102 protein-coding genes (2 of these 102 running past the window's edge) are annotated in these 115,343 nt (G+C 65.7%); 44 read left to right on the top strand and 58 right to left on the bottom strand.

The annotated features are described in order from the left end of the window. Positions 1 to 528, top strand: the 3' portion of a protein-coding gene (phoU, locus tag GOACH_RS07020) for a phosphate signaling complex protein PhoU (RefSeq protein ID WP_040517981.1). 135 nt of this gene lie to the left of the window's left edge; 528 of the gene's 663 nt are visible here — the last part of the coding sequence; its start codon lies off the left edge, out of view; its stop codon occupies positions 526 to 528. Between the two features lie 161 nt (positions 529 to 689). Beyond that, on the top strand, positions 690 to 839 hold the full coding sequence (locus tag GOACH_RS23960) for a hypothetical protein (protein WP_169330853.1): 150 nt from the start codon (positions 690 to 692) through the stop codon (positions 837 to 839). A 13-nt stretch (positions 840 to 852) separates the two neighbouring features. Here the strand turns inward: GOACH_RS23960 and pstB are convergent, their stop codons facing one another. The 4 genes from pstB to pstS are packed head-to-tail and all read right to left on the bottom strand — an operon-like array spanning position 853 to position 4,864. Beyond that, the gene (gene pstB / locus GOACH_RS07015) at positions 853 to 1,629 is read right to left on the bottom strand and encodes a phosphate ABC transporter ATP-binding protein PstB (protein ID WP_005172617.1); all 777 of its coding nucleotides are present in this window, start codon (positions 1,627 to 1,629) and stop codon (positions 853 to 855) included. 42 nt (positions 1,630 to 1,671) lie between these two features. After that, entirely contained in the window at positions 1,672 to 2,601 is a 930-nt protein-coding gene (gene pstA / locus GOACH_RS07010) for a phosphate ABC transporter permease PstA (RefSeq protein WP_005172616.1), read from the bottom strand. Further along, on the bottom strand, positions 2,598 to 3,686 hold the full coding sequence (pstC, locus tag GOACH_RS07005; RefSeq protein ID WP_040517845.1) for a phosphate ABC transporter permease subunit PstC: 1,089 nt from the start codon (positions 3,684 to 3,686) through the stop codon (positions 2,598 to 2,600). Before pstC ends, pstA begins: the two co-directional genes overlap by 4 nt. Before the next feature lie 56 nt (positions 3,687 to 3,742). After that, a complete protein-coding gene (pstS, locus tag GOACH_RS07000; protein WP_040517844.1) occupies positions 3,743 to 4,864 on the bottom strand; it encodes a phosphate ABC transporter substrate-binding protein PstS in 1,122 nt (373 codons plus the stop codon). 176 nt (positions 4,865 to 5,040) lie between these two features. On the opposite strand from pstS, the gene GOACH_RS06995 reads away from it, so the two are divergent. From GOACH_RS06995 to GOACH_RS06970, 6 genes are all read left to right on the top strand, one after another. Next, on the top strand, positions 5,041 to 6,318 hold the full coding sequence (locus GOACH_RS06995; protein ID WP_005172601.1) for a hypothetical protein: 1,278 nt from the start codon (positions 5,041 to 5,043) through the stop codon (positions 6,316 to 6,318). 109 nt (positions 6,319 to 6,427) lie between these two features. Continuing rightward, complete coding sequence (locus GOACH_RS06990) at positions 6,428 to 7,447, top strand: glycosyltransferase family 2 protein (protein ID WP_005172600.1); 1,020 nt, start codon at positions 6,428 to 6,430, stop codon at positions 7,445 to 7,447. Then, positions 7,444 to 8,133 carry a hypothetical protein gene (locus GOACH_RS06985; RefSeq protein ID WP_005172598.1) on the top strand — a complete coding sequence of 230 codons (690 nt, stop codon included), beginning with the start codon at positions 7,444 to 7,446 and terminating at the stop codon, positions 8,131 to 8,133. The genes GOACH_RS06990 and GOACH_RS06985 overlap by 4 nt, the downstream gene beginning before the upstream one ends. After that, complete coding sequence (locus tag GOACH_RS06980) at positions 8,130 to 8,957, top strand: glycoside hydrolase family 16 protein (protein ID WP_005172596.1); 828 nt, start codon at positions 8,130 to 8,132, stop codon at positions 8,955 to 8,957. The genes GOACH_RS06985 and GOACH_RS06980 overlap by 4 nt, the downstream gene beginning before the upstream one ends. Before the next feature lie 38 nt (positions 8,958 to 8,995). Continuing rightward, positions 8,996 to 10,273, top strand: a complete 1,278-nt coding sequence (locus GOACH_RS06975) for a glycosyltransferase family 2 protein (protein ID WP_245551834.1) — start codon at positions 8,996 to 8,998, stop codon at positions 10,271 to 10,273. Continuing rightward, on the top strand, positions 10,270 to 12,432 hold the full coding sequence (locus GOACH_RS06970) for a hypothetical protein (protein ID WP_005172592.1): 2,163 nt from the start codon (positions 10,270 to 10,272) through the stop codon (positions 12,430 to 12,432). The genes GOACH_RS06975 and GOACH_RS06970 overlap by 4 nt, the downstream gene beginning before the upstream one ends. 32 nt (positions 12,433 to 12,464) lie before the next feature. Here the strand turns inward: GOACH_RS06970 and GOACH_RS06965 are convergent, their stop codons facing one another. Continuing rightward, entirely contained in the window at positions 12,465 to 13,262 is a 798-nt protein-coding gene (locus GOACH_RS06965; protein WP_052003939.1) for a glycosyltransferase family 2 protein, read from the bottom strand. A gap of 243 nt (positions 13,263 to 13,505) precedes the next feature. Between GOACH_RS06965 and GOACH_RS06960 the strand changes: the two genes are divergently transcribed. Beyond that, complete coding sequence (locus tag GOACH_RS06960; protein WP_005172588.1) at positions 13,506 to 14,717, top strand: 4-hydroxybenzoate 3-monooxygenase; 1,212 nt, start codon at positions 13,506 to 13,508, stop codon at positions 14,715 to 14,717. On the opposite strand, the gene GOACH_RS06955 is transcribed toward GOACH_RS06960, so the two are convergent. Beyond that, entirely contained in the window at positions 14,678 to 15,487 is an 810-nt protein-coding gene (locus GOACH_RS06955; RefSeq protein WP_005172587.1) for an arylamine N-acetyltransferase family protein, read from the bottom strand. The two genes, GOACH_RS06960 and GOACH_RS06955, sit on opposite strands and share 40 nt — an antisense overlap. Before the next feature lie 88 nt (positions 15,488 to 15,575). On the opposite strand from GOACH_RS06955, the gene GOACH_RS06950 reads away from it, so the two are divergent. From GOACH_RS06950 to GOACH_RS06930, 5 genes are all read left to right on the top strand, one after another. Next, the gene (locus tag GOACH_RS06950) at positions 15,576 to 16,394 is read left to right on the top strand and encodes a 2-amino-3,7-dideoxy-D-threo-hept-6-ulosonate synthase (RefSeq protein ID WP_040517841.1); all 819 of its coding nucleotides are present in this window, start codon (positions 15,576 to 15,578) and stop codon (positions 16,392 to 16,394) included. Between the two features lie 64 nt (positions 16,395 to 16,458). Continuing rightward, positions 16,459 to 17,670: a 3-dehydroquinate synthase II family protein gene (locus tag GOACH_RS06945; protein ID WP_005172583.1), complete on the top strand. Its 1,212-nt coding sequence runs from the start codon at positions 16,459 to 16,461 to the stop codon at positions 17,668 to 17,670. Further along, a complete protein-coding gene (locus GOACH_RS06940) occupies positions 17,667 to 18,818 on the top strand; it encodes an LLM class flavin-dependent oxidoreductase (RefSeq protein ID WP_005172581.1) in 1,152 nt (383 codons plus the stop codon). Before GOACH_RS06945 ends, GOACH_RS06940 begins: the two co-directional genes overlap by 4 nt. Continuing rightward, complete coding sequence (locus GOACH_RS06935; protein WP_005172580.1) at positions 18,815 to 20,131, top strand: lipopolysaccharide biosynthesis protein; 1,317 nt, start codon at positions 18,815 to 18,817, stop codon at positions 20,129 to 20,131. Before GOACH_RS06940 ends, GOACH_RS06935 begins: the two co-directional genes overlap by 4 nt. After that, the gene (locus tag GOACH_RS06930) at positions 20,128 to 22,701 is read left to right on the top strand and encodes an AMP-binding protein (protein WP_005172578.1); all 2,574 of its coding nucleotides are present in this window, start codon (positions 20,128 to 20,130) and stop codon (positions 22,699 to 22,701) included. Before GOACH_RS06935 ends, GOACH_RS06930 begins: the two co-directional genes overlap by 4 nt. A gap of 51 nt (positions 22,702 to 22,752) precedes the next feature. Here GOACH_RS06930 and GOACH_RS06925 read toward each other — a convergent pair whose 3' ends face one another. From GOACH_RS06925 to GOACH_RS06910, 4 genes are all read right to left on the bottom strand, one after another. Beyond that, positions 22,753 to 23,775, bottom strand: a complete 1,023-nt coding sequence (locus GOACH_RS06925) for a glycosyltransferase family 2 protein (protein WP_005172577.1) — start codon at positions 23,773 to 23,775, stop codon at positions 22,753 to 22,755. A 77-nt stretch (positions 23,776 to 23,852) separates the two neighbouring features. Continuing rightward, positions 23,853 to 24,836 carry an endonuclease/exonuclease/phosphatase family protein gene (locus GOACH_RS06920; RefSeq protein ID WP_040517839.1) on the bottom strand — a complete coding sequence of 328 codons (984 nt, stop codon included), beginning with the start codon at positions 24,834 to 24,836 and terminating at the stop codon, positions 23,853 to 23,855. Next, the gene (gene mshD / locus GOACH_RS06915) at positions 24,802 to 25,734 is read right to left on the bottom strand and encodes a mycothiol synthase (RefSeq protein WP_005172574.1); all 933 of its coding nucleotides are present in this window, start codon (positions 25,732 to 25,734) and stop codon (positions 24,802 to 24,804) included. Before mshD ends, GOACH_RS06920 begins: the two co-directional genes overlap by 35 nt. Beyond that, the gene (locus GOACH_RS06910) at positions 25,718 to 26,563 is read right to left on the bottom strand and encodes a winged helix-turn-helix transcriptional regulator (RefSeq protein WP_005172571.1); all 846 of its coding nucleotides are present in this window, start codon (positions 26,561 to 26,563) and stop codon (positions 25,718 to 25,720) included. Before GOACH_RS06910 ends, mshD begins: the two co-directional genes overlap by 17 nt. Before the next feature lie 150 nt (positions 26,564 to 26,713). On the opposite strand from GOACH_RS06910, the gene GOACH_RS06905 reads away from it, so the two are divergent. The 4 genes from GOACH_RS06905 to GOACH_RS06890 all read left to right on the top strand — a co-directional run bounded on the left by GOACH_RS06905 (position 26,714) and on the right by GOACH_RS06890 (position 30,530). Next, positions 26,714 to 27,685: an LmeA family phospholipid-binding protein gene (locus GOACH_RS06905; protein WP_005172569.1), complete on the top strand. Its 972-nt coding sequence runs from the start codon at positions 26,714 to 26,716 to the stop codon at positions 27,683 to 27,685. A gap of 392 nt (positions 27,686 to 28,077) precedes the next feature. Continuing rightward, entirely contained in the window at positions 28,078 to 28,917 is an 840-nt protein-coding gene (locus tag GOACH_RS06900) for a sulfurtransferase (RefSeq protein ID WP_005172566.1), read from the top strand. A 2-nt stretch (positions 28,918 to 28,919) separates the two neighbouring features. Then, on the top strand, positions 28,920 to 29,225 hold the full coding sequence (locus GOACH_RS06895; protein WP_005172564.1) for a DUF1416 domain-containing protein: 306 nt from the start codon (positions 28,920 to 28,922) through the stop codon (positions 29,223 to 29,225). Positions 29,226 to 29,453: 228 nt separating this feature from the next. Then, on the top strand, positions 29,454 to 30,530 hold the full coding sequence (locus tag GOACH_RS06890) for a glycoside hydrolase family protein (RefSeq protein ID WP_040517837.1): 1,077 nt from the start codon (positions 29,454 to 29,456) through the stop codon (positions 30,528 to 30,530). A 183-nt stretch (positions 30,531 to 30,713) separates the two neighbouring features. Here GOACH_RS06890 and GOACH_RS06885 read toward each other — a convergent pair whose 3' ends face one another. After that, positions 30,714 to 31,340, bottom strand: coding sequence for a hypothetical protein (locus tag GOACH_RS06885; protein ID WP_157227559.1), 627 nt, complete (start codon positions 31,338 to 31,340; stop codon positions 30,714 to 30,716). On the opposite strand from GOACH_RS06885, the gene GOACH_RS06880 reads away from it, so the two are divergent. The 5 genes from GOACH_RS06880 to GOACH_RS06855 all read left to right on the top strand — a co-directional run bounded on the left by GOACH_RS06880 (position 31,312) and on the right by GOACH_RS06855 (position 37,475). Beyond that, positions 31,312 to 34,401, top strand: coding sequence for an Ig-like domain-containing protein (locus tag GOACH_RS06880; RefSeq protein ID WP_005172558.1), 3,090 nt, complete (start codon positions 31,312 to 31,314; stop codon positions 34,399 to 34,401). The genes GOACH_RS06885 and GOACH_RS06880 overlap by 29 nt on opposite strands. Before the next feature lie 169 nt (positions 34,402 to 34,570). Then, the gene (locus GOACH_RS06870; protein ID WP_005172554.1) at positions 34,571 to 35,236 is read left to right on the top strand and encodes a heme-binding beta-barrel domain-containing protein; all 666 of its coding nucleotides are present in this window, start codon (positions 34,571 to 34,573) and stop codon (positions 35,234 to 35,236) included. A gap of 11 nt (positions 35,237 to 35,247) precedes the next feature. After that, entirely contained in the window at positions 35,248 to 35,586 is a 339-nt protein-coding gene (locus GOACH_RS06865; RefSeq protein WP_005172552.1) for a hypothetical protein, read from the top strand. Between the two features lie 69 nt (positions 35,587 to 35,655). Beyond that, positions 35,656 to 36,267 (top strand): ABC transporter ATP-binding protein, encoded by a 612-nt coding sequence (locus GOACH_RS06860; protein ID WP_005172550.1) that lies wholly within the window; start codon positions 35,656 to 35,658, stop codon positions 36,265 to 36,267. Then, positions 36,264 to 37,475, top strand: coding sequence for a DUF6297 family protein (locus GOACH_RS06855; RefSeq protein ID WP_005172548.1), 1,212 nt, complete (start codon positions 36,264 to 36,266; stop codon positions 37,473 to 37,475). The genes GOACH_RS06860 and GOACH_RS06855 overlap by 4 nt, the downstream gene beginning before the upstream one ends. Positions 37,476 to 37,490: 15 nt before the next feature. Here GOACH_RS06855 and GOACH_RS06850 read toward each other — a convergent pair whose 3' ends face one another. The 6 genes from GOACH_RS06850 to GOACH_RS06825 form a co-directional block, all read right to left on the bottom strand. Further along, positions 37,491 to 37,940: a hypothetical protein gene (locus GOACH_RS06850; RefSeq protein WP_005172546.1), complete on the bottom strand. Its 450-nt coding sequence runs from the start codon at positions 37,938 to 37,940 to the stop codon at positions 37,491 to 37,493. A 417-nt stretch (positions 37,941 to 38,357) separates the two neighbouring features. Continuing rightward, positions 38,358 to 40,139, bottom strand: coding sequence for a thiol reductant ABC exporter subunit CydC (cydC, locus tag GOACH_RS06845; RefSeq protein WP_005172543.1), 1,782 nt, complete (start codon positions 40,137 to 40,139; stop codon positions 38,358 to 38,360). Further along, positions 40,132 to 41,865: a thiol reductant ABC exporter subunit CydD gene (gene cydD, locus GOACH_RS06840; RefSeq protein WP_083859028.1), complete on the bottom strand. Its 1,734-nt coding sequence runs from the start codon at positions 41,863 to 41,865 to the stop codon at positions 40,132 to 40,134. Before cydD ends, cydC begins: the two co-directional genes overlap by 8 nt. A gap of 5 nt (positions 41,866 to 41,870) precedes the next feature. Next, positions 41,871 to 42,947, bottom strand: coding sequence for a cytochrome d ubiquinol oxidase subunit II (gene cydB / locus GOACH_RS06835; protein ID WP_005172538.1), 1,077 nt, complete (start codon positions 42,945 to 42,947; stop codon positions 41,871 to 41,873). A 12-nt stretch (positions 42,948 to 42,959) separates the two neighbouring features. After that, on the bottom strand, positions 42,960 to 44,546 hold the full coding sequence (locus GOACH_RS06830) for a cytochrome ubiquinol oxidase subunit I (protein WP_005172535.1): 1,587 nt from the start codon (positions 44,544 to 44,546) through the stop codon (positions 42,960 to 42,962). A gap of 217 nt (positions 44,547 to 44,763) precedes the next feature. Continuing rightward, positions 44,764 to 45,642 carry an aminodeoxychorismate lyase gene (locus tag GOACH_RS06825; RefSeq protein ID WP_005172532.1) on the bottom strand — a complete coding sequence of 293 codons (879 nt, stop codon included), beginning with the start codon at positions 45,640 to 45,642 and terminating at the stop codon, positions 44,764 to 44,766. 41 nt (positions 45,643 to 45,683) lie between these two features. Between GOACH_RS06825 and ygfZ the strand changes: the two genes are divergently transcribed. The 3 genes from ygfZ to GOACH_RS23290 all read left to right on the top strand — a co-directional run bounded on the left by ygfZ (position 45,684) and on the right by GOACH_RS23290 (position 47,869). Further along, on the top strand, positions 45,684 to 46,859 hold the full coding sequence (ygfZ, locus tag GOACH_RS06820) for a CAF17-like 4Fe-4S cluster assembly/insertion protein YgfZ (RefSeq protein ID WP_040517831.1): 1,176 nt from the start codon (positions 45,684 to 45,686) through the stop codon (positions 46,857 to 46,859). Continuing rightward, positions 46,856 to 47,518, top strand: coding sequence for an MOSC domain-containing protein (locus GOACH_RS06815; RefSeq protein WP_040517829.1), 663 nt, complete (start codon positions 46,856 to 46,858; stop codon positions 47,516 to 47,518). The genes ygfZ and GOACH_RS06815 overlap by 4 nt, the downstream gene beginning before the upstream one ends. 174 nt (positions 47,519 to 47,692) lie before the next feature. Then, positions 47,693 to 47,869, top strand: coding sequence for a DUF3073 domain-containing protein (locus GOACH_RS23290; RefSeq protein WP_005172522.1), 177 nt, complete (start codon positions 47,693 to 47,695; stop codon positions 47,867 to 47,869). A 199-nt stretch (positions 47,870 to 48,068) separates the two neighbouring features. Here the strand turns inward: GOACH_RS23290 and purM are convergent, their stop codons facing one another. From purM to GOACH_RS06800, 3 genes are all read right to left on the bottom strand, one after another. Next, the gene (purM, locus tag GOACH_RS06810; RefSeq protein ID WP_040517975.1) at positions 48,069 to 49,193 is read right to left on the bottom strand and encodes a phosphoribosylformylglycinamidine cyclo-ligase; all 1,125 of its coding nucleotides are present in this window, start codon (positions 49,191 to 49,193) and stop codon (positions 48,069 to 48,071) included. A gap of 103 nt (positions 49,194 to 49,296) precedes the next feature. Beyond that, entirely contained in the window at positions 49,297 to 50,880 is a 1,584-nt protein-coding gene (purF, locus tag GOACH_RS06805; RefSeq protein ID WP_005172518.1) for an amidophosphoribosyltransferase, read from the bottom strand. A 175-nt stretch (positions 50,881 to 51,055) separates the two neighbouring features. Further along, positions 51,056 to 51,442 (bottom strand): sterol carrier family protein, encoded by a 387-nt coding sequence (locus GOACH_RS06800; RefSeq protein WP_040517974.1) that lies wholly within the window; start codon positions 51,440 to 51,442, stop codon positions 51,056 to 51,058. Between the two features lie 119 nt (positions 51,443 to 51,561). Here GOACH_RS06800 and GOACH_RS06795 point away from each other — a divergent pair, with 119 nt between their 5' ends. After that, entirely contained in the window at positions 51,562 to 53,070 is a 1,509-nt protein-coding gene (locus tag GOACH_RS06795; protein ID WP_040517973.1) for a glutamate--cysteine ligase family protein, read from the top strand. A 60-nt stretch (positions 53,071 to 53,130) separates the two neighbouring features. Here GOACH_RS06795 and GOACH_RS06790 read toward each other — a convergent pair whose 3' ends face one another. Beyond that, positions 53,131 to 54,234, bottom strand: coding sequence for an NAD(P)H-dependent amine dehydrogenase family protein (locus tag GOACH_RS06790; RefSeq protein ID WP_005172512.1), 1,104 nt, complete (start codon positions 54,232 to 54,234; stop codon positions 53,131 to 53,133). Positions 54,235 to 54,311: 77 nt separating this feature from the next. Here GOACH_RS06790 and GOACH_RS06785 point away from each other — a divergent pair, with 77 nt between their 5' ends. Next, positions 54,312 to 55,181, top strand: coding sequence for a glycerophosphodiester phosphodiesterase (locus GOACH_RS06785; RefSeq protein WP_005172509.1), 870 nt, complete (start codon positions 54,312 to 54,314; stop codon positions 55,179 to 55,181). A 21-nt stretch (positions 55,182 to 55,202) separates the two neighbouring features. On the opposite strand, the gene GOACH_RS06780 is transcribed toward GOACH_RS06785, so the two are convergent. The 4 genes from GOACH_RS06780 to purL all read right to left on the bottom strand — a co-directional run bounded on the left by GOACH_RS06780 (position 55,203) and on the right by purL (position 59,337). Then, positions 55,203 to 55,706, bottom strand: a complete 504-nt coding sequence (locus GOACH_RS06780) for a DUF2752 domain-containing protein (RefSeq protein WP_005172506.1) — start codon at positions 55,704 to 55,706, stop codon at positions 55,203 to 55,205. Between the two features lie 14 nt (positions 55,707 to 55,720). After that, entirely contained in the window at positions 55,721 to 56,200 is a 480-nt protein-coding gene (locus GOACH_RS06775; RefSeq protein ID WP_005172504.1) for a CD225/dispanin family protein, read from the bottom strand. 147 nt (positions 56,201 to 56,347) lie between these two features. Further along, positions 56,348 to 57,034 (bottom strand): hypothetical protein, encoded by a 687-nt coding sequence (locus GOACH_RS23100; protein WP_005172501.1) that lies wholly within the window; start codon positions 57,032 to 57,034, stop codon positions 56,348 to 56,350. A 14-nt stretch (positions 57,035 to 57,048) separates the two neighbouring features. Further along, on the bottom strand, positions 57,049 to 59,337 hold the full coding sequence (gene purL, locus GOACH_RS06765) for a phosphoribosylformylglycinamidine synthase subunit PurL (RefSeq protein WP_005172499.1): 2,289 nt from the start codon (positions 59,335 to 59,337) through the stop codon (positions 57,049 to 57,051). Positions 59,338 to 59,499: 162 nt separating this feature from the next. Here purL and eccA point away from each other — a divergent pair, with 162 nt between their 5' ends. Further along, positions 59,500 to 61,287 (top strand): type VII secretion AAA-ATPase EccA, encoded by a 1,788-nt coding sequence (gene eccA, locus GOACH_RS06760; protein ID WP_040517965.1) that lies wholly within the window; start codon positions 59,500 to 59,502, stop codon positions 61,285 to 61,287. Between the two features lie 27 nt (positions 61,288 to 61,314). Here the strand turns inward: eccA and GOACH_RS06755 are convergent, their stop codons facing one another. Both GOACH_RS06755 and cysC read right to left on the bottom strand, forming a co-directional pair. Then, positions 61,315 to 62,091 (bottom strand): 3'(2'),5'-bisphosphate nucleotidase CysQ, encoded by a 777-nt coding sequence (locus GOACH_RS06755; RefSeq protein WP_005172494.1) that lies wholly within the window; start codon positions 62,089 to 62,091, stop codon positions 61,315 to 61,317. Between the two features lie 141 nt (positions 62,092 to 62,232). Beyond that, entirely contained in the window at positions 62,233 to 62,811 is a 579-nt protein-coding gene (gene cysC, locus GOACH_RS06750; RefSeq protein WP_005172490.1) for an adenylyl-sulfate kinase, read from the bottom strand. A gap of 342 nt (positions 62,812 to 63,153) precedes the next feature. Between cysC and GOACH_RS06745 the strand changes: the two genes are divergently transcribed. The 5 genes from GOACH_RS06745 (at position 63,154) to GOACH_RS06725 (ending at position 67,924) form a co-directional block, all read left to right on the top strand. Next, a complete protein-coding gene (locus GOACH_RS06745; protein ID WP_005172487.1) occupies positions 63,154 to 63,639 on the top strand; it encodes a hypothetical protein in 486 nt (161 codons plus the stop codon). Positions 63,640 to 63,746: 107 nt separating this feature from the next. Beyond that, a complete protein-coding gene (locus tag GOACH_RS06740; RefSeq protein ID WP_005172484.1) occupies positions 63,747 to 64,664 on the top strand; it encodes an enoyl-CoA hydratase in 918 nt (305 codons plus the stop codon). A gap of 3 nt (positions 64,665 to 64,667) precedes the next feature. Next, entirely contained in the window at positions 64,668 to 65,834 is a 1,167-nt protein-coding gene (locus tag GOACH_RS06735; protein ID WP_005172482.1) for an acyl-CoA dehydrogenase family protein, read from the top strand. 3 nt (positions 65,835 to 65,837) lie between these two features. Next, entirely contained in the window at positions 65,838 to 66,809 is a 972-nt protein-coding gene (locus GOACH_RS06730; RefSeq protein WP_005172480.1) for an acyl-CoA dehydrogenase family protein, read from the top strand. Continuing rightward, entirely contained in the window at positions 66,806 to 67,924 is a 1,119-nt protein-coding gene (locus tag GOACH_RS06725) for an acyl-CoA dehydrogenase family protein (RefSeq protein WP_005172477.1), read from the top strand. Before GOACH_RS06730 ends, GOACH_RS06725 begins: the two co-directional genes overlap by 4 nt. A gap of 39 nt (positions 67,925 to 67,963) precedes the next feature. Here the strand turns inward: GOACH_RS06725 and GOACH_RS06720 are convergent, their stop codons facing one another. From GOACH_RS06720 to hsaA, 7 genes are read right to left on the bottom strand one after another with little or no spacing between them, the layout of a single operon-like run. Next, positions 67,964 to 68,596, bottom strand: a complete 633-nt coding sequence (locus tag GOACH_RS06720) for a TMEM175 family protein (RefSeq protein ID WP_005172475.1) — start codon at positions 68,594 to 68,596, stop codon at positions 67,964 to 67,966. A 9-nt stretch (positions 68,597 to 68,605) separates the two neighbouring features. Continuing rightward, positions 68,606 to 69,745 carry a sulfotransferase family protein gene (locus GOACH_RS06715; RefSeq protein WP_005172472.1) on the bottom strand — a complete coding sequence of 380 codons (1,140 nt, stop codon included), beginning with the start codon at positions 69,743 to 69,745 and terminating at the stop codon, positions 68,606 to 68,608. Then, complete coding sequence (locus GOACH_RS06710) at positions 69,738 to 70,553, bottom strand: SDR family oxidoreductase (protein ID WP_040517963.1); 816 nt, start codon at positions 70,551 to 70,553, stop codon at positions 69,738 to 69,740. Before GOACH_RS06710 ends, GOACH_RS06715 begins: the two co-directional genes overlap by 8 nt. Before the next feature lie 5 nt (positions 70,554 to 70,558). Further along, positions 70,559 to 71,743 (bottom strand): hypothetical protein, encoded by a 1,185-nt coding sequence (locus tag GOACH_RS06705; RefSeq protein ID WP_005172467.1) that lies wholly within the window; start codon positions 71,741 to 71,743, stop codon positions 70,559 to 70,561. Positions 71,744 to 71,756: 13 nt separating this feature from the next. Further along, positions 71,757 to 72,329 (bottom strand): 3-hydroxy-9,10-secoandrosta-1,3,5(10)-triene-9,17-dione monooxygenase reductase subunit, encoded by a 573-nt coding sequence (gene hsaB, locus GOACH_RS06700; RefSeq protein ID WP_040517826.1) that lies wholly within the window; start codon positions 72,327 to 72,329, stop codon positions 71,757 to 71,759. 20 nt (positions 72,330 to 72,349) lie between these two features. After that, positions 72,350 to 73,264, bottom strand: coding sequence for an iron-dependent extradiol dioxygenase HsaC (gene hsaC, locus GOACH_RS06695; RefSeq protein ID WP_005172463.1), 915 nt, complete (start codon positions 73,262 to 73,264; stop codon positions 72,350 to 72,352). A gap of 17 nt (positions 73,265 to 73,281) precedes the next feature. Beyond that, the gene (gene hsaA, locus GOACH_RS06690; protein ID WP_005172461.1) at positions 73,282 to 74,484 is read right to left on the bottom strand and encodes a 3-hydroxy-9,10-secoandrosta-1,3,5(10)-triene-9,17-dione monooxygenase oxygenase subunit; all 1,203 of its coding nucleotides are present in this window, start codon (positions 74,482 to 74,484) and stop codon (positions 73,282 to 73,284) included. Between the two features lie 302 nt (positions 74,485 to 74,786). Here hsaA and GOACH_RS06685 point away from each other — a divergent pair, with 302 nt between their 5' ends. Together GOACH_RS06685 and GOACH_RS23285 are read left to right on the top strand one after the other, a co-directional pair. After that, on the top strand, positions 74,787 to 76,046 hold the full coding sequence (locus GOACH_RS06685) for a 3-ketosteroid-9-alpha-monooxygenase, oxygenase component (protein WP_005172459.1): 1,260 nt from the start codon (positions 74,787 to 74,789) through the stop codon (positions 76,044 to 76,046). Positions 76,047 to 76,048: 2 nt separating this feature from the next. Next, positions 76,049 to 76,465, top strand: coding sequence for a hypothetical protein (locus GOACH_RS23285; protein ID WP_005172458.1), 417 nt, complete (start codon positions 76,049 to 76,051; stop codon positions 76,463 to 76,465). On the opposite strand, the gene GOACH_RS06680 is transcribed toward GOACH_RS23285, so the two are convergent. Next, positions 76,399 to 76,965, bottom strand: coding sequence for a hypothetical protein (locus tag GOACH_RS06680; RefSeq protein WP_005172446.1), 567 nt, complete (start codon positions 76,963 to 76,965; stop codon positions 76,399 to 76,401). The genes GOACH_RS23285 and GOACH_RS06680 overlap by 67 nt on opposite strands. A gap of 131 nt (positions 76,966 to 77,096) precedes the next feature. Between GOACH_RS06680 and GOACH_RS06675 the strand changes: the two genes are divergently transcribed. Then, positions 77,097 to 77,900, top strand: a complete 804-nt coding sequence (locus GOACH_RS06675) for a VOC family protein (protein ID WP_005172444.1) — start codon at positions 77,097 to 77,099, stop codon at positions 77,898 to 77,900. A 96-nt stretch (positions 77,901 to 77,996) separates the two neighbouring features. Next, on the top strand, positions 77,997 to 78,845 hold the full coding sequence (locus tag GOACH_RS06670; protein ID WP_005172442.1) for a hypothetical protein: 849 nt from the start codon (positions 77,997 to 77,999) through the stop codon (positions 78,843 to 78,845). 108 nt (positions 78,846 to 78,953) lie between these two features. Here the strand turns inward: GOACH_RS06670 and dmpG are convergent, their stop codons facing one another. From dmpG to GOACH_RS06650, 4 genes are all read right to left on the bottom strand, one after another. Next, positions 78,954 to 80,045, bottom strand: coding sequence for a 4-hydroxy-2-oxovalerate aldolase (gene dmpG, locus GOACH_RS06665; protein ID WP_005172438.1), 1,092 nt, complete (start codon positions 80,043 to 80,045; stop codon positions 78,954 to 78,956). Beyond that, a complete protein-coding gene (locus GOACH_RS06660; RefSeq protein WP_005172435.1) occupies positions 80,042 to 80,962 on the bottom strand; it encodes an acetaldehyde dehydrogenase (acetylating) in 921 nt (306 codons plus the stop codon). Before GOACH_RS06660 ends, dmpG begins: the two co-directional genes overlap by 4 nt. Before the next feature lie 50 nt (positions 80,963 to 81,012). After that, positions 81,013 to 81,801 (bottom strand): 2-keto-4-pentenoate hydratase, encoded by a 789-nt coding sequence (locus tag GOACH_RS06655; protein ID WP_005172433.1) that lies wholly within the window; start codon positions 81,799 to 81,801, stop codon positions 81,013 to 81,015. Between the two features lie 131 nt (positions 81,802 to 81,932). After that, entirely contained in the window at positions 81,933 to 82,799 is an 867-nt protein-coding gene (locus tag GOACH_RS06650) for an SDR family NAD(P)-dependent oxidoreductase (RefSeq protein WP_005172431.1), read from the bottom strand. A 130-nt stretch (positions 82,800 to 82,929) separates the two neighbouring features. On the opposite strand from GOACH_RS06650, the gene kstD reads away from it, so the two are divergent. From kstD to GOACH_RS06635, 3 genes are all read left to right on the top strand, one after another. Beyond that, positions 82,930 to 84,654 carry a 3-oxosteroid 1-dehydrogenase gene (gene kstD / locus GOACH_RS06645; protein ID WP_005172430.1) on the top strand — a complete coding sequence of 575 codons (1,725 nt, stop codon included), beginning with the start codon at positions 82,930 to 82,932 and terminating at the stop codon, positions 84,652 to 84,654. Positions 84,655 to 84,657: 3 nt separating this feature from the next. Continuing rightward, positions 84,658 to 85,521: an enoyl-CoA hydratase ChsH3 gene (gene chsH3, locus GOACH_RS06640; protein ID WP_005172428.1), complete on the top strand. Its 864-nt coding sequence runs from the start codon at positions 84,658 to 84,660 to the stop codon at positions 85,519 to 85,521. A gap of 97 nt (positions 85,522 to 85,618) precedes the next feature. Then, a complete protein-coding gene (locus GOACH_RS06635) occupies positions 85,619 to 86,050 on the top strand; it encodes a DUF6918 family protein (protein WP_005172426.1) in 432 nt (143 codons plus the stop codon). Positions 86,051 to 86,072: 22 nt separating this feature from the next. Here GOACH_RS06635 and GOACH_RS23955 read toward each other — a convergent pair whose 3' ends face one another. After that, positions 86,073 to 86,213 (bottom strand): hypothetical protein, encoded by a 141-nt coding sequence (locus GOACH_RS23955; RefSeq protein WP_169330852.1) that lies wholly within the window; start codon positions 86,211 to 86,213, stop codon positions 86,073 to 86,075. Positions 86,214 to 86,372: 159 nt separating this feature from the next. Between GOACH_RS23955 and GOACH_RS06625 the strand changes: the two genes are divergently transcribed. Together GOACH_RS06625 and GOACH_RS06620 are read left to right on the top strand one after the other, a co-directional pair. Beyond that, the gene (locus GOACH_RS06625; protein ID WP_005172425.1) at positions 86,373 to 88,067 is read left to right on the top strand and encodes an MFS transporter; all 1,695 of its coding nucleotides are present in this window, start codon (positions 86,373 to 86,375) and stop codon (positions 88,065 to 88,067) included. A gap of 18 nt (positions 88,068 to 88,085) precedes the next feature. Beyond that, complete coding sequence (locus GOACH_RS06620; RefSeq protein ID WP_005172422.1) at positions 88,086 to 89,411, top strand: SLC13 family permease; 1,326 nt, start codon at positions 88,086 to 88,088, stop codon at positions 89,409 to 89,411. 15 nt (positions 89,412 to 89,426) lie between these two features. Here GOACH_RS06620 and GOACH_RS06615 read toward each other — a convergent pair whose 3' ends face one another. From GOACH_RS06615 to GOACH_RS06580, 8 genes are all read right to left on the bottom strand, one after another. Then, on the bottom strand, positions 89,427 to 90,632 hold the full coding sequence (locus GOACH_RS06615; protein ID WP_005172420.1) for a lipase family protein: 1,206 nt from the start codon (positions 90,630 to 90,632) through the stop codon (positions 89,427 to 89,429). A gap of 77 nt (positions 90,633 to 90,709) precedes the next feature. Next, complete coding sequence (locus tag GOACH_RS06610) at positions 90,710 to 92,356, bottom strand: AMP-binding protein (RefSeq protein ID WP_005172419.1); 1,647 nt, start codon at positions 92,354 to 92,356, stop codon at positions 90,710 to 90,712. A gap of 108 nt (positions 92,357 to 92,464) precedes the next feature. Beyond that, positions 92,465 to 93,640 carry a lipid-transfer protein gene (locus tag GOACH_RS06605; RefSeq protein WP_005172416.1) on the bottom strand — a complete coding sequence of 392 codons (1,176 nt, stop codon included), beginning with the start codon at positions 93,638 to 93,640 and terminating at the stop codon, positions 92,465 to 92,467. Beyond that, positions 93,640 to 94,050 carry a hotdog family protein gene (locus tag GOACH_RS06600; protein ID WP_005172413.1) on the bottom strand — a complete coding sequence of 137 codons (411 nt, stop codon included), beginning with the start codon at positions 94,048 to 94,050 and terminating at the stop codon, positions 93,640 to 93,642. Before GOACH_RS06600 ends, GOACH_RS06605 begins: the two co-directional genes overlap by 1 nt. Beyond that, positions 94,047 to 95,114 (bottom strand): bifunctional MaoC family dehydratase N-terminal/OB-fold nucleic acid binding domain-containing protein, encoded by a 1,068-nt coding sequence (locus GOACH_RS06595; protein ID WP_005172410.1) that lies wholly within the window; start codon positions 95,112 to 95,114, stop codon positions 94,047 to 94,049. The genes GOACH_RS06600 and GOACH_RS06595 overlap by 4 nt, the downstream gene beginning before the upstream one ends. After that, entirely contained in the window at positions 95,111 to 96,274 is a 1,164-nt protein-coding gene (locus tag GOACH_RS06590; protein WP_005172407.1) for an acyl-CoA dehydrogenase family protein, read from the bottom strand. The genes GOACH_RS06595 and GOACH_RS06590 overlap by 4 nt, the downstream gene beginning before the upstream one ends. A gap of 72 nt (positions 96,275 to 96,346) precedes the next feature. Next, positions 96,347 to 97,444 carry an acyl-CoA dehydrogenase family protein gene (locus GOACH_RS06585; protein ID WP_005172404.1) on the bottom strand — a complete coding sequence of 366 codons (1,098 nt, stop codon included), beginning with the start codon at positions 97,442 to 97,444 and terminating at the stop codon, positions 96,347 to 96,349. A 116-nt stretch (positions 97,445 to 97,560) separates the two neighbouring features. Further along, a complete protein-coding gene (locus tag GOACH_RS06580) occupies positions 97,561 to 99,753 on the bottom strand; it encodes an acyl-CoA dehydrogenase family protein (RefSeq protein WP_005172402.1) in 2,193 nt (730 codons plus the stop codon). Positions 99,754 to 99,887: 134 nt separating this feature from the next. On the opposite strand from GOACH_RS06580, the gene kstR reads away from it, so the two are divergent. Next, complete coding sequence (gene kstR, locus GOACH_RS06575; RefSeq protein ID WP_005172400.1) at positions 99,888 to 100,616, top strand: cholesterol catabolism transcriptional regulator KstR; 729 nt, start codon at positions 99,888 to 99,890, stop codon at positions 100,614 to 100,616. A 27-nt stretch (positions 100,617 to 100,643) separates the two neighbouring features. Here kstR and GOACH_RS06570 read toward each other — a convergent pair whose 3' ends face one another. From GOACH_RS06570 to GOACH_RS06525, 10 genes are all read right to left on the bottom strand, one after another. After that, positions 100,644 to 100,955 (bottom strand): Rieske (2Fe-2S) protein, encoded by a 312-nt coding sequence (locus GOACH_RS06570; protein ID WP_005172398.1) that lies wholly within the window; start codon positions 100,953 to 100,955, stop codon positions 100,644 to 100,646. Beyond that, positions 100,952 to 103,423, bottom strand: coding sequence for a nitrite reductase large subunit NirB (nirB, locus tag GOACH_RS06565; RefSeq protein WP_005172397.1), 2,472 nt, complete (start codon positions 103,421 to 103,423; stop codon positions 100,952 to 100,954). The genes GOACH_RS06570 and nirB (GOACH_RS06565) overlap by 4 nt, the downstream gene beginning before the upstream one ends. Continuing rightward, complete coding sequence (locus tag GOACH_RS06560; RefSeq protein WP_005172395.1) at positions 103,423 to 103,776, bottom strand: hypothetical protein; 354 nt, start codon at positions 103,774 to 103,776, stop codon at positions 103,423 to 103,425. The genes nirB (GOACH_RS06565) and GOACH_RS06560 overlap by 1 nt, the downstream gene beginning before the upstream one ends. Positions 103,777 to 103,805: 29 nt before the next feature. Continuing rightward, positions 103,806 to 107,915 carry a bifunctional nitrate reductase/sulfite reductase flavoprotein subunit alpha gene (locus GOACH_RS06555; protein ID WP_005172391.1) on the bottom strand — a complete coding sequence of 1,370 codons (4,110 nt, stop codon included), beginning with the start codon at positions 107,913 to 107,915 and terminating at the stop codon, positions 103,806 to 103,808. 56 nt (positions 107,916 to 107,971) lie between these two features. Beyond that, positions 107,972 to 108,706: a sirohydrochlorin chelatase gene (locus tag GOACH_RS06550; RefSeq protein WP_005172387.1), complete on the bottom strand. Its 735-nt coding sequence runs from the start codon at positions 108,704 to 108,706 to the stop codon at positions 107,972 to 107,974. Further along, complete coding sequence (locus tag GOACH_RS06545; protein WP_005172386.1) at positions 108,696 to 109,880, bottom strand: uroporphyrinogen-III synthase; 1,185 nt, start codon at positions 109,878 to 109,880, stop codon at positions 108,696 to 108,698. Before GOACH_RS06545 ends, GOACH_RS06550 begins: the two co-directional genes overlap by 11 nt. Next, positions 109,880 to 110,263, bottom strand: a complete 384-nt coding sequence (nirD, locus tag GOACH_RS06540) for a nitrite reductase small subunit NirD (RefSeq protein WP_005172383.1) — start codon at positions 110,261 to 110,263, stop codon at positions 109,880 to 109,882. The genes GOACH_RS06545 and nirD overlap by 1 nt, the downstream gene beginning before the upstream one ends. Then, a complete protein-coding gene (nirB, locus tag GOACH_RS06535) occupies positions 110,260 to 112,794 on the bottom strand; it encodes a nitrite reductase large subunit NirB (protein ID WP_005172381.1) in 2,535 nt (844 codons plus the stop codon). Before nirB (GOACH_RS06535) ends, nirD begins: the two co-directional genes overlap by 4 nt. Continuing rightward, a complete protein-coding gene (locus GOACH_RS06530; RefSeq protein ID WP_005172379.1) occupies positions 112,791 to 114,293 on the bottom strand; it encodes an MFS transporter in 1,503 nt (500 codons plus the stop codon). The genes nirB (GOACH_RS06535) and GOACH_RS06530 overlap by 4 nt, the downstream gene beginning before the upstream one ends. Before the next feature lie 171 nt (positions 114,294 to 114,464). Further along, positions 114,465 to 115,343, bottom strand: the 3' portion of a protein-coding gene (locus GOACH_RS06525; RefSeq protein ID WP_052003924.1) for an alpha/beta hydrolase. The gene runs 192 nt beyond the window's last position; 879 of the gene's 1,071 nt are visible here — the last part of the coding sequence; the start codon falls outside the window, past its right edge; the stop codon is at positions 114,465 to 114,467.

Genomic DNA, 115,343 nt, shown 5'->3' with positions numbered 1-115,343 from the left:
CTGTCGGAGAACGACAGACTGTCAGAGTTGTCCGCCCGGGCCGAGGAGCAGGCGTTCGCGCTTCTCGCGCTCCAGGCTCCCGTCGCCGGCGACCTGCGCGGGGTCGTCAGCGGGTTCCAGATCGTCGCCGACGTCGACCGCATGGGGGCGCTCGCACTGCATGTCGCCAAGGTTGCCCGACGTCGCCACCCCGCCAAAGCGCTGCCCGAAGAGGTCAACGGCTACTTCGCCGAGATGGGCAGGCTCGCCGTGGCGTTGGCCGCCAACGCACGCGAGGTGCTCGACACACAGGATCCCGAGGCAGCGGTCCGTCTGCAAGAGGACGACGACGCCATGGACGATCTGCACCGCCATCTGTTCACGGTGCTGATGGACCGCGACTGGGAGTACGGCGTCGCCGCGGCTGTCGACGTCACCCTTCTCGGCCGCTACTACGAACGCTTCGCCGACCACGCGGTGTTGATCGGTCGTCGGGTCGTCTTCCAGGCCACCGGGCAGACACCCGAGCAGTTTCAAGACGCATCCTGACATCCTTCAGACAGAAACGTCGGTGGGTCACAACCAAGTCCGGTTGTGGCCCACCGACGTTCTTGACCGCAGTGCTTGATCACTGATGAGTTGAGCGCTCTTTCGGGACCAAGGCCATCCTGACTTCCGAGTAGTGGCCGCGGAGTCTAGGGTTGAGCGCCATGGGCGTGCACTATCCGGCGGAACCCGATTTCAACGCCGCAACCGACGACGACACCGAGCGGCATTCCGGCCGTCGGCAACTGTTCGTCTACCTCGGTGTGACTCTGTCGCTCGTCGCGCTGTTGGTCATCCTGTTGCTCAACATGTGAGCACGACGCACCCTCAGCCGAATCGGCCCGAGATGTAGTCTTCGGTCTCGCGCTTGGTGGGGTGCGTGAAGATGGTCTCGGTGTCGCCGATCTCCACCAGTTGTCCCGGCTGGCCGATCCCCTCGAGATTGAAGAACGCGGTCTGGTCACTGACACGAGCGGCCTGCTGCATGTTGTGCGTGACGATGACGATCGTGTAGTCCTTCTTGAGCTCGCCCATGAGGTCCTCGATCGCGAGCGTCGAGATGGGGTCGAGAGCCGAGCACGGCTCGTCCATCAGCAGGACGTCGGGCGAGACCGCGATCGCACGGGCGATGCACAGTCGCTGCTGCTGACCTCCGGAGAGTCCACCGCCGGGCTTGTCGAGGCGGTCCTTGACCTCTTCCCACAGGTTGGCACCGCGCAGGCTCCGCTCGGTCACCTCGTTGAGCTGCTTCTTGTTGCGAATGCCCTGCAGGCGCAACCCTGCGACGACGTTGTCGCGGATCGACATCGTCGGGAACGGATTCGGCCGCTGGAAGACCATGCCGATCGTCGTGCGGACGCTCGTCGGGTTGACCTCTTTGCCGTAGATGTCCTCGCCGTCGAGCAGCACGCTACCGACCGCATACGCGCCGGGGATCTCTTCGTGCATCCGGTTGAGCGTGCGCAGGACCGTCGACTTACCGCAGCCCGATGGGCCGATGAATGCCGTGATGCTGTGCGGTGGGACGGCGAGGGTCACGTCCTTCACAGCGTGGAACTTGCTGTAGTAGATGTTCAGATCTTTGATGTCGAGGCGCTTGGCCATGGCACTACTTTCTGGTGCTGCTGGTGGATTCGACGGCGGTCTCTACCTGGATTTGGGTGCCAGGTACTTCGCGAGCAGTGCCGCGACGATGTTGAGAACGGCGATGATGATGATCAGGGTGAGAGCCGCGCCCCAGTAGTAGAACGACGACGCCGGCTGGCTCGCCGCCCACATGTCCTTGATGAACAGCGGCAGCGAGTTCATCCCGCCTTCGAAGGGGTTCGTCTTCACCAGCGAACTCGCGGGACCGGCGAGGATCAGCACCGGGGCGGTCTCGCCCATGATGCGCGCGATGGCGAGGAAGATGCCGCTGAGCATGCCCGACAGTGCCGTCGGGATCACGACGCGCATGATGGTCTTCCACTTCGGGATGCCGAGCGCGTACGACGCTTCGCGCAGTTCGTCGGGAACGAGCTTGAGCATTTCCTCCGACGACCGCACGACGATCGGGATCATCAGCAAGATGAGAGCGAGACTGACCATGAAAGCGCTCTGCCCCATCGACAGACCGATGACGAACACCGTGAAGATGAACAGGGTGGCGACGATCGACGGGACGCCCGCGAGGATGTCGACCATGAAGCTGACCGGCTTGACCAGCTTCGACGTCGGATACTCGACCAGCAGGATTGCGGTGAGCACGGCGATCGGCACGGAGATGATCGTGGCGACGAGCGCCTGGATGATCGAGCCGACAATCGCCGGGGCGATCCCGGCGCCGTAGTTGGTGGTGGTGTCGACGGCATAGGCGTCACCGAACCACCAGTGCGGGTCGGTGATCGCGCTCGCACCGTTGGAGATGACCGTCCACAGCAACCACACGAGCGGGATGACCCCGAGGACGAAGCAGAGGAAGAACGCGCCGCGTGCGGCGTTGTTGCGGATTCGACGGCTCAGCGAGATCTCGCGGAACGCCGACGGGTGTTGTTTGACCGGGCCGCCGCCTGCGCCCTTGTCGAGTGCGATGCTCATCCGTTGACCTTTCCGCCTGCGACCACGCGGGCGACCGCGTTCACCACGAACGTCAGGAGGAACAGCACCAGCCCCGCCGCGATGTAGGCGCTCTGGGTGTTCTGGCTACCGACGAACTCACCCACATCGCGGGCGATCTTCGACGCGAACGTGTCGCCGCCCTCGAACAGCGACCACTTGAGGCGACCGACAGCGGCGCTGAGGATGATCATCACCGCGATGGTCTCTCCGAGCGCACGACCGAGCGCGAGCATCGCCGCAGCGATCATGCCCGAGCGACCGTACGGGAACGAGGTCATGCGGATGACCTCCCATTTCGTCGCGCCGAGGGCCAGCGCGGCCTCCTTCTGCCCCGGAGGCGTCTGACGCAGCACCTCTCGGGTGATCGAGGTGATGATGGGGAGCATCATGATCGCGAGCACGATGCCCGCGGTGAAGATCGTGCCTCCGCCGCGCACCGAGGTGCTGCCCGCGGAGAAGAGGAAGAACCAGCCGAGCGAGTCGTTGAGCCAACCGGCGACCGGTGCGATCACCGGGGCGAGGATGTAGATGCCCCAGAGTCCGAAGATGATCGACGGCACCGCTGCGAGGAGATCGATGACGGCGGCAAGCGGTCGGGCGATCTGCCGGGGGGCGTACTCGACGAGGAAGACCGCGATCCCGATGGCGATCGGGGTGGCGATGATCAGCGCGAACAGGGAGCTCAGGACCGTTGCGCGGAACAGTTCCCAGATACCGAAGCGCACGGTGTCGTTGTCGAAGTTCGACGAGCCGACGTCCCATTGGGACGAGAAGACGAAGTTGGCGTGATTGGCCACCATCGCCGGTATGGCATTGATGATGAGGGCAATGCCGATACCGGCGACGAGGACGACCACGAAGAAACCCGTGCCCCGCGCGAGGTAGGAGAAGAGTTGGTCGCCGACGGCGCCACGGTGGCTGCGCAGGCCCGGGTGGAGCTGCTCGTCGAGTTGCTCCTCGGATTCGGGAGGCAACTGGTCGGGCGATTCGGGGGGCTGCGCGCCGGGTTCGGGCGGGGTCTCCGCCTTCCCCCGGCCCACACCGGTGGTGTCATCCACAGACATAACTCATATCGCTTCTCAGTCGGGATCTTCGTTGGGTTGCTACTGCACGACCCTGATTACTGCAGGGCGCTGATCGACGACGACAGCTTCTGCTGGAACTCGCTCGGCAGCGGGATGTAGCCCGCATTGATGAGCTCCTGGCCCTGGTTCTGCGGTGCAGACGCCACCGACAGGAACGTCTTGACACCCTGGCCGACCGAAGTATCAGCGTACTTCGAGCACACGATCGAGTATGTTGCCAAAACGATCGGGTAGGCGCCCGCGGTGGTCGGCTTGTAGAAGGACTCCGTGTCGATGACCATGTTGTGGTTGTCGGGGCCGTTCTTGAGCTTCGCCGACTCGATGGTCTTGCCGCCGGTCTCGGCCGTCAGTGCGACGCCGCTCTTGTCCTGGTCGGTGATGATCTTCGCCATCGACAACTTGTTGGACTGCGCGTAGGCCCACTCGACGTAGGCGATTGAGCCGGGGGTCGGCTTCACCGCGGAGCCCACACCGGGATTGCCCTGCTTGCCCTCGCCGACGCCGCCGTTGAAGGTCTTGCCCGCACCCTTGGTCCAGCCGCCTGCGGCGGTCAGGTACTTCTGGAAGTTGTCGGTGGTACCCGACTGGTCGGCGCGGTAGATCACGCTGATCGGGGTGGCGGGCAGGGTCTTGCCGGGATTGTCGGCAGCGATTGCCGGGTCATTCCAGGTCTTGGCCTCACCGCTGAAGATCTTGGACAGCGTCGGAGCCGACAGCGCAAGGTCGTCGACGCCGTCGACGTTGTAGGTCACCGCGATCGGACCGAAGACGAGCGGGAGCTGCCACGCCTCCGAGCCGCAGCGCTGTGCGGCCTTCTGGATCTCCTCACCCTTCAGCGGCGAGTCGGAACCACCGAAGTCGGTGAGGTTCTGAGTGAAGTCGGACACACCCTGGCCGGAGCCGCCGCCACCGTAGGCGAGCTCGTGACCCGGGCAGGTCTTGGCGAACGAGGTGGAGAAGATCTTCATGGCGTTGGCCTGGGCCGTGGAACCGCTCGCCTTGAGGGACTCCTTGCCCTCGCACTTGATGTCGGTCACCGCAGAGGCGGGTGCAGCGCTGGTGCCGCCCTTGTCCGCATTGCTGCTACACGCACCGAGAACGAGGGCGGAGCTGGCCGCCATCACGGCGACGGCTGCTCCTGTACGACTCAATTTCACTTTCTGGTTCCCTCCAGCATCAGAACATGGCAGTCCCGCCAAGCGGCGTTGCCCGGTCGCACTGACAGTAGGGGGCCGTGGTGGACGGCCCGGACACCGAAGGTGAACGGAAGATGAATTGGACATTCGAGACGGGCCGCGCTAGTTAGGTAAGGCTTTGTTAAAGTCTGCATGTAATGAGCTGCCCGGCACCCCGACTCGACACTGCGCGCCCCGTGACGGGCGCGGCCATCGACGTGCACCACGCGTCGCGGCGAAGCGCTGTCGTTCTCGGACCGCTCGCGCTCCCGGACGCGCGCACCGCGACCGCTCGACTCCGCCGCTTCGCCGAACTCGGTCCGCACACCCGGATCGGACTCCAGCCGTCTGCCGACCGTCGCACGTGGCTCTTCGCACCCGACGCGCTTGCAACCGCCGTTCACACCGCACCGGCAACCGGCGATCCCAGAACGCTGCTCGACGAGTTGTCGTCGCGCGCGCCGGGACACCTCCGTGTCGTCCTCAGCGACGATCACATGGCTATCGACTACGACCACGGGCTCGGCGACACCACCCTGGTCAACACGATCGTCGACGTCCTCCTCGGCGTCGACGACGTGGACGTCACACTGCTGCCACGGCTTCGCACGTCCACATCGGCCCTGGCGATCGCAGGGGCGTCAGTCCTGTGCGATCCGCGAAGGGTCGTCGCGCTCGCGCGCATGCATCTCTCCCGCGACTTCCGTCCACCGCACCCCTGCCAGATGGTGGCAATCGATCGGCCCGGTTCGACGACGAGCGTGATGGTTCGGTTCGACACGAAGGTCGTCGAATCGATGCGCGCCCAGCGAGTAGTACGCGCACCCGATGTCGGAATGTTCGCGATCTACACCGTCGCACTGGTACGAGCGTTGACGGCAGCGGGCCTGCGGGTCAATCCGATGGTCACCCTTCCGTTCGACGCGCGGGCCTACCTACCGCGCTCGGTGGGCACGATGGCCAACTTCGCGGCAGGTCTCGACTTCGCTGTACTCCCGGATACATCTCCCACGGCTTTGCAGGCCGAACTCTCGGCTGCGTCGACCATGGGGCGACCGGTGGCGAATCTTGTTGTGACGGCGATCAAGTCGAGGTTGGCGCAGCGTCGAGGAACCAGCGGGAACGACGCCCTACGGTCGTGGACACCCGCGGGCGAGGCCGCGATCGATCTGCTCCACTCCTCGGGTGGCGTCGTCCCGGGGCGTCGTGGGCGGTGGACATTCACCGACCCCGACACCGCATATGTCATCGGCGTCGCCGATCCCCCTTCGCCCACCGGGATCACGGTGACGAGTACGTCGGTCACCGGGAGTCTCTGTCTCACAGCAACCTTCCGAGACGATGTCTTCGCCCCCGATGCGGTGGCGGCAGCGCTCGACGACGTCCCGTCGCAGGCGTCGGCAGCGCTCGACGAGACGGTCCCCAGGTCGGGATAGCTCGGGTCGAGATCCGAGATGTGACCATCGCTTCTTTGGTTAGCCTTCCCTAATACATATGGGTTAGGCTACCGTCGTCCGCCGTCCCGCATGCAGTCCGGAGTCGAAGTTGCCGCACCTCTCCTCGCAGCCAGCTGCGCCCACGCTGTCGGCGATCATCTGCTGCTACACCTGCGGCCGCGCGGACCTTCTCTCGCGCGCGATCGCCGCGACACGCGCCCAACTGCACCCGGGCGACGAACTCGTCGTCGTGGTCGACCACAACGACGAGCTGCTCGCGATGCTGACATCGCAGCTCGGTGTCGACGATTCCGCGGTCCGAGTCAGCCCATCCACGCAGGCGCGCGGTCTTTCTGGCGCGCGGAATACCGGCACCCGTATGGCGCGAGGTGAGGTACTGGTCTTCATCGACGACGACGCCGAGCCCGACTCCGGGTCCTTTGACGCCATTCGAACACGCTTCGCCGACGACGAGATCAGCGCATTGGGTGGTGCGATCACACCCAACTGGATCCTCCCGCAGCCGACGTGGTTTCCCGAGGAATTCGGCTGGGTCGTCGGCTGTGACTATCGCGGTCTACCCGAGAACGGTGCACAGATCCGCAACCCGATCGGGGCGGCTATGGCGGTACGCCGCGACCGGCTCGAGGTCATCGGAGGATTCTCCACCGCACTCGGCCGGCACCGTGACCTCCCTGCGGGGTGCGAAGAGACGCTGATGGGAATTGCACTGCGCCAACGATTTCCACACTCGAGGATCGTGCGCGACACCGGCTTCCGGGTCCGCCACGCGGTGTCACCCGACCGAAACAGCTTCACCTACTTCAGCCGCCGCTGCTATCAAGAAGGGCGCTCGAAGGCCACGCTGGCGCGCTTGACCTCGGCCGACGCCGCGCTGGCCGCCGAGCGCGGATACGCGACCCGCACTCTGCCGCAGGGCATGTGGCGCTCCCGACACACACCGACCCGGGCCGTGGCTCTCCTCGCCGGACTACTCGTGACGTGCACGGGGTTCTGTGTCGGAATGGTGACATCGATCGGCCGTGCCGCACCAGTCGTGGCCGACCACTCCCGCAGAGGTGATTCCCACCGCGATGCCTGCCCCAGAGAGGCCAACCCGATCCGATGACAATCCTCCGACTCCTCCGTGACCCTCGTATCACCCTGGTCGCCGCGCTCATCGTTCTCCAGTTCTTCGCCGCCGAGTGGGTGGTCTCCGCGACATGGCGGGGACACTACTCGTACCGTGTCGACCAACTCGGACCGCTAGGACTCGAATTCTGTGGACCACAAGGTCGTTGGCCCTGCAGCGCGCTCTACCCCGTGATGAACGTGAGCCTGGTCCTCACCGGCCTCGCCATCTCGACCGTTGCGGCGAGCTGGGCTCTACGACGGATCGTCACGTTTCCCCACGCCGGCGCGTTGCTGATCGCCGGATTCGGACTGGCGGTCAGCGGGATCATCACCGAGAAGACCGACTATCAACATCATTCGGCCGCACTCACGACGTTCTTCGTGCTCGCTTCGGTCGGGGTCGCGATGATCGGATTCTCCGGTTCCACACTCTTGACGCCGGGTATCCGCGCGATCGTGGCGCTTGCCGGGATCATCGCGACGGTCGCATTCATCTCCTACGCAACGGGTCTCACCGGATGGTTCGGCTCGGGCGGCACCCAGCGACTGATCGTCTACCCGATCCTCGTCGCTGTCGTCGTCGCCGGGGTGTCGAGTGGACGGGTACGCGCTCCCGGAGACCGGTCGGACGACACGTCGGACTTGGGGCAGATCGAACCCGCGCCGGTGACCAGCGGATGAAACGGCAACTCGTGTGCGCGGTCACCGGCGTGCTCGCCCTCTCACTCACGGCATGTGCACTACCACGCGGAAACGCAGATCCCGCAACGAGCACCGCCGATACGCACGTCGTCTCAGACGAATTCGACGGTCCGGCCGGCCCCATCGGCGGAGTGTGGACCGCCGAGACCGGAGGTGGGGGCTGGGGTAACAGAGAACAGCAGGTCTACACCGACAGCACACGCAACGTGAGACTCGACGGCAAGGGACACCTACTGATCACAGCCCGACGCGACGGCGACACCATCACCTCGGCCCGCCTCACCACCCGCGGCAAGTACTCCCTGCTCTACGGCACCGTCTCTGCACGCATCTCGCTTCCGTCAGGCCAGGGACTGCACCCGGCGTTCTGGCTTCTCGGCGACTCCCTCGACGAGGTTGGCTGGCCGCGCGCAGGAGAAATCGACGTGATCGAGACACTGAACGCCGCAACCGATTACCACACCGGAATCCACACGCCTGCGAACTCCGACCCACGCGGCCAGAACCTCTCGGCTTCGGGCCCGGCCCCCTTCCCGCTCGCCGACACATTCCACACCTACTGGATTCGCAAGGCGCCCGGTCGCATCGTCACCGGCATCGACGACCGCGAGCTGTTCTCCGTGACACCGTCCGATCTCGCCGCGGGCTCCCAATGGGTGTTCGATGCCCCCTTCCATGTCTTGCTCAACGTCGCCGTCGGAGGCGACTGGCCCGGCCCGCCGTCGGCCGACACCGCCTTCCCCGCCACGATGACGGTCGATTGGATTCGGGTGACCACAACCGAACGGAGCTCCGGCACATGACCGATTTGTTCACGGCGCCAGTCGAATTGCATCCTGTCATGCCCAGCACAGGAGGACCGGAATGGCCCGATGCGACCTGGGTCGGGCAACTCGACACAGCAGAGCTCGCACGCATGCGTCGATCGGTCGGCGACACCGTCGTCTGTCGTCCGGTCGACGCCGAAGGGTACACCCGTGCGCGAATACTCATCCGCAATTCCGGTGTGCCCGTACGTTTCGCGGAGACGCCGCTCCGGAACGGGCTCGCGACCGTGACGATTCCACCGGCGATGCCGGCGAGTACCCCCGCGCTACGCGATCAACCGGTGTCGATCGTGGTGTGCACGCGCGAGCGTCCCGAGGATCTACGATCCGCCCTGGAATCGCTCATGCGCCTTCCACATTCCCCACTCGAGATCCTCGTCGTCGACAACGCACCCGTGACCGACGCGACCGCTCGGGTCGTGAACAAGTGCGGTGACGAGCGTGTGCGCCTGGTCACCGAACCTGTGCCCGGTCTGTCGGCCGCACGGAACACAGGGTTGTTGGCGGCCTCGCACGAGATAGTCGCGTTCACCGACGACGATGTGGTGGTCGACCCCGGCTGGATCGCGGGCCTGCTGGCGGGCTTCGCGCGCGCAGACGACGTCGCCTGCGTGTGCGGATTGGTCCCCAGCGGTGAGTTGCGCACGCCGGCACAGGCGTACTTCGACTGGCGGGTCTCCTGGGCCGACAATGTCACCGCACGTCGGTACTCCCTGGACGATCCGCCAGAGGACATCCCGCTGTTCCCGTACCAGGTCGGGATCTACGGGACCGGAGCCAATTTCGCGGTCGACCGGGATCGCATCGTGCGCCTCGGCGGGTTCGACGAGGCACTGGGGACAGGCACGAAGACGATGGGCGGCGAGGATCTCGACATGTTCCTGCGCGTTCTCGTAGCCGGGTACAGCCTGGTGTCCGAGCCGTCGGCGATAGTCTGGCACCGACATCGCAGCGACAACGACGCCCTGCTCTCGCAAGCGCGCGGATACGGAGCAGGACTCGGCGCGGTCCTGACCAAGATCGCTTGCGACCGCACGCACCGCCGTCTCGCATTCTCTGTGTTACGCAGACGTTTTCGTTCGGTGTTCCGCGCCTCGGCCGCCTACGGCGGTGTCTGCCGTCCACCCGATCACATGCTCGTCGACATCTCTGCGTCAGTGGGTCGACTCGAGGTCTTCTCCGTGTTCCGCGGTCCGTGGGCACTCGCCCAGGAACGACGGGCGGGCAAGCAGGCGACTCCGTTGCTGGCAGCACGCGAAGGGGCGACCATCACTACCGGAGCGACCCTGTGACCACGAGTGCACCGCCGGATTCCCTCGACGCCACCTCCGACACAGATGCGCAGTCGTCAGCGCCCACTGCCGAAGCGCTGCTCCCACAACGGGTCACCTACCGACTCGCCGATGTCGCGCTGATCTCCTCCGTGATCGGACTTTTCGGCCTGATCCCGCTACCTGGTCCCATGCGCGCGGTGCTCGTCGCCGCGTTCGTGTTCGTCGGTCCCGGAGCCGCGATCACCACGTGGGTGCATGTCCCGCGCAGGCTTCTCCCCGCGGCCGTCGTGACGCTCAGCATGTCGATCATGACCATCATCGCGATCGGTGCGATGTGGTCCTACAGGTGGCATCCATCGGCGATCCTCGTGGTCGAAATCCTGGCAGTCGCAAGCAGCAGCGTGTACTGGTACGTTCGCGAACATTCCGTACCACCGGTGCGTTCGTGGCCGTCCGACCTCGCTTCCCGCGCGCGTACCTCGCTGCGCGGCGTTGGCTTCGACGTATCGCTCGTGTTCCTCGCGCTCGCCCTCGTCCTGTGGATCGCCGCGTTGGGCATCGGGCTGCCTGGCGTCGACGCCGGCTTCTACGGCCTGCTGTTCTCCGGCGCGGGCATGCTCCTCATCCCCGCGGTCGTTCTCGTCGCCGTCGCCTTCGTCATCGCGATCGCGCGACGTCGCGTTCCCGTCGCGGTGGCGGCCCTCCTCACGCTGATCGTCATCGAACGCGGGACCACCTGGCTCGGAACGGAAGTGCCGCTGTACGAGTGGACGTACAAACACATCGCCGTCGTGCGCTACGTGATGGCACACGATCTCATCCAGCCCAACGGCACCGACATCTATGCGCAATGGCCGGCGTTCTTCGTCACCTCCGCATGGTTCTCCGATGTCACCGGGTTCGACCCGATGTCGTTGGCGCACGTGTTCGCGCTCGTCATCCACCTGTTGATCGCGATCATCGTCTACTCCGCGGCACGCACGATCGGATCGTCGACTCGCGTCGCGATCACCGCGGCCTTCTGCGTCGAGATGGTGAACTGGGTTGCCCAGGACTATTTCTCGCCACAGGCATGGAGTCTTGTCATCGCCTACGGCCTTCTCGCGATGCTGATCGCCTCGCGACATCATCGTCAAACGGGGATCCTTGCCATCGTTCCGTTCGCGGCGATTGTCCCGACACATCAACTCACCCCGTTCTGGGTGCTCGCCGCCGCCGTCGCGCTCGTCATCTTCCGACAGATGCGTCCGTGGTGGGCGGTGGCGGTGATGATCGGTATCGCGGGCGCATACCTCGCCCTCAACTTCGACGCCGTTGCGCCGTACGGGATTCTCTCGGGAGGCAATCCGGTCAGCAACGCCACCAGCAACGTCACCGCTTCCGGCGTGCCTGCCAAGGAGATCACCTCGCTGATCTGTCGGGCCCTGTCTGCCGGCGTGTTGCTCTTCGCGGGTCTCGCCGCCGTCGTCGGGTGGAAGAACAAGCGTCCGTATGTGATCGCCTGCGCGATCGTGGCGTTCTCTCCTCTCGCACTCCTGCTCGGACAGAGCTACGGAGGCGAGGCCATCTTCCGCGTCTACCTGTACTCGCTACTGGGGTGCGGACTCCTCGCCGCTCCGTACATCGTTGCGGCCCTTGATGGTTTTCGCAGACGCGGACGCCGCGCATTACTCGCATGGGCGAGCAGTCTGGCCGTCGTGACAGCCGCACTTGCGGGCGCCTACGCGTATGTCGCACTGTGGCCTACCGTCGTCGAAACCAGAGCCCAGGTCGACGCCATCGACCGCATCACCGCATCCGCGCCGCCCGGCACGCGAATCATCATGCTCTACGGGGCCGGGCTTCCCGCTCGGGTCAATGAGAACTACGCGCCGCTGACCCTCGCCAATCCGTACTTCGACTACCCGCTGTCCTTCGAGTTGGCCGACACCCGTGGTACTTTCCCGACACCCGAACAACTCGGCTGGCTCGAGTGGAAGGTCGGCGAGACCGACAAGCCGACGATCATCGCCTTCACCACCCAGTCGCGGCGGGTCATCGAGTATTACGGCGAGTACCGTCCCGGCGCTCCCGCCGAGTTCGAACGAATCATGCGCGAGACGCCCGGCTGGCGGACGGTGTGGGAAAACCCCGACACCCTTGTGCTCGAGCACGATCCGCAGACGGCGCCTCGTTAGTCCTGGTTCGTTCCAGTCTTCTGCTGGTGGCGCTATGCCGGGTCGACGACCTGTGCGCGCGTCAGCGCGCGGTGCGTGCGACGCTCGTACCCGATGGTGCGCAGCACGCGAAAGCCGTCGCTGAACGCATTGAGGTTGCTGCGTCCATGAATTCGGCAGCTCTCATGTGAGCCGACCTCCTTGATGGTCAGACCACCACGTGCCATACGCACATTGATGACCGTCTCGATCTCGAACCCATCGCCCCACTGTGGTTCCGCCAGGGCGACGTCGGGCAGGTCGAGTACGGATACGTGATGACGCCAGAAGGCGTTGTAGCCGTAGCAGAGATCGGCGAACTCGGTGTGGAATATCCGGTTGACGAGGAAGTTCAATCCCTTGTTGCCGAGGCGTCGGAACGTCGTGATGTCGTCACTGCCGCCACCGTGCGAGAACCGGCTGCCCTTCGCCAGGTCGGCGCCACCGACCAGCGCTTCGACGAATCTGGGGATCTCGGCGGGATCGGTCGAACCATCGGCGTCGATCATCACGATGATGTCGCACGTCGCGGCGGCGAAACCACAGGCGAGGGCATTGCCCTTACCGCCGCGTGTCTGAGGGATGATCACCGCGTCGGGCCACAGCCGACGCGCCACGGCCATCGTGTCGTCTGTGGAGTTGCCGTCGACGACGACGATCTCATCGACCACTGGCATACGCTCGGCAACGTAAGGCAGATTGAGGGCTTCGTTGCGGGCCGGAATGACCACTGTCACCGTCGGTTCGCGCGGCCCTTCCGCATCTGCGTCATCTGGCGTTTCCGGCTCGAATTCGTGCTCGAACTCGGTCATTTCGTCGTCTACCGCGCGCGGAGTGTCCCCGTTGTACGTGTCCGTCACCGATCTCCCCTTCGTATGAGGTTGCCATCGTCATCGCGGTATCGGCACCAGACCGCACTCCCGGTCTCCCGGTTCGCCCAACCGTACTAGATAAGGGTAGGCTTACGAAACCTGCAGAGATATCTGATCGGTGCGACCGTCCTCACAGTTGCCAACCGATCCTTCGGCCGGACGACACAATAGGCGAGGAATGCCGTGAGAACAGTTGATGTATCGCGAGATTCGACGCGGACACAGGTCGCGATCATCGGCGCAGGGCCCGCAGGCCTGACGTTGGCACACATGCTCGCCGCCCAGGGCATTGATGCCCTGGTCCTCGAACATCAGACAGAAGACCATGTGCGGTCCCGTGTCCGCGCCGGCGTCATCGAGAACTCAACCGTCGATGTACTCACCGAGCTCGGAGTTGCCGACCGCCTTCATCGCGAGGCATTGGTGCACAAGGGTTTCTACATCCGTCTCGATCGTAGGACTCACCATCTCGACTTCCACCGTCTCACCGGCCGTAACGCCTACGTGTACGGCCAGGCCGAAATCGTCGCCGATCTCATCGACGGGCTCCGTTCCCTCGACCGTGCGCCGGTCTTCTCCGCCGACGATGTGTCCCTGCACGACTTCGAGGGCAGCACACCGTCGGTCGAGTACTCCGTCGACGGAGTACGGCATCGCGTGGACGCGGATGTCATCGCTGCCTGTGATGGCTTCCACGGCGTCGGACGAGCGACGCTGGCACCGTATGTCGAGACCTTGCAGCGCACATATCCTTTCGCCTGGCTGGGTATTCTCGCGCACTCGACCCCGGTGACCGAAGAGGGGATGTACTGCGCTCACCCGGACGGTCTGTCGGTACACAGCATGCGGGGGCCTCGCCTCAGCAGGCAGTACCTGCAGGTTCCAGCCGGTACCCGACTCACGGAGTGGAGCGACGATCAGATCTGGAGTGAACTCGCCCGACGCAGTACCTCCGACGACCACCCGCCCCTGGAAACCGGTGCGATCATCAATCGCAGCCTGGCCCCCTTGCGCAGTGTCGTGACACAGCCCATGCAGCTGGGTTCGTTGTTCCTACTCGGCGATGCCGCGCACATCGTTCCGCCGACGGGGGCCAAAGGACTCAACCTCGCCGTGTCGGATGCCTGCGTGCTCTCCCACGCTCTCGGCGCGTTCTATGCGACCGGCAAGCGCGAAGAACTCGACGCCTACACCGCTCGCGCACTGCCGAGAATCTGGCAAGCTCAGTCATTTTCGTGGAATCTGACGTCACTGCTCCATCGCGTCACCGACGATCCGTTCGACTGGGAGCTCCGCCGTGCACGCCTGCAGCGGTGGACGTCGTCGGACGATGAACAGCGGGCCCTCGGCGAGGTCTACCTCGGGCTCCCTTTCCCGACGCCCTGGAGGTTCTGATGAGTACCTGCGGTCAGGGCTGCAACAGGTTCGTCGAGATCGATCCCGAACAGGCTGCGCAGCAGGATGATCGAGTCTCGCATCGTCACGTACTCGGTGACCCGACCGCCGTCCGGTGTCGTGGTAACCAGTCGATAGCCGCTTTCCTCACGACGCGAGGTCAGCGTGTAGCGGTGCACGCCGTCGTCACGGGTGCAGATCACCGATCCGGTGAACCGCGACGCGGGATCGGTGCTGTGCCATCGCGCCATTCCTGCGAACTCGTCGAGGTCCCGCGGAACACCGTCGAGCACATACGCACCGTCACCACAGGCGATCTCCCACGTGTGCGGGTCGTCGAGATCGACATCCGCGGTGGCCATCTCACCACCGAACCCCACGTCGACGAGTCGACGTCGTCTACCCCGGCCGATCACGACCGCCATGTGCCCGAGCGGCAACCCGAGGCCCGCGTCGATGCGAACCTGCGCGCCGATCGCCTGTGCATCGATCCCGAACTCGCGGAGCGCGAGCAGCAGCAGTCCGTTGAGTTCATAGCAGATTCCGCCACGGCGTCGGATGACCAGCTTGTCGACGATGACACCCGCGGCCACGTTCACCACGAGCCCGCGGTGGATGTCGAGGTTCTCGAAGGGGATCGTCCGATGCTGCTGGCGTGCGAGCGCCTCGACTGCGTCGGGATCGTGCGCGGCGAGCGCCGGCCGTCGGTGGGCGACGCCGATGCGCGTCAGGTAGGCATCGGTCGGAAATCTCACACTCGGCTTGGTCACAACACAAAGGATAGGCTAACCTCATCTTGATCACCGGGGGTGGTCCGCCGCCGCCTACGTGATCTGCCATCACGATCGGAGTACCAGCATGCACGACCGCCGTGGGGAAAGACGGGAAGTTCTGTCCGGCAAAGCCCTTCGCATGGCACGCTTGTTCTCGTCGCCATCCCGGCGCGCGCTGGTCGTGCCGATCGACCACTCGGTCACCATCGGCCCGCTCGGCCGCGCAGATCATGCCGACGAGACCGCGGCCATGCTCGCAGAGTCGGGCGCCGATGCGCTCATCGTCCACAAGGGCAGGGCGAGGACCATCGATCCGCGCCGATTCACCGGACTCGGCCTGATCGTGCATCTGTCGGCAGGCACCAGCCTCGCTCAGGACGCCACCGGCAAGGTGCTCGTCGGTTCCGTCGACGAATGCCTCGGTCTCGGTGCCGATGCCGTCAGCGTCCACGTGAACGTCTCCTCGGATACCGAACCCGCCCAACTCGCCGATCTCGGCAGAGTCGCCAGAGAATGCGAGCGTCTCGGAATCCCCCTGCTGGCAATGATGTACGCACGCGGCGCAACCACCTCGCCGGTCTCGACGTCGGCGCAGACGCTGGCGCACCTGGCTGCCATCGCCACCGACCTCGGGGCCGACATCGTGAAACTCGATTACGCGGGAACCACCGAGGCGATGGATCAGGTCGTCGACTCGTGTCCGCTGCCGATCCTGGTGGCCGGCGGGCCCTCCGCCGCCTCCGACGACGCCGCGATCGAACTCGGCTGCCGTGTCGCCCAATCACGCGTTGCAGGGCTGAGTTTCGGTCGTCAGATCTTCGACGCCGATGAACCGTCGCAGGTGGCCGGAGCACTCGCCGCCCATCTGCACGACCACGACCCCCGCGCACTCCAGTTGGCCTGAGCGTCGAGCGATCCCCAGGGAGCCCGGCGCGACCCACTCCCCTTCACCATCGAGGTAGATATCCATGAGCAACACCACCGACATCGTGACCGACGACATCACCCCACTCGGTGCCAGTGCCGACAACGTGTCGCCCGCCGCACGGCAGACAGATTCCCCCCGTGAGCATTTCGCCTGGGTGGACCTACGTGCAGCACCCGCGGGGAGCGTCGACGCCATGGTGCAGGCCGCGATCCATCAGCGTATCGACGGGATCGTCTCCGACGACGTCGAGCTCCTCAATGGGCTGCCGCCCACTGTGCGGCGGGTCTACGCACCACAGCGGTCGGCATTCGACACCTCCGACGAACAGATCTCGTCCGACATCGTGTTGATCGCGCACGGTGATGGTGAGAGCGGCGCACAGATCAAGACCGGTATGCCGGGGGCGGAAACAGCTGTGCACGTGGTGGTCTCCGATGCCGACACCCTGCGTGACGCCTGTGAGACCGTGCGGCGCGCTCCCTGGACACTGCTCACGTTCACCGATCCCACCAAGATTCCTCTCGAGATCGTGATCGCGGCAGCGGAGAACTCCGGGGGACGCACCGTCACCGTCGTCAACGACATCGAGGATGCCGAGATCGTCAAGCTGGTGCTCGAACACGGCTCCGACGGACTTCTGCTCGCACCAGCGAGCGTCGACGACATCTCGACGCTCGCGCAGGTGATACGCCCATCAGCCGAGCGCATCGAACTCACGGAGTTGACCGTCACGAAGGTCGAGCACATCGGTATGGGTGAGCGGGCCTGCATCGACACCTGCTCGCTGCTGCATCAGGACGAGGGGTGCCTCATAGGCTCCTTCTCGACCGGCATGTTCCTCTCCTGCAGCGAGACCCACCCACTGCCGTACATGCCGACCCGACCCTTCCGGTGGAACGCCGGTGCCGTGCACTCCTATGTCCTCGTCCCCGACAATCGCACCCGATATGTCAGCGAACTGGCTGCCGGGCAACCGATCCTGGCCGTCCGCAGCAACGGCGACGTCCGAGAGGTGCGCATCGGTCGAGTCAAGATCGAGCGTCGCCCGTTGATCTCGGTCAGCGCGACCGCACCCGACGGCCGCACCATCAATGTGATCGCACAGGACGACTGGCACGTTCGTCTTCTCGGTCCGGGCGGCTCGGTGAACAACGTGACCGATCTGGTGCCCGGCGACCGTCTGCTCGGCTACGCGCCCACCGAATCACGTCACGTGGGACTGCCGATCACCGAGTTCTGCGACGAGCGATGAGTGGTCCCGACGTCCTGTGGTACATCAACCCCACCGACGGCGACGTCCCCTGGGAGCCGGAACACCGTAGCGCCCCGACCTTCGAGGCTCTGCGCCATCAGGCACGCACCCTCGACCGTCTCGGCTACTACGGAGCACTGACCACTGCCCGCGAGGCGATATCACTCGTCGGCGACACCGCACACCTTCGTTTTCTCATTCCCGAGTACCCGGGGGTCAAGCCGCCCGTGTTGATGGCGGAGGAAGCCCAGGTGTTCGACCTGTACTCCGGTGGGCGCCTGATCTACAACCAGGTCAACGGTGCCGACGCGGTGCTGCATCGGTACGGAAGATTCGAGTCCAAGGCCGACCGCTACCGCATGTCCGCCGAATTCTGGACTCAGGTGAAGCGTCTCTATCTCGACGACACCGAGGCCTTCGACGGCGAATTCTTCTCGTACGGAACGCGATACAAGCCCGCGATCCCCGGACCCCGACAGCCTGGCGGCATCGAGGTGTGGGGCACTGGGGCGTCGAGCGAGGGCATTGCACACGCAGCCGAGGTCCTCGACGTCTATCTGTCCTTCATGTCCGAGCCGGGTTCGCTCACAGCCCTTTTCGATCGGGTGCGGACTGCAGCGGCCGAGCGTGGCCGAGCACTGCGGTTCGGTGTGCTCGCAAGCGTGATCGTCCGTGAGACCGAGGACGAGGCGTGGGACCGGTTCTCCGCGCAGTTGGCGCGCACTCGTCCGGAGACGGTGCTGGCCACCGCCGATCGTAATCTGCGCAGCTTCGGATACCCCGGTCTCGCCGAGATCACCAGTACGGACCCACAGGTGCAGGGCCGGATCGATGCCCTACGGGCAGGACGGATTCCCGGCAGGGAGTTACTGGAGTTCGCCCCGAACATGGCCGCGGGACTGACCACCTGGACCGCAGCCGAGCCGCCCTTCGACATTGCGGGCAAGGGCACGGGCACCTACTTCGTCGGCAGCGCCGACAATGTCGCGTCGGCGATGTCGGCGGTCGCCGAACAAGCGGGCATCGACATCTGGATTCTGTCCGGATGGCCACTGGCGCGCGAAGCCGAGATCACCGCGGAGCTTCTGCTCCCGCTCCTGGCATCCGACTGCAGCACTGAACCTCTCGACGCCGCCATCGCACGGTGACCACCACCGACAAGCGTGGTCTCAGCCACCGCGGCCTGAACCTCTTCCGCGACGACAACACCGGCGTCGGTATCAACATCGTCGCGGTCATGACCTCGAGCGTGGCAACCGGCGCCTTGGGTTTCGTGTTCTGGACGATTGCGGCACGCGGCTACTCGACCGCAGAGGTCGGCCGGGCGTCGGCGATCATCACGTCCGCGACGCTGATGGCCACACTGTCGAACCTGAGCCTGGGCAGTCTGTACGAGCGATTCCTGCCGATCGCCGGCTCGAAAGCACACCGTCTCATCACCATCGGACGCTCGGTCATCATCGCGACCGCCGTGCTGTTCGGGATCGGCTTCGTCGTGCTCGGACCGCGGGATGCACTGTTCACCGCTGCCGCCGAACCGTGGCTCTATCCCGTCCTCGTCGCGGTGCTCGGGGTGTTCGCCGTGCAGGATCAGTTGTTGATCGGACTCGGGCGCTCGCGCGCCGTCGCGCTGAAGAACGTCACGCAGTCGACCATCAAGTTGATTCTGGTCCTGGCGCTGATCCCCTTCGCGTCGGGCTCGGCTATCGTGGCCGCCTGGGTGATTCCGGCAGCCATCATCGCGTGTTGGATCGGGCTGCGCTTCGTGCGGCCAACCGCACGCGCCATGACCGGTCCCGGCACACTGCCCCGACGTGGCGAGATCGCACACTTCTATGCGGGTTCGCTGGCGATGACCGCGGTGGGAGTCGTTGTGCCGCTCGTCGTTCCGCTGGTCATCGTCGCGCAGCTCGGCACCGAGATGAACGCCTACTTCTCGGTCTGCTGGCTGATCATCAGCACGGCAGCGATCCTCCTCAACGCCACGTGCGCACCGTTCGTGGCGGCGTCTGCCGAACCCGATGTCGATCTACGCGCCACCACACTGCGTTTCATTGTTCTCTGCGGGGGCGCAGCCGTCATCGGATGCGTACTCCTCATCGCACTCGCACCGTGGATTCTGTCGATCATGGGGCCGCAGTACGCCCGAGAGGGTACGGACCTGATCCGACTGATGGCGCTGACCCTGCCGACGGTGGCATTCGTGGTCGTCTACGGCGGCCTCGCACGAGTGCAGCGCAAACTCACGCTCGCTGTGGCAACGCAGGTCGTCTTCGGCGTCGTCGTCGTGTGTGGCATCGCCGCCGCCGCCGACCGCTGGGGCATCATCGGCGTCGCCTACGTCTATCTACTGGCCGACGTCGCCGTCGTGCTGTTCCTTCTCGTGCCCGGTGTTCGTCTGATCCGCCAGGCCCTGGACCCGAGAACCACTCTCGCATCGTTCACCGGAGCCGACTCGTGACCACTTCCGCCGACCCCACCCTCACCGACCCCGTCCTGTCCCGTTCCGTTCGCGCAGCCATCATCGCCGCCGCACAGCGCTTCTCCGACCGCACGGCCATCCAGATGGCGGGGCAGAGCATGACCTACGAGCAACTCGTCAGCCGCGCGGGCGTCGCGGCGGCGTCGATCGGCACGCGCACAGGCGCGACGTCGAATCCCATTGTCGTGCAGGTCGGGCTCTCGCCTGATGCGGTCGCGCTCGTCCTCGGCGTGTTCTGCTCCGGGCACCCGATCGTGGCGCTCGATCCGCAGCTTCCCGCCGACCGCGTCTCGACGATCCTCGGCGAACTCACGTCGCACGGCCGACCAGCCGATCTCATGATCGCCGACGCCGAGCACCTCGACGGTGCAGGCGCTGTGGCCGCGGCCCATGACCTCCCGGTGTCTGATCTAGCGGCGATCACGACTCCCGTTGGCGCGACGATAGATTCCACGGAACCGGGCACAGGCCCCTCCGACCCCGCCGACAGTACTGACGCGGTGACAAGCATCCAGTTCACGTCGGGGTCGACGGGTGCACCCAAGGGCGTGCTGCATCCGAATGGCATGTGGCTGTGCGATTCCGAGCTGATGCGGACGGGATTCTCCATCACGCCGGGCCGCCGGGTAGCCCTCTGCCTGCCGATCAGCTTCGGCGCCGGCCTCAACGTCCTCATCGGATCACTGATCAACGGTGCGGACATCACCGCCGTCGACCCGCGTGACCGCACGGCGTCGACAGTGCTCGATGCGCTCGCCGAGTGCCGCGCGGAGGTGGCATTCCTCGCACCCGCGCTGTTGCGTGCCCTCACGAGCGCCCGCGAGGCGACCGCCCATCCCGCGTGGATGTCGTTGCGCCGCATCATCACCACGGGTGAGGCCCTGACATCCGAGGTCGCCCAGGCTGCTCTGGGCCTCGCGCCTGCGGCCACGGTCACCAACTGGGTCGGCTCGTCGGAGACGTCGGCGATCGCGTACTTCGACCTGCGTGTCGGCGAGACGGTAGCGCCAGGTCCTCTCCCGGCAGGTGTTCTCGCACCGCACAAGTCGGTGACCATCGCCGACGACGGGCGGGTCGTGGTGTCGTCGCGCTACCTTGCACGCGGCTATCTCGACCCCGCCTCGGACGAGGGCCGCTTCTCCCGTGATGCCGACGGCGTGCTCAGTTTCCGCACCGGCGACCGGGGATCGTGGGACGGCGCCACACTCACCCTCACCGGCAGGGTCGACGACGCCGTGAAGATCAGGGGGTACCTGGTCGAGCCCGCGGAGATACATCGCGCGATCATGTCGGACGGCGATCTGACCGAAGCCGCGGTCATCGCACGAACCGATCCCGACTCGGGGCGCAGCGAGTTGGTGGCCTACGTGGCGCCGATACCCGGCTGTCGCACCCCACCGGTCGCCGAGATCCGGACCCGGCTACGACAACGGCTGCCCGAGTGGATGATCCCTGCTCACGTCATTGAGCTGGCCGCGCTTCCGAGAACTGCACGCGGCAAGGTCGACCGGGCCTCGCTCCCAACACCGAGCAGACGAATCGACCCGCCGGTCGGCGACCTCGAGACCTCGGTAGCCGCGGTCTGGGCCGAGGCGCTCGGCCTCGACGGCGTCGGGCGTGACGAGAACGTCTATGCGCTCGGAGCCGATTCGTTGACGGTGGCGCAGATCCTGGTCGGACTCACCCGCCGCTTCGGCGTCGCACTCACCCAGGCCGACGCCGCGTCGGCACCGACCGTCGCCGCGATGGCGCGCACACTACAGTCTCGACTAAGACCGGAGCCCACCGACGCGCCCGGTGATGGGCTCGCCCCGACGACCGTGCCACTACATCGCGGCGTCGGACAGACGGTGTTCTGCTTCGCAGGCGCGGGGGCGTCGGCTCTTGTGTTCGTGGCACTGGCAGACCACCTGACACGCGATCCGCGAATCGGGTCGATCTACGGTTTTCAGCCGCACGGCCTCGAGAACCGCGGCTTCCCCGACTGGACGGTCGGAGTCGCTGCACGCAGGCACCTGCGCGACCTTCGTCGCATCCAACCCGGTGGACCGTACGTGCTGCTCGGTCATTCGCTCGGCGGACTGATCGCGCTCGAGGTCGCGCGACGGCTGCGTCGCGCGGGCGAGGAGGTCGCCCTGGTGATGACACTCGACACGTTCGTGCCGCAGCAGACCGCGCGGGCTGTCGGATCGTCGACGCAGACGCGCGCTGCCGACTCCCACGCCGATCCGGCGCTGTCACGGTCAACGCTGTGGCGCAACCGGAGTCAACTGCTGCGCGCGGGATTCCTCGTCGACCGGCCGGTCGACTCAGCGCGCGCGATGGAGCAGGTCGGTTGGCGCGTCGGCAGATTCCACCGCCCCGCCCCATACCACGGTCGGGCGCTGGTCGTGCTCGGCGCCGACAATCACCACGACGTGCGGGTGTGGACCGAGCAACTCACACCGGGCGACATCACGATCACGCGAATCGACGCCGATCACATGTCCATTGTGCGCGAGCCGCACATCAGCGAGGTGGTCGAGCACTTCCTCAACTGCCTCCCCTGACTGTCAACCGCTTCCCCGATCAGCTGCGAACCACCTCATAGATGTCGTGAATCATCTGTGGCGCAACGCCTTTGCGTAGCACTGCGGCTGGGTCAACATCGCGATGGCGAACAGGGCCGAACGCACCTGACCCGACGCGAGCAGCGGAATCACATCCCGGCACGAGACGCGGGACCGGGCAACCTGCAGCAACTCTTCGGTGACGGGACCGGATCGGCCGTCGTGCTCGGCGCGCATCGCCATGTGCGCAGCGGGAATCAACACCTCGCGGTAGACGAACGTCCGTGCGGTCACCCGCCATTGTCTGGTGTCAGGCACAGTGTCGAGCATCTCGAGTACCTCGTCCCCCATCTCGAAGATCGCGCGGGTGTCGGCGGTGACCCGATGCGAGACCGAATCATCGTGCAGCCGATACCGATAGAGAGCCTCGGGCACCGTCGCCACCGTGTGCGAGCGCAGGGCCACCCGGGCGATGGCCGACAGATCCTCGTACGCGCGTCGCGATCCCCACGGCTCGTCACCGAGAACATCACGGCGAAAGAGCTTTCCACTGGAGTACGACCGAGCCCTGCCGCGCAGCAGCAGGCGAGCATAGTCGTCACCGGCAAGGGTTCTTGTCGCCAGCACCGGCGTCGACGCCCCCGTCGGAGAACCGGACGCATCCGCGAAACACGTTGTGCACGTCGCGAAATCCGCATCATCCGCGAGCATCCTGTCACGCATGCGGGTCGTGAACATCGGTTCGGCGATGTCGTCGCTGTCGAAGAACCAGATGACGTTTCCCGACGCCGCGTCGAGGCCCGCGTTGCGCGCAGGCCCCACACCGCTGTTGTGTTGCATGCGAACGACGCGGCAGGCGACCCCGCCCGATGCGAGCACTCGTCGAGCGATGTCGATCGAGTTGTCGCCGCCGCGGTCGTCGACGAGGACCACCTCGTCAACCGGCGTGACCTGACCGACCAGCGAACGCATGCACGCCTCGATGTAGCGGGCACTGCGATAGACCGGCACGACAACGGATATCGAGGTGTTTCGCGTCGTCAGCCGCGCGCGGCTCGTGGCGGATCGGTACATCGCGCGATGCGCTCCCCTCACAACTCGTCCGCGCAAGGGTAGCCTAAGGAGTTTCTCGGGTGCGCACCGGACGACCCTCAGGGCCGCACCGATGCGATCACTCCGTCGTGATCGGAACCGGGCAACTCGACCCGATGAAAGCTCGTCGGTACCGGGCCTCCCCGCGTCATCACGCGATCGAGTGCGAGTACCGGCGGGACATGTCTGTTGGCCGGGTACGTTGCGACGATCCCAGACCCGAGGTGCTCAGCGGCGTCGATGAGGCCCGGTGGACTCGCGAGCAGTCTGCGGAAGCGCGCATGATCGTACGTCGAGTTGAAATCGGCACCGAGGATCAGGGGAAGTCGCTCCTCGGCGAGCGTCCTCGACAAAAGATCGATCTCGTACGCCCAGCGCCACGCTGGTTCGGGCCATGGCGGAATCGGGTGCAGAGCGTAGACGGCGCGACGCCCGGCCCCGGGAATGTCGACGACAGCCCGGAGATTGGACATCGCCATCTTCCCGATCCGGAACTCGTCGGACAATCGATAGCGCGAGTAGATCCCGGCCCCGCCGCCACCCGATCTCGGCACGACGAACCGATACGGCAGAGTGCCCGCGATACCCGCGGCGTCGAGCCTGTCGATCGCGGCGTCGGTGAGCTCGACAACGGTCAGGATGTCGACGCGGTGCTCACGCACCTCTCGCACGACCGACGCGGCGTCGGCCTGCCCGAGATAGATGTTGGCCTGCATCACGGTGAGGTCCGACGGTGATCGCGCTTCGCGCGTACCCACAAAGAGCGGCACCTGGGTTCCTATGCCGATGACGACGATGACGGCGGCAACAACGGCACACATCCAGGCGCGCGACGCGACGAGCAGCACGAGCCCGACGATCCCGAGTGCGATCAGGACGGGGGTGCCCGCGGCCAGACGGGCCCAGGTGTTGCTGACGAACGGCACCGCGTGTGCGATCACACCGACAAGACCAGCCGCGGCCAGTAGGCAACCGACGATCGTCACCGCTCGACGCAGTCGGCCGGTGTCAGCCGTACGCGACGTCGACGGCGTATCGGGCAAACCCGAGCCTCTCGTAGGTGTGCAGGGCTGCGGTATTGTCACCCTCGACGTAGAGCATCACCGTGCCGATCCCACGATCGGCGAAGTAGTGCAGACCCGCGAGCGTGAGCATTCGGCCCAGCCCCCGGCCCTGCGCAGCCGGGTCGACGCCGACGATGTAGACCTCGCCGAGATCGTCGGCCTGCTTCTTGGTCCAGTGAAACCCGAGCAGCGTCGACGGATCGTCGACGTCGTAGGCGAGAAACAACCCGGCCGGATCGAACCAGTCGGCCGATGTGCGCTCGTCGATCTGCTCCGACGACCACCCGCCCTGCTCCGGGTGCCACGCGAACGCTGCATTGTTGACGCGCAGGATCTCCGCGTCGTCGTCTACTCCCGCGTAGGTACGCAACTCGATCGACGGGTCGACGACGAGTGGCGGCAGGTCCGACCCGTCGGCCGCGACGTCTCGTCGCAGTTGCAGCAGTTCACGCTCCTTGCGCAGACCCATACTCGCGGCGAGCGCCTGCGCCCCCGGCAGATCCCCGTGCGCCCACGCCCGCGGCGTCGGACCGTCGGGGTCGGAGACCGAGCGCGCGGCCTCGAATGCGGCGTCGAGCAATGCCCTGCCGTGTCCGCGACGACGCTCGTCGGGGTCGACGACCGCCTCGATCATCGCCGGCTCGCCGTCACGGCCGGGCGTGATGTTCGCGTAGCCGGTTCCCGAGAGCACGTGACGCACCCTCGCGCCTGCATGCGGGACGGCACCGATTGCCGCGACGGCCTGCTCGGAGAGCGGAGCGACGCCATCGACATCGGTCGCAGCGGCTACCAGTCGGCGTGCGTGCGCGACTGCTTCGTCGTCGAGTCGATCGGTGACGGTCGGGGTGTCTCCGATCGCGTCAGCTTCCGCTGGCACTGAACTCCTCACCGACTCCCGACGTATCGAAGGAGTCGTCTGTCGTGGACTCGGCTGGGTCGTCGGCCAGATCGTCCCCGTCGAAATCCGGATCGTCGGGGATGTCGCCCGCAGGCATGTCACCGTAATCGTCTGCGGGCTCGGTGGCCGCGCCGCGACCGCGCGTCGGACGTACCGCCTTGTATCCGACGTTGCGCACGGTCCCGATGAGCGATTCGTGTTCGCTGCCGAGCTTCGCCCGCAGACGTCGGACGTGAACGTCGACGGTCCTGGTGCCGCCGAAGAAGTCGTAGCCCCAGACCTCCTGGAGCAATTGTGCGCGGGTGAACACCCGGCCGGCGTTCTGCGCGAGGTACTTGAGGAGTTCGAACTCCTTGTAGGTGAGATCGAGTGGACGTCCACGCAGTCGCGCGGTGTAGGTGCCCTCGTCGATGACGAGTTCGCCGAGCGTGACCTTGCCCGACGCCTCCTCGGTACCGACTCCGCGCGTGCGCACGACGAGCAGCCGCAGCCGCGCGTCGAGTTCGGCGGGGCCTGTCGCCGGGAGCAGGAACTCGTCGAGCCCCCAGTCCGCGTTCACCGCCACGAGGCCGCCCTCGGTGAGCACCGCCGCGACCGGCACCGCCGATCCGGTACTACCGAGCAATCTGCACAGTCCGCGTGCCGCGGCGAGGTCGGTTCTCGCGTCGACAATGGCGACATCGGCGTTGCCTGCCTCCATCAGCGACGACACCTCGGTCGGTGCGACGCGGACGGTGTGCGCGAGCAGCGAGAGGGAGGGCAGCACCGCTTCCGGATTCGGATCGGCTGTCAACAGTAAGAGATCCACGTGATACTCCGATCTCGTCTTCCCACCCTGAACACCACAACCGCGACCGTCGGGGAGGAGTTCGCCGGGACGCAACCATCACGCACGGACGAACTCCATTGTTTACGTCGGCTTACCGCCATGTGCGCGATAGATGACAGAATAGCCCCAATGTCGCGTTCTGCTGTTAACAAGGCAGCCGATGGGGACGGCGACGCGGCAACGGGGCACCACCGACACGGCACACTCCGCGCCCGTCGCACGCTCATCGTCGGCGCCTGTGCCGTCGTGGTCCTGCTGGTCGGGGCGTTCCTGGCCGACCTGGCCGTGGCTGCACGCGGCGAATACCGGCTGTCGCGATCGTTGCAGGTCTCGCCGAAGATCACCTACGACCCCGAGGTGACCCTCGGCGGAGTCCCCTACGTCGTCCACGCGTCACGCGACGAGTTCTCCGGAGCCACCATCACCGCGCGCGGCGTCGCAGTCGCCGGCTGTGCGATCCGGGGAGGCTGTACCGCGGAACTCGGTGCCCGACTGGGAACACTGCGCGTGCCCGACGGCTGGAACATCGGACCGTCGGATGTCATGGCGACCGAGTCGGTCGATGCGTACACACGACTGGACTCGGTCAATCTCGGTCGATTCCTCGGCATCCTGGACCTCACCGTCAACACCCCGGCACCCGAGGACAAGGCAGGCGGCGGCGGTCCGCAGGACGGCCTGCTGCATCGATCGTCGGGCGTTCTGCTCACCGGCACCGTCGCCGTGCCGCCCTCGACGCACCCGGTGCCGTCGACGGGATCACAGACCACCCCGGTCCCAGCCGACACCCCGTCGGCGTCGGAGTATCGGGGACGCAAGGCAAAGGTGAGCGTCAGCGTCGACCTCACGGTCCACGACGGTCGACTGCACCTGCAGGCGACCGGCTTCTACGACGGCCCGGAAGAGCACGAGACCTCGAGCGAGCTCGACGGCCCCGGCAACGCAGGGCTACGCACCGAAGTACTCCACCGCTTCTCCACGACGCTGCCACCGCTGCCGCTGCCGTGGGGCCTCACGCCGACCGGCGCACACAGTGAGGGCAGCGACATACTGCTCGTCGCCGACACGGGTCCGCGCGAACTGCGCCCGAGAGACTTCTGACCTCCCGGCCCGGCGTGACCCCCGGTGTGCGCTCGGCGCCAGGGGCCTTGCGATCACGGGGGCCGCTAGTGAAGCGCCACAGGGTGGCTGTTGTACCCTCGTTGGCATGCAACTGCGCCGTGAGCTCCTGCTCACTCGTCGGCGGGCGATCGACTTCTGTCGCGTCGCCGACTGTTGCTGTCTCTAGTCCGGTGATCGCGCCGCCTCGGCACGTTCACCACAGGTGACAGCCGGTATGTGCAGTGTGCGCGCTCGTGACATCGCAGATCCGCGTCTCTTCAGATGCCACTGTCATCTTCTCCACCGATATCCACACGACGTCCGGCCACTCTCGACATCTCCGGTGACCGGACAACTCCACCGAGAAAATCCACCTCTGGAAGGAACCAGACATGGCACGTTCCGACGTCCTGGTCAGCGCCGATTGGGCTGAGCAGAACCTCAACAACGACAAGGTCGTCTTCGTCGAGGTCGACGAGGACACCAGCGCTTACGACGGCGGCCACATCGAGGGCGCCGTGAAGCTCGACTGGAAGACCGATCTGCAGGATCCGGTCCGCCGCGACTTCGTCGATCGTGAGCAGTTCTCCAAGCTGCTCTCCGAGCGCGGCATCGCCAACGACGACACCGTCGTCCTCTACGGCGGCAACAACAACTGGTTCGCCGCCTATGCGTACTGGTACTTCAAGCTCTACGGCCACCAGGACGTCAAGCTGCTCGACGGTGGACGCAAGAAGTGGGAGCTCGACGGACGTCCGCTCTCCACCGACACCGTCTCGCGTCCGGCAACCGAGTACAAGGCCGCCGATCCCGACAACTCGATCCGCGCGTTCCGCGACGAGGTCGTCGACGCCATCGGCACCAAGAACCTCGTCGACGTGCGTAGCCCCGACGAGTTCTCGGGCAAGATCCTGGCTCCCGCACACCTCCCGCAGGAGCAGAGCCAGCGTCCCGGCCACATCCCCGGCGCCATCAACGTGCCGTGGAGCAAGGCCGCCAACGAGGACGGCACCTTCAAGTCCGACGACGAACTCGCCGAGCTGTACTCCGAAGCCGGCCTCGACGGCTCCAAGGAGACCATCGCGTACTGCCGCATCGGTGAGCGCTCGAGCCACACCTGGTTCGTGCTGCAGGAATTACTCGGACAGAAGAACGTCAAGAACTACGACGGCAGCTGGACCGAATACGGTTCGCTGGTCGGCGTGCCGGTTGAACTGGGAGAAGGTAAGTAAGTATGTGTGCTGCACCCAAACAGGGACAGAAACTGCCCGCGGGCGTCGACGTCGAGAAGGAGACCGTCCTGACCGGTCAGGTCACCGACGGCTCCGGCAACCCGGTTGCCGGCGCGTTCGTGCGGCTGCTCGACTCGACCGGTGAGTTCACCGCCGAAGTCGTCGCCAGCCCCACCGGCGATTTCCGCTTCTTCGCCGCCCCCGGCACCTGGACGCTCCGCGCGCTCAGCTCGCAGGGCAACGGCGACGTGACCGTCAGCCCTGAGGGCCCCGGCGTGCACGACAAGGACATCACCGTCTCGAAGTAGCGCAGCTACTCGCGGGATTTCAAGGCCCGGTTCCCCTTCGGGGGTGCCGGGCCTTGTGCCGTCCCGCACCCTCGAGGTTCGACGGTTGGTCCGAACGGACGAATCTGACTCCCACCGAGCCCGTGATCGCATCCCGAGTGTGAAAGCGGTGCTAAGTTCTGGCTGAATTCCGTTCGGACAGGGGGGTTTACAATTTCTCGCAACAAGCTCACACGTCAGATCCTGGCGGTGGTCCTGCTTGTGCTGGCCGCCACGGCATCCCAGGTCGGACCCGCACACGCCGCACCGTCGCTTCAACAGTTCGCACGTCAGGACGTCGTCGTCGGCACGTTTTTCAACAGCGACAACGACCTCACTGACACCATGTACTACTCGACAGACGGTAAGACGTTCAGGTACCTTTCGACGCCATATCGCCGGGGACAGAACGGGTTCAGCGATCCGTCGATCATCTATCACCGCGGCTACTTCTGGATGCTCGCCAACTGGCCCCGCAAGGACGGCAAGTTCTGGCCGATGATCGGCGTGTCCAAGGACGGCCGAAATTGGTCGCGCCCCGAGGGCAAGATGTTCAACAGCGGCGCCTACGCAGGCATCCCGCTCGTGCCCGCGCCGGGCGGAGGCGACATCGTCGCACCGGACTGGTACCGGGCACCCGACGGCAGCATCTACATCGTCCTCAGCGCAGGCTACTTCGGACACTTCCGCGGCCAGGTCGGGGCAGATCGCATGTCGCCCTACATCATTCGAGTCAACCAACTCGACATCAATCCGGCGGGGCGTGGTGGCGCCGTCCCCGTCGGCAAGAACATCATCTTCAACGGAGGACCTGCGACGCGCATCAACCTCGCGCCCGGCGCCGCGGACAGGATCGACGGTTCGTTCTTCCAGCAGGGGAGCACCAAGTACCTCACCATCAAGCGCGACGGCACCTGCAACGAGGTGTGGCGGTCAGGCTCGTTCAATGGTCCGTGGCGACGCGACGTCGATTGCGCCGCGCACATGCAAGAGGGCCCCAGCATGACGCGCGTCGGCGGACGCTACTTCCTGTACACCGACAAGATCTACGGTGAACGCAAGATCTACTACTCCACCGCACCGTCGCCGAGCGGACCGTGGTCAGAGCCGACCCCCATCACCACCGTCGGCGGTCCTGGCCGGACGCGACACGGCACCGTGATCCGACTCGACGACGCGGGCGCCAAGTGCGCCGTCTACCGGATCGTCTACGGACCCGGCTGCGCGCTGCCGTCCGGCCCGAGCGGCCCAGATCTGGGCAGCGTCACAGGGTTGTTCGGAAGCTGAGTTCCAGTTCGGTAGATAACCCGCTCTGTAGAGAATCGGCGGCGATCGGAGTAATCCGGTCGCCGCCGATGACGTTTCACCCTTCGAGCAGCTTATTAGCTGCAGCAGCATGTTCGGTTCACTTGTTCGTATGAATTACTGCGCCACAGCCACTTTCGGATAGCACCCGATTCGAGAACCCTGTTAGTTTCCTGGCAATCGCCAACTCGATAGGGGCAGTTCAGTGACGAAGCGCGCGATGAAGAAAATGACCGCCGGACGCCGCCTCGCGGTATCGATCGGCATGGGTGCCGCGGTGCTCACGGCGGGAGCTCCGGCAGTCGCTGCGGCAGATACTCCCGATGGCGGCACCGGATCGAGCGCCAGCACCGCGACAGACGGCTCACCCGTGGCAGCATCATCCTCGGAGTCCGCCGGAGCGAGCAACGGCACGAGCCCCGTGAGCACTCCCTCAACGACCGCCCCCGGTTCGACAAGTGTCACCGTCGACAGTGCGGAGGCGACGGGGAGCGGGGCACCGTCCTCTGCTGCCACAGCGGACTCCTCGGCTCCGGCAGAATCCACACCGTCGAGCGCGCCGGGTACTTCCTTGGACGCCGCCCTCGCGACCGGGACGCCTTCCCCGGGCTCACACCAGTCACCCACGGTGACGGCTACGCCTCCCGTCGATACGCCGGACCAGCCGTATGGAAGGCACGCAGCACCTGAGCCATCGTCGACGCCGAGCGTCGTATCTGGGGCCGAGTCCGCGCTGGTGACGTCCCCCTCGCCCGCTCCGACCATGCCTGAGGGTGCGACGGCCGACGTCACGGAGTACACGCCATATGTCGACTGGCGCAGCGACGCCGAGGTCACGAGCCTTGAGTCCATATCCGGCAAGGAAGCCGTCGTTTCAGAGGCGCCGGTTGAGAACGAGATCTCTTCTACCGGAACAGCTCCGGTCGCGGCGACCGCCTTGGCACTGACGACGATGGGCGCAGGGGCGGCAACGACACGGCCACGTCTGACCGCGAACTCTACCCCCGAAGAGATCGCTGCGTACTACGCATGGATCGAGGAGACCAAGACCGCGTCACAGGCCGCAGACGCCACCAACGAGTACTGGAACTACGGGGACGACGACTGGACCGCGGCGTGGAACACCGGCGACCCGACCGCGGACGGTGCATTCATCAAGACCGGTGCCCCAGCCGGACTCACCTACAGCGTCGACGACAGCCGAGTCACTCTGCATAACAACAGCACAACCGATGTCGCAGTCGTGGGATTGCTGTATCCCGACTACTCGTCACAAGGTGTGACGGTCATCAGAGCTGGCGAGAGCTACACGATCGAGGAGTCGGGCAGCAATCCGCTGGGCGTGAATGGCTACATCGTCCAGACGGCACGCCAGGACGGCAAACCAGTGCTCATTGGTCAGATCACGACAATGCAGTCGTCGTTGATGCCGTTCAGCGTCACGGTGGCGCCCGTGACATCGACCCACCAGCAGTCCGACTACATTCTGTTGCAAGGCACTTCGGTCATCGATCCATCGCATGCCGACCCGGGCGACCGCTTCGTCGACCAGAACGAGTATCTCGCGTCGATCGGTTCAGACGGCTCGCCCAGTCTCATTCGACACTTCGTCAATCCCGAACCCGCAGGTGTCAGCTACTCGAAGAACTCTGACGGCAGCACCACGATTTTCAACGACGGGACTGACGACATCGCGATCTCGCAGTCCACCACCGGCGGCCAGATTCTCGCCTTTGACATTCTCAAGCCGGGTCAGCGCGCGACGTACACGACAGTCACCGGTTCTCCCGTCAGTAGTGTCGAGGTGCAGGCACCACGCAGCCACAGCAACGAGTACAACGTTCTCGGCGCCGTGACTTTCGCTTACACCGTTACCGGCCCGGTCTCTTCGTCGCCGGGGAATGGAATCCCAGCCATCCCCGTCCACAATGCGCCGCTGCCCGAAAACCATTCTCCCGGTGGGACTTTCGAAGCCCAACAGAAGCCCGCCAACCAGCGCACGATGGACTACGTCGCGCACGTAAGCGACATCGACGGCGATAGTCTCACGTACACGATCGTCAAACAGCCAACCAACGGCGTCGTCACCAACCACGGCAACGGCACGTTCACCTTCACACCAACTGATCCTGCCGACCTGCACGACGGCGTCGTCGGTAAACCCGTCACCGCCTGGGACCTGCTGGCCGGCGACTTCACGACGATGCCCGACAACACCTTTTTGGTCGAGGTTTCCGATGGAAAGGGCGGATCATCACGTATCGGCGCGATTGTCTACTACATGTTCACCGAGGAGGACAACACGCCTCCAGTTGTCACGGTGACCGGAGGACAAAGCGGCGTCGGTGAAGGCGCGTGGAGAATCTCGATCAACGACGCCGACGGCGACCGCACAACCTACTACGTGGGCACACAGCCCGCATTCGGACATGCCTCCAGTTCAACGCCGTACACGACCGAGAACGGCGTCGTCCACGACGACCATCTGATCTTCTACACACCCGACCTGGTTCGAGCCCATCAGGGCGCCTACGATGACACGTTCACCGTTACCGTCAACGACGGCCACTACGGCGGGCTGGCGAGTACACCGGTCAGCGTGCACGTGCCCTTCCACAACTACGCACCGACCGTGGACGTCTACCCGGTCGACACCCCCGCGCGGGGGCACTCATTGACCTATTCGGTGTCAGCCCATGACGACGATGGCGATCCACTCACCGTCACAGCCACCACCGCAGGAGGTGGGTCGGTGACAATGAAAGACTCCACGGTCACCTACGTCCCGCAGGCGTCGACTTCGCCGATCTCCTACGACAAAATACGTGTCACAGTGAGTGACGGTTTCGACGCGTCCTCCACCGAAACGACAGTGATGATTGTCAATGTCTCCAAAGTCGTCGGAGTAAGCGGGGTCGATGGTTCAGACGACGCTTTACTCGTCGTCGATGCCGATTCCGACACGGCGCGCAACGTGCTCGAGGCCACACACAACGGCGGCAGCTTTCTCAGTGGCAACTCCTACGACGTCGACGGCGCCCAGCTGTTTGTCGCCGCGGTGTCGGCCTACTTCGCAAAGCAAGACATCGATGATGTGATATCGCAAATCAAGACCGTGAATAAACGCGTGACACTCGGGCGAGCAATCGGCTGGGGCGCCTTCGAGTCTTCACTCTTCACCACGGAGGAAATGGAGACATACCACAACCGTCTCAAGACAGTTGAGGGTTCAGCGCTATCGCCGAGAGTGCGGGAGTACTACAAAGAGCAACTGCGGCAAAACGCTCGCGCCGAGTTGAAGGCGCGCGTCGTTGCACGCGAGACAGCACACCCGGTCAAAGCATACTTGGGATCAGCTCTCAAGGTCCTCGGTGGGGCCATGGTCGTATACAGCATCGAGCAAGCTGCCGATGAACTCATGAACGCAAAGACCGACGAGGAAAAGAGCGTCGCAACGATGCATTTGGTCTTCGCGAGCGCACCCGTGGTCGGAGCTGGCGTCGGCTGCGCCGTTGGCGCCGTAGGCGCCGGGTTGATCTCGGCCGGTATCGGCTCAGTCGGCGGCTGTCTGCTCGGGGCACGTGCGGGTTACGCAATAGGTAGTGCAGTGTCAACCGCGAGCGTGCTCACTGAAGGCATTTACAACCTGGCAACCAACCCGACAATCCAGCGCGCAGTGTCAGAAGCCGGTACTGAGGCTTGGGACTACGCGACCAGCCACGCGAAGTCTAGCGGCGAGGGTGTCGCGAGGGCGATGCGTTCTGGCGAGCAGCAAATCGAACAAGGCGCCAAGTGGGCTACGGATACCTCCGACAAGTTCTTCAACTGGGCCCACAACACCTTGCCGCACTGAGAACATCCGATCCACTCTCCGGTACGTCGACCTAGATGGTCGTTCTCACGAGCCAGAGGGCTACAATTGCCATCGTGGTCATCTTCTTCGAAATCCTGCTGGTCCTCGCGGCCGTTGCGATCACCTGGTTCGCGCTGTACGTGCTCTACCGACTGGTCACAGACGAATCGTGACCTCCCCGGAGGACGGACAGCCAGACGACGCCGTCGCCGCCCGCAGATCGGGTGACGAGGCGATCAGCCAGGCCGATTCGCGGGCTGCCGAGTCCGGTAGCCGTGAGCGCAATGTGCCCGCATGGGACGACCTGCCGCTCAAGGCCGACACCGCCAACCTTCGGCTCGGCGCAGACCTGCATCAGGGACTTCTCGCGCTGCTCCCCCTCGTGGGTGTCTGGCGTGGCGAAGGCGAGGGGCACGACCCGGTCACCGGTACCGACTACCACTTCGCGCAACAGATCGTCGTCAGCCATGACGGGCAGAACTTCCTCAACTGGGAGTCGCGGTCATGGGTCATCGACGAGGACGCGAACTTCCTCCGACCCGACCAGCGCGAGACCGGGTACTGGCGTATCACCGAGGACGATTCCATCGAGCTACTCCTCGCCCACGCCGAAGGGTGGGTCGAGCTGTTCTACGGCAGGCCGCTGAATCAGACGTCATGGAATCTCACCACCGATGCGGTTGTGCGCTCGGAGACGTCGGCGCCTGCGGGTAATGCGAAGCGGCTCTACGGCATCGTTCCCGACGGCGACCTCGCCTACGTCGAAGAACGCGTCGACTCCGACGGCGACCTCACGCCGCGTCTGTCGGCCAAGCTCCGTCGGTTCGTGGGATAGTCCACACCGCAATGTTGCGCGATCACACCGGTGCCCCACGCTCACTGCCGGTCTACTTCGCCGTCGTCTGGCTTCCGGTGCTGTCGACACTGCTGTTCGGTCAGGTCTCCACAACGCTGTTCGCGTCGATCCTCGCCGCGCTGGTGATCGCCCTCGTCGCAGGTGATGCCCAGGTCGGCGCGCGTACGCGTCGACTCATGGTGCAGGTCTTGACGATCCTGCGCTCGGTGCAGCCGCGAACGCCCCACACCACCAGCCCTCCGCCGCGCCGCGACGACACGAGAATCTCACTGCGGCAACACATTCACACCCTTGGCGCGGTAGCACCGCGCGCTCCGGCCGTCCTCTGACGGCCCGACGCCTCGCACGTCCGGGCCAGATCTGCCCGCTCTCCCCTACGTGTGAAGGATATCCCTCTCGTGCTGTCCATTTCGGGTGCTCGACGCACCCTCGGTTCCCAGACCCTGTTCGACGACCTCGATCTCGAGGTGAGGCCCGGGCAATGTGCATGCATCATCGGCCCCAATGGCGCGGGCAAATCGACGCTCCTGCGCTGCGTCGTCGACGACGACCGACTCGACTCCGGAACGATCGACGTGTTCGGCCTGCACCCCGACGATCGCTCGCCGCGGTTTCGCGGTCTCGTCTCCGCCGAGATCGGCGACGAGGCAACGTTCTTCGATGCAACACTGATCGAGCACCTCCACCTGCTCGCTCGTACACATCGCATGGACTCCGCCGACGTGGAGGCCGCACTCGACGACGCGGGTCTCGGCGATCTCGGCGACCGCTATCCGCATACGCTCTCCACCGGGCAGCGCCAACGATTCGCATTGGCGGCAGCACTACTTCGACCCGCGCGCCTGCTCGTCCTCGACGAACCCGAGCGCGGACTCGATCTCGTAGGACAGGAGTGGGTGGCCGATAAGCTGCTGGCCGCCAGACAGTCCGGTCTCGCGGTGGTGGTCGCCACCCACAGTCCCACATTGGTCGAGCGCTGTGCCGACATCGTCGTGGAGATCGGCCGATGAACCCGACCACCCGATCACGCCGTGTCCCCGATCTCCGCTTCCGGTGGATGCGACGCTACGACTTCAGCTGGGTCGAGCTCATCTTCTGCGCTGCGGTCCTCAGTGGTGGGCTGGTCACACTGTTGACCCCGTCACGGGTGGCGCGGGTCGTCGAACTGTCGGGACCCGCCGCCGACAACCCCACTGCCGCACTGATCCTCACTGTTGCGATTGTCGGCGTGCTCGTACATCACTGGTCGACGATCTGGGGACCGGTGCGCGTCGGCCGGGCCACGGCACGGTGGGTTCTGTCCGGTCCCGACGATCGCACCCGTCCACTCGCCCGACGCCTCGTCACAGTCGGCGCCGCGATGGTCGCATGCTGCGCAGCGACGTCTGCGATACTGGCGACCCTGCATCCCGCGTCGATCGCGGCCGTGCTGTCGGCCGGTGCAGCAGTGGGGCTGCCGGCGCTGGGTGCGGCGTACGCCCGTCAGCTGCGTGAGGATCGACGGCGGTCGCCGCGGGAGCGCGGACTCTCACCGAAACACCTGCACCGCAACAGCTTCGCACCACACGACGGGTATGCGGATGCGCTGCAGCTTGCCGCGAGCATGCTCGACACCACGTGGCTGACCGACAATCGCGTGGCGCGGTGGCAGCGGCGACACATGGTCGCACCGAGGCGAAGGCTACCGGCATCGTGGTTCGGTGCTGCCGTCGAACTCGATCGGCGACGACTGCTCCGCCATCCCGATGCCTGTGTTCGCTGGCTGATCTGTACTGCGACGATCGCTTGTGTGCCGCAGCTGGTCACCCTTCACCAGGGTGCGACACTCGTCGTGGCGATGCTGGTCTACAGCGCGGGCAACAGCCTGACCGGCGGCCTTCGCTCGGTGGCAGGCACCCCGGCACTGCGACGGTCTTTCGGTCCCGCAGATCGACCGATCATGGTGGCACACATGGCGATACCGTCGGTCGGAGTCATCGTGTCGTGCGGCGTGGCCGTTGCGGCCTGGCAACTCCCACTGGCCTCAGCTGCACTCCTGTTGTGCGGCATACTGTTCGCGGTGTATCGACGTGCGACCCGACCGCCGCTTCCCTACGATTCACCCGCGATCAGCGAGCCGTTGGTGACCGGTGCGGTGATTCAACCACAACTTCTCACCTCGATGATGCGCGGGCCGATTGCCGTGCTCGCGACCGCCGCGGCCGTCGGATTGCTGTGACCGAGCACCATCGACTCAACTCTGCAGTCGCGGGGTCGGTCCGTCGAAGAAGAAGCGGGGGCCGAGCGGGCCGTCATCGACGATCTCACCGACCAGTACAGGGCGCCCGTCATGTCGCTCGCCCTGCACGATGTGGAATCCGGTGTCGGGCAGGATGCGCGACGCTCCGCTCGGCAGGAAAGTGAACAATGCGCCGCCGGTGCCACTCACATCCGGCGTCGAGAGAACGGCGAGATCGTCGTCGCCGCCGTTGTGCAGCACCAGATGTCCGATCATCGAGCCCGCGGCGCCGAACCTGCTGTACCCGAGGCGCTCGACTCTGCCGATGATCCAGTTGGTCGGTCCGTCGTTCGTCCACTCGGCATCGTCGGGCGTCAGGTATCTGCCGCGTATCGCGATGGTGCGAATCGACGACGCGTGCATTCGTGCATGCAGTGACCCGACCGCGCCGGCTGTTCTTTTCATCGGCTCGACCTTTCTGCAGGGCCCTGCGCTATGCACGCGATGACGTCTGCCACCAAGTCCACCCGCTGCCGCTGACGTCCGCACGCGTAGCGCGCTACTCGTTGTCGTCGACCCATCCGGACCCGGACCCCGGGGATACCCGCCCACGACACGGAACGACCCCCGCACCACCCGTCGTGGACGGGCACATCGACCGGACCGGTCGGGTGCGGGGGTCGGGTGACCATCTGGTATTCGCCAACGGCGAAAGTGCCTAAGTCACAGGCGGTCCGCCGTCAGCGGATGGCCACCTCACGTGTCCGTATGTCATACAACTTCAGACCACCTCCTTTCTCGTGTACGAACGAAAGTACGCTCGCACACCATGGTGCGCAACGGATTTTTCGCGCCGGCGCCAACCGCTGTGCGCTCGGGACACTATCCGAGGGCGTCCAGCGGGGTCAGATCTACAAGGTGTGCGTCGAGCGCTCCATACGCATCCGCGGGCAACTGGTGCGTCACCACGACAACCGTGCGATCGGGCCCGAACATGCCTGCGTCGGTGGCGAGCATGTGTCGGAGCAACTGTTCGGAGTCGTCGGCGTCGAGATGCTCGGTGGGTTCGTCGAGCAGCACGATCGGCGCGCGGTGCACCAGTGCGCGGGCGAGGAGCAGTCGCCTGCGCTGCCCTCCGCTCATCGCCTCGGCTCCGCCGGTCAGGACGGTGTCGAGCCCGTCGGGCAGACCGGCCATCCAGTCGCCGAGACCGACAGCGACCAACGCCTCGCGCATCTCGTCGTCGGTGACATCGCCGCGCGCCACTCGCAGATTCTCACCGAGAGTCGTCGAGAAGATGTGCGCTTCCTCGGCGAAATAGCATGCCGCAGAACGTAGCGGAACCGGTGCTCCGTCTGTGTCCGATGCCGTCACACCGCCGTCGCGTGGTTCGAGCAGCCCGGCCAGCGTCAGGAGCAGCGTCGACTTTCCGATGCCGCTCGGTCCGACGACGGCCACTCGCGATCCTGCGGGGAGCACCGTGGACAGGCCCGTGGCTGGGCCGAGGATCGGCGGTGTGTCATCGGCCGTGGCGGGCCAGCCCCACCTGAGGTGATCGAGCCGCAGCGTCACCGGTCCCGAGTGGATCGGCGCGTCGATTCCGTCGGCAGCATCCGGGGTGGCGTCGGCAGAATCCACGGCGCCGTTGGCGCGCGCACCGTCGACGAGCGCCATGACCCGCGCTGCGCTTTGGCGACTGCGTTCCAACTGGATACCCGCCTCGGTGAGCGGGGCGGTCGACTCGAATGCCGAGAGGGGCAACAGGATCAGCACGCCGAGGATCATCGGAGTCAGTCCGTGCCCGCTCGCGATGTCGGCGAGCGACCCCGACGTCGACGACGCGAGATGGATTCCGATCACGCAGGCGGCCAGCAACGACACACCGAGCGCGAGTGGCGTGGCTGCCGCCGCCACAGATTGCACGCGCACACCACGATCGGCCGCGGCGATGGCATCCCGGTCCGCTGAGCGGGCGTCGGCCAACACCGCGTCGCGCCGACGTCCGACGATGAGTTCAGGTGCGTGCCACAGTGCTGTGGCCGCAGTCTCTGCGGATCGCGTGGTCGCCGCTGCGCTGTCGGCGATGGCACGCGCCGATCCGCGGGCCGCGAGCCACGGCGCGACACCACCGCTGACGATGAGCGCCACTGCCAAGACCACTGCAGCCCAACCGGATACGAACGCCATGATGATCACCGCGGCGACCGAGGTGGTGAATCCGACGCCGATCGGGATCAGTCCACGAATCAGCGCGTTGCCGAGTTCATCGATATCGTCGCCGGTGCGGGTGAGTAGATCCCCTCGGCGCAAGGTGACCGAGTACGCGGGTGACCCCGTGGCCAACGCGAGGTACAGCCGCTCCCGCGCGGTCGCCATGCCACCGAGCGCGAGGTCGTGCGTCGCCAGTCGCTCCAGGTAGCGGAACACACCGCGCGAGATCCCCAACGCGCGTACGGCGGTGATCGCGACCGACAGGTACAGGACGGGCGGCATCTGCCAGGCCCGCGTGATGAGCCATGCCGACAACGCTGCCAGTCCCAATGCGGCAAGCGCCCCCGCAATTCCGAGAAGCAGCGACCGCGCGACCGGCTTCCACCTCAGCCCGAGGAAGCCGAGAGCGCGCACGAGTGGATCGTCGCGCCAGTTGTTCGAGGTGTCAGCCAACGCCAACCACCTCCGGGAACTCGACGATGCGGTCGGCGTAGGCCCGCGCCACCGGACGGTGAGCGACGAGGACAACTGTGTCACCTGCCGACGCACGCTTTGCGATCGCGGCCAGGACGGAGGCCTCCGACGCGGCGTCGAGGTGGGCGGTCGGTTCGTCGAGCAACAGCAGCGGTGCAGGCGAGGCCAGTGCACGCGTCAATGCCAGCCGTTGTCGTTGGCCTGCCGACACACCCACCCCTCCCGCGCCGAGTTCGGTGTCGAGGCCGTTGGGCATCGAATCCAGCACCGCGTCGAATCCGGTGGCAGCCGCCGCCGTCGCAAACGCCGACGGCGGCAGCGGCCCGAACAGCGCGAGATTCTCGGCGACAGTGCCCGGGACGATGACCGGTTGCTGCGGCAGCCAGATCACCTGCTCGTGGTAGGCGGTCGGTTCGAGTTCGGCAACCGGAATCGAGCCGACCAGCACCGACCCGTCGTCGGGTGCGATGAGCCCGAGGATCGCGGCGACCGCCGTCGATTTTCCTGCGCCATTCGGACCGGTGAAGAGGGTCAGGCGCCCAGGCTCCACCGTGGTTGTCAGGGCATAGGGCGCCCACCCGTCACGCCCGTGCACGCCGACGTCGAGTAGCCGGATCGGCTCACCGGCAACTGTGCAGGTACGCGTGCGCCGGGAGGCCGTTGCCATCGTGGAGTCACCCGACTCGATCAGCTCCATCACCTCGCCCGCTGCGGCGACGCCGTCGGCCGAGTTGTGGAACTGGGCACCGACCTGACGCAGCGGCAGATACGCTTCGGGCGCGAGAATGAGCGCGAACACACCGGCATAGAGACTCATGTCGCCGAACACGAGACGCAGGCCGATGCCCACGGCGACAAGAGCGACACAGAGCGTTGCGAGGAACTCCAGCACACCGCCCGAGAGAAAAGCCACGCGCAGTCCGGACATGGTGCTGCGCTTGTGTTCTGCGCCCAGTTCGGCCACCCGCCGCGCAGGAGCCTCGGCGCGGTTGAGCGCACGCAACGTCGGCAGACCGGTGATCAGATCGAGTACCTGTGAATTCAGCGTGCTCATCGTCGTGAGCTTGCGCTCGGTGCGTTCGCGGGTCATCAGTCCGATCAGGATCATGAACAGCGGGATGAGCGGCAGAGTGACGATGATGATCAGCGCCGACGGCCAATCGGCGAGTCCTATCACGATGACGACGGTCGGGGTCACCAGCACCGTCACGATCAGGGCGGGGACGTATCCCGACAGATAGGGGCCGAGTGCGTCGAGTCCGCGTAACAACACTGTCGAGGCATGCTCCCTGCGACGCAACAACTCCCGCGTCGGCGTGCGGTCCGGATCGGTCAGCACGGTGAGTGCTCGCGCACGCAGTTCCGCGATGGTCGACGCCGACGCCCGGTGCGCGTAGCGGTCGTGCGCGTAGGACATCAGCACGCGTACCGCCAATGCACAGACGAGGATCCACAGATGCGACGACTGCGCCGACATCGACCGCCGTGCCGGATCGACGACGATCTCTGACAGGATCGACGCTGCCATCGCCGCGGCCACGATCATCGCGACGGTGGTGATCGCCGACGACATCGCCGTCACCGCAACGTATCTGCGCGTCGTCGGCGAGTATTTGAGAAGCCGGGGGTCGAGCGGTGGGCGACCGCGACGCGCAGTGCCCGCTGCCGCCTGTGGGCCGCCCCGACCATCGGCCGGGGCGCCCACAGGATCTATTGCCACGCCTTCAGCGACGACAAGCCGATCGACTCGGGGATCTGGTCGACGGACAGCCGCTTGCGGAACACCCAGTACGTCCAGGCCTGGTAGGCGATGACGATCGGCGTGACGATGACCGCGGCGATGGTCATCACCGTGAGCGTGTAGTCGCTCGACGACGTGTTCTCGACCGTCAGGTTCCACGCCGCATTCGTCGTCGATGGGAGCACGTTCGGGAACAGGCACGCGAACAGCGACGCGACCGTACCCGCGATCGCGATCGCGTTGGCGGTGAACGCGATGCCCTCACGCTCGGCCTGGGTGGCGATGACCATGACCACAGCCGAGATCGCCGCGATCAGCACCGGAATCCAGGTCCACCCGTTGCCGTAGGCGAACTGGGTCCAGAGCAGGAAGACTGCAGCGACGACAAGCGTCGGGATGGCCAGCATCTTGGCGTACTTCTTCGAATCCTCTTCCAGCACACCACCGGTCTTGATACTCAGGAAGATGGCCCCGTGCGTGAGGAACACCAGCAGCGTCGTGAGCCCACCCAGCAGCCCGTAGGGGTTGAGCAGGTTGAAGAACCCGCCGGTGTACTGGTGCCGCTCATCGATCGGAAGCCCACGAACGACATTGGCGAACGCGACACCCCAGAGGATCGCGGGAATCCATGACCCGAGCCCGATACCGAAGTCGCACCACTGACGCCACTTGGGATTGTTGATCTTGCCGCGCCATTCGATCGATACGACGCGCGCGATCAGGCCGACAAGGATGAGGAACAGCGGCAGGTACAGCGCTGAGAACATCGTCGCGTACCACCCGCCGAATGCCGCGAACAACGCACCGCCGGCTGTCAGGAGCCACACCTCGTTGCCGTCCCAGACGGGCCCGATGGTGTTGAGCAGCACCCGACGTCGCTTGTCGTTGTCGGCGGCGTCGTCCTTCGCCGACACCTTGCTGTCGCCACCGGTGTGGCTTCGGCCGAGGAACGGCATCAGCATGCCGACACCGAAGTCGAAACCTTCGAGCACGAAGTACCCGACGAACAGGATCGCGACGATGATGAACCAGAGATTTCCGAGCATGTCTCTTACTCCTCAGTACGCGAACGACAGTTGCTTGGGGCCGTCGGCATCGGAGTCGGAGACGTCCTCATCGACGATCGGCGGAACATCGTCATGCGGACCGGGACCCTCGATGATGTACCGACGCTGCAGCAGGAACCACACGACGCCCAGCGCACCGTAGAGAACGGTGAAGCCGATCAGCGTGACCCACAGGATCGGTGGCGTGTGATTGGAGACGCCGTTCTGCACCAGCATGTGGATGCGGGTGGGGTCGAGGTTGTCGGCCCAGTTGGGCACGACCACCCAGGGCTGACGTCCCATCTCGGTGAAGATCCAGCCGGACGCATTGGCCAGGAACGGCGTCGGGATCATCCAGAGCGCGAGCAGACCGAACTTACGCGACGAGATCACCTTGTTCTTGCGCGTCAACCACAACCCGCCGAGCGCGACGATCACCGAACCGAGCGCCCAGGTGATCATCGCCCGGAAGCCCCAGTAGGTGACGAACAGGTTGGGCGCAAAATTCTGCCCGGGTTCCACACCCGGCGTCCCGGCGAGTCTCTGCGTGTACTCCTCCTGTAATTGGTTGACGCCCTTGACCTCGCTGTCGAAGCGGTGATCGGCGAGGAATGACAGCATGCGCGGGATCGTGATGACGTGCTCGATGTTGTCGCAGTTGTTCTGTCGCCCGACTGCCAGTACCGAGAACCCGGCAGGCTGCTCGGTGTCGCACAACGACTCGGCGGCGGCCATCTTCATCGGCTGCTGTTTGAACATCAGTTGTGCCTGCATGTCACCGGTGATGATGACGAGCACACCGGCGACGATCGCGAACCAACACGCGAACCTGGTGACAGGCCGCCACATCCGACGCGCGTCGCGCTCGAGATCCGCCGGGGTGGCGTCGATCTGACTGGGCGATGTCGTCTTCGGCATGTCGGAGGCGTCGCCGGTCTCGATGGCAGCACTGAGCTTCTTCGCCCGAATCATGTTGCGCGTCATCCACCAGGCGCCGATCGCGGCGACGAAAGTGGCTGCGGTGAGCCACGATCCGGCTATGACATGCGGAAAAGCGACCAGGGTCGTGTTATTGGTGATGACCGCCCAGAAATTGTTCATCGCAGGACGCTCACGCACATCACTCCACGCGACCCCCACCGGGTGCTGCATGAAGCTGTTCGCCGCGATGATGAAGTAGGCGGACGCCGTCACACCGATCGCGACCAACCAGATGGTCGCGAGATGCACACGCCGCGGCAGCCTCGTCCACCCGAAGATCCACAGGCCGAGGAACGTCGACTCGAGGAAGAAGGCGATCAATCCCTCGAGCGCCAACGGTGCACCGAAGACGTCGGCAACATAACGGCTGTATTCACTCCAGTTCATCCCGAACTGGAATTCCTGCACGATGCCGGTCGCCACACCGAGTGCGAAGTTGATGAGGAAGAGTTTTCCGAAGAATTTGGTGGCACGCAGCCACTGCTCATTCCCCGTCCTGTGCCACACCGTCTGCATGATCGCGACCATCGGCGCGAGGCCGATCGTCAACGGGACGAGAATGAAGTGATAGACAGTCGTGATCCCGAACTGCCATCGTGACAAATCCAGAGCGTTCATCGCGTCTCGAATCTCATAGCCGCGCCCCCGGGCTGGGAGACGCGTCCTGGTACGAAAGCACGAGCGTGCTACGACAATGCGTAGTAGCCCGTTGTCGACGACGCTACGCTGGGCCGATCGTGGGGACAAGCAGCCAAAGGTCCCGTCGTCGGGATGAAGTTATGAGCTGTGTCTCAGAATCGCGTCGGTCTCCGAGGGGACGAAGTCACCGACCTGCTCATTCTGAGTCATCGCCTATCGCACGGTCCACCAAATCGGTGAACTGGTCAGTATTCGACGCCACGGGCGTCGCATATCTGTTGAGTGAGGTGACCCGCGCAGCCAAGGTGACGCTACTCACGAGCCAAAACGAATCGGCGGCGATCAGATCAGCCGTTCGCAGAATCCGCGTCTCCGTGCCCCACCCCTCCTTTTCCGCCAATTCGAAGGTGGCGCGCGCGGTGGTTCCGGGGAGAATTCCCGCCTCGATAGGAGGCGTGACCAAGGTCTTGTCGTACACCGCGACGACCGTCGAGCGCGGACCCTCGAGGACTGCGCCCTCGGCACTGAGATAGATGACATCGTCGAAACCCTGCGCAGTCGCGTGCCGCAACGCCGCCATGTTGGTTGCGTAGCTGAGCGTCTTGGCACCGAGCAGTTGCCAGGGCGAACTCGCCGCCGCGTCGATCGAGTACCCACGATCAAGCGTGACCACCGAGACACCGTCACGACGAACCGCGGTCACCCGGTCAGCGACCGGGCCGACCGTCAGATAGGCGGTGGGAGGGCCGTCTCCTGCCGCACTCTCGCGACCGCGCGAATACACCAGCCGCAGCATGCCCTCGGCACCGCGCGGCGCGTCAGCGGCCCACTGCTCGGCCGCGACGTCGATCGCCTCGCGCCACGCGTCGACGTCGGGCTCGGGGAGTTCGAGCATCGCCGCGCTGCGCGTGAGGCGCTCAAGGTGCAGGTCGACGCACCGGGCGCGTCCGCCGCGTACGAGCAGGGTCTCGAAGATTCCGTCGCCGCGCACCGCGGCGAGGTCGTCGGCGTGGAGAAACGGTTCGTCGGGCTCGTGGCGCTCACCGTCGAGGGTCATCAGGATCGAGTGCGACATAGTCCACGAGGCTAGTGCGTCGACTGCGTAGAATCGGTGAGGTGGCGCCCTCCCCGATCTTGACCAGGTACTCCACGAAGGGCGCGGTCGCCGACCCGCACTCTCCCACAGATGAGTCGTCGACGACGCTCGCGTGGCACTACGGCGATCCGCTCGGCGAACAGCGGGCCGCGGTGCGCGGCGCCGTCGTCGTCGACCGCTCCGATCGCGCTGTGATCGAGGTACCCGGCTCCGAACGACTGAGCTGGCTGCACAACATCAGCAGCCAGCACGTCAGTCACCTACCCGACCGACGCAGCGCCGAATCTCTCTCGCTGGACATGAACGGTCGCGTCGAAGACCACTTCGTCGTCACCGATGTCGATGAGGTGATGTGGATCGACACAGAAGGCCATCGCGGAGCACCCCTCCTCGACTTCTTCACCAAGATGGTCTTCTGGGCCGACGTCGCCCCCGCGGCACGGCCGGACATGAGGGTTCTGACACTGATCGGCCCGGACGTGCTGACGGGTCCGATCACCGAGTTGCTCGAAATCGACCCCGATGCACTGCCCTACACCGCCGGCGATCTCCCCGAAGTCCATCACGAGGAGGAGCCCCTCGGTTTCTGGCGCATCATGCCGCCGCTCTCCGAGGGCCCGCACGCAACCGGGGCCCTGCCCGTCGTCGACCTCGTCGTGCCTGAATCGCAACTGGTGGGCTGGTGGGACACCGTGATCGACGCAGGCGCACGCGCCGCCGGGAGCTGGGCTCTCGACGCACTCCGCGTGGCAGGTATGCGTCCCCGCCTCGGCGTGGACACCGACGAGCGCACGATCCCCCACGAGGTGAACTGGATCGGTGGGCCCGGGGAGTACGGCGCCGTACACCTCGACAAGGGCTGCTACCGCGGGCAGGAGACGGTGGCCCGCGTCCACAATCTCGGCAAGGCGCCTCGACGACTCGTCCTGCTGCATCTCGATGGGAGCGCCGACGACAAACCCGATACCGGTGCCGTCGTCACCGCGGGCGGCCGGAACGTCGGGCGGGTCGGGACCGTCGTCGACCACTTCGAGCTCGGGCCGATCGCGCTCGCACTGGTCAAGAGCAGCATAGGTCCCGAGGTAGAGCTCGAGGTCGGAGATCGGATGCCCGCCCGCATCGACCCCGACTCCATCCGGGCCGACGACCGGGTGCAGGCCGGACGCGCGGCGATCGACAAGCTGCGCGGCCGGTGAGCGTCTCGACATCCGGGCAGCCGCAGGAGTTGCTCGGGCGAGTGCTCGCGGTCTGTGTCGCCGAACACGACGTCGAGCTCGACTCGATCGGGGCCAGCGCGATCGACAAGCGGCCGCAATCCGGCAGGGTGACGGTCGGCGACCTCGGCCTCGTCACCGATCACGTCTGCGATACGAAACACCACGGGGGACTCGACCAGGCCGTCTACGCATACGACCACGCCGAAGCACACCACTGGGCTTCCTCGCTCGGACGTGAGCTTCCTTACGGCTGGTTCGGCGAGAACCTCCGGGTCACCGGCCTACCCGTGACCGACGCGCTGGTCGGCGAGCAGTGGGCTGTCGGAGACGACGGTCTGCTACTGGAAACCACCATTCCGCGCACCCCGTGCCGCACCTTCGCGGCGTGGGCCGATGAGCCCCGATGGATCAAGCGCTTCCTCGACCGCGCTGATGTCGGCACCTACCTGCGGGTTCTACACCCGGGAACCGTCGGTGCAGGCGATGAGATCCGAGTGGTCTCTCGCCCGCAGCACAGCGTGCGTGTGCGGCACCTGATCACCGGTACCGACGCCGAGTCACTGCGCGAGCTCCTCTCCGACGACCAGCTGGCCCCGAAGGTCCGACGCGAGGCAACCAAGAAACTGGCCCGCGCCTAGAGGGTGTGGCATCCGGCTCCCGCAACTCACCGCGGGCGGCGTCGGCGTGGCAAGGCAGGGCAATCCACAGAATCCGTTCGGGCGCGCTAGACTGGTTGGCACGACAGATTCACTACCTAGAGAACGGGGCCGCCACTAGTTTGGCCGCCCCGTCATTGTGCGAGGGGGTCCCATATGGGCCGCGGCCGGGCGAAAGCAAAGCAGACGAAGGTTGCTCGTCAGCTCAAGTACTCCACTCCCCACACCGATTTCGACAGCTTGCAGCGCGAGTTGTCGGGGTCGGGCGATTCGGCAGATCGTCCGGATCCTGTGGATGAGTGGGCCGAAGAGGAGGAGTGGAAGCGCGCCTGACGCGTATCTCCTCCTGCGGTAACCCGCACGACCTTCACGTCGGTGATGCGCTCGGCAGTCCCGAGCGCATCACCGACGATGTTTACACTCGGACATTCTGGCCCAGAATGGCACTTACCGCTCCGGTGTGATGTTCCATTGCGGAGCGATGTTCAGGCCGCAGAGTCCGGCCCCAGCACGGGATGGACCGGACGTTCGCTCAGAAGCGCGGATGCTCGCCGACGACCGTCACCTTGGGGACCTCGTGACTCTTCGGCTCCGGTGAGCGCTTGATCGCGCCGAGTACCCAGTTGTCGACGTGGCGCGCGGTGAGCACCGCGAGCGCACGGTCGGTGTCCTCGGGCGCCACGATCGCAACCATTCCGACCCCCATGTTGAACGTGCGCTCCATCTCCGCCTGCTCGACCCGACCACGCTGGGCGATCAGAGCGAAAATCGGTGCGGGAGTCCATGTTCCGCGTTCGAGTTCGGCGACCAGTCCGTCCGGGATGACGCGTGCGAGGTTCTCGGCGAGTCCACCGCCGGTGATGTGGGCAAAAATCCGCACGTCGGTCTCGGCAGCGAGCGCAAGGCAATCCCGCGCGTAGATCCGGGTCGGCTCGAGCAACTCCTCGCCGAGTGTGCGACCGAACTCCTCGACGTGACCACCGAGGTCCATGTGCCCCCACTCGAGGAGCACCTTGCGCGCGAGCGAGTAACCGTTGGAGTGCAGTCCCGACGAACCCATTGCGATCACGACGTCGCCGGCGCGCACCCGTTCGGGCGAGAGCAGTTCGTCTGCCTCGACGACCCCCACCGCAGTCGCCGACAGGTCGTAATGGTCGGGCAGCATGAGTCCTGGATGCTCTGCCGTCTCACCGCCGAGCAGCGCACATCCTGCGGCCACGCAACCGTCTGCGATACCCGCCACGATCTCGGCGACGACCTCAGGAATCACCTTGCCGATCGCGATGTAGTCCTGCAGGAAGAGTGGCTCCGCCCCGCAGACGACGAGGTCGTCGACGCACATGGCGACGAGGTCCTGACCGACGGTGTCGTGCTTGCCGACCGCCTGCGCGACAGCCAGTTTGGTTCCGACGCCGTCACTCGACGCCGCGAGGACCGGCTCACGGTAATTCCCCTTCAGCGCGAACAGGCCGGCGAAGCCGCCCAACCCGCCCATGACCTCGGGCCGGGTGGCACGCTTGGCGTGTGGGGCGAACAGTTCGACGGCCCGCTCACCTGCGTCGATGTCGACACCAGCAGCCGCATACGACGCTCCGGTATCCGTCGGCGTCGAGTCGCCCGTACTCGGTTCGTTGGCTACCGAATCCTTCTCGGACATGTAGGCGCGCACCCCTGTTCGCAATCGCTGATGGTCGGGTCACACGCTACCGGAGAGCGTGCGGGCAGTCGCCACAGGCGGTGGTTCACTACCCGGTCGACGGTCAGGGGCGCAGGACTGCGTTGGCGTTGTCGTTCGGCACGGTCAACGGGTCGATTCGGCTGTCGCCTGCGGCACTGGCGAGCATCTGCTCGAGCACCGCCTTCCCCATCGACGTCTCCTCGGGCAGTTCGATCGGGTAGTCACCGTCGAAGCAGGCAGCGCACAACGACGACGCAGGCTGCTCGGTGGCGGCGATCATCTCGTCGATGCTGATGTAGCCGAGAGAATCGGCGCCGATGGCCTGCCGCACGCCCTCGACCATGTGCTCCTCGGATTCCATACCGTTGGCGATCAGCTCGGCGGGCGACGCGAAGTCGATCCCGTAGAAGCAGGGCCAACGGACGGGGCTCGAGGCGATGCGCACGTGGATCTCGGCGGCGCCTGCCTCGCGCAGCATCCTGATCAGTGCGCGCTGGGTGTTGCCCCGGACGATCGAGTCGTCGACGACGATGAGCCGCTTACCGCGGATCACCTCTTTGAGAGGGTTGAGTTTGAGTCGGATGCCGAGCTGCCGGATCGTCTGCGAGGGCTGGATGAACGTCCGCCCCACGTATGCGTTCTTCATCAGACCCTGGCCGTAGGGGATGCCCGATTCCTGCGCGTACCCGACCGCTGCGGGTGTGCCCGACTCGGGAACCGGGATCACCAGGTCGCCGTCGGCGGGGAACTCCCGTGCCAGACGTCGACCGATCTCCACTCGGGTCGAGTGCACCGACCGACCGTGGATCACGCTGTCCGGGCGGGCGAGGTAGACGTACTCGAAGACGCAACCACGCGGCGTCGGCTCGGCGAACCGGGAACTGCGCACGCCGTCGGCGTCGATCGCCAGCAGCTCACCGGGTTCGATGTCGCGGACGAATGACGCGCCGACGATGTCGAGCGCGGCGGTCTCGGATGCGACGACCCACCCTCTGTCGAGCCTGCCGAGTGACAGCGGGCGCACACCGTGCGGATCGCGCGCCGCGTACAGGGTGTGCTCGTCCATGAAGGTCAGGCAGAACGCGCCGCGCAACGTCGGAAGGAGTTCCATCGCGGCTTGCTCGATGCTGCTGTCGGCAGCACCGTGCGCCAGCAGTGCACCGACGATGTCGGAGTCCGACGTCGCCGATCCGCTGGCAATACCCAGCTCACGTGCACGACTGGCGAGGTCGGCGGTATTGACCAGATTTCCGTTGTGTCCCAGCGCAACTCCGCTACCGGCGTCGGTCGTACGGAAGATCGGTTGGGAATTCTCCCAGGTGGTCGATCCTGTCGTCGAGTACCGGCAGTGCCCGATCGCGACGTGACCGACCATCGCACCGAGCGTCTGCTCGTCGAAGACCTGACTGACCAGGCCGAGATCCTTGAAGACAAGGACCTGCGAGCCGTCACCCACCGCGATACCCGCGGCCTCCTGGCCGCGATGCTGCAGTGCGTAGAGGCCGTAGTAGCTCAGCTTGGCGACGTCCTCGCCGGGAGCCCACACACCGAAGACACCGCACTCCTCGCGCGGCTCGTTCTCCGGTTCGTCGATCGCTTCCCGTGCGGGACAGGCGTGCTGGGTAGGAGCCAGCAGGTTGGTGCTTGTGATCGAAAGATCCGGCATACGACGAGCTCCCTGTGCTGGACGTGGCGGCGCGGGCCTGGTCTCGGTAACCCGAGCTTACGTGCCGGTAGGCCCACTTTTCCAATCGTGCAGCGGCGTGGCACCTGCGGATATTCCGCGTGTGAGCCAGCGCACCGAGCGTCGGTCGAACATCGGAGGCATCGCCCCCGCTCGGTCAGACACGGACGAGCGGCATCCAGGTGGCCACCTCGCCTGCCCTGCTGCCCGACGACGAGACCTCCCCCTGTGCGACGAGATCGTCGAATTCGGCGTCGCCGACAGCGAGGAGCAACCACGAGCGCGGGTCGGTTTCGACCACATTCGGCGGGGTGCCGCGGGTGTGCCGTGGCCCCTCGATGCACTGCACCGCGACGAAGGGCGGAACTCTCACCTCTACAGAGTTACCGGGCGCGATGTCCTCGAGGGTCCGGGCCGTCAGCCGTACCGCTGCGGCGAGCTCGGCTCTGGCAGGTGCGGGAAGGGAGTCGTCGCGCAGCCAGGGCGCGACCGCGAGGACCGCTGCGCGGGCGGCTGCGGGATCGATCGGTTTTCGCGCGGGCATCACGTCATGATGCACCTGTGCGGTGAGCGCGATCGCGATGCCCTCGGTGTGCATCCCGTTCACGACAATGAACCCCGATGCGCGCACCCGACCCCGTCGGTTCGGGCACCATTGACCCCATGGGAACCGACGTGCCCGATCAGAAGTTCACCGGCGCCGACCGCGTCCGTTTCCGACGCCAGGTGTCGCGTGGCACGGAGGCGATCGCACGCATGCTCGCCGACGGAGTGTTCACCGATCACGGCGCGCCGCCCCAACCGCTGCTGGGCATGGAGGTCGAGCTCAATCTCGTCGACGCCGCGATGAATCCGGCGATGGCCAACGCCGCGGTCCTCGATGCGATCGCCGACCCCGACTACCAAACCGAACTCGGCCAGTTCAACATCGAGATCAATGTGTCTCCCCGGCCGTTCACCACCGACGACACCATCTCACTCGAGCAGGCATTGCGCACCTCACTCAATCGTGCCGAGAAGAAGGCCGCGGCGGCCGACAGCCATCTTGTGATGATCGGTATGCTACCCACCCTGCGCACCGAACACTTTGCGCATCATTGGATTTCGGCCAACCCACGGTATGACCTACTGAACCGGCAGATCTTCGACGCCCGCGGTGAGGACATCGAACTCGACATCACCGGGGTCCCGCTCGACGAACACCACGACGCCGAACACCTCTCCACCGCAACGGATTCAATCCTTCCCGAGGCGGCCTGCACGTCACTGCAGTTGCATCTGAGGGTGGCCCCCGAAGACTTCGCTTCGCATTGGAATGCCGCGCAAGCGATCTCCGGCGTGCAGGTGGCAGTGGCAGGGAATGCGCCATTCCTCGCCGACACCGCGCTGTGGCACGAGAGCCGCATCCCCGTCTTCGAGCAGGCGACCGACACCCGCCCGCTCGAGCTGAAGAATCAGGGCGTGCGTCCGCGTGTCTGGTTCGGTGAACGCTGGATCAACACCATCTTCGATCTCTTCGACGAGAACACCCGATACTTTCCGGCGCTGCTGCCCGTCTCATCCGACGAGGATCCGCTCGCGACGCTCGACGCCGGCGGAATCCCGACGCTCGACGAACTGCGTCTCCACAACGGGACCGTCTATCGCTGGAACCGTCCCGTCTACGACGTCGTCGACGGCCAGGCCCACCTGCGGGTCGAGAACAGGGTGCTGCCCGCGGGGCCAACCGTCGTCGACACCATGGCCAATGCGGCGTTCTACTACGGGGTCGTACGCGGGCTGGTCGAGCAGGATCTACCGCTGTGGTCACAGATGTCGTTCGACGCCGCTGCCGAGAATCTCCACGCGGGCGCACGGTCGGGCTTCGACAGTCAGCTCTACTGGCCGGGTGTCGGATGGATACGTCCGGACGAACTCACGCTTCGACGCCTCCTGCCGCTGGCCGAGTCCGGGCTCCGCTCGTTCGGCGTCTCCGACAAGGCGCGCTCGCGGTATCTTTCCGTGATCGAGGGACGCTGCATCACCCGACAGTCGGGTTCGGTATGGCAGCGTCATGCGGTGGCCGCGCGGGAGTCCGCAGGCGAGAGTCGCGACGCCGCACTGCACGGCATGCTCGCCGACTACGTCGCCCTGATGCACGAGGGTGAACCCGTGCACACCTGGCCCCTGTGATGATCGCCGGTACGCCGGGGCGCCGCCGAGGTCCGGCGGGAATCGGCGGACGACGTGACGTCACGGGGCGGGCACGACACGATGAGCAGCTCCCGCCACCAGCCCACGCCCTGTGACGAGCGGCAGGTCGAGCGCGGTTGCGAGGCCCGCGGGAGCAGCGACGACAGCTGGTACGGCATTGACCAGGCGCATCGCCGTCACGATCATGCCCGAGACATTGTGATCCCCGTGCTCGCCGTGATGGCTGAACTCGACCTGCATATGTGGTTCACCGGAAACGACGATGCGATACGAGCCGTCACCCTCGGCGGGTTTCGGCCACTGCGGACACTGATCGGGATGCGTGCGGGTCACGTGCTCGAGCACGATCCTGTCGACGCCGTCGACCTGACCCGCGACCTCGAACCGCAGCGCGGCCATCGTGCCCTTCGGCACGTCGACCGACACCGTCGAGTAGTCACGATCGGCGGCGACCCGTTCGACGCGCTCGACGAGCGGTTCGTCGAGTGTGATGCCCAGTCCGGCCGCGAGCTGCCGTACGACGCTCCCCCACGCCATGCCGAGGACACCGGGCGTCAGCAACACCGGCGTGTAGTCCAGGGGTTGGCCGAATCCGAACAGGTCGCGCATGACCACCGGCTGGTAGTAGGTGGAGTAATCGGCGATCTCCATGCACCGCACCTCGTCGATGCGCTGCGCGAGACTCGTCATCGACAGCGGCAGGACGTCGTTGGCGAATCCCGGATCGATGCCGTTCACGTGCAGTGTCGCCCCACCGCTGTGAGCCGCCGCCTCGATCTGGTCGATCATCGACGCAGGCAGGATGCCGTGTGGGAACTGCAGCACCACCGGACCGCTCGACACCACGTTGACCCCCGCCTCGAGGAACCGCGTCAGGTCGCCGATCGACTCCACGACACGATCGTCGGTCATCGCGGTGTGCACTATGCAGTCGGGGGCCAACGCCAGCAGTTCGTCGACGTCCGACGTCGCCGCGACTCCGAGATCGCGACCGAGCCCTGCCAGTTCCCCGGCGTCCCGGCCGACCTTCGCCGGGTCGGACACCCACACGCCGACCAGTTCCAGATCGGGATGGGCGTCGATCCCGGCGATGGCATGCCTACCGACGGTTCCGGTCGACCACTCGATCACTCGCAGACTCATGCCACCAAACTAGAACACGTTCCACATCGGTGGGACAGGTTCTGGCCAATGGCCTTTCGGGCGTAGTGTCGGCACCGATGCCGAGCTCCGAGAACCCCGCCGCATCTCCTCCCCCGATCGCGGTCACACACGCTGGACGTCGAACCCTGCTCAAATGGCACCGAGCCCGACGGCGCCCGTCGGACACCCCGTTCACCGCGTCGCGCATCGTCGAGGCATTGCGAGTCGGCGCGAGCGTCGAGGTCGATCTGCTGATCCATGCCGACCGCGGCTTCGCGATGCTGCATGATCGCGACATCACGCACGCCACCACCGGACGCGGTGACATCGCGCAGGCCTCGGCGTCGTATCTACGCGGGCTGCGGTTGCGTGACGCCACCGGAACCCCGACCGACGAGAATGTTGTCCTCCTCGAAGACCTCGCGACACTGCTCGACGACGTGGACGTAGCCTCGCATGCGATGCTGCAACTGGACTTCAAGGAGGACGCCGCAGCACTCGACGAGGCAGCCGTCGACGTGTTCGCCCAGGCCGTCGCACCGTTCGCCGACAACGCGATCCTCTCGTGCGGCGACGCCGACGCGGTGAGGGTTCTCTGCGACGCTGCGCCGGGTATCCACGTCGGCTACGACCCCTGCCACCGAGGCGCGGCCCGTCGTGCCCTGCGCTCGGAGGATTTCCGGGGCTTCGTCTTCACCGCGTGCCGTGACTCGCCGCGCGCCGAGATGATCTATCTCGACCACGGCCTCGTTCTCGGCGCCGCGGAGCTCGGCGCGGATGTGATCGCGGCGTTCCATGCGATGGGGCGCCGGGTCGATGTCTACACCCTTCCGCACGCTGACAACTCATCCGTGGCGCGCCTTGTGCGCCTGGTCGAGCGCGGTGCCGATCAGATCACCACCGACGACCCGGATGGATTCGTGCAGGAGTGGTACGGCCGGGGGTGATGTGCCGACACGACACCGGTGTCACACCCGCAGTGCGTCGAACGGGGCGACCGGGATGTTCCGGATCACGATCCACACACCCACCGCGACCAGTGCTACGAACGGAGCGAAACGCAGATGTTGCCAGCTCCGCACCCGTCGGCCCCGCCACAGGCCGACACAGTAGGCAACAAACGCCCAGCCGAGCAAGACGAGAGCGACGACACCGAGTGCGTTGTAGCGCAGCGCCTCTCCGAGGTTGCCGTGCATCAGCCAGTACACAGCACGCAGCGAACCGCAACCGGGGCAATCGATGCCAAGCAGTGCCTTGGTCGGACACACCGGCAGCGGTCCACCAGGGGTCGTCGGATCGCCGAACCAGATCGCGCCTGCGCAGCCCGCGGCGGCCGCGACGACCAGTGTCGGTCCGGCGACGCGATGATGCGAGATCGCGCTCACCGTCCCGAGCACGACACGCTCGATCCGTGCAGGGAGTCTCTCCCGGCTGGGAACCGGATGCAGGTCCGCTGCGGTGTCGTCGGCCATCGGATTCGACGAAGTCAGTACGTCGACGTCGACGGGATGCTGGAGACGAGCACGATCGCGAAGATGACGTAGATGACGATGCCCACGACGATGCTGGCCGCGCCGGCAATGGCACCCCACATCGCCCACTTCTTCGCGTCGTCGGCAGCCTGTTGCGCACCTGCGTAATCGCCCGCGGCCCAGAGTCCGTTCACCGACGTCGACTTGACGATGGACACGATGCCCAGCGGCAGGCAGCAGAGCACCGTGCACAGAATGGCCCACACCAAATTGTTGTCGGGAGGCGTGTTGCCGTAGCCATACTGGGGTTGCCCATACGACTGGCCACCATATTGGGGCTGGCCGTACTGGGGTTGCCCGTACTGGGCTTGGCCGTATTGGGGTTGCCCGTAGGGATCGCCACCGTACTGCGGCTGCTCGCCGCCATAAGGGGCCTGGCCGTATCCGCCGTCCTTCCGCATCGGATCGCCCTGCGGGTCGTACGGGTTGGTCATCGGGATTCCTCTCGAGTTCGGTCGAGTGGAGCGTAGCGGAACCAGCAGACGACGGCCCGACACGGGCCGTTTTCCATTCGATGACCCGACGGCGAACGGGAAGATCATCCGACGCAGGCCCCGATCGACCTCTCAGCCCATCCGGTCCTAGTGGTAGCGGCCGGACTGCGGGTATCCGGGCTGGGGATATCCGGGCTGGGGATATCCGGGCTGGGCCAGACCGGGCGCCGCGCAGTAGGCGGCGGTCGACGGCACGAGGGCCAGGATGATCGCTGCCACGGGGAACACGAGACTGATGAGACTCACCAACAGGGGCGCGTGAAACGTGCTCGAGGTGTTCACCGAGTATGTGGCGGAGAAGAACACCGCGCTGATCAGAGTATCGGCGATCCCCATCAGGATCGTGAGTGCACAGCCCGCGACGATCAACCACCGCCCGATCGCCCTGCGACGCAGCAGTTGCACTCCACCGGTCGCGAGCAGACCTGTGGAGGCGATCACGACGAGGAGGTCGACCACCGCCCACACGAGGAGGCCAGTCGTCATGTGGCTCCCCACACCGACGAGTGCGATCACCGACACCGCGATTCCCACCAGACCGACAAACGTCCCGAGAAGTGCAAGTACCGAGGCCACGATCGCCGTCGCGCCGGACGTCGACGTGGGGACCCGCGGCACCCCGTATCCGGCGAACGGCTGCCCGTACTGGGGTTGGCCGTACCGGAATTGGCCGTACTGGGGTTGGCCGTACTGGGGTTGGCCGTACGGGGGTTGGCCGTACTGGGGTTGATCGAACGGCGGCGGTCCGCCCAACGGGTCGGTGGGATTCGACATGTCGTCTTCTCAGCTCACCCGAACAGTTTCGGCAGTGTGCCCTCGTGCACGGCACGCAGTTCGTCGAGCGTGACCTCGAACTGGTCTTGCACGGTCACGGAGTCCGATCCCTGATCGACGACGCCGATACGCGTCCACGGCATCTGCCGGGCGGTGAGCATCGAGGTGAACCGCGACTCCTCTGTGCGCGGCACAGCAACCAGCACGCGGCCCGACGATTCGGAGAACAACCACACGAACGGGTCGGCGTCCTCGGGAAGCAGGATGCGACAGCCGGTTTCGCCCGCCAGCGCTGATTCGACGACGGCCTGGATCAGCCCGCCCTCGCTGAGATCATGCGCAGCCGAGACCAAGCCGTCGCGTGACGCCGCGGTCAGGATGTCGGCCAACAGTTTTTCGTGATCGAGGTCGACCTGCGGCGGCACACCGCCGAGATGGTCGTAGGCGACCTCCGCCCAGATGGAGCCGTCGAACTCGTCCCGCGTCTCACCGAGCAGGATGAGCGTTTCACCGGGCTCGGTCCCGAAGTCGGTCGGAAGCCGACGATGCACGTCGTCGATCACGCCGAGCACACCGACCACCGGGGTTGGCAGGATCGGCGTCGACCCGGTCTGGTTGTAGAAGCTCACGTTGCCGCCCGTGACCGGGATGCCGAGCTGTCTGCAACCATCGGCGAGTCCGTGAACGGCCTGTTGGAACTGCCACATCACCCCCGGGTCCTCGGGCGAACCGAAGTTGAGGCAGTTGGTCACCGCGCGCGGTGTCGCGCCCGATGCCGCAACGTTGCGATATGCCTCAGCCAACGCGAGTTGAGCGCCCCGATACGGATCGAGGAAGGTATAGCGCCCTGATGCGTCTGTGGCCAGAGCGATTCCGCGACCGGTCTTCTCGTCGATGCGGATCACACCGGAGTCGGCATGTTCTGCGAGCACGGTGTTGCCGCGCACGTAACGGTCGTACTGATCGGTGATGAACCTGCGGCTGCACAGTGCGGGGGACTCGAGCATGTCGAGCAACGTCTGACGCAGTTCGTCGGGGGTCGACGGGCGCTTGAGCGCCTCCGTCGTCGATTCGACCACACCGTCCTGCCACTCCGGTCGGGCGACGGGACGCTCGTATACCGGACCCTCGTGCGCCACGGTTCGCGGCGGGACGTCGACAACGGTCTCACCGTGCCACGTGATGACCAGGTTGTCACCATCGGTGACCTCGCCGATCACGGTGGCCAGCACGTCCCACTTACGGCACACGGCGAGGAAGGCGTCGACGTTCTCCGGGGTGACGACCGCGCACATGCGCTCCTGCGACTCGCTCGAGAGCACCTCGGCGGGGGTCATGCCCTCGGCGCGCATCGGCACCTTCTCGAGTTCGATTCTCATGCCGCCGTCGCCGGCCGATGCCAATTCCGATGTCGCACAGGAGAGTCCGGCGCCGCCGAGATCCTGGATGCCGACTACCAGCCCCGCGTGGTACAGCTCGAGGCAGCACTCGATGAGCACCTTCTCGGTGAACGGGTCGCCCACCTGGACGCTCGGCAGCTTCTTGCGGTTGGGACCGGACTCGCCGGTGTCGTCGAAGGTCTCCGACGCCAGCACCGACACACCGCCGATTCCGTCGAGTCCGGTGCGGGCACCGAACAGGATGATCTTGTTACCGGCACCCGATGCGAAAGCCAGCTGCAGGTCCTCGGTGCGTAGCGCACCCGCACACAGGGCGTTGACCAGGGGGTTTCCGGCGTAGCTCGAATCGAAGACCGTCTCGCCGCCGATGTTCGGGAGTCCGAGTGAATTGCCGTAGCCACCGACGCCACGGACTACACCATCGAGCACTCGCCGTGTGTCGGGTGCATCGGCCCGGCCGAAGCGCAGCTGGTCCATGACCGCGATCGGGCGTGCGCCCATCGCCATGATGTCGCGGACGATGCCGCCGACGCCGGTCGCAGCACCCTGATAGGGCTCGACGTAGCTCGGGTGGTTGTGTGATTCGACCTTGAACGTCACCGCCCAGCCGTCCCCGATGTCGACAACGCCCGCGTTCTCACCGATGCCTGCGAGCATTCCTGCGCGCATCTCCTCGGTGGTGGTCTCACCGAAGTAGCGCAGATGCACCTTCGACGACTTGTAGCTGCAGTGCTCCGACCACATCACCGAGTACATGGCCAGCTCGGAATCGGTTGGTCTCCGACCCAGGATCTGCTTGATGCGCTCGTACTCGTCGTCCTTGAGTCCGAGTTCTTTGTAGGGCTGGGGCTGATCGGGGCTGTCGGCTGCCCGCTCGGTTGAATCCACAGACACGGTCTCCACGGGATCGCTCACCTGCCAGATTCTACCGTCCGGCACCCATCGGCCTCGGACTGTGTCGACCCGGACCCGATCGCACGATGCAACGACTACGGTGATTGATCTACGCGAAGCGGTTCAATCGGACTTCCGCGAAGCGGTTCAATCGGAGTTAGTGGGGGGATGATGACCGACGTCCGCAAGGCGAGGCAGCTCTTCGAACTCGGGGTGCTCTCGCTGGGCATCCCGGTGGAGGGCACCGACCCCGTCGACGACGCAGCACAGGCCGCCAAGGCATTCAGGCGCGCCAGCGAATGGGATGCGAGCATGGCCGACGCCTGGCTCGGCCGCCTGGTCTGCGGCGAGTCGTCGAACGAGGTCCTCCTCGCCCTGTTCCGACACCGCGATCGCATCGGCGCGGAACAACGCAGGCTCGGCATCGTTCCACGGACCCTCGTCGGGCGTTGGTACACCGGCATGTTCCTCGACTATCCGCTGTCCGACGCGGTCGAGGCCACCGCCGCGTATGCCGCAACGCTGATCGCGGGCGATGACTTCACGGGGGCCCGCGACGCACTCGACGCCATCGAAGCCCCGCACCGGACGCCGATCGTGACGTTCATCGAGGCCGTACTCTACTTCCGGACCGGGCGATGGCCGGATGTGTTGTCGACGCTGGCCCGCTCCGAGCATTGGCACGATCCGCACATGAGCACGGTCGGCGACTATCTGACCGGCACCGCGTGCGCCCAGCTCGGCATGAGCGCCGAGGCTGTGCGACGCCTCGAACGCGCCATGACCAGCGCCATTCCGGCGTGTGCAAGTCGCGCGACGTACACCTATGGCCTGGTTCTGCGGGGCGAGGGCAAGGAAGCGCAGGCCACCTCCATGCTCGAACAGGCCTTCGCGGCCGATCCCTCCCTCGTGGCGGCCGCCGAAGCACTCCGATCACCGTCGATGCGGCTCACCGTCACCACCGTCGACGACATCGCAGCGCGGACAGACCCGTGGGACCCGGCGTCCGTGCCGCAGACTCCGCCGACGCTCGCATCGGCGACCGACACCGACGACCAGTCACACGCTGCGGAGAGCCTCGTGGCCGCGGCACAGGCAGAACTCGACGACCAGATCGGCTTGACGTCTGTCAAGGAACAGGTCGCCAAGCTCAGGTCGGCAGCAACGCTGGCGAGGCTGCGCGCCGACCGCGGGCTGACCACGTCGGCGCGCAGCTTGCATCTGGCGTTCACCGGGCCACCAGGGACCGGCAAGACCACCGTGGCGCGGGTGATCGCGAAGATGTACTGCGGTCTGGGATTCATCAAGTCCGACAAGGTCATCGAGGCAACCCGACGCGACATGGTCGGCGAACACCTCGGCAGCACCGCCATCAAGACGTCGACCCTGATCGACTCGGCCATGGATGGTGTTCTGTTCATCGACGAGGCGTATACCCTTGTCCAGCAGGGACTCTCGGGTGGTGATGCGTTTGGCCGCGAAGCCGTCGACACCCTGCTGGCACGAATGGAGGACAACCGCGACCGGCTCGTCGTGATCATCGCAGGCTACGACGCCGAGATCGACCGCTTCCTCGCATCCAACGACGGCCTGGCCTCCCGGTTCGCTCGTCGCATCCGGTTCGACTCCTACACGCCAGACGAGCTGGCCCGCATCGGCGAATACCTTGCACGACGCCGTGATTCGACGCTGACGCCCGAAGCAGTGGCCGCGATCGAGCAGGCCTGTACTCCGCTCTACCATGACGTGCGCGAGACCGGACAGGGTATCCACCGAGGCATCGACCTCGCGGGCAACGGCCGATTCGTGCGGAACATCATCGAATCCGCAGAAGAAGAGCGTGAATATCGGCTATCCGCAGGCGATCTGAGCTCACTCTCGCAGGAAGATCTGATGAGGATCGAGGCACGCGACGTACGCACCGCCATCACGAACCTGATGTCGGGATTGGCGCGGTGACGTGATCCGCTTCTGAGTGGCCCTCCGTCACTCCGCTGCGGTCACTGCGATGATCGTGTCACGCAACTCCGGTCGGCAGATCACAAGGTCGGGGAGGTAGGTGTCGTCCTGGTTGTAGACGAGAGGAGAACCGTCAATTCGGCTGCACCACAGTCCTTGTGCCTGCGCGACGGCCACCGGGGCCGCCGAATCCCACTCGTACTGTCCGCCCGCGTGGACGTAGGCGTCGGCCTCACCGCGCACCACGGCCATCGCCTTGGCGCCCGCCGAGCCCATCTGGAGCACCTCACCACCGATGGCGTCGGCGACGGCCTGCGAGAACGTGGGCGGACGGGAACCACTCACGACGACTCGCGGCTTGTCGCCGCGCGGAAGGTCGGCCAGGCCCTCGGTCGGCGCGACCGGCGTCGGATCGTCGACGTAGGTGACGCCCAATGCGGGCAGCGCCACAGCACCGGCGATCAACGTTCCACCGCCCGTCGACGACCAGAGCGCGACGTGCACGGCCCAGTCCCGACGACCGCCACCGGCGTCGTCGACGTTCCCGTACTCACGCGTGCCGTCGACAGGGTCGACGATCCACACACGCGGGGCGATCAGGCGCGCCTTGTCGTCGGCCGACTCCTCGGAGAGCACCGCGTCGTCGGGTCGTAGCTGCGCGAGTCGGCCGAGGATGTAATCGTCGGAGCGTCGATCACCGGCATCGCCGAGCGCCCGACCGGTCAGGCCGCTGTTCGCACGGATGTCGAGGAGCAACTCCCCTGCTGCGGTTGCCAGCTCTCCCGCCAGGCTTCGATCGTCCACTCGTGATCCCTTTCAACGACACCCTTCGGAGGGGCAGGCGCGCCCGACCCCGCACACGACGACGGTACCGACGCTCGCCGATCGGCGACAACGTCCGCACTCGGACCCGCAGCCACCAAACGCTCTAGCGGTGCCCGCACGTCACAGACCCAGCTGGGCGAGGACAGCCGCGGCGGTCTCCGCGGGCAGACCGTCGGCAGGCCTGATCACGACATCCGGATCCTCGGGGCGCTCATAGGGCGAATCGATGCCGGTGAAGTGACTGATCTCCCCGCGCCGCGCCCGCGCATACAGTCCTTTCGGATCACGGCGCTCGCATTCCTGCAGGGAGGTGTCGAGAAAGATCTCGTAGAACGGGAGTCCGCGTTCCACATGGATCTCTCGGGCGCGCTGGCGCTCGGCAGCGAACGGCGAGATCAGGGAGACGATCGCAACCGAGCCCGAGTCGGCAAACAACGCTGCGACTTCGGCTGTGCGCCTGATGTTCTCGCGCCTGTCGTCGTCGCCGAAGCCGAGGTCGGAGTTGAGTCCGTGCCGGAGATTGTCGCCGTCCATGAGATACGCCGGGCGTCCCTGCGCAACCAGCCGACGCTCGAGTTCAATTGCGACAGAGGATTTTCCAGATCCCGAGAGCCCGGTTATCCACAGCGTGCCACCGCGATGCGGGCGCTGCTCGCGAGACACTTTGCTCGACTGCCACACCACGTTGCGGTCATCCATTGCCCGCCCCTTCCACGTTCCGCTGCCCGACCGACGGATCACAGTGGCATAACGGATCGGATTTCCTGCTAACGAAACGTCCGCTTTGCCCGGTGTAGACAGTGAGTCGGCCTCCTACCGAAGGAGTACACCATGTCCAGGCGCTTCACCCACCCGACAACACACGACGCCGCCTCGACGCCCGGCCTTCACACCGGGTGAGGCAGGGCGGGGCGCGGTCAAGATCTCGCTCCGGTCGGTCAACCGCAATGCGCTGTGGCCCATCCCGGCCACGTCGTGCAGCGGCACCTTGGTCCTCAGCTGACACGCTGCGCCCCCAACACTCACGAAAGGAACACAGACATGATTCGCAATCGAATTCGCACCACCACCGCATGCATGGCCGCCGCGGCGATCGTGGCCGGAGGAGCCACCGGTCTCGCACACGGAGCGGGCACAGCATCAGCCGACTACAACCGCTCGTTCCCGCTCTCGCAATGTTTCGGACTGAGTCCGAACATCATCGACGTCCCGTTCGCGCCCCCTGGCATCAACGTCACCCAATACGACGGTTTCACCACGCTGCTCGTCACATTTTCGAGTCTGTGGCTCGGCGTGGGCTACGTCTCCGACGCCACCCTCACCTGGAAACACCTCGACAACGGGAAGCACGGCACCATGCGATCGCATGGTGTGGCGAAGCCGCCCAACACCGGGACCCTCGGATTCGGCTTTCCACGCAACGAACCCGGCAAAGGACGCGTGAAACTGACGCTGAGCGCTGTGAACAGCAACGGCCTCTGGTCGATCCCCACGAACTCCTGCACCGCCACCATCAACATCCCCTGAACCACGTGCGCCGGTCGGCTCCCGCGACCGGCGCAGCCGGAAGTGGGCGCGCTCGCCGAGACGGTCGAGGCTACCAACCAAGCATTTGCTAGGTTAGGCTCGTGAGCATGAGCGATGCCGTGATCCCCACCCCACTGGGCCCCGACGACCTCGGCCCGGACACGTCTCCCGTCGCCTACGAGGTCGGCGGACCCAACGGCGCCGTCGCGTACGTGACGCTGAACCGGCCCGAGTACCGCAACGCCCAGAACTCGGTGATGACGTACTCGCTGGACGCGGCCTTCCGCAGGGCTGTCGACGACGCCGCCGTCAAGGTCATCGTGCTGCGGGCCAATGGCAAACACTTCTCGGCCGGCCACGACATCGGCACTCCGGAGCGCGACTTCGACACCTACTACGACAACGTCGCCGCCCTGCACTGGGATCACACGGACAAGACCGGGGCCGATCAGCGGCTTGCCCGCGAGACCGAGGTCTATCTCGGCATGTGCCGTCGGTGGCGGGAGATCCCCAAGCCGATGATCGCAGCGGTGCACGGAGCGTGCATCGCCGGCGGCCTGATGCTCAGCTGGGTGTGCGACTTCATCGTCGCCTCCGACGACGCATTCTTCTCCGACCCCGTTGCGCGCATGGGCATCCCCGGAGTCGAGTACTTCGCACACGCCTACGTGCTCGGACCCCGCCGCGCCAAGGAGATCCTGTTCACCGGCGAGCGATTTACCGCCGCGCAGGCAGCGCAATGGGGCATGGTCAATCATGTCGTGGAGCGAGAGGCACTGTCCGACAAGGTCGACGCGATCTGCGAACAGATCGTCGCCATGCCGATGCAGGGGCTGTTCCTGTCCAAGAAGGCGGTGAACATCTGCGAGGACCAGATGGGCATGCGCACCGCGATGGATTCTGTGTTCGGGTGGCACCACTTCGCCCACTCGGCGAACGCCGAATCCTCCGGTGGCGACTCCCTCGGCGGCATGGACGCGAAGTCCATGAAGGCGTCGGCCGGTTCGACGTCGAACAGGAGCTGATCGATGGACCTCACATTCGACGCCGCCACGGAATCATTTCGCTCCGAGGTCCGAGCCTGGCTCGCCGACCACGTTCCGGCACAACCGCTTCCGTCGATGGATACCGCGGAGGGGTTCGAGGCCCACCGCGAGTGGGAGCGCACCATGGCAGCCGACCGCATGTCGGTGGTCAGTTGGCCGGAAGAATTCGGTGGACGCGACGCCCCGCTGCTGCACTGGGTCGTGTTCGAGGAGGAGTACTACCGGTCGGGCGCTCCCGGGCGAGTGAGCCAGAACGGGATCTTCCTGTTGGCACCGACCCTGTTCGAACACGCGCACCCCGACCAACTTGCGCGCATCATGCCGCGTATGGCGCGCGCCGACGACATCTGGGGCCAGGCGTGGAGCGAACCCGAGGCGGGCAGCGACCTCGCGTCACTTCGCTCGACGGCCACCCGCACCGACGGTGGTTGGCTACTCAACGGACAGAAGACATGGAGCTCACGATCGAGCTTCGCCGATCGGGCCTTCGGCCTGTTCCGCACCGACACCACGGCGCAGCGGCATCGCGGATTGACCTACTTCATGTTCGATCTCCGCAGCCCGGGCGTCACCGTCCGACCCATCCCCCAGCTCGACGGTGAGCCGGGATTCGCAGAACTGTTCTGCGAGAACGTCTTCGTTCCCGACGATCCGGCCGACCCGGGCGCCTCCGGGGTCATCGGCGAGGTCGACAACGGATGGCGGGTCGCGATGAGTACCGCCGCCAACGAGCGCGGACTGTCGCTACGCTCACCCGGTCGCTTCCTGGCAACCACCGACCGCCTCGTCGAACTCTGGAAAACGCAGCGGCACAGCGTCCCCACGGATTCGGATGTCGGTGCTCGCGTCGCCGACGCCTGGATCGGCTCGCGCGCATACGAGTTGTCGACGTACGCGACGGTCAGTCGACTGGCGGCGGGCGGTCAGCTGGGCATGGAGTCGTCGATCAACAAGGTGTTCTGGTCGCAGTGGGACATCGCAGCACACGAAACCGCACTGGACCTGCAGGGCACCGGGGCGGAGATCAACGACGCATGGATGGACGGCTACCTGTTCTCGCTGTCCGGACCGATCTATGCCGGTACCAACGAGATTCAACGCAATGTGATCGCCGAGCGTCTCCTCGGCCTTCCGCGCGGGGATAGGTGAGCGATGGACTTCCTGCTGTCCGACATCCACGACGACCTCGCATCGAGTGTCGACGCACTCCTCACCAAGGCCGACACGCCCGCCCTCGCACGCGCCTGGGCCGCTGGTGACCGCGCGCCCGCGCAGGGAGTCTTCCGACAACTCGCCGACATCGGGGTCTTCGGCCTGCTGATCGACGAGAGCCACGGCGGCGCCGGAGCCGGCGCGGTGGAGATGGTCGTCGCGCTCGAACAGGTCGGGCGTCACGTACTTCCTGGACCGATCGTCGAATCCGTTGCGGTGCTGCCTGTTCTGCTCCGCGGAACCGTGGCCGAAGAACGCCTACCCGCGCTCGCGGAGGGTGCGCTGAGTAGTGTCGCCATCGCACCGATGTCACCGCGCGCCGCGGACGCCGATGTCGCCGACCGCATCTATGTGGTCGAGGACGACAGCCTCTCGACTGCCACTGTGGAGAGCACGGCGCGGTCCGTCGACCCGACCCGGACAGTCTCGACCGTGCGTGCCGCCGAGGCCGTCGCCGAGGGGGTCGACGGCGATCGCGCCGCGCACGCCGGAGCGCTCGGTACCGCAGCACAACTACTCGGACTCGGCGGCGCGATGCTCACGATCGCGTCGGAGTACGCGTTGTCCCGCACCCAGTTCGGTCGCCAGATCGGTTCGTTTCAAGCGGTCAAACATCATCTCGCCGACGTCGCCATCGCACTCGAGATGGCGCGTCCGCTGGTACACGCTGCAGCGCTGGGCGTCGACGGCGCGGTGCCCGAGGGCGTTGACGTCGATCGCGACATCTCCGCAGCCAAGGTCGCCGCAGCAGACGCCGCCTACCTCGCATCGCGACGAGCCCTTCAGGTCCTCGGCGCCATCGGATACACCGCCGAGCACGACCTGTCGTTGTACATCACCAAGACTCGCGCACTGGTCACCGCCTGGGGCACGCAGGCCCAGCATCGCGAGCGAATCCTGGAGTCGCTGTGAGTGCTACAACACACCTGCCGGATGCCATGATCGCGCCGAGTGAGATCTCGCCCGAAGACCGTGCAGCGCTTCGCGGTTCGGTCGCCGACCTGCTGACGAAGCGATCCGGTTCCGTCGAGGTGCGAGCCGCGATGGGCGCGCCGGGGCGCATCGACCACAAGCTCTGGCGCACACTGTGCGACGAGATCGGTGTCGCCGCGCTCGCTGTTCCCGAAGAGTTCGGCGGAGCCGGGGCGTCGTTCGTCGAGACCGCGACGGTTCTCGAGGAACTCGGTGCCGCACTGAGCCCGGTGCCCGTCTTCTCGACGGCGCTTGCCACAGGCGCACTGCTACTCAGCGGCGACGCCGACGCATGCGCACGATTCCTACCCGACATCGCCGCCGGGACACGAGTCGCCGCATTGTGCTGGGCGGGAGCCACGGGGTGGAGTACCCCCGGCGTCACGAGCGAGGCCGGGTTACTGACAGGCACAGCGCATTTCGTCATCGACGGCGAATCCGCAGATCAGTTCCTTGTCCTTGCGGGGACACCGTCGGGCATCACCCTCCACATCGTCGACGCCCACACCGACGGTGTCGGCGTGACCGCACTGCCCACCGTCGACCCGACTCGGCCCCTGGCCCGTGTCACCTTCGACGACACGGCGGCGACGGCCGTCACCGCGGACGGCAACCTGGTGACGCGCCTGCGCACACTGGCCTGGGCGCTCCTGGCCGCAGAGCAGGTCGGCGGCGCCGACCGTGCGTTGACACTCGCTGTGGAGCACGCGTCGTCGCGGACACAGTTCGGGCGGATCATCGGCTCGTTCCAAGCTCTGAAGCATCGTATGGCCGACATGTACATGCTGGTCGAATCGTCCCGCTCCCTCGCCCGAGCGGCCGTCGACGCCGTCGTATCCGGCGATCCGGAAGCCGCTGAGCTGGCGGCGTCGGCCCACGTCTACTGCTCGGAGGCCTTCGCCACGGTCGCGGGTGAGGCGATCCAGATCCACGGCGGCATCGGGATCACCTGGGAACACGACATCCAGCTGTATTTCAAACGCGCACACGGCAGCGCGCAGCTCTTCGGTCAGCCGCACGAGCTCGTCGCCGAGATGGTCGAGTCCGTCCGCTGATCGAGTGAGTCCGCTGATCGGGTAAGTCGAAGGTGCCGGTCACTCCCGGCGCGAGTGCCTCAGCGCGGCAAGGATCTTGTCGGCAGGTCCTGCGAGGAACAGCACCACCAACCACCAGGTCCCCCATTGCGGGACGACCAGCGAACCGACGAGTGCAACGACGAGCGCCACGACGGTGCCCACGTCCGGTGCACTCGCCACCCACTCGTCGACGTCGGGTCCGGTCGCGAGAAGCGCGCGATGCCGTCTGCCCCACTCACCCATCGCTACGAGCGTCGTCACCGACACCAACAGCACCGCGACATAGAACGCGCCGGCCCACTTCAGTCCGTTTCCACTCATCAGCACCGTCGCGAACGGAAGGACGACGATGCTCAGCAGCCACACCAGATGCAGCTCCAACAAGACCCAGTCGTAGCTCTCGAAGTACTCGATCGTCCCGTGATGATTGCGCCAGAGCACCCAGATCACGAAGAAGCTGATGAGGAAACCGATGATCTCACCGGAATGGTCGGAGAACACGGCCGGGACCGTCGTGTCGCCGCCGAGTTCCTTGCCGATCTCGGCCAGAGGCAACACCAGTAGGGTCAGCGCAATGGCGACAACCGCGTCGGCGAACGCGATCAACCGTCGGAAACCCTCGGCGGTGCGTCGACCGTTGGGTATTGCCATGTCCAGACTTTAGAACGCGGCGGCGACCTCCGCCTGTGTGAATCCGTAATCGGCCAGGTCGTATCGATGCTGTGGGCGACGCGCACCGGACCTGCTCTCCGCGTCGAGTGCCACCATCGCGGCGCGCGCCTCGGTCGACACCTCGGCCCCCAGCGCCGCATACACGCGTTCGACGGTGCCGAGCGGATCGGCCCGCAGGTCGTCGAACTCGATATCGAGGAACTGCGCATCGTCGTATCGCGCTCGCGCCTGCGCGAACTGACGCAGACCGCGTGACCACAGGTCGAGCTGGGTCCTCCCGATCGTGTCGCCGACGAACACCGTCGACCATCCGGGCGTGGCGTGCTCGGCGAGGCTGCACATCGACGCGATGATCGTCTCCGGCGCGCGATGTGTCTGGATCACCAGTGCGTCCGGGTAGACGGCCATCAGCGCGTCGAGTGCGAACAGGTGACTCGGATTCTTCAGCACCCACCGCTTGCCCGGCTCGTTCGAGCCGATCAACTGCAGGTTTCGCCGGTGCCGGGCGTAGGCGGGCGTCCAATCCTGCTCGGCGAGCCACCTCGAATAGGTCGGCACGTACGCGAGCGATTCGTACGAGATGGACATGATGCTCTGCCGCAACAACTGCCAGCACTCCTCGACCTCACCGGCGTCGAGATAGTGCAGACCCATGAACTCGGGGTTGTCGACGTGGTGCTGCGCGATTCCGGCGTCGATCTGCTGATAGACCGGATTGGACGCCCACTGTTCGCGCGGCGGGCGTGGCTGCGGAAACTCTGTCAGCCACATCTCGAGTCCCTGATGTGCAGGGTCGGCGGCGAGCAACCGATGCAGGGCCGTCGTGCCGGTGCGGGGCAGCCCGGTGACGAAGATCGGTCGGGTGATCGCGATGTCGGCGTACGACGGGTTGGCCTGCCACGACGCTTCACTCATCAGCCGTGCCACCAGCGCGCCCTTGAGGAAGTAGCGGAACATCTTGCTGCCCAGTTCGGTGAGTCCTGCTTCGTTCGCGTACGAATCGAGCAGCACCCCGAGTGGTTCGAGATAGTCGTCGTCGCCGAAATCGTCGAGACCCGTTGTCCTGATCGCAGATTCGTGAAGGTCGTCGATGCTTCCGACGTTGCGTCGGCCTGCACAGTCAGTCATGGTATTCCCCGCAGTTCACATCGAGGGTGTGCCCGGTGATCGCGCTGGCCGCGTCGGACGCGAGAAACACCACGGCCTCGGCTATCTCGTCGGGCTCGGGTAGTCGCTTGAGGTCGGAGCGTGCAGCGGTCTGTGCATACACATCGTCTTCGCCGATGCCGTACTTCTTCGCGACCTCGCCGAAATACCACTTCAGCTGATCGTCCCAAATATAGCCGGGGGCCACCGAGTTCACCCGTATCCGCTTGTCGCCCAGCTCCGTCGCCAACGTCTGCGACATCGCCAGCAGCGCAGACTTCGCCAGTTTGTAACTGCCGTAACGGGGCTCGGAATGCCTGATCACCATCGAGTTGATGTTGACGATCGCGCTGGTCGCCCGCGGCGACCCCGCCTTCGACGCGGCGTCGGCGAGCGATTCGGTGAAGGCCCTCACCACGCGTAGCGTGCCGAGTACCGTGAGTTCGATACTCGCGCTGATCTGCTCGAAATCTGTGCGTGCCAACGGTTTCATCGACGGAAGCGCGAAGGCATTGTTCACCAGTGCGTCCACCCGCCCGAACTCGCCCACCGTGGCCGACACGAGTTGCTCGACGGCGTCGTCGTCGGTGATGTCGGTGGGCACGACAAGCGACCGGCCACCGGCCGCGTCGATCTCTGCGGCAAACTCTTTCAACCTCGACTCGGTACGCGCTGCGAGCACGACGCGCGCGCCCTGCCGTGCCGCGCCCAACGATATCGACCTACCCAGTCCCGGGCCCACCCCGGAGACGACGACCACCTTGTCGCCGAGCAGTCCGTGACCCGTCATGTCGGTCACCCCAGCATCCTCTCTGCGAAACCACGCTGTCGCAGGGCAATTCGTGACGCCCATCCGGCGGCATCGATCGTGTTGTCGACAAGGTACGGCAGATGGTCGGCGACGTCGCCCGCATCGATGATCTGTGCTATCGGACCCTGCTCGGGTGGAATCGGCACATCTGTCCGCTGCCAACGGAATTGCATGATCCCGGTCTCGTGTCCGGTGGTCTCTATCCAGTTGGCGACGCCGGGATTGCGGTGCGCGACGACCATGCGGATCATACCGTCGGCGTCGACCTGCGCCTGGGAAGAGTTCAGACTCGTCTGGTGATTGACGTAGTCGAGCGAGATGTACCACATACTGCCGAGTTGGAAACCCTGGTACGGCGCTGCGGATTTCGGCACCGTGATGATCATCGCCTCGTCCGGACTCAGTCTGAAATGACCGACCGACGAGTACTGGGTCGACAGGCCGCCGGGTGTGAGGCGCGGAGGTGTGAAGGTGTTCACCGGCTCATCGAGGTAGAACCATCTGGGAAAATTGAACCAGGTGTTCAGCCGCGCCAGAAGCATCTTCCCCGCCGTCGCATAACGTCGACGGACCCGATCGAGATCGAGTACCGCCGGCGCAGTACCGACGGTGTCGACGCGCTCGATCGCGATCTCACCTCTGCGCTGCGTCCAGTCGGAATACACCTCGCGCACCGCCAGCATCGACGCACCGTCGCCGAGCGCGAAGTAGTCGGCTCGCTCGGACGCCGCGACCTGGTCGGGCCCGAACGTGATCTCGAATGTGCCGTCGTCGCCGATCGGTATCCGACGGTCGTCGAACGCGTCGTCGCCACCCGGAACCTGGCTGGGTGTGTAGTCGCCGCGGAGTACCTGGAAGCTCAGGTCGGTTGTGTTGCCGCGCCTCCCCCAGACGCGATAGGTGGCGGTCGGCTCGATGTCTGCGTGCAGATAGAGGGTGTCGGGGTTGTCGAGACCCATCTTGGCACTCGGTCCCGTCGAGGTCACGAAGCCGGGATGCGTCCGGCTGCGCGCCCGCGCCAGCTGCAGGGTCGCCGCGATACTTCCCGCCAGGTAGTCGAATCCCTCGGCGAGATCGGCGTCGGTGTGGGCGAACTCCGCGTGTGCGATCAAGGTCTGCGCCTGCGTGACCGCGTCGGTGAAGGCGCCCGTGACGTCGACCGTCGTCATAGTGCGGTGTCTCTCATAGCCAGGTATCGCCTCCGGTCCACGTCAAGAAGTTGTCGAGCTCGGCCTGCGCGGGCGTGACGCGCGGGTGTTCGGTCGACAGGTAACCACCGCGATAGAAGAGCAGCGGCTTGTCCTGCAACACTTCTCCGAGTGTGAGTGCTCGTCCGACCACGATGTGATGGTCGCCGCCGTCGTCGACTCGCTCGACCGAGCACTCGACCCATGTCAAGCCGTGCCGGATCACCGGCAGCCCCTCAGGCGACGGGTCCCAGTCGATTCCGGCGAACTTGTCGTCGCCCGGCGCACCGAAGGCAGCGCTGACATCCTGCTGCCGGTTGGACAGGATGTTGACGCAGAACTTGCCGTTCTCCTCGATCACCCGCCATGTCCGCGACGTCTTCTGCGGGCAGAACAGCACCAGCGGCGGGTCCAGCGAGAGCGCCGCGAAGGACTGACACGCGAAACCCGACGGTGCTCCATCCGCGGTCAGTGTGGTGATGACGGTGACACCGGTACAGAACTGCCCCATCGCGGTTCGGAACGCCCTCGTGTCGAAATCGGCTGAACCGTATGGTGTCTGAGCCATCTGGACACTTGCCCTTCCGTTCACTGGTTCTTGAATCCGACGGTGAAGTCGTGCCCCCACAGACTCACCGCGGTACTCTCCCGCGCCACCCAGGCACCGTCGTCGACCTGTCTTCCCTCACAGCCGAATTCGACGTCGAAGCCACCGGGCGTCTTCATGTAGAACGAGAGCATCAGGTCGTTGACGTGCCGCCCGAGTGACGCCGACATGGGGACCTTCCGACGCAGGGCCCTGTCGAGGCAGAGTCCGACGTCGTCGGCCTCGCCGACCTCGACCATGAGATGGACGATCCCGGTCGCGTTCGGCATGGGCAGGAACGCGAGCGAGTGATGCCTCGGATTGCATCCGAGGAAGCGCAGCCACGGGACCTCATCGCCCTCTTCGCGTCCCACCGCCTGGGGCGGGAGTCGCATCGAGTCGCGCAGTCTGAAGCCGAGGACGTCGCGGTAGAACGCCAGTGCCGCTTTGTCGTCGTCGCAGGTGAGGACGACGTGACCGAGGCCCTGATCGCCGGTGACGAACGAGTGCCCGTACGGGCTGACGACACGGCGGTGTTCGAGCGCCGCGCCGTGGAAGACCTCGAGGGTGTTACCCGCCGGGTCGTCGAAGACGATCATCTCGTCTACCCTGCGATCGGCACGCTCCTCGTCCTTGCCCTCGCGAAAGATGACACCTGCCGCCGCGAGCCGGTCGCGGACCTCCGCAAGCGCCTGGGCATTCCGGCATTCCCAGCCGGTGCTGCCGAGGTGATCACGGTCGGACGGCACGATGACCAGCCGCGCAGGAAAGTCGTCCATACGCAGGTAGAGCGCGTCGGGTGTGGAACCCTTCCCTTCGATCATGCCGAGGACCTTGAGGCCGTATTCACGCCACGCGGCCATGTCGGTGGCCTCGATGCGCATGTAGCCGAGGGAACTGATCGGGCTGTCGCTCATCGTTTCTCGCGCTCCACTCAGACCATCGTGTCGCCGACGGGCAGCCCGAACTCGCCGTTTCCGAACGCCACGTAGGCGCGCTCGGGATCATTGGCGGCATGGACGCGTCCGGCGTGGGCGTCGCGCCAGAACCGTTGAATGGGTGTGCCGTTCTCGAGTGCGTGAGCGCCCGAGTTCTCGAACAGCGTGTCGATCGACGCGATCGCCCGACCGGTGGCGCGCACCTGGTCGCGACGGGCGGCGAGGCGCAATTCCATCGGCACCTCCTCACCACGCAGGATGTGGTCGTACTCTGCGGCGAGATTTCCCGACAGTTGGCGCCACGCCGCGTCGATATCGCTTGCGGCACCGGCAATCCGGACCTTGGCGAACGGGTCGTCCTTGGCCTTCTCACCGGCGTAGGCGGCACGCACGCGCTTACCCTGATGTTCGACGTGTGCCGCGTACGCCCCATATGCCATACCGACGATCGGAGTCGAGATGGTGCTGGGATGAATGGTCCCCCAGGGCATCTTGTAGACGGGCGCTGTGTTGCGCTCGAGGCCCGGCGCCTGGCCCATACCCATCGTGCGGTAGCTCAGCATGCGGTGGGTGGGTACGAAGACGTCTTTGACCTCGATCGTGTTCGATCCGGTACCGCGCAGCCCCACCACGTTCCACACGTCCTTGATGGTGTAATCCTCGCGGGGGATGAGGAAGCTGACGAAGTCGACGGGCTTGCCGTCCTTGATGACCGGACCGCCCACGAACACCCAGTCGGCGATACCGCTGCCCGACGACCAGGCCCACGAACCGTTGACGATGTAGCCGCCGTCGACGACCTGACCAGCACCCATCGGGGCATATGAGGACGAGATACGCACCGATGGGTCCGAACCCCAGACGTCCTCCTGCGCTTGCTGGTCGAACAGCGCCAGGTGCCAGTTGTGCACGCCAATGATTCCGGAGACCCATCCGGTTGATCCGCACGCGCTGCCGATCCGACGCACGGCCTCGTAGAACGTCACGGGATCGGCCTCGTACCCGCCCCACTGCGACGGCTGCAGCAACTTGAAGAAGCCCGCGTCATCGAGACTCGATACCGTCTCGTCCGGGATCTGACGGAGGTCCTCTGTCTGCTGCGCACGCTGCTCGATCTCGGGCAGCAGCGCGCTGATCTTCTCGAGCACCTGCGCAGCCGCGTCCGCCCGGTCGACGCCTGTCTGCGCTCCCGGCGCCATCGATTCTTGTGCTGACGGCTCATGTGCTGGCATCTGCCCCGGCTCCTACCTGTCGATTCGCGGTCGTGAGACTCTTGTTTCAGATCTGAGATTAGAACAGGTTCTAGTTTTTGTCGAGATCTTCGCCGACACGGGACCTTGTCCCCATGTACTGCTGCGATCGCGTCGTGCACAGTCGAGGTGGACACAAATACTGGAACCTGTTCTAGTATTCGGTGTAGGCCGGATCGCACAGCGTCCGCGCGGCCGTGGCAGGAAAGCCCGCCGTATTCGAACAGCCCTCAAGCCAAGGAGCACCGGAGATGACCGTCACCCCACGACCCGCTGCACACACCGGCTCATCCGGTGGGGTACGCGACAGTGACGTGCGCGAGATCGACACCGGGACGCCCCCGACACGCTTCGCACGAGGCTGGCACTGCCTCGGACTGCTCTCGGAATTCGACGACGGCGAGCCCCACTCGATCACCATGTTCGGCACGAAACTCGCGCTCTGGGTACACGACGGCGAAGTCAACATCCTCGACGCATACTGCCGACACATGGGTGGCGATCTGAGCCAGGGTTCGATTCGGGACGGCAATGTCGCATGCCCGTTCCACGGCTGGATGTGGAAGGGCAATGGACGTTGCGCGGGCGTGCCGTACGCCAAACGCAATCCGAAACTCGCCAAAACCCGCTCGTGGCCGACAATGGTTCGCAACGGGCAGGTCTTCGTCTACAACGACCCCGAGGGCAATCCGCCGCCCGAGGACTGCATCATCCCGGCACTCGACGAGGTCGGCAGCGACGCATGGACGGGGTGGACCTGGAATCGCCTCGTGATCGAGGGGTCGAACTGCCGTGAGATCATCGACAACGTCGTCGACATGGCGCATTTCTTCTACGTCCACTACGCGCTGCCCGACTATTTCAAGAACGTCTTCGAAGGCGAGACGGCCGCGCAGTACATGAATTCCCACGGCAGGCCCGACATCGATTTCGGGAGCGGCTACGCCGAGAGTCGGCTCGAGTCGATGGCCGCGTATTACGGGCCGTCGTACATGCTCAACCCGATGGTCCAGTTCTACGGCGATTTCAAGATCGAGACCATCCTCACCAACTGCCACTACCCCATCGACGCCAACTCGTTCGTTCTCATGTACGGCGTGATGGCCAAGGTTCCCGAGGGTATGACCGGCGACCAGGCGTCGAGGATGGCACACAAGATCTCCAAGGGCGTCGAGGTCGGTTTCCTGCAGGACGTCGAGATCTGGAAGAACAAGACCCGCATCGACAATCCGCTGCTCGTCGAGGAGGACGGTCCGGTCTACCAGCTCCGCCGTTGGTACGAGCAGTTCTACGTCGACTCCGCCGACGTCAGCGACGAGATGACGCAGCGCTTCGAGTACGAGATCGACACCACCAAGGCGGTCGAGAGCTGGAACATCGAGGTGGCCGAGAACCTGCGTCGCAAACAGGAGCGTGAAGCCGCCGCCACGTCGGAGACGTCTTCGGGCGCCACGTCGGAGACGTCTGACACCACGTCGAAGACGTCCTCTGACACCGAGACGCGCGTCTGATCATGACGAGAGCCACCGATCGCGTCGCGACGGACGGGTTGCGCCACGGCGGTTCGTCCGCGACGGCCGGGTGGTCTAAGGCGCCCGATTTCGGCGACGACCCGCAGCGATCGGCCGCTGTGCACGAGTCGACGGCTCGCGACCGTGAGCACTACCTCCGCGGGGGGATGACCGAGATCGAGTGTCGCGGGTGTCACGCGTGCGTACTCGTCAAGAAGACGAGCGCACACCACACCAGCGTGCAGTGGAACCCCGACGCCCGCGCCCGGTGCACCGAGCTCGCCCGCATTCGCGATCAGGGCGGAAACCCGGCACTCGTCCCGACATGCTCACGGTTGTCGGCGAGCATCGATCACGGCGTCGCCGAGGGGATCATTCCGTCGGAGTCACCCGAATCCGACCCCGACGGGTACTGGTGACGGCGTCCGGTGGTGACGACGACGGCTATCACACCGACGAACACGATGATCGCCACGACGAGCACAGCGATCACTCCGTAACCCGGTTGGAGCACCTGCTCGCCCCGGGCGAGATCCAGGGTGTTGGTCACCGCGGCGTCGAGTAGCTGACCGGAGGGGTCTGCGAGCACGATTCCCGCGGCCACGGCCGAGCCGACTGCCGCGAGTCCGATCACGGCCAGCGCCGTCCACCGCAGGCGAGGACGCCACCACCCGGCGAGCGCCGCGAGCGCGATCACCACCCCCAGCACGATCGTGACCAGCGCCGGTCGTTGCGTGTGCGCCTCGAGAAACGCGACGTCCTCGGGCTGCGCGCCTGGCACCGACACACGCCCGACGCCTGAGATCTTCGAGTCGAGGCCTTGATCGGAATCGCCCCACGACACCAGGCTGAACGCGACGATCAAGAGGCCCGACACTGCGAACAGCGGCCACGCGAGTGCACGCACACGGTCTGTCATGGGTCAAGCGTGCCATCCGATGTGTCGCTCCCGCATCGACCTCCGACGTTCGGCGACGCCACCGATGACTTTTCGCGAGGATGGAGGTCAGTACCGGCGTCTCACACCAGCACAGCAGAAGGGCCACTGTCATGACCGAGTACACCGCTCCTCCCGGGGCTCCCGTCTGGTTCGACCTGATGAGCAGCGACACAGCCAAGGCCATCGACTTCTACGGCGACCTGTTCGGCTGGAAGGTCGAGGAACCCAACCCGGATTTCGGCGGGTATCAGAACTTCACCCTCAACGGACACCGCATCGCCGGTCTGATGCCGGTCATGGGCGAAGGGGCAGTACCCAACGTGTGGTCGTCGTACCTGCGATCCGACGATCCCGAGGCGACGCTCGAACTGGTCACAGCCGCGGGCGGATCGGTCATGCTTCCACCGATGGACGTCGGCGACGAGGGCACGATGGCCGTCGCGGTGGACTCTGCCGGTGCCGTGATCGGGTTCTGGAAACCGAACAAGCACAAGGGCTTTGCCGAGTGGGGTGTGCACGGCGCACCCTACTGGTTCGAGTGCGTGAGCCAGGACTACACGAAGTCTGTCGTGTTCTATCCGGAGGTCGTCGGCGCCCGCGTCGAGACTGTCATCGACAACAGTGCCGTCGAGATCGTCGAGCCGGGCAACCCGCTGCGGTACTCGCAGGTGTTCTTCGGCGACATGTCCTATGCGGGAATCATGGACGCCGCCAACCTGTTTCCCCCGGAGCTGCCCTCGTTCTGGCAGATCTACATCTGCGTCGACGACGTGCCCGCCACGGTCAAGCGTGCCGAGGAGATCGGCGGGTCGGTCATGATGCCCGCAACCGACACGCCGTACGGCACACTCGCGACGGTGCACGATCCCAATGGAGCTCTGATCTCGTTGGGGCACCCGCCGGCAGGGATGTAGCGCGGGACGTCGGCCCCCGGACACGACCAAGGCCAGACGCGGCTCGACCTTGTGGACGCGGTCGGTGTACCAGCCGCGTCTGCCAGTTCGGGCCGCGTGTGGGCGCAAGCGTGCCGACGCGGCGAGATCATCCGTGTCGGCCGCGGCGCCTTCGCGCCCGCCGAAAAACGCACACCCGACGATGCGCACCGGCTCACCGTGATCGCGTCGGCAGCGCTCGGCATTGTCGCGGGTGTGGTGACCCATCAGTCGGCCGCCGCGATGCACAGGCTTCCGATGCTCAAGCCCAACTTCCAGCGCCTGCATGTCACCGACGGCAACGCCAACCACGGCGGGCGGACGGCCACCAGGCACACGCACGTCGGGGTGGTCGCGCCCAACGAGATCGTTGAGATCGACGGCGTCCCGGTCAGTTCACTCGAGCGAACAGCCGTCGACATCGCATGCACCACCCCGATGGGCTTCGCGGGCGCACTCGCGGTGCTCGACGCCGCGCTGCGCCTCGGCGCCGACCGAAAGGTGATGCGGAAGATGCTGCGGGCCACGCGGCGCGGCGTCGGCCAGGCTCGCCGCGCGCTCGCGCATGCCACTGCCGACGCGGAGAGTCCCGGCGAGTCATGGTGTCGGGCTCACATGATCGAGGCCGGCCTGCCCATTCCGCGCCTGCAGCACGAATTCCGGGATCAGGACGGATTCGTCGCGCGAAGCGACTTCGACTGGGCGGGCAGGCTCGTCGGCGAGTTCGACGGAAAGGTGAAGTATCAGAAGTACTTACGCGAAGGAGAGGATGCCACCGAGGCCGTGGTGCGCGAGAAGAAGCGCGAGGACCGACTGCGGCGACTCGGCGTCATGGTGATCCGCTGGACCTGGGCCGACCTGGAACGCGGCACGGTCGCCACCACGGTCCGGCAGTGGCTGACCACGCTGGAACTGGGCGCCGCCTGACCTGCCCCACTGCGCGACGGTTCCAGACGCGTCTCGAACTTGCAGACGCGGTCGGTGTACCAGCCGCGTCCGCAAGTTCGGACCGCGTGTGCGAACGCCTACAACCCCTCAGACGCCGGCGTTCGCGTCGATCTTCTTCTTGAGTTCGAGGGCGATGTCGATCAGTTGATCTTCCTGACCACCCACGAGCTTGCGGTTACCCGCCTCGAGCAAGATGTCGGCGGCCGAGACGCCGTACCGTTCCGCGTGGCCCTCGGCGTGTTTGAGGAAGCTCGAATAGCAGCCCGCATAGCCCATCATCATCGACGAACGGTCCACCAGGCACTCCGACGGCATCGCCGGCCGCACGACGTCCTGAGCGGCGTCGGCGATCTTCATGAAGTCGACGCCGGTGGTGATCCCCAACTTGTCGCAGACGCCGACGAACGCCTCGGTGGGCGTGTTGCCCGCACCGGCGCCGAAGCGTCGGATCGACCCGTCGATCTGCTGGGCTCCGGCTCGAATGGCGTTGATGGAGTTGGCCACCGCGATGTCGAGGTTCTCGTGCCCGTGGAATCCGACCTGGGCATCGTCGCCGAGCTCTGCGACGAGCGCCTGTACCCGTACCGTCACATCCTCGAGAACCAGCGCCCCCGCCGAATCGACGACGTAGACGCACTGGCATCCCGCGTCGGCCATGATACGTGCCTGTGCCGCAAGCACTTCCGGCGGCTGGCTGTGGCTCATCATCAGGAAGCCGACGGTCTCGAGCCCGAGATCACGAGCGAGTCCGAAGTGTTGGATCGACACGTCGGCCTCGGTGCAGTGCGTCGCGATGCGACAGATCTGGCCGCCGTTGTCCTGCGCAGCGCGGATGTCGTCCTTCGTACCGAGGCCCGGCAACATGAGGAACGCGATCTTCGCACGCTGAGCGGTTTCCGCAGCCGCCCTGATCAGTTCCTGCTCGGGGGTCTTGGAGAAACCGTAGTTGAACGACGACCCGCCGAGACCGTCGCCGTGGGTCACCTCGATCACCGGCACACCGGCGTCGTCGAGAGCGCCGACGATCGCACGTACCTCGTCGACGGTGAACTGGTGTCGCTTGTGATGGCTGCCGTCCCGTAGCGACGAATCGGTGATCCGAATGTCGAGTTCGTCGGAGTACGCACGTGCGTTCGCCATCAGACCCGTTGTCGTCGTGTGAGTTCCTGCCACACTCATGCCGATACCTCCTGCTTCTGCCGATCCAGCTTGTGTCGCGCGATCTCCTCGCCGACCTTGGTGGCCGCTGCGGTCATGATGTCGAGGTTGCCCGCGTACGGCGGCAGGAAGTCACCGGCGCCCTCCACCTCGACGAAGATCGACACCCGGGCGTGGCCTCCGTTGAGCACGCTCGGGGGATCGAACTGCGGGTCCTGCAGTAGCCGGTACCCGGGCACGTAGGCCTGGATATCCCTCTCGCGCTGGTGGATCGACGCGGCGATGGCGTCGGTGTCGGCATCCTCGGGGATCGCACAGAAGATGGTGTCACGCATGATCATCGGCGGGTCGGCTGGGTTGAGGATGATGATGGCCTTGCCGCGCTGGGCGCCACCGATCGTCTCGATTCCCTTCGACGTGGTGCGGGTGAACTCGTCGATGTTCGCACGGGTGCCCGGCCCGGCCGATACCGAGGCGACCGATGCCACGATCTCCGCATACGGCACCGGCACAACGGAACTCACCGCGTGAACCATCGGGATGGTTGCCTGTCCGCCACAGGTGATCATGTTGGTGTTCGGGGCGTCGAGATGCTCCCGCAGATTCGCAGGCGGGACCACCGCGGGCCCCACCGCAGCGGGCGTGAGGTCGACGGCGACGATGCCCGCTTCCTCGTAGCGCGGTGCGTACTCGCGGTGGACGTAGGCCGACGTCGCCTCGAAGATCAGGTCGGGCTTCTCCGACGACGCCAACAGTTCGTCGGCACCACCACTCATCGTGATCAGGCCGTGGTCTGCGGCGCGCTTCATGCCTTCGGAGTCGGCGTCGATACCGACCATCCAACGCGGGTCGATGACCTCGCTGCGTTCGAGTTTGTACATGAGGTCGGTGCCGATGTTGCCCGACCCGATGATGGCTGCGGTCAGCGTTGCCGCCACGGTGCCTCCTGGGTGTGTGTGGTCATATCTCTTACGAAACTTGGTCCGACTCAGTCGAAGTCGAGCGTGACGGTGCCCAGACCCGCGAACTCCGCGACAAAGTGGTCGCCCGGCGCGATGTCGAAGGCCCGTGTCGCGGTACCCGGGAGTATCACGTCACCCTTGCGTAGACGTACTCCGAAACCCTCTACCTTGCGAGCAAGCCAACTGACCGCATTCAGCGGATGTCCCAGCACCGCAGACGAGTTGCCCTTCGCGACGACCTCGCCGTTGCGCACGAGCGACGCGTCTATGTCGCCGGTGTCGATGTCGTCGATCGCCACTCGCTGCTCACCCAGAATCCACCCACACGACGACGCGTTGTCGGCGATGGTGTCGCAGAGGGTGATCTTCCAGTCCCTGATCCGCGAATCGATCAGCTCGATCGACGGAACCACCCACTCGACCGCGTCGATGACGTCGTCGTTGGTGCAGTCCTCACCGGGCAGGTCTTGACCGAGGATGAACCCGACCTCCACCTCGACCCGCGGAAAGCAGAGTCTGGCGGTGTCGATCGGGGTCTTCTCGTAGTACTGCATGTCATCGAGAAGGTGCCCATAGTCCGGTTCGTCGACACCCATCATCTTCTGCATCGCCTCCGACGCGAGGCCGACCTTGTGCCCGGCGACCTCGGCTCCCCCGCCGAGGCGCTTGCGGATGTTGATGAGCTGGATCTCGTATGCGTCGACCACGTCGAGATCGGCGTGGGCGTCGGTCGGCCGGTCAATCGCTGTCGCGGTGCGCTCCGCCGTCCACAGGTCCGCAGCGATCTGCTCGCGGATCGCCTGGTCAACCGCCATGTCTTCGCCACTTTCACTGTCGATCGCCGGGAGGGATCAGACACCTCACCCGACCTGAGTTGGACCCAGTTTAGAACATGTTCCAGTTTTGCGGCAGCCCCGGGAGAAGCTCGGATCGGCCGACAGTCCGCTCATTCGATCACCGCCGCGCTGAAAGCCGGCGGATCACCGAGCATCGCGCGATGCGATGGCGGTCGACGCCCGTCGAGGTCGGCGATCCCGAACTCGTCGGCGAGTTCTGCGGCGATGAGGACCCGCCCACTCCTCGACATCAGGTCCCCGTCTGCGGCCAGTGCGGCAATCACCCTGCCCACGAACTCAGGCGACTCAGCCCCGGCCACAAGGCCCGCGTACGCGTCGGGATGATCAGCGAATGCCGCGCGGGTGCGCTCGGTCATCAGCAAACCCATCCACAGCGAGACCACCGCAACGCCATACGGGCGGAAGTCGACGGCCATGTCGTGCGCCATCTTGTCGACCGCGGCCTTGCCTGCGCCGTAGGCGGGTCCGTGCATGTAACAGGCGCCACCAAAGGAGGATGTGTTGACGACGAGACCACCCCCACGCTTCACCAAAAGCTGTGCAGCACAGTGCGTCGCCACGTACGTCGAGCGCATGCCGACGTCGAACAGGTCGGTCAGCGACAGCGGCTTGCTCCAGAACGGCCCTTTTCGCGTCAGCGCGTCGGGAAGGGTCAGGGCGTTGTTCACCAGAATGTCGAGTTGTCCATCGTTCTCGTCGGCGATTCGGCCGAAGAGCGCGGCCACGGCATCGTCGTCGGCGTGATCGCAGACGACCGGGATGCCGATACCGCCTCGCCGTGTCACCTCGTCCGCAGTCGAGCACACCGAGCCGGGCAGCGCCGAGTCCCCGTCGTGGCCGGTTCGTCCGGTCACGTAGACCTTGGCCCCGGTATCGCCGAGCGCGAGCGCAATACCTTTGCCCGCACCCCGGCTCGCGCCGGTGACAACTGCCACACACCCACTGGCCTGTCCCATCGCACACTTCCTCTCTGCGCCGAGCACGACTCTCGCCGCCTTGTTCGGCAACACCCTGGCGCCGCATTTCTGAAACGTGTTCTAATTCGTATATAGAACACGTTCCACCGCGGAGCACGAAGGGAACCCGATGGCAGGCGAGCGCGAGCAACAACAACCAGAGACCTACGACGTCGTCGTCGTCGGCGCGGGCGCAGCAGGGCTCAGCGCTGCCATCACGACGGCCGCACAGGGCCTGTCCACGGTGATCATCGAGAAGTCGCCGTACTGGGGCGGTTCGACCTCTCGCTCGGGCGGGGGTGTCTGGATCCCCAACAACTCGGTGCTCAAGCGCGACGGCGTCGTTGACACCCCCGCGAAGGCTCGCGAGTACGTCAAGGCAATCATCGGCGGACACGCACGCGAAGACCGTATCGACGCCTACATCGACCGGGGCCCCGAGGCGCTCGAATTCCTGATGAAGCACGCCCCGCTTGACCTCGAATGGGTCAAGAACTACTCCGATTACTATCCCGAGGCGCCCGGTGGCCGTCTCGGCGGACGCAGCGTCGAGCCTCGACCCTTCGACGCACGAGCGCTCGGCGACGATCTCGACACGCTTCACCCGCAGTACACCAAGGCCCCGTTGAACATGGTTGTGCTGCAATCTGATTACCGCTGGCTCAACACCGGCATGCGCCACTGGCGCGGCCCGCTGCGCATGGCGAAGGTGGGTGGCCGGTTCTTCTGGGCACGCTCGCGGGGCAAGAAGCTCATCGCGATGGGCGCCGCGCTCGCCGCCGAGTTGCTGCTCGGCGTGCGGCGGGCCGGAGTACCGCTTCGACTCAACACCGGACTGGTCGACCTCCTTACCGACGACGGCCGGGTCGTCGGAGTGAGGGCGGAATCAGACGGGCAGCAGGTCGACATCCGCGCCACGCACGGTGTGATCCTCGCCTGCGGCGGGTTCGAGCACAACGCCGAGATGCGCCGCAAGTACCAGCGCGAGCCGATCGGCTCCGACTGGACGACGGGCGCGCCATCGAACACTGGTGACGGCATCAACGCAGGCCTCAAGATCGGTGCCGCGGTCTCACTCATGGACGACGCCTGGTGGGGACCGACGATCCCCCTCCCCCGCGGGCCGTGGTTCGCTCTTTCCGAACGTTCGGTGCCCGGCACGTTCATCGTCAACATGCGCGGCGAGCGGTTCATGAACGAGTCACTGCCCTACGTCGAGGCCGTCCACCAGATGTACGGCGGCGAGTTCGGCCAGGGAGACGGTCCGGGAGACAACGTCCCGGCGTGGTTGGTCTTCGACCAGACCTGCCGGAATCGCTACCTCTTCGCGGGGATCAACGCGCGACAACCGTTGCCCAAGAAATGGTTTGAGTCCGGAGTGGTCGTCAAGGCGGATTCGATCACCGAACTCGCCGACAAGATCGGTGTACCCGCCGACGCGCTGGCCACCACGACCGAGCGCTTCAACGGCTTCGCCGAGTCCGGCGTCGACGCTGACTTCCACCGGGGCGAGAGCGGCTACGACCACTACTACGGCGACATCACCAACAAGCCCAATCCCAGCCTCGGCCCCGTCCGCAAGGCGCCGTTCTATGCAGTCAAGATGGTGCCCGGCGACCTCGGCACCAAGGGCGGCATCGAGACCGACGCCACGGGGCGCGCGCTGCGCGCAGACGGCTCGGTCATCGAGGGCCTCTACGCCGCCGGAAACACGAGCGCCCCGGTCATGGGTCACACCTACGCGGGTCCTGGCGCAACAATCGGTCCTGCACTGGTCTTCGGGTACCTCGCGGCGCTCGACGCGGCGGCCAATGCAGGCGTGACCACACCGTCGTCGACGAAGGCAGGAGCCTGAACCGTGCCCATCGATCCCTCGGTCGCCGTCGGCGCCGAACTGCCCGAGGTCACCTTTTCGTGGACAGCGTCGGACGTCGCGCTCTATCACCTCGCTGTCGGGGCCGCACGTGATCCACTCGACATCGAGGGCCTCCGCTACGTCGATGACGCGAACCCCAAGGTGCTGCCCACCTTCGCGACGGTCGCGGCGACCTTCCACGCGACGCAGGCGCCTGCTGTCTCGTTTCCCGGCATCGACATCGATCTGGCGAAGGTCGTACACGGCAGCCAGCAGATCACCGCGCACCGACCCCTGCCGCCGGAAGGCAAGGCGACGACTCGCAAACGGATCGTCGAGGTCCAGGACAAGGGCACCGCAGCGGTGATCATCTCCGAGGGGGTCACCGTCGACGAGACGGGCGAACCGCTGTGGACCGAGCGGTCGTCGATCTTCGCGAAGGGCGAGGGCGGGTTCGGGGGCGAACGCGGAGCGTCGAGCAAAGTCGCCTATCCCGACCGCGATCCCGACCGCAGACTGTCGGTGCCCACGCTGCCGAATCAGGCCCTGCTCTACCGCCTGTGCGGTGACCGCAATCCGCTGCATTCCGATCCCGGTTTCGCCGAGCGCGCCGGGTTCCCGCGGCCGATCCTGCACGGACTCTGTACATACGGGTCGGTGTGCAGAGCCGTCGTCGACGAGGTTCTCGACGGCGAGGTCACGCGTGTTGCCGACTTCTCGGCGACATTCGCCGGCGTCGTGTTTCCCGGCGAAACCCTCGACGTCGCTGTGTGGGACGAGCCCGACCGACTGCTCGTGCGAGCGTCGGTGATCGAACGCGACGATGCTGCAGCATTGGGCAACGTGGTCCTCGACAAGCGGGGCTGAGTGGCGTCGGGTGCGAGCGGGGTGACAACCGATAAGGTCACTGACGGTCATTCCCGCTATCTGCCGTGGCCCCGCCACGGACCATGAAGGAGATTCGATGAGCGATTCGCTGCAGTCACTACTCGGGGCCAACCGCCCGGCAGTGGTCAACGATTTCGTCGGCGTCATCGACGCCGAGGTGTCGGAGCAGAAAGGACTCAGCGGCACCGCGGTCAAGGCGGCCTATGGCGCCGTTCAGAAGATCAAGCCGGACATCGTGACCCGGGCCACCGATCAGCTACTGCCCGACTTTCTCACTGCTCTGCAACCGTTCTGGGACTCTAAGCCCGCAGGCGTCGCGTTCGGTGACCACCTGGCCGCCAACTCCGACGCAGCGTCCGAAGCACTGCTGCAGGTCACCGACAACCAGGTCGCGGACGCCAAGCCAGCACTGGCGAAGGCGTACAACTCACTTCGCGGCAAGGCGAAAGGCTATGTGGCCGCAGCACTTCCGCGCGTCGGCGCGGTGGTCGAGAAGTACGCGGGCTGAGTCGACGTGATCGCTGGTCGCGCTAGGCCGCGGAGGTGAGGATGAGAACCAACACCACACCGACCGCGATCAGCGCGGCCAGCATCGACAACACCCGCCAAATGTGCAGACGGACAGGGGTCGTGTCGGCTGCTCGTGAAGATGCGACCCGGGATGAGGCCATGATCTCTCACTTTCGATCGTCCGGGGCGCCGTCCAGCGAGCTGGTCAATCACTCCCGGTCTGTTACTACAGTGATAAATGTGTCACATGTTGCAGGAGTTTGGGGTGTTTCGCGTCAGCGTGTCGTGAACAACCGCGATGCAGGACCCACGGGGGTCACATGCCCCGCCTGACACGTACGAGGCTGACACGGGAGAACACGCGAGCCGCATGGCTGATCCTGATCGCCTGCGCGGCGGTCAGCATGGTGGTCGCCGCGATGGCCGCCCTCAACACCGCGCTCGCCGACATCGCCGTCGACATCGGCGCAGACTCCAGCGAGATGACCTGGATCGCCGACGGTTACACGTTGGCCCTTGCGGCGCTACTGCTTCCGGCCGGCGCGATCGGGGACCGATTCGGACGACGCGAGGTCCTCATCGCGGGCCTGATCGTCTTTTCCATCGCCTCACTCCTCGCGATCTGGACCACCAACCCCACCCAGTTGATCGGCACGCGCATCCTGGCCGGTGTGGCAGCGGCACTCATCATGCCCACCACTCTCTCGCTGATCACCTCCGGCGTGCCCGCGGACAAGCGGAGTATCGCCGTGAGCATCTGGGCAGCGGTGGCGGGCGCCGGCGCGATCGCGGGTTTCCTGGTCACCGGCGTGCTCCTCGAATTCTTCTCATGGCACTCGATTTTCATCACGTTCGCGGCCTCTGCGCTCCTGACGGCTCTCCTGTGTCTGACAATCGGCACCTCCCGCGACAGCGATCCCGGGCGCTTCGACTTCGTCGGAACGGCGCTGTCGGTTCTGGGCGTGACCGGTGTCGTCTTCGGTCTCCTCGAGGCACCGCACCGCGGCTGGGCAGATGCACTCGTCCTCGTCGCGCTGATCGGCGGTGTGGTGCTCTTGGGTGCGTTCTGTGTGGTGGAACTTCGCATCACCGATCCGCTGCTCGACGTCCGCTTGTTCACCAATCGCGCCTTCGGTTCCGGCGCACTCTCGGTGGCGCTGCAGTTCTTCGCATCGTTCGGCGCGTTCTATCTGCTGTTGCAACGGCTCCAACTGGTCATGGGCTACTCGCCCCTGCAATCGGCGTTCGCGCTGATGCCGATGGTCGTCGGGGTCAGCGTGTTCGCACTCGTCGGTAACTGGCTCGCTGTCCGGTTCCACTCGCTGCGCTTCGTCCTCGCAGGCGGAATTCTCGTCGCCGGAATAGGAATGCTGTTCCTCGGTCTCGTCGACTACGACAGTTACCCGATGTTTGCGGCCATGACCGGCGTCGTCTCGGTCGGTATCGGACTCGCGACAGCCCCGTCGACGACTGCCATCATGTCGAACACACCGCTCGACAACCAGGGTGTCGGTTCGGCGGTCAACGACACCGCTCGCGAACTCGGTGCGGCCATCGGAATCGCTCTCGCAGGCTCGCTGCTCGCCGCAGGCTATTCCGCGCGCATCGGCGCGACGAGCACGCTCGCACGCGACCAACTCGACGCCGCCGGGCGCCAACGCATCGCCGCGGGCGACACGGCGGGCGGCCAGGCGTTGCTTGCGCAGGCCGACGACGTGTCCCACCGCATAGGTCGATCGCTGGCGGAGGCCACGGAGGTCGCGCATCGCCTTCCCGCACAAGCCGGGAGCCTGTCGAGGGCCATCCTCGACGGCGCGCAGGATGCTTTCATCACACCCATGAACCAGGCATGCGTCGTGCTCGGTGCTGTGCTCCTCACAGGCTCGGCTGTCCTGCTCTGGCTCGCCCCGCGTCGCGTCGTCGCGGTCGCCGACGGTGCAGAACCGACAACCGAGGATAGTGACTTCGGCTGGGAGGACGGCGAACACACGTCGGCCGACCAGACAGCGGACTAGCGGCGTAGGCTCGCTCCGATGATCGCGGCGAGCAGTGCACTCGGCAGCGTGGTCGCGGTCGTCGTGCTGGTGGTGGTGATCGTGGCCACGGTGTCGGCCGCGCGGGTCCCGCCCGCGGTGGTCGCGGTCCCGGCCGCATTGCTGGTAGTTGCGCTCGGCCTCGTCGACCGGCACGCCGCCACGACGGAGATCGCATTCATGCTGCCGACGATCGGGTTCCTCGCCGCGATGCTGGTGGTCGCCGAGATCTGCTCACGCGCAGGAGTGTTCACATGGGTTGGCGTCGCACTCGCCCGGTGGAGCCGAGGCTCCGCGGTCGGACTGTTGCGCATCGTGGTCGTGGTCGCCGCTGTCACGACCGCCGTTCTGTCGCTCGACACGACAATCGTGCTGCTGACGCCGGTGGCCGTGCTGACCGCCCGGCACATCGGGGCCAGGGTCGCACCCGTCGCGTACGCGAGCAATCACATGGCCAACAGCGCGTCGACGCTTCTGCCCGTTTCCAACCTCACCAATCTGTTGGCGTTCAGCGCCGCCGGCGTGACTTTCACTCGCTTCAGCGCCCTCATGGCCGGGCCGTGGGTTGTGGCGATCGTCGTCGAGTATCTGGTCTTTCGATGGTTCTTCGCGCCCGAGTTGTCGACGCAGGCGGGTGGGACGGACGTCGACGACAGACCCGTCACACAGCGGCAGCCGCCTGAGACTGCGGCGCGGGACGATGCACGGGCCGTCGAGTCGGGCATGCGGGCACCGGTCGTCACGCTTGCCGCCGTCGGAGCGCTCTTGGTGGGGTTCGTCGTCGCCGAACCCCTCGGCGTGCCGCTTGCCGCTGTCGCCGGGATCGGTGCTGTCGTGATGCTGGTGCCGTCGCTGTGGTGCGCGCCGCGAGCCACACTTGTGGGTACCGCACGGGCCGTCAATGTCTCGTTCCTGATCTTCGTGGCAGCACTGGGCGTGATCATCCTGCCCGTGCGGAACGGACCGGTCGGTGATCTCTTCTCGACGTTGATGCCGTCGGGTACCGGACTCGTGGCGCTGCTGTGCGCCGCGGTCATCGCCGCAGTGGCCGCGAACCTCTTCAACAACCTTCCGGCGACGCTGCTGCTGGTCCCGCTCGTGTCCGGTCAGCCTGCCCTGGTTCTCGCCGTGCTGCTGGGTGTCAACATCGGCCCCAACCTCGCGGTGTTCGGATCACTCGCCAACCTGCTGTGGCGCGATGTCATGCGGCAGCACTCGGCGTCCACGTCATCGCATGTGTACCTGAAACTCGGCGCCGTGTCGGTACCGCTGACGCTGATCACCGCCGTGCTCGCGCTGTGGGCGGGGCTGCGCGTGTTCGGCTGACTTCGACGCGCCCGATCAGCGGAACTGCTTGGCGATGAACGGGATAGAGTCGACCTTCGACGCATTGACCGTGCCGCTGTGGTCCTTGTTCGGGTAGAACCGGAAGGTCACGGGCTGGTTGTTGGCCTTGAGACGCGACGCGAGCAGCAGCACACCGGGTGTGTTGACGTCGGTGTCGAGGCCACCCTGACCGATGAAGAACGGTCGGTCGTAACCGGATTCGGGAATCCCCATGTAGTCGGTCAGCGTGGCCTGGAAACCGGGAATCTCAGCCAGTGGGCGGCTCAACAACTTCCCGGGGTCGACCTTCTGCGAACGAACCAGACCGCCGAGTTCGTCGTCGGAGTCGCACAGTGTCTCCGCCTTGTCGACCCAGTGGCGTCCATAGGGGGTCAGGAACGAGTTGATGTTCCACTCGGGGAACGATGTTCGCAGCCCCGACAGGATATACATCACGTAGATCGTGGTGTTGGGCGAGAACCCCCCGAGGGGTACCGGTGACGGGCGACCAAGCGCCGCAACCAGATTTTCGATGTATGCCGGTACCCCGGTCCCGACGGCCCCGCGATAGTCGAGTTCGTTGCCGCCGAATTCGGTGGCGTAGCGCGCAGTGGTGATCGCAGCTCCACCGCCCTGCGACTGTCCGACGACCGCCCACTTCCGCGACAACTGCGGGTAGACCGCTCGCGCGGCCTTCACGCTGTCGACGATGCTGTGCGCCTCGACCCGACCGTTGAGATACGGGTGGTTGCCGGGAGTACCGAGTCCGACGTAGTCGGAGGCCACCACCGCGTAGCCCTGCGACATCCACGAGCGCAGATACTCCCAGTCGCGCTCGATCGCGACCGGGCCGCCGATGGAGTAGGCACAGTGATCGGCGAGACCCGTTGTGCCGTGGGCCCACGCGATCACCGGCCAACCGCCCTTGGGGGGCGTACCGGGCGGGAGGTAGACCGCGCCGCTCGACAACGCCGCCGCATCTCGCACGCCCTTGGTCCAGTAGGTGACGCGCTTGGCGTCGACGGCTCCGGGCACCGTGATCCGCGCAGGTAGCGCCTCGGTGGAGACCACCGTGCCCGGAACCCCGCCCGGCGCGGCGTCGGCGGGTGTGCTGCCGATCACCGCCGACACGGTTGTCATGGCGATTGCCATCGCCGTCACGATCACGCCGATCCGGCGTCCGACCCTGCTGCGCTCACTCACGCTGAACACCGTATACATGCACCGACCGACCCGCTCGTCATCCCCGGGATCCACGGCACCGGATCGAACACGCTCGAGCGACTTGGCACCGGGGCCTACACCCCGGCCGACTCCGGAGTGGCCGGAGCGTCGGCAGCAGTGGCCTTGGCCCACTTGTAATCCGCCTTGCCCGCGGGGGTGCGCTTGACCTCGTCCACGAACACCACGACCCGCGGAACCTTGTACCCCGCCAGTGTTTCCCGGCAGTGCGTCTGGAGTTCGTCGAGCGTCGGTTCGGGCTGACCGTCGGCAACGGAGACGACAGCACCGACCTTCTGCCCGTACCTGGGATCGGGCACCGGCACCACCAGCGCGTCGGCGACGGCCGGGTGCGCGTGCAGGGCGGCCTCGACCTCTTCGGCATAGACCTTCTCGCCGCCGGAGTTGATGCATTGCGAACCGCGGCCGAGGAACACGATGGTGCCGTCCGCCTCCACCGTTCCCATGTCCCCGAGGATCGAGACGCGTCGTCCGTCTGGCAGCGTCGGAAATGTCTTGGCCGACTTCGCCTCGTCCTTGTAATAGCCAAGAGGCACGTTACCGATCCGCGCGATGTATCCGACATCCCCCGACCCCGGCTCGATCGCGTTGAGCGATTCGTCGACGACCATCATCTTGTCCGTCGGCGGCACCCGCAGGTTGCCGTTGTCGTCCATCACGATCTCGCCGTCGTTACCCGACTCCGACGCCCCGAAGTTGTCGCGCAGCACCAGATCCGGCTTGACCGCTGCCATCCGCTCCCGGACGTGCTGCGACCAGATCGCCCCACCGGAGGTGATCGAGAACAACGATGACAGGTCGACGTCGTCCCTGCGCCGCTCGAGTTCTTCGACGAGCGGCATACCCATCGCGTCGCCGACGATGAGGATGATCTGGATCTTCTCCTCCTCGATCCCGGACACGATGGCCTCCGGGTCGAAGTCGCGCATCAGCACCAACCGGCCGCCGAGGGTGAGGAAGGTGAACAACGAGTACGACGCTGCGCCGTGCATCAGCGGGGCCGCGATGTTGAAGGCGATCGACCCGAAGTCCTTGACTGCAGCGCCAACCTCGGCCAGGTCCTTGCGCGCCTCACCGTACGGGTTGCCACCGGAGATCGGCTTGCGGAAGAAGTCGTCGTGGCTCCAGATCACGCCCTTGGGGTATCCGGTCGTGCCACCGGTATAGAGGAGGTAGTGCTCGTCGCCGGTCCGCTCCTCGAAATCTCGTGTATCGGAGAGCTTCTCCGAGTCCGAGAACGCGACCACACGCACCGACCGGCCATCGGGCAGTGCATCGGCGGCGGCACGTAGTTCGTCAACGATCTCACCGATGACGAACACCGTTCGCACGAGGGGAAGATCGGGCAGCAAGGTGGCGACACTGCGCTGGTGGTCCGGCTCCTCGACGACGATTCCGCGCGAGTCGGAGTTGTCGAAGATGTAGCTCAGCTCGGCATTGGTATAGCGATAGTTGACGTTGACCGGAACCGCTCGGACCTTCAGCAGGCCGAGCAGGCTGGTGACGTGTTCGACGCTGTTCTTGAGGAACAGCGACACGTTGTCGTCGAGCCCGATGCCGTGTGCGGCGAACAGGTGCGCGACCTGATTGGCGAGCCGGTCGAGTTCGGCATAGCTGATCTGTCGTCCGCCGTAGCTGAGGGCGATCCGCTCGGGGACAGAATCGGCGACCGTCTCGAACACGTCGGCGAGGTTGAATTTCATTGCTCCTGGCTCCTCTTACTGCATTGCTAGTCGACCACTGTCGTTGTCTGTCAAGCGGTTCACGTGCGTGCATACTCGCGACGCTCGGGCAACCGCCGCCGCGCTCCCCTACGCTGCCGTGAGCACCAAACCACTGGTCGGAACACCCGTTCCGGCCGTCACCACGACACGCTGCGCTCCCGGAACCTGGTTCACCGACGTGCCGCGCAGTTGCCGCACCGCTTCTGCTATTCCGTTCATCCCGTGTATGTATGCCTCCCCGAGCTGGCCTCCGTGCGTGTTCAACGGGAGCCGCCCGCCGACTTCCAACGCGCCCGGTTCCCGCACGAAATCCTTTGCCTCACCGCGACCGCAGAATCCGAGTTCCTCCAACTGCAACAGGGTGTAGGGCGTGAAGTGGTCGTAGAGAATCGCGGCATCCATATCGCCGGGCGCGAGTCCCGACTGCTCCCACAGTTGCCTGCCCACCACACCCATCTCGGGTAGCGCTGCGAGTTCGTCGCGGTAGTAGCTCGTCATGATGAACTGATCGACGCCGCTACCTGACGCTGCTGCCGAGATCACCGCGGGACGCTGCCGAAGGTCGCGCGCACGTTCGGCAGACACGACCACGATCGCGACACCTCCGTCGGACTCCTGACAGCAGTCGAGCAGATGCAGAGGCTCGGCGATGTAACGCGATTGTTGGTGATCGGCAAGGGTGATGGGCTTGCCGTGGAAGAACGCCGCGGGATTGGTGGCCGCATGCTTACGGTCGACGACGGCGATGCGACCGAAATCCTCACTCGTGGCGCCGTACTCGTGTAGGTACCGCTGCGCAACCATGGCAACGAAGGCCGCCGGGGTCGACAATCCGTGCGGATAGCTGAATGCGTTGTCGGTCCCCGACGAGTTCTCCTGATTGGCCACGGCCGAGTTGACCTGCCCGAAGCGCAATCCCGAGCGTTCGTTGAACGCCCGATATGCCACGACGACGTCGGCGACACCCGTGGCCACGGCCATCGCCGCCTGTTGCACCGTCGAACACGCAGCGCCACCGCCATAGTGGATACGCGAGAAGTAAGTGAGCTCAGGAATCCCCACGGCTCGTGCAACGGCGATCTCGGCGTTGGTGTCCATGGTGAAGCTGACCAGGCCGTCGACGTCTGACGCGGTCAGGCCCGCGTCGGCCAGTGCCGATTGCACGGCCTCTGCCGCGAGCCGCAGTTCGCTGCGTCCGGAATTCTTGGAGAACTCGGTTGCACCGATCCCGGCGATCGCGGCGGCCCCCGACAAACGTCCCATCAGCGATCTCCCACTCTGAGTGCGACCGTCGAGATCACATGTTTGCCCAGTGAATTGGTGCCCGTGACGGCGACGGTCACGACATCGTCGTCGACCTGGGTCACTTCACCGGTGAACGTCAGCGAGTCGTAGGCATACCACGGCACACCGAGTTTCAGCGTGATCGAGCCGATCCTCGCCGACGGGCCTGCCCAGTCGGTGACGAACCGCTCCACGAGTCCGGTGTCGGTGAGAATGTTGACGAAGATGTCTTTGGATCCCTTGGCCTGTGCCAGATCCCGGTCGTGATGCACATCCTGGAAGTCGCGGGTCGCCAGCGCCGTCGACACGATGAACGTGGGAGTCGCGTCGATGGTCAACGGCGGCAACGTCGTTCCCACCTCAACAGTGGGTATCGCACTGGTGGTCACTCGGCCTCCTCTGCTGTCGGGCGCCACGCATGCAGCGTCCAGGCGTCGGTACCCGACTGTTCGTCGGCGGGAAAGTCGAGGAACATCGCTTCGACGCGCTGCCCGATGTGCACGTCGGCGGGGTCGACATCGCGCAGTTCGGCAAGCATGCGGACCGGTGACGAGTGCGCTGCTCCGCCTCCCTCGTCGACGACTGCCTCGAGTCCGTCGAGTTCGACAAGCGCGACGACAAACGGCAGTTCACGCCCGGGCACCTTGGGCGCCCGGTGGACCACGTAGCTGTACACGGTTCCCGTACCTGCCGCCACGACGTAGTCCGTGGTCGGGACCGTGCCGTCGGGTTGTCGGGGTTTCCAGGTCGCCGGTATCGGCGGATGGCGCAGCGAACCGTCGTCGAGTCGCTGGATACGCAGTTCGTGGGCTGCGATGCCCTCCCAGAAGAACTCTGTGTCGCGGGAGGCGCTGGGGCGCAACATGCGTGAGGGGTCGAGATCGGCGGGCACGTCATCGGTCGCAGGCTTCGCGTTGGTGGAGGCGGTGGTCGACGCGGCGTCGTGCGGCCGGAATTTCAAAATGCGGAAGTCCATCTCGGCGACCACCTCGTCGCCCACCGACCAGGTGTTGCGCGTGGTGAAGAACCACCCCTCACCGAGCGCTGTTTGTTTGGGTCCGACGACGTCGACCAACGCCGCCGACAGTGACACCTGTTCTCCGACAGCGAGGTAGCGATGATAGGTGGTGTCACAGTTGGTGGCGACGACGGACGTGTAGCCCGCCTCGTCGAACAGCTCCGAGGCCCGGCCGAGCGGATCGTCGTCGGTGCGAATGCCGTGCAGCCCGCGCATCGTCCACACCTGCGCCATCGCGGGAGGCGCCACGACGCCGGGATGTCCTGCGGCACGGGCAGCGTCGTCGTCGACATAGATGGGGTTGGTGTCGCCGATCGCCTCCACCCAGTTGTTGATCATCGGGGTGTTGACCGGATCGCGCCCGAGGGTGGGAGCACTCGGACCTGCGTCGATAATCGCCTGTGCTGCGGAACGGATGGTGTCGCTGTCGGTCATCGCGGTGCCCTCGGCAATCCAAGTCCTGCGGTGGCGATCATGTCGCGCATCACCTCGTTGACGCCTCCACCGAACGTGATCACCGCATTCCTCTTCTCCTGCACATCGAGCCAGTCGACGAGTGCTGCCGTGTCCGGATCGGTGAAATCGCCGTATCGTCCGACGATCTCGTCGATCATCCGGCACACCTTCTGCACGCGTTCGGTCGCAAACACCTTGGTCGCCGCGGCATCAGCCATGGAGATGGCCTCGCCGGTCGACGCGACCTGCCAGTTGAGGAGTTCGTTGATCCGCGCGTACGCGTCGATCTCCGCGAGCGCTCGGGCGACATCGGGGTGCTTCGCGATCACCGTGCCGTCCGGCCCCGGCCGCGATGCCCATTCCCTGGCCCGTGCGGCGAGGCCCTCGATGCGCCCTGCGGGTCCGAGCATGACGCGTTCGTGGTTGAGCTGGGTGGTGATGAGCTTCCATCCGCCGCCCTCCTCGCCCACCCGCATCGACACGGGCACGCGTACGTCGTTGTAGTACGTGGCATTCACGTGATGTGCACCGTCGGCGGTGATGATGGGGGTCCAACTGAACCCGGGGTCGGAGGTGTCGACGATCAGGATCGAGATGCCCTTGTGCTTCGGAGCCGACTTGTCCGTACGCACGGCCAACCAGATGTAGTCGGCGTCGTGAGCGCCCGTGGTGAAGATCTTCTGGCCGTTGACCACGTAGTGGTCACCCTCGAGAACCGCGCCGGTGGCGAGTGAGGCGAGATCGGTACCCGCTTCGGGCTCGGTGTAGCCGATCGCGAAATGCACATCCCCGGATAGGATTCTGGGCAGGAAGAGTTGCTTCTGCTCCTCGGTTCCGTGCACTTGAAGGGTCGGACCAACGGTCTGGAGGGTCACCGCGGGAAGCGGAACATCGGCGCGTACAGCCTCGTTGGTGAAGATCTGTTGCTCGATCTCGCCGAACCCCTTGCCGCCGTACTCTTTCGGCCAGCCGACTCCGAGCCATCCGTCGCGGCCCATCTGCGAGATCACGTCACGATACGTCGCGCCGTGGCGCTCGGTCAGCATGGTCTTCGCTGCCTCCGGACCGACCAGATCGGCGAAGTACTCACGCAGCTCTGCACGCAACTGCTGTTGCTCCGGCGTGAGGTCTATGAACATCGGTTCTGTCCCCTGGGTGTTGTGCGCGGTGGTGGTCGGTACGTGCTTGTCGGTCGGATCGCCGTGGCGTCGCTATCGGGCCGACGCATCGGCGAGTTCGTCGAGTCGGGCCCCCGCGCCTCCGACGAGCCGCGCGAGATCCTTGGCGATCGAGAAGTATCGGTGCAACGGATACGTGAGGTCGACGCCGACACCGCCGTGCAGGTGGGTCATCGTTCGCATCGCCGCGGGGATCTCGGCCGCCGCCCAGTACGCCGCGATACCCAGATCCTGCTGGGCGTCACGGCCTTCTGACATACGCCAGGCAGCGGCGGTGGTCGCGAGGTTCAACGACCTGCCGATCACGTAGATGTCGGCCAACTGTTGCCCGACGGCCTGGAACAGCGCGATCGGTTTGCCGAACTGGGTTCGGGTGGACACGTGGTCTGCAGTCAGTCTGGTGGCTCCGGAGACGAGGCCGTCTGCATACGCGCTCAGCGCGAGCCGGTGAAGGTCGCGCAATCCGGAGACGTCGCCACTCAGCACGGCATCGTCGTCGACGTGTACGTCGTCGAATCGCACCGTGAACTCGCCCCATCCACTCGACGTCGGGGTTCGGGTGAGAGAAACCCCCGCGGCGTTGCGATCCACCGCGACGACCCCTGCGTCGCAGGCGACGAGCAGCGTCGACGCACCGTCGGCGTGTAGTACTCCGCTCTTGGTGCCCGACAACGTCCCCTGGCACACGGTGGTGCGCGGCGTCGACGTCAACGAGTCGCCGGGTTCGCCGATGGCGATCGCGTGCCACGCACCTCCGGTCAGCGTCGCCGTGTGACGTTCGCGCGACGCCGGGTCAACGGTCTGCAGAAACAGTGCCGAGGTGAGCGATCCGAGCGCGGGCGTCACCGCTGCCGCCGAGCCCAGTCGTCGGAGCAGCGGCAACAGGTCGAGGACACCGAGGTCGTCCCCGTCGAACGTCGAGGGCAGCGGCAGGGCGAGCACCCCGGCGTCGGTCAGCGACCTCCAGAGCACGTCATCGAAGCCGGCGCGCGATGTCGTGGCCGCCTCGAGTGTCTCGCCCGCCCGCGTCCTCCCGCCGAATAGCGACGTCCAGTCCGGCTCGTGGCGGGAGAGCACGTCGTCCGCCACATCCGCAACCGCTTGTCCGGAGCTGCCCATGCCGAAATCCACCGACGGTCCCCTTCTCACAATCAGCAAAACTAGAACTCGTTCTAGTTGTATCAGACTCGGCGCCCTTGATGGGCGAATTGCGGGTTGATCTGCAGATTCACAGGTCGCGACGTTTGTCAGCCGCGCGGCAGACCGAGAATCCGTTCCGCCGCTGCTGTTCTCAAGATCTGGGTGGTGCCGCCCGCGATGGACAGACACCTGTTCTGCAGTAGCTGCTCGGAGGCCTCACCAGCCGCCACACCGTCGACGCCGAGCAGATCGAGACCGAATTCGGGTACCGACTGGCGGTGTGCGACGCCGATCAGCTTGCGCACGCTCGACACCGCTCCCGGATCGTGGCCCGCCAACCGTCGGGTCACCGCGAGGGCGTCGAGGACACGTCCGACGTGCGCGTCGGCGACCAGCTCACCCAGCCGCCGCAGCTCGTCGTCGGTCAGTTCCCGCTCCATGGACCCGATCTGAGCGAGCAATGCGTCCATCTCCTTGCCCAGCCCCGAGCCGCCCATCGCCACACGTTCATTGGCAAGCGTCGTGCGAGCCAGTCGCCAGCCACCGTTGACCTCGCCGACGACGCACTCGTCGGGAACGAACACGTCGTCGAGGAAGACCTCGTTGAAGTTCGCCTGGCCCGACAGCTCGCGCAGCGGCCGGATGTCGATTCCGGTCGCCGACATGTCGACGAGGAAATAGGTGATGCCCTTGTGTTTCGGCGCCTCGGGATCGGTGCGCGCCAGGCAGATCCCCCACTGCGCGTTGTGTGCCTGTGACGTCCAGATCTTCTGCCCCGACAGGCGCCAACCACCGTCGGCGCGAACGGCCCTGGTACGCAGCGACGCGAGGTCGGAGCCTGCCTCGGGCTCGCTGAACAACTGGCACCAGACGATGTCGCCGTCGAGGGTCGGCCGCACGAAACGCGCGCGCTGCTCGGGGGTTCCGTGTTCGAGGATGGTCGGAATCGCCCATGCGCCGATCACGAGATCGGGACGCTCGACGCCCGCACGTTCGAACTCAGCGTCGATGAGCAACTGCAGGGCTGGGTCGGCCCCGAGTCCGTACGGCGACGGCCAATGCGGGGTGAGATAACCGGATTCGACCATCATCGCCCGTTTCGCAGCAGGTGCGGCCGCCGCGATGTCGTCGATATCTGCCCTGATCGCGTCGCGACGATGTTCCACCGCACTCAGGTCGAGTTCGAAATGTCGACGCCGGCCGAGGATGCCGAGGCGGCCGAGTTGTGCACGCTGAGTCGACGTCGCGGCGGTCGCGGCCCGTAGCGCCAGTGCGGTTCGCAGGTAGAGGTGTGCGTCGTGCTCGAAGGTGAACCCGATGCCGCCGAGCACCTGGATGCAGTCCTCGGCGCTCGCCACGGGCAGCGACGCGACCAGCACGTCGGCGGCGAGCCGGGAGAACGCGAGTTGCTCCCGCGCAGTGTCGCCTTCGGGGTCGCCGGGCGGAGCGGCGAGGGCTGCGTCGACCGCCGCCGCGAGGTCCCAGGCCGCCGCGGTGACCTGCTCGCTGCGGCAGAGCATGTCGGCGCAGATGTGCTTGACGGCCTGGAACGAACCGATCGGTACGCCGAACTGTGTCCGCACCGTGGCGTACTCCACCGCGGTGTCGAGCACCCAGCGCGTCACGCCGCTGGCGTACGCGGCCGTGGTTGCCGACAACGCGCCTGCGATCACGTCGCCGTCGTCGAGTGCGAGCAGGTCGTCGACGCCCAGACCGACTACACGCAGGCGACTGACCGACCCCCTCCCGTCGAGCCCCTGCGCCGGGGCGGCCTCGCGCACGCCCGCCTCTGCCGGGATCACATACCAGCCCTCATCGAGGCCCTCACCGGCGAGTTCGGCCAGGATCACGCTGCCATCGACATACCCGACGACGCTGCCGAGATCGACACAGCCGCCCGTCACCACAGCCGCGCCACCCGCACGGGTGAGAGCTGGGATTACAGCGGATGCCTCGCCCGCCACCAGCGATTCGCGTGCGCCTGCGGCACGCGAATCCGTCGACATCGACAGCGCCAGGGCCGCTACAACGGTCTCCGCGACCGGACCCGGCACCAACCCCGCTCCGCATTGTTCGACCATCGCGGCGGTGTCGACGAAGGAGGCGCCGATGCCTCCCTGAGCCTCGTCGAGCACCGCGGCGAACACCCCCAACTCGGCCAGTTCCGGAAACAGGTCGCGCCAGTGGTCGCGCGGTTTCTCCAGTTCAGCCCGTACGATGTCCGTGGTACGACGACGCGTCGCCCACGCGGAAATGGCGTCACAGACGGCGATCTGTTCGGCGGACGTGGCAAGGCTCACGCTGAAATCCTCTGCATGTCGGTTGTGGCGAAGAATTAGAACCTGTTCTAATGGGCTGAGGGGGTATTTGTCCACCAGATCTTCCGACGCCCTCGATGGCGTCGGCAGGCACGAGATGAGGATGTCGCCTACACATGACCCGGTCGTCTGAAGATGCCGTGCCACAGAAGTCGGCACCGAATCCGAACAAGGGAGCGGCGTCGAAATCTGCCGCCGCCAAAGGCGCTCCCGCGCAGCCCGACACCACGTCCGCGGGACCTGCGCCATCGACGACGGAGAGTGGTTCGGCAGCCCAGCGTGATCGTCGACGCCGCATCCTCGACGCCACGCTCGCCCTCGCCTCCAAGGGCGGATACGACGCAGTGCAGATGCGCACGGTCGCCGAGAAGGCCGACGTCGCGGTGGGCACCCTGTATCGCTACTTCCCGTCGAAGGTGCATCTGCTCGTCACCGCACTCGCGCGCGAGTTCGAGCGCGTCGAGACCCGCGTCGACCGTTCCCAGCTGCAGGGCGACAACGCCATCGAGCGACTTCGTCACGTGCTCGACATGATCACCTTTGCGATGCAGCGCGATCCGCTGCTCACCGAGGCCATGACGCGCGCCTTCATGTTCGCCGACGCGTCGGCGACCGCAGAGGTCGATCAGGTGGCCTCGATCATCGATCGACTCTTCGCAGGCGCGATCGTCGACGACGGTGAACCGAGCGAGGAAGAACTCGCCATCGCGCGCGTGCTCTCGGACGTGTGGATGTCGAACCTGGTCCAGTGGCTCACGCGTCGCGCTTCGGCGACCGACGTGACGAACCGGCTCGAGCTCACCGTCCGGCTGCTACTCAAAGGCCGGGTCGCCGCGGACGCATAGCAGAGCGCACCGCCCGCGTTCTGGAGCTCAGTCCAGGTCGACCGAGATCTCGCCTGCGGCGTCGGCGCGCACCGCGTATGCACGCACTCCTGCACCACCGAAAGCCACCTCGTTGCCCGTGGTCAGATCGTAGGTGTGGTTGTGCAGTGGGCAGACGACGACGCAGTCGTCGATCAATGCGTCGGCGAGCGGTCCGCCGCGATGCGGGCACACCGCGTCGAGAGCGCGCAACGAATCGTCGCGTAACCGGAAGACCGCGATCTGGACGCCGCGGACACCGAACGCCCGTCCCTCCCCCGGCGGGATGTCGGCTATGTTGCCGAGCGCGACCTCACTCATCGGACCGGCACCTGCGGCAGCGGCAGCAACGGCAGAGCCGAGCGGAACTGGCCCGGCGTGGCAGGCTCCTTGCCGTCCTGCCACGGGTCGCGATAGGCGGCGACCGATCGCTGCATGTTGGTATCGAGTTGCTGCGCAATGCCTTCGGCATCGTCGACGACGACGGCCCGGATCTTATCGATGCCGTATCGCGGCACCCAGGCGTAGGTACGCTCGAGCCATTTCGCGTTCTCCCGGTAGTACTGGAGGAATCGGCCCGCCAGGATCATCACCTCGTCGGGACTGTCGACGGTCGCGAGCAGATCACCTTTGCGGATGTGCGCGCCCGCGGCTCCGCCCACGTAGATCTCCCACTTCCCGCCGTCGATCGCGACCACGCCGAGGTCTTTGCACAGCGCCTCGGCACAGTTGCGCGGGCATCCGGTGACCGCCAACTTCATCTTGGCCGGCCCTGCGATGCCCTGATAGCGCTCTTCCAGTGCGATTCCCAGCGCCGTGGAGTCGCCGACACCGAATCTGCAGAAGTCGCTGCCCACACAGGTTTTCACGGTGCGGAAGCTCTTGCCGTAGGCGAAGCCCGATGGCATGTCGAGATCGGCCCACACGTTCGGCAGGTCCTCTTTGCGGACGCCGAGCAGATCGATGCGCTGACCACCGGTGAGCTTGATCATCGGAACGTCGTACTTCTCTGCGACGTCGGCGATCTTGCGTAGTTGGTCCACGCTTGTCACGCCGCCCTTCATCTGTGGCACAACGGAAAATGTGCCGTCGCGTTGGATGTTCGCGTGCACCCTGTCATTGATGAATCGCTCCGCGCGTTCGTCGATGAAGTCGGCCCCCCACATCATCTCCAACAACGACGAGAGACCCATCTTGGAGTTGGCGTCCTCCGTGCCGTCGGGAGCCAGGGCAGCGAAGACCGAACGCACCGAGTGCAGTTTCAGTTCGCGGATGAGCCGCATGAGTTCGGGTTTCTCGTACGGAATCGCGGGCACATACCAGTTCGCGGACGGATCGTCGGTGACCGCATCGCCCGCCGCCCACTCGACGAGCTGGGTCACAAGCCCCTTGCATGAGCCACACCCCTTTCCCGCGCGGGTTGCCGCCATCACCCCCGACACCGACGTGGCGCCCTGAGCGACGCAGCCGACGATGGCTGCCTTGTCGACGCCGTTGCAGTTGCATATCTGCGCATCGTCGGAGAGTTCCGCGACTCCCGTTGCGGCGTCGGGGGTTCCGATGTCGAACATCAGCGAGAGTCGCTCGTCCGGCAGCTCGCTGCGTTGGTCGAACGCCTGCATGAGGAAGGAGACCTTGCTGACATCGCCGACCAGCGTCGCGCCGACGAGTTTGTTGTCACGGATCACGACGGTTTTGTAGACGCCGTGGCGGGGCTCGTAGAACTGGAGATACTCATCGTCGTCGAGTTCCGGTGCCTTGACCCCCATCTGGGCGACGTCAACGCCGGCGACCTTGAGCTTGGTCGACGTCCGCGAACCGCGATAGGCGGCGGATTCATCGGTGTCCGTGATGTGGTCGGCGAGCACCTTCGCCTGTTCCCAGAGCGGCGCGACGAGCCCGTACACCTGTCCGCGATGCTGAGCGCACTCGCCGACGACGTAGATGTCGTCGTCGTCGATCGACCTCATGTGATCGTCGACGACGATGGCCCGCTCGACGGTCAACCCAGCGCCGCGCGCAAGCCCCACGTTGGGCCTGATGCCGGTCGCGAGCACCAGAAGATCACAGTCGAGCCGCTCACCGTCGGCGAAACCCACTGCGGTGATCGCGTTCTCACGATCGGCGAAGGCGTGCGTCGTGCGCTTACCGGTGACGACGTCGAGTCCCGTGGCCTCGATCGCGTTGCGCAGCACGGCACCCCCGGTGTCGTCGAGCTGCGCGTTCATCAGAATCGGCCCCGAGTGCACGACGGTCGCGTCCAGACCACGCCCGTGCAGCCCGTAGGCCGCCTCGAGGCCGAGCAATCCCCCGCCGATGACCACGGCATGGGTCGCGTCGTCGGCGTGCTCGATGATGGCGCGGGTGTCGTCGAGGCTGCGGAATCCGAAGACACCGCCGAGCAGGGTGGTGTCATCGACCCAGAGGCCGTCGATGGGCGGGAAGAATGCCCGGCTGCCCGTGGCGATGACGAGCTTGTCGTAACGCACCCGGGAACCGTCGTCGCCCAGCACGACTCTGGCATACGGGTCGATGCGCACCACCCGCACACCTGCGCGCAGATCGATCCCGTTGTCGCGGTACCACGCGACCGTGTTCAGGTAGATGTTGTCGGGATCATCGGTACCGGCGAGGACGTGTGAGAGGGCGATGCGGTTGTAGTTGCCGTACGGTTCGTCGCCGAAGACCGTGATGTCGAAGCGCTCGCCACCACCGCGCGCGAGGATCTCCTCGATAGCCCGTGCACCGGCCATGCCGTTGCCCACCACCACCAACGAGTGCACGGGCATCAGAACTCCACCAGCCCCAGGTCGATCACCACGGTGCCCTCCGCGCCCGCGGGTGCGGTGAGCGCCAACGACAGGTCGGCACCCTCGATGAAATCCTCGACCAACCGCAGCGGCACGTGCGTGGCGCCCTGTGCGGCGATGGGAAAGTAGCGCACCGGTTCGCCGTTGTGCATCAGCGCGATCGTGATCATCGCGTCGGCGCTGTTGCCACCCCGGAAGTACACGGCCTGGAGTGTGGCGCCGTCGGGAACGGTGATGGTCAGCGATGAATCAATGACATCGAGGGAGTCGAATCCCTTGCCCGCGAACGAAAATCGTCCCTGCAGGAATCGGGGTGTGCTGGTGTCGCTCATGGGCTCTGGTGACCTCTCTGTCGGTGGTGCTAGTAGACGTCTCGGACATACCGTTTCTCTGCCGCAAGTGCTTTCACATACGCCTCGGCACTCGCGCCGGAGAGTTTCCCGTGCTCGGCGACGATACGGGTGAGCGCAGCGTCGACGTCGCGGGCCATGCGGGACTTGTCGCCGCAGACGTAGAAGTAGGCACCCTCGTTGAGCCAGCGCCACAACTGCGCACCCTTCTCGATCATGCGGTCCTGGACGTAGATCTTGCGATCCTGGTCGCGAGAGAAGGCGAGATCGAGATCGGTCAGATGTCCGTCCCTGCGGAAGGTTTCGAGCTCGTCGCGGTAGTAGAAGTCGGTTGCTGAGTGCTGTTCGCCGAAGAACAACCAATTGCGTCCAGTGTGCCCGAGCGCCCGGCGCTCATGCAGAAAGGCACGAAACGGCGCGATCCCGGTACCCGGTCCGACCATGATCATCGGGACCTCGGGGTCGGTGGGTGGCTTGAAATTCGCCGAACGCTGCACCCAGATCGCGACGGGATCGCCGTCTGCATGGTCGGCGAGGTATGTCGAGCAGATGCCGTGACGTGCGACCCCGTGCACGTTGTGTCGCACCACGGACACGGTCAGCTGCACCTCGTTCGGGCTCTCGCGCGGACTCGACGAGATCGAGTACTGCCTGGGCGCGAGCGGGGTGAGGACGCCGAGCCATTCGTCGACTGTCGCGTCGACCGGATGTGTCACCAGCAGGTCGGCCGACAGTCGTCCCCACATCCAGTCGTCGAGGGTGTCGCGGTTCTCCGGGCGCAATAGCGCGGTGAGGTCATCGGAGGGATGTCGCTGCGCGATGAAGCTCAGCAACCCCGGGGTGATCTTCGCGATATCGAGACGCTCGTAGAACGCCCGGTAAAGCAGCATCTCCTCTCCGCCGACCGTGACGATCTGGTCGCCGTCGAGACCGGTGAGTCTCAAGAACTCGTCGACGTAGGCGGGGCTGTTGCGCGGGCGCACGGCGAGCGCATCACCCGCCTCGTAGCTGAGGGTGCCGTCGGGGAGTGCGAATCCGAACCGGCGCACATCCTTGCTCGACCCGGGACCGCTCAGCCGGGTGTTGCGGATGAGTGAGGTCACCAGCGGATTCTTGCGGCCGTACGGAGCAACCGCGCGGTCGGCGGGGGCTGTCTTGTTCTGCGGGGCAACCGTGGCCGGCACCGTCTCCGTACTGGCGGATGAGACTGCGTCGGCCGCGAGCTCTTCGGCGACCGCGTCGAGCCAACCCTGTGCTGTGGACTCGAAATCCGGTTCGCAGTCGGCCCGCTCCACCAGTCGGGTCGCGCCCAGCTCGACGAGTCGGGCGTCGAGCTTCTTCCCGAATCCGCAGAACTCGTCGTAGCTGGGATCGCCGAAGGCGAGCAGCCCATAGCGCAAGCCGTGCAACGGCGGCGCATCGTCACCGCTGAGCGCGTCCCAGAAGGCCGCGGCGTTGTCGGGCGGGTCGCCGTCGCCGGTCGTCGACGTGACGATCAGGACCGTCGCGTCCTGGGCCAACGCATCGACGCCCGCGTCGTCGAGCGTGCGTGCCACCGCCGTGATCCCGTTCGACGACAGCGAGTGCGCCACCACCGGCGCGTAGTCCTCGACAGTGCCGGTCTGGGATGCCCACAGGACCTCGACCTTCGGCGTGGTTGCGGCCTCGGTCTGCCCGTGGGGCGCGGTTTGGTCGGGCGCGGCTCGCGAGAAGGCGCCCGCCAGCACTCCGTTGATCCACGCCCGGTGTTCCTCGGAGAGCGGGGCCTGAGACGGCACGACCGGGACGCCCGCTGCCGCGTCCGCACTGCGCACCCCCGCCAGCATCCCGGACACGTACGCGCGCTCGACCTCGGACAATACCGGTGGCGCCGCATCGGGTGCGATGCCGAGTGCGGAGGCGAGGTCGTTCCCCGAGGGAAGTGCCGCCGGGGATTGCTGCACCGATGCCGACACCTTCTCCACCGCAACCGCACTCACCTTGAACTCCGGTTGCAGCGACGCGGGATCGACGGCGTCGTTGGTCACCGCGTTGATCGCGACGTCGGGGCCGAACATGTCACTCCAGTGGAAGGGCGCGAAGCAGTTACCCGCACGGACCCGGTCGGTGATCACTGCGGGAAGGACCGCCGCACCACGACGCGATCGCACGCGCACCGAATCTCCCTCCGACACACCGAATCCCGCGGCATCCTCGGGGTTGATCTCGACGAAGGGTGTCGGATTGAGTTTGTTGAGCTTGGCGACCCGACCGGTCTTGGTCATCGTGTGCCACTGATGAGCAAGTCTTCCGGTGTTGAGAATCAGCGGGAACTCGTCGTCGGGCATCTCGGCGGGCGGCAGGTATGGCCGCGCATGGAAGACGGCGCGGCCGCTCGGCGTGGGAAACACGAAGTCGGGTGTGGTGCCGTCGGGTCGGATCACCTTGGTCTGACTGTGGCCGTCATTGAGGTAGCGGACCGGATGACGGTCGGCGTCATCGCCGGGCGGACACGGCCACTGCAGCGGCGTATCGCGTAACCTGGCGTAACTGGCTCCGCGAATGTCCCAGCCGGTCTTCGGATTCCAGAACTGTTTGATCTCCTCGAACACCTCTTCTGCGGTCTCGAACGCGAAACCCTCGCCGTATCCCATCTCGGTCGCGATACGACAGATCAGCTGCCAATCGGGCAGAGCATCGCCCGGTGGCGAGACCGCGGGCGCGAAAAGGGTGAGGTTGCGTTCGGAGTTGATCATGACCCCGTCGGATTCTGTCCACAGGGTGGCGGGCAGGGCGACGTCGGCGTAGCGCATGGTCTCGTTCTCGGCGAAGACGTCCTGGACCACGACGAGTTCGCAGCGGCGCAGCGCTTCGATCACCCGCGACCGGTTGGCCACGCTCGCAACCGGATTGGTGCAGATGATCCAGCAGGCCTTGATGGTGCCGTCGGCCATCCGATCGAACATGTCGATGGTGCCGCCGCCGACCTCGGAGCGAATCGATCCGCGCGGCAGTCCCCAGGCGTCCTCACAGAAGTCGCGGTCGGCCTCCGAGATCACCGCGCGCTGACCCGGCAATCCCGGCCCCATGTAACCCATTTCGCGGCCACCCATGGCGTTGGGTTGGCCGGTGAGCGAGAATGGTCCGCTCCCTACGCGGCAGATCGCACCAGTTGCCAGGTGCAGGTTGATCAACGCGTTGGTGTGCCAGGTCCCGTGTACGGACTGGTTGAGGCCCATCGTCCAGCAACTCATCCAGTCCGTCGAGGCCCCGATCCAGGATGCGAGAGTGCGGATGTCGTCTTCGGCGATGCCGGTGATCTCACTGACACTGGCGGGGGTGTACTCGGCGACGAGTTCCGCGGTGGCGTCGAATCCCTCGGTGTAGTCGTCGATGAAGTCATGATCAAGCGCATCGGATTCGATCAGCAGGTGCAACAGCCCGTTCAGGAGCGCCAGATCGGTGCCCGGAGCCACCTGCAGGTAGAGGTCGGCCTTGGCTGCGGTGGCGGTGCGACGGGGGTCGACGACGACCAGTTTCGCGCCGGCCTTGACCCGTTCCATCATGCGTAGGAACAGGATCGGGTGGCAGTCGGCCATGTTGGAGCCGATGACCAGGAACAGGTCGGCGGTGTCGAAGTCCTGGTACGACCCGGGCGGTCCGTCGGCGCCGAGGGACTGCTTGTACCCGGTTCCGGCGCTGGCCATGCACAGCCGGGAGTTGGATTCGATGTTGATGCTGCGCAGGAAACCTTTGGTGAACTTGTTCGACAGGTACTGTGCCTCGGTCGACATCTGGCCGGACACGTACACCGCGACCGAATCCGGACCGTGCTCGTCGACGATGTCGCGCATCCGCCGAGCGGCGAAGCCGATGGCGTGGTCGATACCCACCGACTCACGGTCGGCGTCGCGGGAGGTCCGCATCGAGGCCTTGTCCATTCGTCCCGGCGCGGCGAGCATGTCCGAGGTCGTCGATCCCTTGGTACACAACCTGCCGAAGTTCGTCGGGTGGTCCTTGCGCCCGGTGGTCTTGGTCACCAGCGGGAGGCTGTTGCCGTCGGGCGCCGACACGTGCAGCACCATCCCGCAGCCGACGCCGCAGTAGGCGCAGAGCGTGTCGACGGTGGTGGTCTCGGCCATGACTCCATGGTCGGGCCGCATTGTTTCGAGGTCCGTGACTGCTCGTTACCAGACGATCACATGGTTCTCACACGCGCCGCTCGCGAGCGTGAGGAAGAAGTTCCGAGCGTTTCGGTCACACGAGCGGCGATCAGATCGGCGATCCGCGGATCGGCGCCGAGTGGTGCGGCGACGCCGTGCACGCCGCACTCGGCCAAGCGTGCGTGAAACAGTCCGGGCGCCAACAGGTATGACGCGATAAAGACTCGTCGACGACGTCTACGTACCCGGGCGACGACGTCGGGCACGCGCGGCGTCGCGGTGGCGATGTAGCCGACCGGCACGTCGTCGTCGATCAACTCGGCCAGGTAGCGCGCGGCGGTCTCGACCTCGCGCAACGCGAGCCGATCCGACGATCCGGCCGCGGCCATCACCACCGCGTCTCCGGGACGCCACCCTGCCGCACACAGCCGATCACGCAGTACGACGGCCAGCACCGGATCGGGCCCCATGTTCTCGCACAGCCGTACGTCGCGATGTCCGCTGGCCTCGATGTGGGTGGGGATGTCGTGGCGTACGTGATAACCGGCAGCGAGAAAGGCCGGTACCACCACGGCGGGGCCTGCAATCTGTGCGAGCAGATCCGACGGCGACGGGCCGAGAACGTCGACGAATGCCACGCGCGTGGTTCCGATGCGCTCGCTCACCAGCTCGGCAATGCGCCCGATCGTCTCGACTCCCGACACCGATCGGGTCCCGTGTGCCACCAGGATCGGTTGTGGCTGGTCGGCGGCAGTGCGGTCACGTCTCATCGGAATCGTTCTCGTCGTACTCGAGGTCGACGGCCAGGCGATAACCTCGCTTGACCACCGTCTGGATCATCTTCGAATCACCAAGTGCCGAACGCAATCTGGTGATCGCCATCTCCACGGCATGCGTATCGGTGCCACCGCCGGGCAGTTCGTCGAGCATCGCTGTGCGCGAAATGACCTGTCCCGGAACGCGATGCAGCACCCGCAACAGCGCCATGCTCGCCCCCGTCACCTGTCGGTAGCACCCGTCGACCACCACCCCAGAGGCCCGTAGGCTCAGGTCGTGGCCCGCGACGCGGAGCACACTCGACCGTCGGGGCAGTTCGTCGGCGATCAACCGCACCAGGGCGCCGAGGCGGAATCTGCTGGGCTGCAACGTCGGAACCTGCAGCGCGTGCAACGGCCCCGCGGTGACGTTTCCGACGCACAACGCGGGCACGGCGGTACGCATCGCGTGCAACAGCGGCTCGAGGGCTCCGGTGCTGTGCGCCTGACCGAGCATCGACGCCACGGCCGGTGCGCTGGTGAAGGTGATGGCGTCAAGATCGCGATTGATGACGGCGTCGATCATCCTGCTCATGGGTTCGGTGTCGTCGGGTGGAGTCCATCGATAGACCGGTACCGGCACCACATCGGCACCTGCCTCACGGAGCACGTCACATAGGTCGGGCAGCGGTTCCCAGCTGGTCGTCGCGCCGTGGAGCTGAACAGCCACGCGCAGACCTGCAACACCCTCGTCGAGCAGTTCCCGGATCAACTCGCTCGACGATTCACCCGGCGGCGACCACTGTTCACGCAATCCGGCAGCGCGGATCGCGCCCTTGGCCTTCGGTCCGCGCGCCAGTAGCCGAACGTCGGCCAGCGTGTCCACGAGTTGGTCGGCGAGCCCCCAGCCGTCTGCCGCCTCCACCCAGCCGCGGAATCCGATCCCGGTGGTCGCGACCAGGATGTCGGGCGGTGTGCTGAGAATCGATTCGGTCGCCTTCTCGAGCTCGTCGTCGTCGACGAGCGGGATGATGCGGATCGCCGGGGCATGGACGACGTCGGCGCCACGGCGGGTCAGCAGTGCCGCGAACTCGTCGGCGCGCCGCGCAGCGGTGATGCCGATTGTGAAGCCGGTCAATGTCTTGTCCGGGTTGGCCGTGGGGGATGCGGCTGCGTCGGGCTGGGTCATCAGGGGCCGCACACCTCGACCACGCCGTCGATCACACGGACCGGATAGGTCCGCAGAGCGTGCGTCTCGTCGTCGAGACAGATTCCGGTGTCGAGGGAGAAGACCTGCTTGAGCAGCGGCGACGCCAGTGTCGGGACACTGTTGCGCTCGCCGACGAGTCCGCGGGACATCACAGCCGCGCGGCCGAACGGATCGATATTGTCGACGGCGCGCAGGTCGGGCTCGTCGCCGGCGGACAGCCGGAACACTGCGACCTGAGAGGACCCGACGAGAGCCGCAACCCCGCGACCGACGATCAGCTCGTCGAGTGCACACACCGGAATCCAGGTGTCGGTCGAGGGCTCGAACTGCGTCTCCACGTGTGCGTCGTCCAACGCGGTCATGATGCTGCCTCCTTGAATCTGGTGGGCGTGCCGAGGAGCACCGGGACCCTACGACCCGTCGAGTCGTCGAACGCGATGGTCGGATCGGGCGTGCCCGGCGCGTTGACGAAGGACACGAATCGGCGCAGTTTGTCCTCGTCGTCGAGTACGGCGGCCCATTCGTCGCGGTAGCCGTCCACGTGCCGGGCGACCGCGTCCTCGAGGTCACCCGCGATACCCAGGATGTCGTCACAGACGATCTCTCGCAACCGATCGAGGCCTCCGTCGAAGCTCTCCTGCCACGGCGCGGTGCGCTGTAACCGGTCTGCAGTCCTGATGTAGAACATGAGGTAGCGGTCGATATAACGCACCAGCGTCTCATCGTCGAGTCCTGACGCGAGAAGCTTTGCATGCGTAGGACTTTGGCCACCATTACCACCGACGTAAAGGTTCCACCCCTGCTCGGTTGCGATCACTCCGACGTCCTTGCCGCGCGCTTCCGCGCACTCGCGGGCGCATCCGGAGACACCGAGCTTGATCTTGTGTGGTGAACGTAACCCCCGATAGCGGTGTTCGAGCCGCACAGCCATGGCCACCGAGTCCTGCACACCGTAGCGACACCAACTCGATCCGACGCAGCTCTTCACAGTTCGCAGGCTCTTGCCATAGGCGTGGCCGGATTCCATCCCGGCGTCGACGAGTCTCCGCCAGATCTCCGGTAGCTGCTCGACCCGGGCTCCGAACATGTCGATGCGCTGGCCGCCGGTCACCTTGGTGTAGAGACCGAAGTCCTTGGCGATCTGACCGATTGTGATCAGCTGGTCTGCGGTGACCTCGCCGCCCGGCATCCGGGGAACGACCGAGTACGTCCCGTTCTTCTGCAGATTGGCCAGGAAGTGATCATTGGTGTCCTGCAACCCCGCCTGCTCGCCGTCGAGGATATGGTCGCTCGATGTCGAGGCCAGGATGGAGGCGACGGTCGGCTTGCAGATCTCACATCCACCACCGGTGCCGAAGCGCGCGATGAGTTCGGAGAACGTCCGGATACCGGTGGCGGCGACGATGGCGAACAGTTCGGCACGCGACTGGGTGAAGTGGGCGCACAGGGCCGTCGACAGCTCCACCCCGGAGTCGGCGAGCAGGCGAGTGATCGACGGAACACAGCCGCCGCACGTCGTGCCCGCGGACGTGCAGGTCTTGATGTCGGCGACCGAGCACGCGCCGTCGGCTATCGCCGAGCAGATCGAGCCCTTGGACACGCCGTTGCACGAACAGATCTCGGCATCGTCGGGCAGCGCCGACAGACCGATGCCGGCTCCCTCTGCGCTCATCGGCGCGATCAATGACGCCGGATCGCCTGGAATCTCGCGCCCCACCATCGGTTTGAGCACCGCGTACGCATCGGCATCGCCGACGAGGATGCCACCCAACAACGTGGTGGCGTCGTCGGAGAGGACGAGCTTCTTGTAGCTTCCCGCAACGGGATCGGAATAGACGATCTCCAAGGCGTTCTCGGTGACACCCATCGCGTCTCCGAAACTGGCGACGTCGACTCCGAGTAGTTTGAGCTTCGTCGACATGTCTGCGCCAGGGAACAGCGAGTCGCATCGGCCGAGAATCCCGTCCGCGGCTATCTCGGCCATCGTGTAACCAGGTGCCACAAGGCCGTAACAACGACCCTCGACAGCTGCAACCTCGCCGATCGCCCAGATCGACGGATCGCTTGTACGGCAACCGGTGTCGGTGATGATGCCACCGCGTTCGCCCACGTCGAGCCCGGCCTGCCGACCCAGCGCGTCCTGGGGTCGGACACCCGCGGAGAACACCACGAGAGCGGCGTCGAGAACGGTGCCGTCCGACAGTGTGACGGCCAGGAGGTCGTTGTCGGCATCGGCGATCGCCGTCGTCGACACTCCCGTGTGTACGTGCAGGCCGAGGTTTCCGACCAACGACGCCAGCAGCGCACCGCCGCCCTCGTCGACCTGCAATGGCATGAGGCGCGGCGCGAATTCGACGACGTGCGGCGTCATTCCGAGTAATCGGAGCGCGTTGGCCGCTTCCAGTCCGAGCAATCCCCCGCCGACGACCACACCGGGCGCACCCGCAGGCGCCGCCTCTGCGGTCGATCGGATCGCGTCGAGGTCGGCGAGTGTGCGGTAGGTGAAGCTTCTCGGATTGTCCTTGCCCTCGACCGGCGGCACGAACGGATACGATCCGGTGGCCAGCACCACTGCGTCGTAGTCGATCTCGTGACCGGACGAGGTGGTGATCCGTCGGTTCTCGCGGTCGATCGCCGTTGCCGATTCGCCGAGTCGGAGTTCGACCAACTCGTCACCGGCATACGTGTTGTCCGGCAACGACATCGACGTGGGATCCCAGGAGCCGACGTAGCCAGACAGCCCCACCCTGTCATATGCGGCCACCGGCTCCTCACTGAGCACGATCACCTTGAAGCGATTCGCGGTGTCACGCTCGCGCAGCTCCTGGACGAACCGGTGTCCGACCATCCCGTGTCCGACGACGACACAGGTATCCGTGCTCGTCGAGGTCATTTCACAGCCCCCTGAACGGCACCCGAGGTCGGCTCCGCGGAGTCGGTGGTCTGATCGGTGTCTGCATCGATGTCCGTAGCGGCAGGCGTGCTCGAACCATCGGCGACGGGAATGTCGGTGGTCTCGCGCTCTTCGAGGACGATCTCGCTACGCGCATAGAAGAACCACGTGATGATCGCTGCGACGACGTAGAAGCCGAGGAACACCCAGAATGCCGCTGTTGCGGACTGATTGGCCTTGTAGCTCGAGCGCAGGACGAGGTTGATACCGACTCCGCCGAGCGCGCCGACCGCACCCGCGATGCCGATGAGAGCACCGGACATCTTGCGGGACCAGATGACGCGGCCCATGGTGGTCAGGCCGGTGAGGTTGCGAGCCTTGTGCTCGAAGACCGTCGGGATGATCTTGTAGACCGAGCCGTTGGCGATACCCGAGATCAGGAACAGCAGGATGAACCCGACGATGAAGCCGACGAGCTGTGCGGTGCCGATCCTGTGGTGCGCGTGGGCGTCGGCGGCCATTCCGGAAATCACCAGTACCGCCGACGACGCGATCATCGCGAGGAAGCAGAGGAAGGTGATGCGGCCGCCGCCGAAGCGGTCGGCGAGCTTGCCGCCGTAGGGGCGTGCGATGGAGCCGAGAAGCGGTCCGATCCACGCGATCTGGGCAGCGGCGAGTGCGGCGTTCCCGACACCCGACGACTTGAAGCTGATCTGCAGCACCTGCGAGAACGCGAAGCTGAAACCGATGAACGAGCCGAACGTGCCGATGTAGAGCAGTGAAATCAGCCAGGTGTCACGATATTTCAGGCAATCGACCATCGAACGGTAGCTCGCGGTCTGGTGGTCGAGATTGTCCATGAAGATCGCGGCACCGATGGCGGCGAACGCGAGAGCCACGAGGTAGATGGCGCACACGATTTCGGGATTGTCCGACGAGAGCCAGATCACCAGGAGGCCGATCAACTGGATGACCGGGACACCGAGATTGCCGCCGCCCGCATTGAGCCCGAGTGCCCAGCCCTTGAGTCGGTGCGGGAAAAACGCGTTGATGTTGGTCATCGACGACGCGAAGTTTCCGCCGCCGAGGCCGGTCAGCGCCGCCACGAAGAGGAACCAACCGAACCCGAACCTGCCGGGATTCATCATCAACATCAGCACCAGCCCGGTGGGGATGAGCAACACCACCGAAGAGAAGATCGCCCAATTGCGTCCGCCGAACTTGGCCGTCGCCTGGGTATAGGGAATCCGCAGACATGCACCGACGAACGTCGCCGTCGCGGTGATCGCGAACTTCTGGTCGAGGCTGATGCCGTACTTCGGCGACATGAACAGGACCATCACCGAGAACAGCGACCAGATCGAGAACCCGATGTGCTCGCAGATGATCGACCAGACCAGGTTGCGCTTGGCGATCTGGGCGCCGCCTGCGTCCCACGCCTGTCGGTCTTCCGGGTCCCACCCGGAGATGTGGTGTTTACGGGTGTAGGTATAGCTCATGGGTGGCGCTGCTTCCTGAGGGTGGGCCTGCCGGCCGCGCGCTGCATTGCCGCGAGCCGATGTGTCCACCACGGTAGGAAACCGCTATTGCAGGGAGTTTTCTCTGCGTGACCCTTCCGTCACGGTCTGCTCACCCCGCGGTGCAGCGGGCTGTGAGAAGTCCTGACGCCGCTACTTCTTCGCCGGTGCCTTGGCCGCGGCCTTCGCTGCAGGCGCGGGCTTGGCGTTCAGGTCCGCCTCGATCAGCGGCCAGGTGTCGTGCAGATCCTGCTCCCAGTAGGCCCAGGAGTGCGTGCCGCCAGAGCGGGTCAGGACCTTGTTGGGCACGTGGAGTTGCGTCATCCGCGCAGCCATCTGCTGGGTGCAGTTGTTCACCGCGGCCTCGATGACCCCGCCGAGCAGGACCTGATTGGCCAGGGTGACCGGGTCGCCGTCGATCAACGGCGAATCGAGCCGGTCGTACTGACCGGGCAACCCGGTACCGCTGGTCATGTAGACCTTGGTTCCGCGCAGTTTGGCCGCATTGAGGTAGGGATCGTTGGCCCGCCAGCCGGGGCCGCCGGGGACGCCCCACATGTTCACGATGTTGCCGCGCCCGCGGTCGCCGACGACCATCCGGATGTATTGCAGCCCAAGCGGATCACTGGTACGAGCGCATCCGCTGTAGGCCGCAACAGCCTTGTAGAGCTTGGGGTCGGCGATCGCGAGATTGAGCACGGACGTGCCCGCCATCGAGATTCCCGCGATCGCGTTGGCGCCGGTGGTCTTGAATTCCTTGTCGATCAGCGGGGGTAGTTCTTTGGTGAGGAACGTCTGCCACTTGTTGCGGCCGAGGACCGGGTCATCACGCTGCCAGTCGGTGTAGTACGAGAACGCACCGCCGATCGGGGTGACCACGTTGACGTTCTTGTCGGCGAAGAACTGCGCATAGGAGGTCTTGGCCGCCCAGGTGGCCGAATCCTCGCCGCCGCCCGCACCGTTGAGCAGATACAGGGTCGGCACCGGCTTGCTCGTGTCCTTCGGGTGCAGCACGGTGACCGGGATCGCCCT

It is taken from the genome of Gordonia aichiensis NBRC 108223 (genome assembly GCF_000332975.1).
Lineage (GTDB): Bacteria > Actinomycetota > Actinomycetes > Mycobacteriales > Mycobacteriaceae > Gordonia > Gordonia aichiensis.
The sequence above is the reverse complement of the archived record's forward strand: the minus strand, read 5'-3'. Positions and strand labels throughout refer to the sequence as shown.

What these genes read in the sequence shown, in the direction of transcription:
- GOACH_RS06865 (WP_005172552.1), top strand. Translation starts at nt 35,248, where the DNA reads ATGTTGCGCGATCACACCGGTGCCCCACGCTCACTGCCGGTCTACTTC.
- GOACH_RS23960 (WP_169330853.1), top strand. Translation starts at nt 690, where the DNA reads ATGGGCGTGCACTATCCGGCGGAACCCGATTTCAACGCCGCAACCGAC.
- GOACH_RS06830 (WP_005172535.1), bottom strand. Translation starts at nt 44,546, where the DNA reads ATGAACGCTCTGGATTTGTCACGATGGCAGTTCGGGATCACGACTGTC.
- GOACH_RS06780 (WP_005172506.1), bottom strand. Translation starts at nt 55,706, where the DNA reads ATGGCCGACGACACCGCAGCGGACCTGCATCCGGTTCCCAGCCGGGAG.
- GOACH_RS06550 (WP_005172387.1), bottom strand. Translation starts at nt 108,706, where the DNA reads ATGAGACGTGACCGCACTGCCGCCGACCAGCCACAACCGATCCTGGTG.
- GOACH_RS06800 (WP_040517974.1), bottom strand. Translation starts at nt 51,442, where the DNA reads ATGCCCGCGCGAAAACCGATCGATCCCGCAGCCGCCCGCGCAGCGGTC.
- GOACH_RS06735 (WP_005172482.1), top strand. Translation starts at nt 64,668, where the DNA reads ATGGACCTCACATTCGACGCCGCCACGGAATCATTTCGCTCCGAGGTC.
- GOACH_RS06625 (WP_005172425.1), top strand. Translation starts at nt 86,373, where the DNA reads ATGCCCCGCCTGACACGTACGAGGCTGACACGGGAGAACACGCGAGCC.
- hsaA (WP_005172461.1), bottom strand. Translation starts at nt 74,484, where the DNA reads ATGGCGCCGGGAGCGCAGACAGGCGTCGACCGGGCGGACGCGGCTGCG.
- GOACH_RS06985 (WP_005172598.1), top strand. Translation starts at nt 7,444, where the DNA reads ATGACAATCCTCCGACTCCTCCGTGACCCTCGTATCACCCTGGTCGCC.
- GOACH_RS06925 (WP_005172577.1), bottom strand. Translation starts at nt 23,775, where the DNA reads ATGTACCGATCCGCCACGAGCCGCGCGCGGCTGACGACGCGAAACACC.
- nirD (WP_005172383.1), bottom strand. Translation starts at nt 110,263, where the DNA reads ATGACCGCGTTGGACGACGCACACGTGGAGACGCAGTTCGAGCCCTCG.
- GOACH_RS06880 (WP_005172558.1), top strand. Translation starts at nt 31,312, where the DNA reads ATGCCTGAGGGTGCGACGGCCGACGTCACGGAGTACACGCCATATGTC.
- GOACH_RS06570 (WP_005172398.1), bottom strand. Translation starts at nt 100,955, where the DNA reads ATGAGTGAGGTCGCGCTCGGCAACATAGCCGACATCCCGCCGGGGGAG.
- GOACH_RS06620 (WP_005172422.1), top strand. Translation starts at nt 88,086, where the DNA reads ATGATCGCGGCGAGCAGTGCACTCGGCAGCGTGGTCGCGGTCGTCGTG.
- purF (WP_005172518.1), bottom strand. Translation starts at nt 50,880, where the DNA reads ATGCCGGATCTTTCGATCACAAGCACCAACCTGCTGGCTCCTACCCAG.
- purM (WP_040517975.1), bottom strand. Translation starts at nt 49,193, where the DNA reads ATGTCCGAGAAGGATTCGGTAGCCAACGAACCGAGTACGGGCGACTCG.
- GOACH_RS06595 (WP_005172410.1), bottom strand. Translation starts at nt 95,114, where the DNA reads ATGACCGACAGCGACACCATCCGTTCCGCAGCACAGGCGATTATCGAC.
- kstD (WP_005172430.1), top strand. Translation starts at nt 82,930, where the DNA reads ATGGCAGGCGAGCGCGAGCAACAACAACCAGAGACCTACGACGTCGTC.
- GOACH_RS06785 (WP_005172509.1), top strand. Translation starts at nt 54,312, where the DNA reads ATGCCGAGCTCCGAGAACCCCGCCGCATCTCCTCCCCCGATCGCGGTC.
- GOACH_RS06965 (WP_052003939.1), bottom strand. Translation starts at nt 13,262, where the DNA reads ATGACCGAGTTCGAGCACGAATTCGAGCCGGAAACGCCAGATGACGCA.
- nirB (WP_005172381.1), bottom strand. Translation starts at nt 112,794, where the DNA reads ATGACCTCGACGAGCACGGATACCTGTGTCGTCGTCGGACACGGGATG.
- GOACH_RS06980 (WP_005172596.1), top strand. Translation starts at nt 8,130, where the DNA reads ATGAAACGGCAACTCGTGTGCGCGGTCACCGGCGTGCTCGCCCTCTCA.
- pstB (WP_005172617.1), bottom strand. Translation starts at nt 1,629, where the DNA reads ATGGCCAAGCGCCTCGACATCAAAGATCTGAACATCTACTACAGCAAG.
- GOACH_RS06790 (WP_005172512.1), bottom strand. Translation starts at nt 54,234, where the DNA reads ATGAGTCTGCGAGTGATCGAGTGGTCGACCGGAACCGTCGGTAGGCAT.
- GOACH_RS06825 (WP_005172532.1), bottom strand. Translation starts at nt 45,642, where the DNA reads ATGTCGCACTCGATCCTGATGACCCTCGACGGTGAGCGCCACGAGCCC.
- cysC (WP_005172490.1), bottom strand. Translation starts at nt 62,811, where the DNA reads ATGGATGACCGCAACGTGGTGTGGCAGTCGAGCAAAGTGTCTCGCGAG.
- cydB (WP_005172538.1), bottom strand. Translation starts at nt 42,947, where the DNA reads ATGCTCGGAAATCTCTGGTTCATCATCGTCGCGATCCTGTTCGTCGGG.
- GOACH_RS06685 (WP_005172459.1), top strand. Translation starts at nt 74,787, where the DNA reads ATGACCGTCACCCCACGACCCGCTGCACACACCGGCTCATCCGGTGGG.
- pstA (WP_005172616.1), bottom strand. Translation starts at nt 2,601, where the DNA reads ATGAGCATCGCACTCGACAAGGGCGCAGGCGGCGGCCCGGTCAAACAA.
- GOACH_RS06655 (WP_005172433.1), bottom strand. Translation starts at nt 81,801, where the DNA reads ATGGCGGTTGACCAGGCGATCCGCGAGCAGATCGCTGCGGACCTGTGG.
- GOACH_RS06675 (WP_005172444.1), top strand. Translation starts at nt 77,097, where the DNA reads ATGACCGAGTACACCGCTCCTCCCGGGGCTCCCGTCTGGTTCGACCTG.
- GOACH_RS06740 (WP_005172484.1), top strand. Translation starts at nt 63,747, where the DNA reads ATGAGCGATGCCGTGATCCCCACCCCACTGGGCCCCGACGACCTCGGC.
- GOACH_RS06905 (WP_005172569.1), top strand. Translation starts at nt 26,714, where the DNA reads ATGTCGCGTTCTGCTGTTAACAAGGCAGCCGATGGGGACGGCGACGCG.
- GOACH_RS06775 (WP_005172504.1), bottom strand. Translation starts at nt 56,200, where the DNA reads ATGACCAACCCGTACGACCCGCAGGGCGATCCGATGCGGAAGGACGGC.
- GOACH_RS06720 (WP_005172475.1), bottom strand. Translation starts at nt 68,596, where the DNA reads ATGGCAATACCCAACGGTCGACGCACCGCCGAGGGTTTCCGACGGTTG.
- GOACH_RS06545 (WP_005172386.1), bottom strand. Translation starts at nt 109,880, where the DNA reads ATGACCCAGCCCGACGCAGCCGCATCCCCCACGGCCAACCCGGACAAG.
- GOACH_RS06940 (WP_005172581.1), top strand. Translation starts at nt 17,667, where the DNA reads ATGAGTGGTCCCGACGTCCTGTGGTACATCAACCCCACCGACGGCGAC.
- dmpG (WP_005172438.1), bottom strand. Translation starts at nt 80,045, where the DNA reads ATGAGTGTGGCAGGAACTCACACGACGACAACGGGTCTGATGGCGAAC.
- GOACH_RS23285 (WP_005172458.1), top strand. Translation starts at nt 76,049, where the DNA reads ATGACGAGAGCCACCGATCGCGTCGCGACGGACGGGTTGCGCCACGGC.
- GOACH_RS06950 (WP_040517841.1), top strand. Translation starts at nt 15,576, where the DNA reads ATGCACGACCGCCGTGGGGAAAGACGGGAAGTTCTGTCCGGCAAAGCC.
- GOACH_RS06945 (WP_005172583.1), top strand. Translation starts at nt 16,459, where the DNA reads ATGAGCAACACCACCGACATCGTGACCGACGACATCACCCCACTCGGT.
- GOACH_RS06635 (WP_005172426.1), top strand. Translation starts at nt 85,619, where the DNA reads ATGAGCGATTCGCTGCAGTCACTACTCGGGGCCAACCGCCCGGCAGTG.
- GOACH_RS06650 (WP_005172431.1), bottom strand. Translation starts at nt 82,799, where the DNA reads ATGGGACAGGCCAGTGGGTGTGTGGCAGTTGTCACCGGCGCGAGCCGG.
- GOACH_RS06590 (WP_005172407.1), bottom strand. Translation starts at nt 96,274, where the DNA reads ATGTTCATAGACCTCACGCCGGAGCAACAGCAGTTGCGTGCAGAGCTG.
- pstC (WP_040517845.1), bottom strand. Translation starts at nt 3,686, where the DNA reads ATGTCTGTGGATGACACCACCGGTGTGGGCCGGGGGAAGGCGGAGACC.
- hsaC (WP_005172463.1), bottom strand. Translation starts at nt 73,264, where the DNA reads ATGAGCGACAGCCCGATCAGTTCCCTCGGCTACATGCGCATCGAGGCC.
- GOACH_RS23290 (WP_005172522.1), top strand. Translation starts at nt 47,693, where the DNA reads ATGGGCCGCGGCCGGGCGAAAGCAAAGCAGACGAAGGTTGCTCGTCAG.
- GOACH_RS23100 (WP_005172501.1), bottom strand. Translation starts at nt 57,034, where the DNA reads ATGTCGAATCCCACCGACCCGTTGGGCGGACCGCCGCCGTTCGATCAA.
- GOACH_RS06795 (WP_040517973.1), top strand. Translation starts at nt 51,562, where the DNA reads ATGGGAACCGACGTGCCCGATCAGAAGTTCACCGGCGCCGACCGCGTC.
- GOACH_RS06995 (WP_005172601.1), top strand. Translation starts at nt 5,041, where the DNA reads ATGAGCTGCCCGGCACCCCGACTCGACACTGCGCGCCCCGTGACGGGC.
- nirB (WP_005172397.1), bottom strand. Translation starts at nt 103,423, where the DNA reads ATGCCCGTGCACTCGTTGGTGGTGGTGGGCAACGGCATGGCCGGTGCA.
- GOACH_RS06605 (WP_005172416.1), bottom strand. Translation starts at nt 93,640, where the DNA reads ATGGGACGTTTGTCGGGGGCCGCCGCGATCGCCGGGATCGGTGCAACC.
- GOACH_RS06895 (WP_005172564.1), top strand. Translation starts at nt 28,920, where the DNA reads ATGTGTGCTGCACCCAAACAGGGACAGAAACTGCCCGCGGGCGTCGAC.
- GOACH_RS06715 (WP_005172472.1), bottom strand. Translation starts at nt 69,745, where the DNA reads ATGACTGACTGTGCAGGCCGACGCAACGTCGGAAGCATCGACGACCTT.
- GOACH_RS06855 (WP_005172548.1), top strand. Translation starts at nt 36,264, where the DNA reads ATGAACCCGACCACCCGATCACGCCGTGTCCCCGATCTCCGCTTCCGG.
- kstR (WP_005172400.1), top strand. Translation starts at nt 99,888, where the DNA reads ATGACCCGGTCGTCTGAAGATGCCGTGCCACAGAAGTCGGCACCGAAT.
- eccA (WP_040517965.1), top strand. Translation starts at nt 59,500, where the DNA reads ATGACCGACGTCCGCAAGGCGAGGCAGCTCTTCGAACTCGGGGTGCTC.
- GOACH_RS23955 (WP_169330852.1), bottom strand. Translation starts at nt 86,213, where the DNA reads ATGGCCTCATCCCGGGTCGCATCTTCACGAGCAGCCGACACGACCCCT.
- GOACH_RS06900 (WP_005172566.1), top strand. Translation starts at nt 28,078, where the DNA reads ATGGCACGTTCCGACGTCCTGGTCAGCGCCGATTGGGCTGAGCAGAAC.
- GOACH_RS06745 (WP_005172487.1), top strand. Translation starts at nt 63,154, where the DNA reads ATGATTCGCAATCGAATTCGCACCACCACCGCATGCATGGCCGCCGCG.
- GOACH_RS06680 (WP_005172446.1), bottom strand. Translation starts at nt 76,965, where the DNA reads ATGACAGACCGTGTGCGTGCACTCGCGTGGCCGCTGTTCGCAGTGTCG.
- GOACH_RS06710 (WP_040517963.1), bottom strand. Translation starts at nt 70,553, where the DNA reads ATGACGGGTCACGGACTGCTCGGCGACAAGGTGGTCGTCGTCTCCGGG.
- GOACH_RS06610 (WP_005172419.1), bottom strand. Translation starts at nt 92,356, where the DNA reads ATGAAATTCAACCTCGCCGACGTGTTCGAGACGGTCGCCGATTCTGTC.
- GOACH_RS06530 (WP_005172379.1), bottom strand. Translation starts at nt 114,293, where the DNA reads ATGAGCTATACCTACACCCGTAAACACCACATCTCCGGGTGGGACCCG.
- GOACH_RS06555 (WP_005172391.1), bottom strand. Translation starts at nt 107,915, where the DNA reads ATGGCCGAGACCACCACCGTCGACACGCTCTGCGCCTACTGCGGCGTC.
- GOACH_RS06975 (WP_245551834.1), top strand. Translation starts at nt 8,996, where the DNA reads ATGCCCAGCACAGGAGGACCGGAATGGCCCGATGCGACCTGGGTCGGG.
- hsaB (WP_040517826.1), bottom strand. Translation starts at nt 72,329, where the DNA reads ATGGCTCAGACACCATACGGTTCAGCCGATTTCGACACGAGGGCGTTC.
- GOACH_RS06615 (WP_005172420.1), bottom strand. Translation starts at nt 90,632, where the DNA reads ATGTATACGGTGTTCAGCGTGAGTGAGCGCAGCAGGGTCGGACGCCGG.
- GOACH_RS06560 (WP_005172395.1), bottom strand. Translation starts at nt 103,776, where the DNA reads ATGAGCGACACCAGCACACCCCGATTCCTGCAGGGACGATTTTCGTTC.
- GOACH_RS06705 (WP_005172467.1), bottom strand. Translation starts at nt 71,743, where the DNA reads ATGACGACGGTCGACGTCACGGGCGCCTTCACCGACGCGGTCACGCAG.
- GOACH_RS06730 (WP_005172480.1), top strand. Translation starts at nt 65,838, where the DNA reads ATGGACTTCCTGCTGTCCGACATCCACGACGACCTCGCATCGAGTGTC.
- GOACH_RS06850 (WP_005172546.1), bottom strand. Translation starts at nt 37,940, where the DNA reads ATGAAAAGAACAGCCGGCGCGGTCGGGTCACTGCATGCACGAATGCAC.